The 115,343-nt window shown below is 56.1% G+C and carries 101 protein-coding genes and 1 riboswitch (2 of these 102 cut by a window edge); of the genes, 63 read left to right on the top strand and 38 right to left on the bottom strand.

Going from position 1 to position 115,343, the window contains the following annotated elements; all coding sequences use genetic code 11:
- The 3 genes from gltB to R84865_RS05955 form a co-directional block, all read left to right on the top strand.
- A protein-coding gene (gltB, locus tag R84865_RS05965) for a glutamate synthase large subunit (RefSeq protein ID WP_435639101.1) crosses the window boundary here: on the top strand, positions 1-891 show its 3' end. It extends 3,561 nt beyond the left edge of the window; 891 of the gene's 4,452 nt are visible here — the last part of the coding sequence; its start codon lies beyond the left edge, outside the window; its stop codon occupies positions 889-891.
- Between the two features lie 92 nt (positions 892-983).
- Entirely contained in the window at positions 984-2,426 is a 1,443-nt protein-coding gene (locus R84865_RS05960) for an FAD-dependent oxidoreductase (RefSeq protein WP_435639100.1), read from the top strand.
- A gap of 398 nt (positions 2,427-2,824) precedes the next feature.
- Positions 2,825-4,276 (top strand): serralysin family metalloprotease, encoded by a 1,452-nt coding sequence (locus R84865_RS05955; protein ID WP_435639099.1) that lies wholly within the window; start codon positions 2,825-2,827, stop codon positions 4,274-4,276.
- A gap of 79 nt (positions 4,277-4,355) precedes the next feature.
- Here R84865_RS05955 and R84865_RS05950 read toward each other — a convergent pair whose 3' ends face one another.
- On the bottom strand, positions 4,356-4,796 hold the full coding sequence (locus R84865_RS05950; protein ID WP_435639098.1) for a PACE efflux transporter: 441 nt from the start codon (positions 4,794-4,796) through the stop codon (positions 4,356-4,358).
- Between the two features lie 158 nt (positions 4,797-4,954).
- Between R84865_RS05950 and R84865_RS05945 the strand changes: the two genes are divergently transcribed.
- The 5 genes from R84865_RS05945 (at position 4,955) to R84865_RS05925 (ending at position 11,683) form a co-directional block, all read left to right on the top strand.
- Positions 4,955-5,872 carry a LysR family transcriptional regulator gene (locus R84865_RS05945; RefSeq protein ID WP_435639097.1) on the top strand — a complete coding sequence of 306 codons (918 nt, stop codon included), beginning with the start codon at positions 4,955-4,957 and terminating at the stop codon, positions 5,870-5,872.
- 138 nt (positions 5,873-6,010) lie between these two features.
- Positions 6,011-7,384 (top strand): alanine/glycine:cation symporter family protein, encoded by a 1,374-nt coding sequence (locus tag R84865_RS05940; RefSeq protein ID WP_435639096.1) that lies wholly within the window; start codon positions 6,011-6,013, stop codon positions 7,382-7,384.
- 448 nt (positions 7,385-7,832) lie between these two features.
- On the top strand, positions 7,833-8,696 hold the full coding sequence (locus R84865_RS05935) for an isocitrate lyase/PEP mutase family protein (protein WP_435631106.1): 864 nt from the start codon (positions 7,833-7,835) through the stop codon (positions 8,694-8,696).
- 331 nt (positions 8,697-9,027) lie between these two features.
- Positions 9,028-10,260, top strand: a complete 1,233-nt coding sequence (locus R84865_RS05930; RefSeq protein ID WP_435636492.1) for an acyl-CoA dehydrogenase family protein — start codon at positions 9,028-9,030, stop codon at positions 10,258-10,260.
- 148 nt (positions 10,261-10,408) lie between these two features.
- The gene (locus R84865_RS05925; RefSeq protein WP_435631104.1) at positions 10,409-11,683 is read left to right on the top strand and encodes a mechanosensitive ion channel family protein; all 1,275 of its coding nucleotides are present in this window, start codon (positions 10,409-10,411) and stop codon (positions 11,681-11,683) included.
- Positions 11,684-11,800: 117 nt separating this feature from the next.
- Here the strand turns inward: R84865_RS05925 and ahpF are convergent, their stop codons facing one another.
- Entirely contained in the window at positions 11,801-13,396 is a 1,596-nt protein-coding gene (gene ahpF, locus R84865_RS05920) for an alkyl hydroperoxide reductase subunit F (protein ID WP_435639095.1), read from the bottom strand.
- Between the two features lie 124 nt (positions 13,397-13,520).
- The gene (gene ahpC / locus R84865_RS05915) at positions 13,521-14,084 is read right to left on the bottom strand and encodes an alkyl hydroperoxide reductase subunit C (protein WP_435631102.1); all 564 of its coding nucleotides are present in this window, start codon (positions 14,082-14,084) and stop codon (positions 13,521-13,523) included.
- Between the two features lie 241 nt (positions 14,085-14,325).
- Between ahpC and R84865_RS05910 the strand changes: the two genes are divergently transcribed.
- A complete protein-coding gene (locus tag R84865_RS05910) occupies positions 14,326-15,000 on the top strand; it encodes a gamma-glutamylcyclotransferase (RefSeq protein WP_435631101.1) in 675 nt (224 codons plus the stop codon).
- Positions 15,001-15,174: 174 nt separating this feature from the next.
- Here R84865_RS05910 and R84865_RS05905 read toward each other — a convergent pair whose 3' ends face one another.
- Positions 15,175-16,524 carry an OmpP1/FadL family transporter gene (locus R84865_RS05905; RefSeq protein WP_435631100.1) on the bottom strand — a complete coding sequence of 450 codons (1,350 nt, stop codon included), beginning with the start codon at positions 16,522-16,524 and terminating at the stop codon, positions 15,175-15,177.
- Between the two features lie 213 nt (positions 16,525-16,737).
- On the opposite strand from R84865_RS05905, the gene R84865_RS05900 reads away from it, so the two are divergent.
- On the top strand, positions 16,738-16,941 hold the full coding sequence (locus tag R84865_RS05900; protein WP_435639094.1) for a hypothetical protein: 204 nt from the start codon (positions 16,738-16,740) through the stop codon (positions 16,939-16,941).
- On the opposite strand, the gene R84865_RS05895 is transcribed toward R84865_RS05900, so the two are convergent.
- The gene (locus tag R84865_RS05895; protein ID WP_435631098.1) at positions 16,938-17,960 is read right to left on the bottom strand and encodes a branched-chain amino acid aminotransferase; all 1,023 of its coding nucleotides are present in this window, start codon (positions 17,958-17,960) and stop codon (positions 16,938-16,940) included. The two genes, R84865_RS05900 and R84865_RS05895, sit on opposite strands and share 4 nt — an antisense overlap.
- 439 nt (positions 17,961-18,399) lie before the next feature.
- On the opposite strand from R84865_RS05895, the gene R84865_RS05890 reads away from it, so the two are divergent.
- Positions 18,400-19,008 (top strand): NAD(P)-dependent oxidoreductase, encoded by a 609-nt coding sequence (locus tag R84865_RS05890; RefSeq protein ID WP_435631097.1) that lies wholly within the window; start codon positions 18,400-18,402, stop codon positions 19,006-19,008.
- A 142-nt stretch (positions 19,009-19,150) separates the two neighbouring features.
- Here R84865_RS05890 and R84865_RS05885 read toward each other — a convergent pair whose 3' ends face one another.
- Entirely contained in the window at positions 19,151-19,867 is a 717-nt protein-coding gene (locus R84865_RS05885; RefSeq protein ID WP_435639093.1) for a DUF481 domain-containing protein, read from the bottom strand.
- A gap of 283 nt (positions 19,868-20,150) precedes the next feature.
- Here R84865_RS05885 and R84865_RS05880 point away from each other — a divergent pair, with 283 nt between their 5' ends.
- On the top strand, positions 20,151-21,872 hold the full coding sequence (locus R84865_RS05880; RefSeq protein WP_435639092.1) for an MFS transporter: 1,722 nt from the start codon (positions 20,151-20,153) through the stop codon (positions 21,870-21,872).
- Here the strand turns inward: R84865_RS05880 and R84865_RS05875 are convergent.
- The 3 genes from R84865_RS05875 to R84865_RS05865 all read right to left on the bottom strand — a co-directional run bounded on the left by R84865_RS05875 (position 21,869) and on the right by R84865_RS05865 (position 23,813).
- Positions 21,869-22,585 carry a DUF2076 domain-containing protein gene (locus tag R84865_RS05875; protein WP_435639091.1) on the bottom strand — a complete coding sequence of 239 codons (717 nt, stop codon included), beginning with the start codon at positions 22,583-22,585 and terminating at the stop codon, positions 21,869-21,871. The two genes, R84865_RS05880 and R84865_RS05875, sit on opposite strands and share 4 nt — an antisense overlap.
- 74 nt (positions 22,586-22,659) lie before the next feature.
- Entirely contained in the window at positions 22,660-23,334 is a 675-nt protein-coding gene (locus R84865_RS05870; RefSeq protein WP_435639090.1) for an HAD family hydrolase, read from the bottom strand.
- 26 nt (positions 23,335-23,360) lie between these two features.
- A complete protein-coding gene (locus tag R84865_RS05865) occupies positions 23,361-23,813 on the bottom strand; it encodes a hypothetical protein (protein WP_435631092.1) in 453 nt (150 codons plus the stop codon).
- 280 nt (positions 23,814-24,093) lie between these two features.
- Between R84865_RS05865 and R84865_RS05860 the strand changes: the two genes are divergently transcribed.
- Both R84865_RS05860 and R84865_RS05855 read left to right on the top strand, forming a co-directional pair.
- Entirely contained in the window at positions 24,094-25,554 is a 1,461-nt protein-coding gene (locus R84865_RS05860) for a SulP family inorganic anion transporter (protein ID WP_435639089.1), read from the top strand.
- A gap of 4 nt (positions 25,555-25,558) precedes the next feature.
- Entirely contained in the window at positions 25,559-26,113 is a 555-nt protein-coding gene (locus R84865_RS05855) for a DsbA family protein (RefSeq protein WP_435639088.1), read from the top strand.
- A 733-nt stretch (positions 26,114-26,846) separates the two neighbouring features.
- On the opposite strand, the gene R84865_RS05850 is transcribed toward R84865_RS05855, so the two are convergent.
- From R84865_RS05850 to hexR, 3 genes are all read right to left on the bottom strand, one after another.
- Positions 26,847-27,569 (bottom strand): glycosyltransferase family 2 protein, encoded by a 723-nt coding sequence (locus R84865_RS05850; protein WP_435639087.1) that lies wholly within the window; start codon positions 27,567-27,569, stop codon positions 26,847-26,849.
- Between the two features lie 270 nt (positions 27,570-27,839).
- The gene (locus tag R84865_RS05845) at positions 27,840-29,258 is read right to left on the bottom strand and encodes a sugar porter family MFS transporter (RefSeq protein ID WP_435639086.1); all 1,419 of its coding nucleotides are present in this window, start codon (positions 29,256-29,258) and stop codon (positions 27,840-27,842) included.
- A 176-nt stretch (positions 29,259-29,434) separates the two neighbouring features.
- Entirely contained in the window at positions 29,435-30,298 is an 864-nt protein-coding gene (gene hexR, locus R84865_RS05840; protein ID WP_435631087.1) for a transcriptional regulator HexR, read from the bottom strand.
- Positions 30,299-30,599: 301 nt separating this feature from the next.
- Here hexR and zwf point away from each other — a divergent pair, with 301 nt between their 5' ends.
- A complete protein-coding gene (gene zwf / locus R84865_RS05835; RefSeq protein ID WP_435631086.1) occupies positions 30,600-32,075 on the top strand; it encodes a glucose-6-phosphate dehydrogenase in 1,476 nt (491 codons plus the stop codon).
- A 774-nt stretch (positions 32,076-32,849) separates the two neighbouring features.
- Here zwf and R84865_RS05830 read toward each other — a convergent pair.
- The 3 genes from R84865_RS05830 to glk all read right to left on the bottom strand — a co-directional run bounded on the left by R84865_RS05830 (position 32,850) and on the right by glk (position 35,673).
- Complete coding sequence (locus R84865_RS05830) at positions 32,850-33,746, bottom strand: aldo/keto reductase (protein WP_435639085.1); 897 nt, start codon at positions 33,744-33,746, stop codon at positions 32,850-32,852.
- Between the two features lie 77 nt (positions 33,747-33,823).
- Complete coding sequence (locus R84865_RS05825; RefSeq protein WP_435631084.1) at positions 33,824-34,714, bottom strand: D-hexose-6-phosphate mutarotase; 891 nt, start codon at positions 34,712-34,714, stop codon at positions 33,824-33,826.
- Positions 34,711-35,673, bottom strand: coding sequence for a glucokinase (glk, locus tag R84865_RS05820; RefSeq protein ID WP_435639084.1), 963 nt, complete (start codon positions 35,671-35,673; stop codon positions 34,711-34,713). Before glk ends, R84865_RS05825 begins: the two co-directional genes overlap by 4 nt.
- A 448-nt stretch (positions 35,674-36,121) precedes the next feature.
- On the opposite strand from glk, the gene gap reads away from it, so the two are divergent.
- The 3 genes from gap to copM all read left to right on the top strand — a co-directional run bounded on the left by gap (position 36,122) and on the right by copM (position 38,942).
- On the top strand, positions 36,122-37,123 hold the full coding sequence (gap, locus tag R84865_RS05815) for a type I glyceraldehyde-3-phosphate dehydrogenase (protein ID WP_435631082.1): 1,002 nt from the start codon (positions 36,122-36,124) through the stop codon (positions 37,121-37,123).
- Between the two features lie 409 nt (positions 37,124-37,532).
- A complete protein-coding gene (locus tag R84865_RS05810; protein WP_435631081.1) occupies positions 37,533-38,480 on the top strand; it encodes a carbohydrate kinase family protein in 948 nt (315 codons plus the stop codon).
- A 42-nt stretch (positions 38,481-38,522) separates the two neighbouring features.
- Complete coding sequence (copM, locus tag R84865_RS05805) at positions 38,523-38,942, top strand: CopM family metallochaperone (protein WP_435639083.1); 420 nt, start codon at positions 38,523-38,525, stop codon at positions 38,940-38,942.
- 70 nt (positions 38,943-39,012) lie between these two features.
- On the opposite strand, the gene R84865_RS05800 is transcribed toward copM, so the two are convergent.
- Positions 39,013-39,405, bottom strand: a complete 393-nt coding sequence (locus R84865_RS05800; RefSeq protein ID WP_435631079.1) for a winged helix-turn-helix transcriptional regulator — start codon at positions 39,403-39,405, stop codon at positions 39,013-39,015.
- Between the two features lie 456 nt (positions 39,406-39,861).
- On the opposite strand from R84865_RS05800, the gene R84865_RS05795 reads away from it, so the two are divergent.
- The gene (locus R84865_RS05795) at positions 39,862-40,605 is read left to right on the top strand and encodes a glutamine amidotransferase-related protein (RefSeq protein ID WP_435636504.1); all 744 of its coding nucleotides are present in this window, start codon (positions 39,862-39,864) and stop codon (positions 40,603-40,605) included.
- 110 nt (positions 40,606-40,715) lie between these two features.
- Here the strand turns inward: R84865_RS05795 and R84865_RS05790 are convergent, their stop codons facing one another.
- The 6 genes from R84865_RS05790 to R84865_RS05765 all read right to left on the bottom strand — a co-directional run bounded on the left by R84865_RS05790 (position 40,716) and on the right by R84865_RS05765 (position 47,052).
- Positions 40,716-41,501: a transporter substrate-binding domain-containing protein gene (locus R84865_RS05790; protein ID WP_435636505.1), complete on the bottom strand. Its 786-nt coding sequence runs from the start codon at positions 41,499-41,501 to the stop codon at positions 40,716-40,718.
- Between the two features lie 108 nt (positions 41,502-41,609).
- The gene (locus tag R84865_RS05785; RefSeq protein WP_435639082.1) at positions 41,610-42,338 is read right to left on the bottom strand and encodes an ABC transporter permease; all 729 of its coding nucleotides are present in this window, start codon (positions 42,336-42,338) and stop codon (positions 41,610-41,612) included.
- Complete coding sequence (locus tag R84865_RS05780) at positions 42,338-43,063, bottom strand: ABC transporter permease (protein WP_435631075.1); 726 nt, start codon at positions 43,061-43,063, stop codon at positions 42,338-42,340. Before R84865_RS05780 ends, R84865_RS05785 begins: the two co-directional genes overlap by 1 nt.
- 20 nt (positions 43,064-43,083) lie before the next feature.
- On the bottom strand, positions 43,084-43,854 hold the full coding sequence (locus tag R84865_RS05775) for an ABC transporter ATP-binding protein (protein ID WP_435631074.1): 771 nt from the start codon (positions 43,852-43,854) through the stop codon (positions 43,084-43,086).
- Between the two features lie 466 nt (positions 43,855-44,320).
- The gene (locus tag R84865_RS05770) at positions 44,321-45,868 is read right to left on the bottom strand and encodes a GNAT family N-acetyltransferase (protein WP_435631073.1); all 1,548 of its coding nucleotides are present in this window, start codon (positions 45,866-45,868) and stop codon (positions 44,321-44,323) included.
- A gap of 179 nt (positions 45,869-46,047) precedes the next feature.
- The gene (locus R84865_RS05765) at positions 46,048-47,052 is read right to left on the bottom strand and encodes an acyltransferase family protein (RefSeq protein ID WP_435639081.1); all 1,005 of its coding nucleotides are present in this window, start codon (positions 47,050-47,052) and stop codon (positions 46,048-46,050) included.
- 164 nt (positions 47,053-47,216) lie between these two features.
- Here R84865_RS05765 and R84865_RS05760 point away from each other — a divergent pair, with 164 nt between their 5' ends.
- On the top strand, positions 47,217-47,900 hold the full coding sequence (locus R84865_RS05760) for a glutathione S-transferase C-terminal domain-containing protein (RefSeq protein WP_435639080.1): 684 nt from the start codon (positions 47,217-47,219) through the stop codon (positions 47,898-47,900).
- Positions 47,901-48,016: 116 nt separating this feature from the next.
- On the opposite strand, the gene R84865_RS05755 is transcribed toward R84865_RS05760, so the two are convergent.
- Entirely contained in the window at positions 48,017-49,009 is a 993-nt protein-coding gene (locus tag R84865_RS05755; protein WP_435639079.1) for an alpha/beta hydrolase, read from the bottom strand.
- A 310-nt stretch (positions 49,010-49,319) separates the two neighbouring features.
- Between R84865_RS05755 and R84865_RS05750 the strand changes: the two genes are divergently transcribed.
- A complete protein-coding gene (locus R84865_RS05750) occupies positions 49,320-50,453 on the top strand; it encodes a YncE family protein (RefSeq protein WP_435639078.1) in 1,134 nt (377 codons plus the stop codon).
- Between the two features lie 263 nt (positions 50,454-50,716).
- Complete coding sequence (locus R84865_RS05745; protein WP_435636510.1) at positions 50,717-51,541, top strand: aldo/keto reductase; 825 nt, start codon at positions 50,717-50,719, stop codon at positions 51,539-51,541.
- Positions 51,542-51,694: 153 nt separating this feature from the next.
- Here R84865_RS05745 and R84865_RS05740 read toward each other — a convergent pair whose 3' ends face one another.
- Complete coding sequence (locus tag R84865_RS05740) at positions 51,695-51,988, bottom strand: ElaB/YgaM/YqjD family protein (protein ID WP_435631067.1); 294 nt, start codon at positions 51,986-51,988, stop codon at positions 51,695-51,697.
- Positions 51,989-52,183: 195 nt separating this feature from the next.
- Between R84865_RS05740 and R84865_RS05735 the strand changes: the two genes are divergently transcribed.
- From R84865_RS05735 to fabV, 4 genes are all read left to right on the top strand, one after another.
- Positions 52,184-52,681, top strand: a complete 498-nt coding sequence (locus tag R84865_RS05735) for an NUDIX hydrolase (RefSeq protein WP_435631066.1) — start codon at positions 52,184-52,186, stop codon at positions 52,679-52,681.
- Positions 52,682-52,712: 31 nt separating this feature from the next.
- Entirely contained in the window at positions 52,713-53,207 is a 495-nt protein-coding gene (locus R84865_RS05730; protein ID WP_435631065.1) for a glutathione peroxidase, read from the top strand.
- 110 nt (positions 53,208-53,317) lie between these two features.
- The gene (locus tag R84865_RS05725; protein WP_435639077.1) at positions 53,318-55,864 is read left to right on the top strand and encodes a mechanosensitive ion channel domain-containing protein; all 2,547 of its coding nucleotides are present in this window, start codon (positions 53,318-53,320) and stop codon (positions 55,862-55,864) included.
- Between the two features lie 205 nt (positions 55,865-56,069).
- Complete coding sequence (gene fabV, locus R84865_RS05720; RefSeq protein WP_435639076.1) at positions 56,070-57,275, top strand: enoyl-ACP reductase FabV; 1,206 nt, start codon at positions 56,070-56,072, stop codon at positions 57,273-57,275.
- Positions 57,276-57,442: 167 nt separating this feature from the next.
- On the opposite strand, the gene R84865_RS05715 is transcribed toward fabV, so the two are convergent.
- A complete protein-coding gene (locus R84865_RS05715; RefSeq protein ID WP_435639075.1) occupies positions 57,443-58,858 on the bottom strand; it encodes a DEAD/DEAH box helicase in 1,416 nt (471 codons plus the stop codon).
- Between the two features lie 255 nt (positions 58,859-59,113).
- Here R84865_RS05715 and R84865_RS05710 point away from each other — a divergent pair, with 255 nt between their 5' ends.
- Both R84865_RS05710 and R84865_RS05705 read left to right on the top strand, forming a co-directional pair.
- Positions 59,114-60,544, top strand: coding sequence for a hypothetical protein (locus R84865_RS05710; RefSeq protein WP_435636514.1), 1,431 nt, complete (start codon positions 59,114-59,116; stop codon positions 60,542-60,544).
- Positions 60,545-60,655: 111 nt separating this feature from the next.
- Positions 60,656-60,937, top strand: coding sequence for a glutaredoxin family protein (locus R84865_RS05705; RefSeq protein WP_435631060.1), 282 nt, complete (start codon positions 60,656-60,658; stop codon positions 60,935-60,937).
- A 143-nt stretch (positions 60,938-61,080) separates the two neighbouring features.
- Here the strand turns inward: R84865_RS05705 and R84865_RS05700 are convergent, their stop codons facing one another.
- The 3 genes from R84865_RS05700 to R84865_RS05690 form a co-directional block, all read right to left on the bottom strand.
- Positions 61,081-62,055: a hypothetical protein gene (locus tag R84865_RS05700; RefSeq protein ID WP_435639074.1), complete on the bottom strand. Its 975-nt coding sequence runs from the start codon at positions 62,053-62,055 to the stop codon at positions 61,081-61,083.
- 439 nt (positions 62,056-62,494) lie between these two features.
- Positions 62,495-64,426: a phosphomethylpyrimidine synthase ThiC gene (thiC, locus tag R84865_RS05695; RefSeq protein ID WP_435639073.1), complete on the bottom strand. Its 1,932-nt coding sequence runs from the start codon at positions 64,424-64,426 to the stop codon at positions 62,495-62,497.
- Positions 64,427-64,509: 83 nt separating this feature from the next.
- Positions 64,510-64,644: riboswitch (TPP riboswitch) on the bottom strand.
- Positions 64,645-64,755: 111 nt separating this feature from the next.
- Entirely contained in the window at positions 64,756-65,133 is a 378-nt protein-coding gene (locus tag R84865_RS05690) for a DUF4870 family protein (protein WP_435631057.1), read from the bottom strand.
- A 318-nt stretch (positions 65,134-65,451) separates the two neighbouring features.
- Here R84865_RS05690 and R84865_RS05685 point away from each other — a divergent pair, with 318 nt between their 5' ends.
- Together R84865_RS05685 and R84865_RS05680 are read left to right on the top strand one after the other, a co-directional pair.
- Positions 65,452-65,937, top strand: a complete 486-nt coding sequence (locus R84865_RS05685; RefSeq protein ID WP_435631056.1) for a YajQ family cyclic di-GMP-binding protein — start codon at positions 65,452-65,454, stop codon at positions 65,935-65,937.
- A gap of 254 nt (positions 65,938-66,191) precedes the next feature.
- The gene (locus R84865_RS05680) at positions 66,192-67,640 is read left to right on the top strand and encodes an MFS transporter (RefSeq protein ID WP_435639072.1); all 1,449 of its coding nucleotides are present in this window, start codon (positions 66,192-66,194) and stop codon (positions 67,638-67,640) included.
- Positions 67,641-67,684: 44 nt separating this feature from the next.
- Here R84865_RS05680 and R84865_RS05675 read toward each other — a convergent pair whose 3' ends face one another.
- On the bottom strand, positions 67,685-68,365 hold the full coding sequence (locus tag R84865_RS05675) for a 2OG-Fe(II) oxygenase (protein ID WP_435639071.1): 681 nt from the start codon (positions 68,363-68,365) through the stop codon (positions 67,685-67,687).
- Positions 68,362-69,033, bottom strand: a complete 672-nt coding sequence (locus R84865_RS05670; RefSeq protein ID WP_435639070.1) for a CoA pyrophosphatase — start codon at positions 69,031-69,033, stop codon at positions 68,362-68,364. Before R84865_RS05670 ends, R84865_RS05675 begins: the two co-directional genes overlap by 4 nt.
- A 299-nt stretch (positions 69,034-69,332) precedes the next feature.
- Between R84865_RS05670 and ftsB the strand changes: the two genes are divergently transcribed.
- The 9 genes from ftsB to R84865_RS05625 all read left to right on the top strand — a co-directional run bounded on the left by ftsB (position 69,333) and on the right by R84865_RS05625 (position 79,109).
- Positions 69,333-69,698, top strand: a complete 366-nt coding sequence (gene ftsB / locus R84865_RS05665) for a cell division protein FtsB (RefSeq protein ID WP_435639069.1) — start codon at positions 69,333-69,335, stop codon at positions 69,696-69,698.
- Complete coding sequence (gene truD / locus R84865_RS05660) at positions 69,695-70,729, top strand: tRNA pseudouridine(13) synthase TruD (RefSeq protein WP_435639068.1); 1,035 nt, start codon at positions 69,695-69,697, stop codon at positions 70,727-70,729. The genes ftsB and truD overlap by 4 nt, the downstream gene beginning before the upstream one ends.
- 79 nt (positions 70,730-70,808) lie before the next feature.
- A complete protein-coding gene (locus R84865_RS05655; RefSeq protein ID WP_435631050.1) occupies positions 70,809-71,504 on the top strand; it encodes a protein-L-isoaspartate(D-aspartate) O-methyltransferase in 696 nt (231 codons plus the stop codon).
- A 168-nt stretch (positions 71,505-71,672) separates the two neighbouring features.
- Entirely contained in the window at positions 71,673-72,923 is a 1,251-nt protein-coding gene (locus tag R84865_RS05650; RefSeq protein ID WP_435639067.1) for a peptidoglycan DD-metalloendopeptidase family protein, read from the top strand.
- An 86-nt stretch (positions 72,924-73,009) separates the two neighbouring features.
- Positions 73,010-74,116, top strand: a complete 1,107-nt coding sequence (gene rpoS, locus R84865_RS05645; protein ID WP_435639066.1) for an RNA polymerase sigma factor RpoS — start codon at positions 73,010-73,012, stop codon at positions 74,114-74,116.
- A gap of 203 nt (positions 74,117-74,319) precedes the next feature.
- On the top strand, positions 74,320-75,777 hold the full coding sequence (locus tag R84865_RS05640) for a TolC family outer membrane protein (protein ID WP_435631047.1): 1,458 nt from the start codon (positions 74,320-74,322) through the stop codon (positions 75,775-75,777).
- 208 nt (positions 75,778-75,985) lie between these two features.
- Positions 75,986-77,092, top strand: coding sequence for an alanine racemase (gene alr / locus R84865_RS05635; protein ID WP_435639065.1), 1,107 nt, complete (start codon positions 75,986-75,988; stop codon positions 77,090-77,092).
- Positions 77,093-77,183: 91 nt separating this feature from the next.
- The gene (gene lpxL / locus R84865_RS05630; RefSeq protein WP_435639064.1) at positions 77,184-78,098 is read left to right on the top strand and encodes an LpxL/LpxP family Kdo(2)-lipid IV(A) lauroyl/palmitoleoyl acyltransferase; all 915 of its coding nucleotides are present in this window, start codon (positions 77,184-77,186) and stop codon (positions 78,096-78,098) included.
- Between the two features lie 75 nt (positions 78,099-78,173).
- Entirely contained in the window at positions 78,174-79,109 is a 936-nt protein-coding gene (locus tag R84865_RS05625) for an Rpn family recombination-promoting nuclease/putative transposase (protein ID WP_435639063.1), read from the top strand.
- A gap of 100 nt (positions 79,110-79,209) precedes the next feature.
- Here the strand turns inward: R84865_RS05625 and ettA are convergent, their stop codons facing one another.
- Complete coding sequence (ettA, locus tag R84865_RS05620) at positions 79,210-80,871, bottom strand: energy-dependent translational throttle protein EttA (RefSeq protein WP_435631043.1); 1,662 nt, start codon at positions 80,869-80,871, stop codon at positions 79,210-79,212.
- 225 nt (positions 80,872-81,096) lie between these two features.
- Positions 81,097-81,288 (bottom strand): PA3496 family putative envelope integrity protein, encoded by a 192-nt coding sequence (locus tag R84865_RS05615; RefSeq protein WP_435631042.1) that lies wholly within the window; start codon positions 81,286-81,288, stop codon positions 81,097-81,099.
- Between the two features lie 443 nt (positions 81,289-81,731).
- On the opposite strand from R84865_RS05615, the gene R84865_RS05610 reads away from it, so the two are divergent.
- On the top strand, positions 81,732-82,007 hold the full coding sequence (locus R84865_RS05610) for an Rdx family protein (protein WP_435631041.1): 276 nt from the start codon (positions 81,732-81,734) through the stop codon (positions 82,005-82,007).
- Positions 82,008-82,053: 46 nt separating this feature from the next.
- Here the strand turns inward: R84865_RS05610 and R84865_RS05605 are convergent, their stop codons facing one another.
- On the bottom strand, positions 82,054-83,058 hold the full coding sequence (locus R84865_RS05605; RefSeq protein WP_435639062.1) for a CorA family divalent cation transporter: 1,005 nt from the start codon (positions 83,056-83,058) through the stop codon (positions 82,054-82,056).
- A gap of 168 nt (positions 83,059-83,226) precedes the next feature.
- Here R84865_RS05605 and R84865_RS05600 point away from each other — a divergent pair, with 168 nt between their 5' ends.
- The 9 genes from R84865_RS05600 to R84865_RS05560 all read left to right on the top strand — a co-directional run bounded on the left by R84865_RS05600 (position 83,227) and on the right by R84865_RS05560 (position 94,185).
- On the top strand, positions 83,227-83,892 hold the full coding sequence (locus R84865_RS05600; RefSeq protein ID WP_435636527.1) for a hypothetical protein: 666 nt from the start codon (positions 83,227-83,229) through the stop codon (positions 83,890-83,892).
- Positions 83,893-84,711: 819 nt separating this feature from the next.
- Positions 84,712-85,974, top strand: a complete 1,263-nt coding sequence (gene glyA, locus R84865_RS05595) for a serine hydroxymethyltransferase (protein ID WP_435631038.1) — start codon at positions 84,712-84,714, stop codon at positions 85,972-85,974.
- A 269-nt stretch (positions 85,975-86,243) separates the two neighbouring features.
- On the top strand, positions 86,244-86,885 hold the full coding sequence (locus R84865_RS05590) for a glycosyltransferase (RefSeq protein WP_435636528.1): 642 nt from the start codon (positions 86,244-86,246) through the stop codon (positions 86,883-86,885).
- 12 nt (positions 86,886-86,897) lie between these two features.
- Entirely contained in the window at positions 86,898-88,196 is a 1,299-nt protein-coding gene (locus tag R84865_RS05585; protein ID WP_435639061.1) for a lipopolysaccharide biosynthesis protein, read from the top strand.
- Between the two features lie 12 nt (positions 88,197-88,208).
- The gene (locus tag R84865_RS05580; protein ID WP_435639060.1) at positions 88,209-89,579 is read left to right on the top strand and encodes an undecaprenyl-phosphate glucose phosphotransferase; all 1,371 of its coding nucleotides are present in this window, start codon (positions 88,209-88,211) and stop codon (positions 89,577-89,579) included.
- 8 nt (positions 89,580-89,587) lie between these two features.
- Positions 89,588-90,262, top strand: a complete 675-nt coding sequence (locus R84865_RS05575; protein ID WP_435631034.1) for a WecB/TagA/CpsF family glycosyltransferase — start codon at positions 89,588-89,590, stop codon at positions 90,260-90,262.
- 68 nt (positions 90,263-90,330) lie between these two features.
- On the top strand, positions 90,331-91,815 hold the full coding sequence (locus tag R84865_RS05570) for a hypothetical protein (protein WP_435639059.1): 1,485 nt from the start codon (positions 90,331-90,333) through the stop codon (positions 91,813-91,815).
- A gap of 70 nt (positions 91,816-91,885) precedes the next feature.
- Positions 91,886-93,256 carry an O-antigen ligase family protein gene (locus R84865_RS05565; protein ID WP_435639058.1) on the top strand — a complete coding sequence of 457 codons (1,371 nt, stop codon included), beginning with the start codon at positions 91,886-91,888 and terminating at the stop codon, positions 93,254-93,256.
- Positions 93,256-94,185 (top strand): glycosyltransferase family 2 protein, encoded by a 930-nt coding sequence (locus R84865_RS05560; protein WP_435631031.1) that lies wholly within the window; start codon positions 93,256-93,258, stop codon positions 94,183-94,185. The genes R84865_RS05565 and R84865_RS05560 overlap by 1 nt, the downstream gene beginning before the upstream one ends.
- A 46-nt stretch (positions 94,186-94,231) precedes the next feature.
- Here the strand turns inward: R84865_RS05560 and R84865_RS05555 are convergent, their stop codons facing one another.
- A complete protein-coding gene (locus tag R84865_RS05555; protein WP_435639057.1) occupies positions 94,232-95,290 on the bottom strand; it encodes a glycosyltransferase family 9 protein in 1,059 nt (352 codons plus the stop codon).
- 214 nt (positions 95,291-95,504) lie between these two features.
- On the opposite strand from R84865_RS05555, the gene R84865_RS05550 reads away from it, so the two are divergent.
- Complete coding sequence (locus R84865_RS05550) at positions 95,505-96,422, top strand: glycosyltransferase family 2 protein (RefSeq protein WP_435631029.1); 918 nt, start codon at positions 95,505-95,507, stop codon at positions 96,420-96,422.
- 57 nt (positions 96,423-96,479) lie between these two features.
- On the opposite strand, the gene R84865_RS05545 is transcribed toward R84865_RS05550, so the two are convergent.
- Complete coding sequence (locus R84865_RS05545; protein ID WP_435639056.1) at positions 96,480-97,541, bottom strand: glycosyltransferase family 9 protein; 1,062 nt, start codon at positions 97,539-97,541, stop codon at positions 96,480-96,482.
- 108 nt (positions 97,542-97,649) lie between these two features.
- Between R84865_RS05545 and R84865_RS05540 the strand changes: the two genes are divergently transcribed.
- From R84865_RS05540 to R84865_RS05525, 4 genes are all read left to right on the top strand, one after another.
- The gene (locus tag R84865_RS05540; protein WP_435631027.1) at positions 97,650-98,378 is read left to right on the top strand and encodes an AarF/UbiB family protein; all 729 of its coding nucleotides are present in this window, start codon (positions 97,650-97,652) and stop codon (positions 98,376-98,378) included.
- Positions 98,379-98,408: 30 nt separating this feature from the next.
- Entirely contained in the window at positions 98,409-99,476 is a 1,068-nt protein-coding gene (locus tag R84865_RS05535) for a glycosyltransferase (protein ID WP_435639055.1), read from the top strand.
- 155 nt (positions 99,477-99,631) lie between these two features.
- Positions 99,632-100,435, top strand: a complete 804-nt coding sequence (locus R84865_RS05530; RefSeq protein ID WP_435639054.1) for an HAD-IIB family hydrolase — start codon at positions 99,632-99,634, stop codon at positions 100,433-100,435.
- Between the two features lie 321 nt (positions 100,436-100,756).
- Positions 100,757-101,980 (top strand): glycosyltransferase family protein, encoded by a 1,224-nt coding sequence (locus R84865_RS05525; RefSeq protein ID WP_435631024.1) that lies wholly within the window; start codon positions 100,757-100,759, stop codon positions 101,978-101,980.
- A 117-nt stretch (positions 101,981-102,097) separates the two neighbouring features.
- On the opposite strand, the gene R84865_RS05520 is transcribed toward R84865_RS05525, so the two are convergent.
- On the bottom strand, positions 102,098-103,891 hold the full coding sequence (locus R84865_RS05520; RefSeq protein ID WP_435639053.1) for a sugar phosphorylase: 1,794 nt from the start codon (positions 103,889-103,891) through the stop codon (positions 102,098-102,100).
- A gap of 391 nt (positions 103,892-104,282) precedes the next feature.
- Here R84865_RS05520 and R84865_RS05515 point away from each other — a divergent pair, with 391 nt between their 5' ends.
- Complete coding sequence (locus R84865_RS05515) at positions 104,283-105,284, top strand: TerC/Alx family metal homeostasis membrane protein (RefSeq protein WP_435631022.1); 1,002 nt, start codon at positions 104,283-104,285, stop codon at positions 105,282-105,284.
- A 72-nt stretch (positions 105,285-105,356) separates the two neighbouring features.
- Here R84865_RS05515 and R84865_RS05510 read toward each other — a convergent pair whose 3' ends face one another.
- Entirely contained in the window at positions 105,357-105,617 is a 261-nt protein-coding gene (locus R84865_RS05510; protein WP_435631021.1) for a hypothetical protein, read from the bottom strand.
- Positions 105,618-105,963: 346 nt separating this feature from the next.
- On the opposite strand from R84865_RS05510, the gene nrdR reads away from it, so the two are divergent.
- The 7 genes from nrdR (at position 105,964) to lon (ending at position 113,639) form a co-directional block, all read left to right on the top strand.
- Positions 105,964-106,458, top strand: a complete 495-nt coding sequence (gene nrdR, locus R84865_RS05505) for a transcriptional regulator NrdR (protein WP_435631020.1) — start codon at positions 105,964-105,966, stop codon at positions 106,456-106,458.
- On the top strand, positions 106,451-107,578 hold the full coding sequence (gene ribD / locus R84865_RS05500; protein ID WP_435639052.1) for a bifunctional diaminohydroxyphosphoribosylaminopyrimidine deaminase/5-amino-6-(5-phosphoribosylamino)uracil reductase RibD: 1,128 nt from the start codon (positions 106,451-106,453) through the stop codon (positions 107,576-107,578). The genes nrdR and ribD overlap by 8 nt, the downstream gene beginning before the upstream one ends.
- A 117-nt stretch (positions 107,579-107,695) precedes the next feature.
- Complete coding sequence (ribBA, locus tag R84865_RS05495; protein ID WP_435639051.1) at positions 107,696-108,829, top strand: bifunctional 3,4-dihydroxy-2-butanone-4-phosphate synthase/GTP cyclohydrolase II; 1,134 nt, start codon at positions 107,696-107,698, stop codon at positions 108,827-108,829.
- A gap of 133 nt (positions 108,830-108,962) precedes the next feature.
- The gene (ribH, locus tag R84865_RS05490; protein ID WP_435636540.1) at positions 108,963-109,451 is read left to right on the top strand and encodes a 6,7-dimethyl-8-ribityllumazine synthase; all 489 of its coding nucleotides are present in this window, start codon (positions 108,963-108,965) and stop codon (positions 109,449-109,451) included.
- A complete protein-coding gene (gene nusB / locus R84865_RS05485) occupies positions 109,451-109,957 on the top strand; it encodes a transcription antitermination factor NusB (protein ID WP_435631016.1) in 507 nt (168 codons plus the stop codon). Before ribH ends, nusB begins: the two co-directional genes overlap by 1 nt.
- 8 nt (positions 109,958-109,965) lie before the next feature.
- On the top strand, positions 109,966-111,072 hold the full coding sequence (gene thiL, locus R84865_RS05480; RefSeq protein WP_435639050.1) for a thiamine-phosphate kinase: 1,107 nt from the start codon (positions 109,966-109,968) through the stop codon (positions 111,070-111,072).
- 164 nt (positions 111,073-111,236) lie between these two features.
- Entirely contained in the window at positions 111,237-113,639 is a 2,403-nt protein-coding gene (gene lon / locus R84865_RS05475; protein WP_435639145.1) for an endopeptidase La, read from the top strand.
- A gap of 81 nt (positions 113,640-113,720) precedes the next feature.
- Here lon and R84865_RS05470 read toward each other — a convergent pair whose 3' ends face one another.
- Positions 113,721-114,479 carry an SDR family NAD(P)-dependent oxidoreductase gene (locus R84865_RS05470; RefSeq protein ID WP_435639049.1) on the bottom strand — a complete coding sequence of 253 codons (759 nt, stop codon included), beginning with the start codon at positions 114,477-114,479 and terminating at the stop codon, positions 113,721-113,723.
- A 255-nt stretch (positions 114,480-114,734) separates the two neighbouring features.
- On the opposite strand from R84865_RS05470, the gene R84865_RS05465 reads away from it, so the two are divergent.
- A protein-coding gene (locus R84865_RS05465) for an aspartate aminotransferase family protein (protein WP_435639048.1) crosses the window boundary here: on the top strand, positions 114,735-115,343 show its beginning. Its footprint extends 738 nt past the window's final position; the window shows 609 of its 1,347 coding nt (coding positions 1-609); it begins with the start codon at positions 114,735-114,737; its stop codon lies beyond the right edge, outside the window.

The following is a 115,343-nucleotide window of genomic DNA, read 5'->3' as shown; positions in this document are numbered from 1 at the left end:
CGGCTGCTGCACAACGACCATATTCCCGCTGATGCGCCTCAGTACTGCACTCAGCACCGCAACCAGCCGCACGATCCCGGCGCTAAAAACGCTGAGATGCTCGACGCCATGCGCTCTGCTATCGAAAGCGGTGAAGGCGGTGAGTTCAGCTTCAGCATCAATAACTGTGACCGCTCAGTGGGCGCGCGCATTTCCGGTGAAATCGCCTCACGCTACGGCGAACAAGGCTTGCGTCAGCCGCTCAAGGTGCACCTTGACGGTATCGCTGGGCAAAGTTTTGGCGTGTGGAACGCGGTTGGCCTGGAAATGTACCTGCAGGGCGACGCCAACGACTATGTCGGGAAAGGCATGAACGGCGGCAAGTTGGTGATCAAGCCAGCCGCTGGCAGCCGCTGCATCACGCAGGAAAGTGCCATTATCGGCAACACCTGTTTGTACGGCGCCACTGGCGGCAAGTTGTTCGCAGTAGGTCAGGCGGGCGAACGTTTTGGTGTGCGTAACTCGGGGGCTCACGCGGTGGTCGAAGGCGTAGGTGATCACGGCTGTGAATACATGACCGGCGGCGTGGTGTGTGTGTTGGGCCGTACCGGCGTGAACTTCGGCGCAGGCATGACCGGCGGCTTCGCCTATGTGCTCGACGAGGATCGCGGGTTTGTCGATCGCTACAACCATGAGTTGGTCGAAATCTGCCGTATCAATACCGAGGAAATGGAAGCGCACCGCCGCCATCTGCGCGAAGTGATTCAGGAATATGTCGAGGAAACCGGCTCCGAGTGGGGGCAGCACATTCTCGCTGAGTTCAATGACTTCCTGCGCAACTTCTGGCTGGTCAAACCCAAGGCATCCAGTCTCAAGTCGCTGCTAAGACTTCCTAGCCGCAGCGCCGCGTAGCGCAGCAATACATCACGGGCGCGGTGTGGCGCGCCCAACCGAATTGGTGAGGTCTGTCCGCGAGGGGCAGATTGACAAGGGAGAGACATCCCATGGCGCAACAACGTTTAGCGAACAATTTTCAATTTCTCGACGTCGGACGGCGTGATCCCGAGAAGAAGGACGCCCGCACGCGCGCGCGCGAGTTCAGTGAAATTTACGCGCCTTTCCGCGCGAATGAAGCGGCCTCTCAGGCGCATCGCTGTTTGGCGTGTGGTAACCCTTACTGCGAGTGGAAGTGTCCGGTTCACAACTATATTCCCGACTGGCTGAAGCTGGTCTCGGAAGGGCAGATTCTGGAAGCGGCTGAGCTGTCGCATCAGACCAACTCGCTGCCTGAAGTGTGCGGCCGCGTGTGTCCGCAGGACCGGCTGTGCGAGGGCGACTGCACGCTTAACGACGGCTTTGGTGCGGTAACCATTGGTTCGGTAGAGAAATACATCACCGACACCGCCTTCGCGCTGGGCTGGCGCCCCGACATGTCGAAAGTGGTGCCGACCGGTAAGCGTGTCGCGGTCATCGGGGCTGGGCCCGCGGGTATTGGCTGCGCTGATGTGCTGGTGCGCAACGGCGTTGCGCCTGTGGTGTTTGATCGCTATCCGGAAATTGGCGGCCTGCTCACCTTCGGTATCCCTGAATTCAAGCTTGAAAAGCAGGTGATTCGTCGGCGTCGCAAGGTGCTCGAGGAGATGGGCGTCGAATTTCGCCTTAATACCGAGATAGGCCGCGACATCCACATGCATGAACTGATCGCTGAATACGACGCAGTGTTCATGGGCATGGGCACCTACAAATATATGGAAGGCGGTTTCCCCGGCGAGCAGTTGCATGGCGTGCATAAAGCGCTCGATTACCTGATCTCCAATATCAACCACAACCTTGGTTTCGACACCTCGGAAGAGGGCTATGTGTCGATGCAGGGTAAACGAGTAATTGTGCTGGGCGGCGGCGATACCGCGATGGATTGCAACCGCACGGCGATTCGGCAGGGCGCGCACAGCGTTATGTGTGCCTACCGGCGTGATGAAGCCAATATGCCCGGATCGCGTCGCGAAGTGAAAAACGCGCGCGAGGAAGGGGTTGAGTTTCTGTTCAATCGTCAGCCCATTGAGGTGATCGGCGACGAGCAGGGGCGGGTGCGTGGCGTCAAACTGGCGACCACCCAAATGGGCGAGCCGGATAGCAACGGGCGTCGTCGCGCAGAGGTAGTCCCGGGCTCGGAAGAAGTCGTCGATGCCGATGCTGTTGTGGTGGCCTTCGGTTTCGAGCCCAGCGAGGTCGACTGGTTTAACGACCACAGCGTCGAAATTGATGCGCGCGGGCGCGTGGTGGCCGCTGAGCACGATCTGAAACGCGACCTGCATTTCGCCTTCCAGACCAGCAACGAGAAAATCTTTGCCGGCGGCGATATGGTGCGCGGTTCCGACCTGGTGGTGACGGCCGTTTACGAAGGTCGCAAGGCCGCTGAGGGCATTCTGGATTATCTGGGCGTTTAAAAACGTCCAATCAGCCAACGAGGTCGAGCAGCACCGAACGCTGTTTGCGCCTTTCGTTAGCGGCACTTCATGGCTTTATGACTCAGGGCGCTTCGGCGCCCTTTTTCGTGGGCATTGGCTCAGACCGTAGTGATTCATGGCGCGGCTGCGGCGGTGTTTGGCACGCGTGAAGCACTGAAACTCTGGTTTCAATCTGAATTATGAAATTGGGTATTTGTTTTTTCGCTTCAAATTCAGGCGATTGAGAGCCAAAAGGAAGCTAAATGATAAGAAATTCTTAATAACGCGCCTTGAAAGGATGACATTTCGATGACGGCTGCTAGGGTTAAAGGTGCAGTTCCATATTGATGCAGAACCTACGATCACAACCATAACGAATAATTGTTAGGAGACGTCACATGGCAACACGAAAACCCCACGAGTACGATTCGGCACTATCGTCGGATGCAAATGACGTGCTCGATGTTTTGACGCGAGACTTCCGCGGCGGTAACAGCGACTCCGGTTTACCCTCTTTCGATAATGAGGAAGCAGGCGCTCATATTGGTCGTGAAGACCAAACGTTAAATGGTTCTGGCGTGCTTGGGCGGCCTGTCGAGGTAACCTATTCGTTCCCTGATTGGTCGGGCGTACCAGTCAACGCCGCCGGTGACCGCAATCTGAGCGGCTTCGATCAGAATCAGCAGCATCAGGCGCGCCTGTCCTTACAGTCGTGGGCAGATGTCGCTAATATTACCTTTGAAGAAGTCAGTCCGAACGACAAAAGCGCGGATATCAACTTCGGCAACTTTGTCCAGTATGGCTCGGCATCATCTGCTTACGCTTTCCTGCCGACCGGCCCGGGTGATTCCATCGGTACCGACCTGACCGGGCGTGAGATATCCAGCCAGGTGTGGGTCAATCAGGAGCTTTTCCAGGACTACAACGTCCATCCCACGCTTTGGAATTACGGGCGCGAAACCCTGACTCATGAAATTGGCCACGCGCTCGGCCTCAGCCATCCCGGTGACTACAACGCGGGAGAGGGCAGCCCTTCGTATGCTGACTCCGATTACGTTGAAGATTCGCGTCAGTATTCACTGATGAGCTACTGGAGCGAAGGCGAAACCGGGGCTGACCACAAGGGGTTCTCGCCGGCGGCTCCGATGCTTGACGATATCGCGGCGATTCAGCGTCTGTACGGTGCCAATGAAGATACCCGTACCGGTGATACGACCTATGGTTTCAACTCCAACGCCGATCGCGACTTCTATAGCGCTGAAGATGGCAACGATCCGCTTATCTTCGCGGTGTGGGACGCCGGTGGTATTAACACCTTCGACTTCTCCGGCTATTCCGACAATCAGGTGATCAATCTCAATCAGCTGAGTTTTTCTGATGTGGGCGGTTTGAAGGGCAATATCGCGATTGCTGATGACGTTGATATCCATAACGCTATCGGTGGCAGCGGTAACGACCTTATTATCGGCAACGATCTGGATAACGAGCTGAGCGGCGGTGCCGGTAACGATATTCTCTATTGCGGCGCAGGTGCCGACACCCTGACCGGCGGTAGCGGGGCAGACACTTTTGTCTATCTCGATGCTGGAGACTCTACCGCTAGCGCAACCGATCTGATTACCGACTTCACCTCTGGCGAGGACGTTATCGATCTGACGGGTGTTGCGGAGGCATTGGGTGGGCTGTCGTTCGCTGACGACTTCTCTGGTCAAGTAGGAGACACTGCAGTTGCCTACGACGAAGGCCAGAATCTGAGTGAGTTGGGAATCGACACCGATGGAAGCGGTACGCCATCGTTCTTGATCGACATTGTCGGCGCGGTCAATCTCGACACCGACGTGGTTGCTTGATCGTTAGGCAAGGTTAAGCAGCAGCGCCGGAGGCCATTGCCTCCGGCGTTTTGCATTGAAGCGATAGTCGCCACTGGTGTTAATGCGTGGCCTGCTGAGACATTGCCGTTTTCGGGAGAGGAAACAGCCAGTCGTAGCCCAGGTTGTAGACGAAGGCATAGCACATGTAAAAAAGCGCCAATGTTATCGTCATCCCCAGCGTATCCAGTGCACCGCTGCCCAGATACAGCATGATCAAGGGCTGTAGCACCAGCAGTAATCCCACCTCGAATAAAAACGCATGCAGCACGCGCTGCGGCACCGTTTTAGCGACCCGCCCATAGCGGTGCTTCAAGGCGATATCGAACCCAAGGTTGTAAATGTAATTCCACAGCGTGGCGACAATGACGCTGATTACCGCAACGCCACCCATGTGCGCGAGCGATATACCAAACAGCCAACTACCCAGCGGCAGCACGATCAAAAGCCCGATAATTTCGAAGGCGAGCGTGTGTCGAACGCGATCCCAAAAGGTACGCATGTGCTTTCTCCGTTAAATCCAAGCGTGGCCATAAATGAATTCTTGCCGGCATTGGATCACCCGTTAGCGCGGGCAAGAGATTTCGTGGGCGCACCTTCTCTTTTTTTGAGTGATAATAAAAGTTGGAATCCATCGCTAATCAAGATAGGTGAAGCGTTATGATGCCGACGCTTGAGCAACTCAATGCCTTCGTCACAGCGGCTGACTGCGGCTCGTTTTCAGCCGCCGCGCGTCAGCTCTCGCGGGCCCAGTCACATGTCAGTACCCAAGTGGCGCATTTGGAAATCACGCTGGGGTTTGCGCTGTTCGATCGTAGCGGGCGAATGCCTCAGCTTACTGACAACGGTCGGCGGGTGCTGATAGAAGCACGGCAGCTACTGGCGCAGAGTGCTCATTTGATGGGCGTCGCGCAGCGCTTGGATGAGGGCGTGGAGGCGCGTATTCGGTTGGCGCTTGATGAGTTTTATCCCGAGCGCTTGATTGGCGGCGTGCTGAGCGATTTTGCCGAACGCTTTCCGAGCGTTGAATTAGAGCTGCACTTTCCCTTGCTTGACGACGTTAGCCAGATGATCGAACAGAATGAGGCCGACCTTGGCGTTCTGTGTCGCACGGCGGTGCCCGATAGTGCGATAGAAGCACGGCCGGTCGGGCGTGTACCGCTGCGGCTGGTGTGTGCCAAGGAGCATCCGCTGGCGCAGCAGCCCATTACCTATCAGCGGCTGGTGCACTACCGACAGCTGATTGTCGCAACGCGTGGGCGGCGCATCTCGCGCCAGAGCATGCGTATCGCTGCCGACGCCTGGTGGGTCGAAAGCCATTACGCCATGCTCGAGCTGGTGAAGCACGGAGTGGGGTGGGCGTTGATGTCTGATCATGTCATTGCCTCATCGCCGACACGCCCTTGGTTGACCACTCCCGATGCCCCTGGCATCGAGCACAGCGTTGAGCTGGAAATTGGTTGGCATCGTCAGCGCGGCCTCGGCCCGGCAGCGCAATGGCTGGCCGAGCGTTTCACGCGCGAGCCGTTGCCGCAGCGCTGGGAGCCGCTGCTGCGAGATATTCCTGAAGCCCACTAACGGGTCCGGGGTGGTTGCTGTCGTCGACGCAGTGCAGGGCGTTTGGCAGGGGTGAGTTAATGCTTGCGGTAGCGGAGATATAACTGGTTATAATCGCTGCTTATAATTTAAATAACGTTATATACAGGACCATCGCCGATGACTTCGATAAACGACGTACTCACTGCCATTAGCGGCATTATTTGGGGCCCTTTCCTGCTGATACCGCTATTGATGGCGACAGGCGTTTATCTGACCGTCAGGCTAGGAGGCGTGCAGTTCAGGCTGCTAGGCCATGCGCTATGGCTGGCGTTTATTAAGCGCCGCGACGGTACGGGTAAGGAAGCGGGCGATGTTAGCCACTTCGGCGCCCTGATGACGGCCATGGCAGCAACGATCGGGATTGGCAACATTACTGGGGTGGCCACTGCCATTTCCATGGGCGGTCCCGGGGCAATCTTCTGGATGTGGCTGATGGGCCTGTTAGGCATGGCAACCAAGTATGCTGAAGCCTTTCTTGGTAACCATTTTCGTCATCAGGACCAAAACGGTGAGTATTCTGGCAGCGCTGCTTACTACTTGCGCGATGGCGTGGGCGGTAAACTGGGCGGGCTGCTTTCGATCGCGTTTTGCCTGTTCGCAGTGGTAGCAAGCTTTGGCATTGGCAACATGACGCAGGCGCATACTGTCAGCCACACGCTGGAAGAGCAGTTTCGTATTCCGCTGTGGTTTTCCGGGGCCGTCATGGCGCTGATCGTGATGGTGGTCATTATCGGCGGTATTAAAACGATCGCGTCCTTTGCCTCGCTGGTAGTGCCCATTATGGTGCTGCTGTATATGCTCTCGAATATTGTCGTGCTGGGGTATCACTGGCAGGGCCTGGGCGACGCCTTTCACACCATTGTTGCTGACGCATTCAGCGGTTCGGCAGTGGCGGGGGGCTTTACCGGCGCAACCGTGATGATGGCCATTCAGTACGGCGTGGCGCGCGGTATTTTCTCCAATGAATCCGGGCTTGGCTCCGGCGCGTTTGCTGCAGCGGCGGCGCAGTCCTCTCATCCGGTGCGTCAGGCAATGGTGTCGATGACCCAAACCTTCATCGATACCATCATCATGGTGTCATTAACGGCCCTGATGATTGTCGTGACAGGGGCGTACAAGGTAGAAGGGCTTGAAGGCGCCAGTATTACCGGGTTCGCGCTGGAATCTGTTTTTGGGCCCGCTGCGGGCGGTATTCTGGCGGTGGCGGCGCTATTTTTTGCGCTGACGACTATTCTGGGGTGGAGTTATTACGGAGAGCGCTCGTTACAGCAATTGTCCAACAGTACCCGTCTGTCGTTGGCCTATCGCGTGGTGTTTTCATTTATTGTATTTATCGGCTCTATTACCCAATTGGAAGCAGTATGGACATTCTCAGATATTGCCAACGGTCTAATGGCGTTGCCTAACCTGGTGGGGCTGTTGGTGCTAACCGGGCTAGTGGCGCGCGAGACGAACGCGTATTTATCACAGCCTGATTGGAAAAAAGGTTGATAATCAGCTGTATACGAAAACTTTGAGCGGGAGAAAACGGCGTTTAAACAGGCGTTTATTTATCTCCCCTCGAAGGACGTTAAGGCGTATTATTAGCGTGTAAAAAATTAGAAAAAATATAGAAAATAGTTGCGGTGAGAATAATAAAAAGGCGTGTAAGCGGGCAAATTGAGCCGTAGTTAGCAGCCTATTTATTTACCTTCTACGCCTTTAGTATTATACTCTCGACCAATATTTATGACGTTCTCGATAGCGTTCGCCGTATCTTGTTCACTTGTTTCAGCCGCTTTTTGATAAGTGCTATTGGGCTATTCGATGACAACCGCTATCTTTGTTGGCGCGTGTCAAAGTGAACTCCTTCTGCATGGCGGTGAAACTTAAGATGAGTTGGGGCTCTTAGCCGATAAGGCGCAGGGCGCCGGCTCGCACAACAATCAGGAGTTGCTCCATGAGCATTCAATCTCAGCATCAGCTGCGTGTTCAGTTTCGTGAATTGATGAAAGGCGACACTTGCTTCGATGCAGGTTCGGTATTCGATCCCATGTCGGCGCGTATCGCGGGTGACCTGGGTTTCGAAGTGGGCATTCTAGGTGGTTCTGTCGCTGCGCTGCAGGTGCTGGCCGCGCCCGATTTCGCACTGGTCACGATGAGCGAATTTGTCGAGCAGGCAACGCGCATTGGCCGTGTCGCACAGCTGCCAGTGATTGCCGATGCCGACCACGGCTATGGCAATGCGCTCAACGCCATGCGTACGGTGACCGAACTCGAGCGCTCCGGTATCTCAATGATGACGCTGGAAGATACCCTGCTGCCTGCGCAGTACGGTCATAAGTCCACCGATCTGATCGGTACTGACGAAATGGTCGGCAAACTGCGCGCCGCTATCGAAGCGCGCATCGATCCTGATTTCTCCATTTTTGCCCGTACCAATGCCAATGTGCTCGACGACGATCAGCTTATCGAGCGCATCAAACGCTATCAGGCGGCAGGTGCCGATGGTATTTGCATCGTTGGTATTCGCGACGTCGAGCACCTTGAGCGTGTTACCGCCGACGTAAAACTGCCGATCATGCTGATTGCCTACGGCAACCCCAAGCTGCGCGATCTCGATCGTCTGGCGTCGCTGGGCGTGCGCATCGTAGTGAACGGTCATGCGGCTTACTTCGCGTCGATCAAGGCCACCTACGACATGCTGCGTGAGCAGCGCGGTATCAAGGCTTCTGATCTGTCGGCGTCCGAGCTGTCGTCCAAGTACTCCACGCTTGAGGAATACCGTATTTGGGCGCGTGAATACATGGATGTGAAAGAGTAAGTGCTTCCGTTGTGAGGAGGCTGGGCGCTCGCTTTTTAGCGGGCGCTTTTTTTTGCGCGCTTGAGCGCAAACGAGGCGACTCCCTTGCGCCAAAAACTTCTTACGCCATTCCGTTGCGTCATTTCAATCAGCCCCGCGCTTTCATTATGGTAGCTGAACCATGCGGCGCTTTACGTAGCGTAGGGGCGGTGTCTACTGAGCTGTTTTAGCAGCAGGTTTAGGCGCTGCCGCAGGTAGCCTCTCTCGGGGCTAGCCGTTGGCATTCGATACTTTTCAGCCATTGCCCAGTGCCTGTCACCGGTGCAGTGGCTATCGCGGTCAAGGGATAACCATGAGTACCAGCAACAGTGAGTCTATTGCGTTCGCCACTGAACGCCCGCTTCAGCAGCAGCTTGAGGTGGAGGAGGAAGCCCTGGCCACAGCGCGCGCGCTAAGTGAAAAATTCGCGTCCATACTCGATAGCCAGCCGGAGCAGCGTCAGGTATTGCCGTGGGCGCAGTTGGCCGAGCTGAAGGAAAGCGGTTTGACGACCGCGGTGATTCCTCCATCGCGGGGCGGGTTGGGGCTGCGCTGGCCGGCTATTGGCAAAGTGGTAAGAGAAATTGCTGCCGGTGACGGCTCGGTGGGTGCGGTGCTTGGCTATCATCTGATGCAGCTGTTCCATTTACGCCGCGAACCCCTTGAGCGGTGGCACGCATTAGAGCAGCGAATCGCCGAGCAGCGGTTATGGCTGGCGGGCGTGGTCAATCCGCGTGACGACGATGTGGTGGCGCGTCGTGAGGGCGATCACTGGGTATTGAACGGACGCAAGAACTTCTGCACCGGCAACGGTTTTGCCGATTTGTTAACGCTTAGCGTCACCCGTGAGGAAGACGGCGCCAGCGGCGCGGTGCTGATTCCCGCCGATCGCGAGGGAGTAACGCGGCTGCACAACTGGGAAGCCATTGGGCTTGAGCGCAGCGAAAGCGGCAGCGTGGTGCTTGATAATGTCGAGATTTCCGCTGAGGAGCTGGTGTTGGACAGCGATTCACCTGGCGGCAATTTCGCGGCGGCAGTGAAGGGACCCGTTAACCAATCGCTGTTCGTCAATTTCTATACGGGCTATACCCAAGGCGCGATCTTCGCCACCAAACGCTTCGTCCATGAATACGCGCGCGCATGGCTGCGTTCCAGCGCTGATACTGCCAGTGACGACATCCTCAATCGAGCACGCTTTGGCGAGATGTGGGTAGAGTTTCAGGCATCGGTGGCGCTTGCTGACAGTGCGTTGGAAAAGGTACAGACACTGCTGGCTGCCGGTGAGTCGTTTTCGCGCGCGCAGCGAGGCGAGGCTGCCGCTGCGGTGGCGACGGCCAAGGCTCACGTGGCGCGCAAGGGACTTACGATCTGTTCGGAAGCCTTCGAACTGATGGGCGCTCGCGCAACGGCAAGTCGCTATGGCCTGGACCGCTACTGGCGTGATCTGCGTACGCATTCGCTGCACGACCCAGTGGTGTATAAGTTTGTCGAGGTGGGAGATTTCGCGCTTAACGATCAGTACGCGGAAGTAGGGGCTTACCAGTAGCGGTTGCGTGCCGCTAAATGCAGAAAAAACGCTGGTTAGCTTGCAAGAAACTCAGGTTCCGCTAGGCTGCTGCTGCCGCTCACTGATGAATGTGCGCAGCGCTGCATAACTCTTCTGATTTCTATCTACTTCGAGAACGTCGCTCTTGATGTCTTATCTTCATCAACTGGGGCTTTGGCTTCAGCAGCAGGAAATTGTCTATCCCGTGGTCATTGTGGTGGTGCTGTTGGCACTGCCGTTAGTGGTGTACTGGCTGGCATGTACCTTCCTGCGCACTAGCGTTAGACGCTTCATTTTGCGCCACAAGAATGTGCTGTCGAAAGATATCGCGGTAACCCGCCGAGTCGCGCTGGTGTTTGCGGCGCTGGCGTTTTCCAGCACGTTGGCGGTAGTCAACGATTTGCCTCCCACACTGGATAAGGCCCTGTCGATCATTAGCTCGATTCTGTGGATTGTGAGCGTGGCGCTGCTGCTGATGGAAATGCTCGATACGGTCAATATGTTTTGGCTGAAAAAGAGCAAGGCAACGTCGCAATCAATCAAAGGCTACCTGCAGATAAGCAAGCTGATTATCAGTGCGCTGGCCTTGATTCTGATTATTGCCTCGCTGACCGGGCGGCCGCCTGCGATCATCATTTCCAGTTTTGGTGCAGCGGCGGCGGTGCTGATCTTTGTCTTCCAACACACGCTGCTGTCATTTATTGCCAATATTCAGATTTCAGCCGCGCGCGCGATCAACATTCGTGATTGGATCAAAATGCCCGGCGGCATGGTTGACGGCGAGGTGATGGATATCGCGCTGCACACGGTTAGGGTGCGGAACTGGGATAACACCATGGCGCGCGTGCCAATCCGCAACTTTATTACCGAGCCGTGGATCAATTGGCAGCCGGTGTTCAACGATGGGCGCGGTAGACGCATCAAGCGCAGCTTCCATATCGATCAAAACAGTATCGAATTTGCCAATGAAGAACTGCTGGCTCATCTGCGCGATACCTTTATTCATCATGACGATATCGATACCGGTGACGATATCTCGCCGGCCGAGCTGTTCGCCATGAACAGTCAGCAACTGCGTGAGTCGGCAATTACCAATATGGGGCTGCTGCGTGCCCACATCCTGCACTACCTGCGTTCCAACAAGGATATCCGCAACGATATGTTTGTGGTGGTGCGCTACCTGGAGCCTACCTCAGAGGGCGTGCCGATGGAGCTTTATTGCTTTTCGGCGCACCCCAATTTCGATGATTACGAACGGGTGCAGGCGAAGGTCACCGAATACGTGTACGCAGTGGCGTCGCATTTCAATATTCGTATCTTCCAAACGCCTTCCGGTCAGGATCTGACGCGCGGCATTGGGTCGCTGGCGCAGCGTAACGAGCCCAGCGCTTCTGCCAGTCACAACTCGGATGAGCCGCGCTAAGAGCGCCGGTGTGGCGTGCTGAATCCTGCATTAGCAGCGCATAAAAAAACCGCCGTCCGAGCAATCGGGCGGCGGTTTTGTCATTCACGCTAACACGTCAGCGTTGGGCAGCGTTTACTACACCGTTTCGGCTTCTTCAGCCGATGTCTCTTTAGGTGCGGTAACGCGAATCAAGTGATCGAAGGCTGACAGCGATGCTTTAGCGCCTTCACCGACCGCAATCACGATCTGCTTGTAAGGCACGGTGGTCACGTCACCCGCAGCGAATACGCCGGGAATGGAGGTGGCACCACGTTCGTCAATCTTGATTTCGCCATGCTGACTCAGTTCTACCGTGCCTTTCAGCCAGCTGGCATTGGGCACCAGACCGATCTGTACGAAGACGCCGTCAAGATCGATGCTGTGCTCGCTGCCATCGGTGCGATCCTTATAGGCAAGCGCGGTGACTTTCTTGCCGTCGCCTTGTACTTCGGTGGTCTGAGCGCTCTTGATCACTTTCACGTTGGGCAGGCTTTCAAGCTTGCGCTGCAGCACCGCATCGGCGCGCAGGCTGTCCTGGAACTCGAGCACAGTAACGTCTTTGACAATACCGGCCAGATCGATAGCGGCTTCTACGCCCGAGTTGCCACCGCCGATAACGGCCACCGGTTTGCCTTTGAACAGCGGGCCATCGCAGTGAGGGCAGTAGGCAACGCCACGGGTGTTGTACTCGGCTTCACCCGGCACGCCCATTTTGCGCCAGTTGGCACCGGTCGCCACGATGACTGATTTCGCTTTCAATACTGCGCCGCTTTCGAACGCTACTTGATGATCGTCGCCTTCCTGTGCCGCAGGAATCAGCTTGGCCGCACGCTGCAGCTTCATTACATCAACGTCGTAATCCTTGACGTGTTCTTCAAGCTCAGTCACCAAGCGCGGGCCTTCATGGGCCTTTACCGAAATGAAGTTTTCAATCGCTGCGGTGTCCTGTACCTGTCCACCAAAGCGTTCAGCCACCAGGCCAGTGCGTACGCCTTTACGTGCGGCATAAATGGCCGCAGCAGCACCCGCAGGACCGCCACCAATCACCAGCACGTCGAAGGGCTCTTTGGCATTCAGCTTGTCGGCTTCACGCTGCGCTGAACCGGTATCGATCTTGCCAACGATCTCTTCGAGCGTCATGCGGCCCTGACCGAAGTGTTCACCGTTCAGGTAAAGGGTGGGCACTGAGAGAATCTCTTTGCGCTCTACCTCTTCACGGAAGGCACCGCCTTCGATCATGGTGTGGCTGATGTTCGGGTTGAGCACTGACATCAGGTTGAGCGCCTGCACGATGTCAGGGCAGTTCTGGCACGACAGCGATACGTAGGTTTCGAAGTTGAATTCACCGTCGAGCGACTTGATCTGGTCGATCAGCTCTTGGCTGGCCTTGGATGGGTGGCCGCCCGTTTGTAGCAGTGCCAGCACCAGCGAGGTAAATTCATGGCCCATGGGCAGCCCAGCAAAGGTAATACCGATCTCTTCTCCCGGCGTACCCAGCGCAAATGAAGGGCGCCGTTCGTTGGTGCCTTCAGTGCTCAGACTGACCTTGTCCGACAGGCTGTCGATATCTGCCAGAAGGCCGTGCATCTCGCGCGATTTATCGCTGTCATCGAGCGATGCCACGATCTCGATGGGGCGTGTCGCTTTGGCCAGATAGGCCTTCAGCTGTGTCTTAAGGTTGTCGTCCAACATGGTAAAACCTCGGTCAGATGAAAGGGGGAAGAGAAAAACGGCGCCGCTGTGACGACAACGCCCGCGCAATCTCTTACGCGGGCGCTGAGAAGACTAACAAGCGGTGCCGCGAGGGCTGGGCCTGTTAGATCTTGCCAACCAGGTCGAGCGACGGAGACAGTGTTTCTGCGCCTTCTTCCCATTTGGCCGGGCATACTTCACCGGGGTGAGCGGCAATGTACTGAGCGCCTTTGACTTTCTTGAGCAGTTCTCCTGCTTTACGGCCAACGCCTTCATCGCTGATTTCAACAGCTTTGATAACGCCTTCCGGGTTGATCAGGAAGGTGCCACGCTCAGCCACGCCAGCTTCTTCGATGTAAACGTCGAAGTTGCGAGAAATCTGCGCAGTCGGATCGCCGATCATCGGGTAATTGATTTTGCCGATGGCTTCGGAGGTGTCGTGCCATGCTTTGTGGGTGAAGTGCTTGTCGGTAGACACGCCGTAGATTTCAACATCCAGCGCCTGGAACTGGTCGTAGATGTCAGCCAGGTCTTCGAGCTCGGTGGGGCACACGAAGGTGAAATCAGCGGGGTAGAAGAATACGACTGCCCATTTGCCTTTCAGAGTTTCTTCGCTGACGTCAACGAACTCGCCCTGATGGTATGCGGTAGCGGTAAACGGTTTGATTTCGGTATTGAGAAGAGACATTAGCGTGGTACCTCGTGCTGAGAATGACTGTTAGTTAACGATATTAAACCTTGCGGTATCGGCATAATTGATTGGCTGAATACATTTGATGCGGTAAACCTATGGAGACATCCTTGTGCGCGCTCGGATGGTTTTTTTAATTACCATCAGCTATAAAAAAATCATTTTAAATTTCTTTTTAAGCTCTTCGAAGGCGCTTATGATGATCTCAACCCAGCCAGCTTTATAGATGGATGCGCTAATGAACAATCTCAACGCCCGTGCCCTTGATTCAAGCTTATCTTTTGATGAGTCGGCGGCGATGATGGCGTGCTATCCGCCCAGGCTGGGGCAGGTGTGCCTTAACAGTGACGAGCAGTTGGAGGCCTCCATTGCCGAAACGCTGGCACGCCGTAAAGAGAAGGATATTTGGCTGTTTGCCTATGGCTCGTTGATTTGGAAGCCAGAGGGTCCCTCTGCGGAGCGCGCCAACGCTCGTATTAATGGCTACCATCGCGGCCTGAACCTGTGGTCACGTATCCACCGCGGCACCCCTGAACGCCCGGGTCTGGTGCTGGGGCTCGATCAGGGCGGAAGCTGCCAAGGAGTGGTGCATCGCCTTCCCGAGCACAACCTCGATCAGCATTTGAAGGCACTGTGGCAGCGTGAAATGCCCGACGACTCCTACCGTCCTGAATGGCTCGAATGCCGTCTGGCCGATGGTCGCAACATCGAAGCGTTGGCCTTTGTGCTGGAATCCGAGCGTCCCAACTATGCGGGAACGCAGCCTGATTCGGTGGTTCGTCAGGTGATTCGTCAGGCGCGCGGTCGCTGCGGCAGCAGTCGCGACTATCTGCGCAACACCCTGTCGGCGCTGCGTGCTCAGGCGATGCCTGATCACGCTCTGGAAGCTACCTGGGCGCGCTGCTCAAGCTGAAGTAGGCCGCCCCTCGCTGTATGCTGACGCAATACGAGACAGAGGAGTGTCGGCCACGCCCGCACCGGCTGACATAGCCCCGACTGAATCAGTACACACATGCGAAAGGCCCCTCGCTTCACAGCGCTGGGGCCTTTTGCGTACTGCGTCGTTACATCCTAGTGATGCAGGGGTTCAGAACAAGTAGCTCAGCTGAGCGCCGAAGGCATGGGCCTTGTTATGGTAGCGCGCTGAGTAATCGGCAGAGACGCCTGAGCCAAAGTCGCGAGATTGATCGATATCGGTGTGCGGTTCGTACAAGAACGAATAGGCAACATCGAGTTTCCAGTGCTCATCAGGCTGCCAGCCCGCACCCACCGAGATAGCGTAGCGATCGTCGGAGGGAATGCGCACGCTGCGGTAAGCATCTCGCGACGGTGTGCGGTCGTAGGAGAAACCACCCCGCACCACCCAATCGCTGTTGAGCTGATAGGCCGTTCCCAGCGCGAACTGCCATGAGTTCTTATAGAACTGATCTTCTTTGATGTTGGGTGCACCGTCGGAATAGACGTTAATGTCCCTGAATTCGCTCCAGTGTACCCAAGTAACGCCTGCCATCACGCGCCAATCATCGGTAATCAGCTGCGTTACCGAGAAGTCGAACAGTTCAGGCGTGCCAACATTCAGTTTTCCGTCGCGTCTGATCGAGCCAACGCCCAGTGGATTGCCCGCAGCAGGCTGACCTTGCCCGGGAACGTTCGAATAATAAACGTCTCCTTTAAGGTGATAAGACACCTTGGAGCGCCATTTCAGGCCCAGCGTTGTGGTCGTGGTGGGGCGATACATTACGCCAAGGTTCACGCCCCAGGCATCGTCATCACCCTGCACGTTAACGCGTCCTTCGCCCATCGGCGACGCGCCCGGTAGGCCCGCCATACCAGCTAGCCCGCTGGCATCGGGGCTGAAGGCGCGCACTTCACCGTCAATGTGGTTGTAGGTAACGCCAACGCCCACCGACCACTGCTCATTGAATTTGTAAGCGATGGTTGGCTGAACAGTAATGACTTTGACCGAGGTAAAATCGCCGAAGTAGCGGCCCTTGAAGTCGTTGCCGTAGTCGGTTTGCAAGCCGAAGGGGCTATAGACACCTAGGCCAGCGGCCCAGTGATCATCAATGGGAGTGGTAAAAAAGCCAAACGGCACCATGGTGCCAGGCACCGGGTTACGCCCTGCGGACCCTTGGGTTGGCTGAATAGGACGGCCGTTCAAATTGAGCGATCCTTGCGAGTCCGATATCGACGTGTGGGCGTCGATGTAGGTTCCACCGACGGTAATGACGGGCCGATCCAAATGAGTGATACCGGCGGGGTTGCCATTCAGGATGGTTGCATCGGAGACATTGGAGCTGCGTCCTGCATAACCAGTGCCCTGGCCGCTAACGCTTTGTTCATTCAACTGGAACCCGCCTGCCCAGGCGGTAGGTGCTGCGCCTGCAGCAACCAGACCAGTGCCCACTACCAGGTATCTTCTGAGGCTTTGTTTCATCGCCATTCCCCCTCGCCGAGCACAACGGCTATCGCAGCCGCATCGTGGTAACGTTCTTTTTCTGCGTGTGGTTCTTATGTAATTAAAATAGTTGTTTTAAACGATCTTTTGGCGACGCTTTGGTATAAGCGACATAAGTAGTATGAGGGCGGTTAATATTTTTTAATCAATTGAATTTGCGAAAGAAATAATAATATTTATAACCAGGAGGGAATGCTGCTGCGACTAATGTCGAGCGTTATTATTTATGCGCAGGGAAGCAATAGCGCCGAGCAGCGCAATCACTACGGCATCTCGATGGCGAGTGCCAAGACAGTGGCAAACAATATTACTGACGCAAAAAAGCGCCACGGCAACAGTGTCGTGGCGCTTGGCGTTACGGGCGCGGCGCTAGGGTGCGCCGGCAGTATGGCTTAGCCGTCGATTTTAACGACCCAGCCAGCGGGACCTTCGCGGTCACCGTACTGAATGCCGACCAGCTCGTCGTAGAGCGCTTTGGTGACGGGGCCGACATCACCTTCGCTGTAGAAGGTATGGAAGTGCTCGCCGTTCTGAATGCCGCCAATCGGTGTGATGACGGCTGCGGTGCCGCAGGCACCGGCTTCGGCGAAATCGTCCAGTTTGTCGATAAAGATATCGCCTTCTTCAACCTCAAGGCCCTGACGCTTGGCCAGCTCCAGCAGCGAGTATTTGGTGATACTCGGCAGGATGGACGGCGATTTGGGCGTAATGAAGCGGTTATCGCGGGTAATCCCGAAGAAGTTGGAGCCGCCAGCTTCTTCGATTTTAGTGTGCGTTTCCGGATCAAGATAAATGCAGTCGGCGAAGTTCCGATCATTTGCCTCGTGGCCCGGCAGCAGGCTGGCCGCGTAGTTTCCGCCAACCTTGGCTGCGCCAGTGCCATGGGGAGCAGCGCGGTCGTAGCTGGACACCATGAAGTTGACCGGCTTCATGCCGCCTTTGAAGTAGGGGCCGACCGGGGTACAGAAGACCGAGAAGATGAATTCCGGTGCCGGATGAACGCCAATGTTGTCGCCAACGCCAATGACATAGGGGCGCAGGTAGAGCGAACCTCCGCTGCCGTAAGGCGGAATGAAGTGCTCATTGGCCTTCACGACCTGCTTGCACGCCTCGATGAATTTCTCAGTGGAAATGGCCGGCATCATCAGGCGAGCACAGCTGCGCTGCATGCGTGCGGCATTCTGGTCGGGGCGGAACAGGTTGATGCTACCGTCCTTGCAGCGGTACGCCTTGAGTCCTTCGAAACACTGCTGGCCATAGTGAAGGGCGGTGGAGCCTTCGCTGATATGCAGCACGTTGTCTTCTGTTAGCGTGCCGTTGTCCCACTCGCCATCCTTCCAGTAGGAGATGTAGCGCAAATCAGTCTTGATGTAGTTAAACCCCAGCGAGTTCCAATCGATCGTTGCACTGCTCATTCGTGATATCCAGTTGGCTAAAAGCTAAAAAATCCCCACCTGCTGGCGGCACTGTCGAGAGTGGCGGCTTGTGGTGGGCGCTGGTAAACGTTGCCAATCGCTAGATAGCGACGTCCCATCGCAAGGGGTGCACTTACGTCTGGCGGTAGCGATGGGTCGAGGATGCCTTGAGGAGTAGTACAGAAGGCGGGTCGACGCATGATGCCATCAACGACGGGCGGCACTTGCCCTTGAAACGCAGGGGCGGTGAGCCCAAAAGGGGCGACGGACCTTGTGGGTCGTAACGCGATAGAACCCTATCATACCGCTTGTCGAAGTGGTGGGCCAACGCTTGGCGATATCCTGATAGGAAAACGCACTATTCAACGGCTGGAAGTTGTGCCGTTATCGCGTTAATAATACCCCGAAGAGTTTATTCATCTAAGCAAGGATATTGGCGATGGCAGTGGCAATTATCGGAGTAACAGGCAACGCGGGGGCACTGATCGCGATCGAACTGGTGGCGCGGGGCTACGAAGTCACCGGTATCGCGCGCTCGCTTCCACAGCAACAGCAGCAGGGTGTTACCTACAAGCAGGGCGACGCAACCGATGCAGAAATCCTGACCAGCTTACTGGAAGGGCACGAAGCCGTTATCCATGCGGCTAAATTCGAAAGCTCCAATGCGCATTCCGTTATTGAAGCGACCAAGCAAGCACAGGTGCCGCGCCTGCTGGTGGTCGGTGGTGCCGCTAGCCTGCTTACGCCAGATGACAAACCGCTGATCGAGAGTCCTGAGTTTCCCGATGCGTACAAGCCCGAGGCGAGTGCGGGTATTGAGTTTCTGAAAGCGTTGGAGCAGTCATCAGGCGTGGAATGGACCTTCCTGCGTCCGCAGGCGGAATTCATCCAGGGTGAGCGCACCGATAACTTCCGACTGGGCAAAAACCACCTGATTGTCGATGATAGCGGTCGTAGCTGGATTTCCTATCAGGATTACGCCATCGCGCTGGTCGATGAATTCGAAACCCAGCAGCACGCCAACCAAGCCTTCACCGTTGGTTATTAGCAGCGTGCCGAAGCGGCTCGCGTTCTAGTGCGCGAGCCACGGTCAGAGTGCGCGGCGTAATGATGCGCGCTTATAACGGCAAAGCCCCGCCAATGATGGTCTCATGGCGGGGCTTTCTGTTGCTTGCGTACACCAGATTCGCTTAGAAACCGTATACCAGTGAAACGTTGGTGGTGGTATCGGTTTTATGGTCAACCTGATTAGGCGGCTGGCTGTTGTTTTCGATGGCGTAAGAGAGTGCCAGCGTGAAGTGGGAGTTGATCGCCACATTAAGCGACGTGACCGAGGTGCTGGTGGTGTTGTCTGAGGCGACCAAGGTAGCCAGCTTCTGCGAGAAGGAGGCGGTGTCCGATATCTTGTAGCCGTAAGTTGCGGATGCATAGCCGACCAGCTTACTGGAGCTGCCGCCATCATGGTACTTGTCGTAGCGGAAGCCGGGACCGGTTTCGAGCGTTAGCGATTGGTGCTCGGTGTCGAGAATTTGACGACCATAACCCAAGTTGAAATTAACGCGGCTGTCGTAACCGGAATAGCGGTTGTTTTCCCATCCCAACTGGCCAAATAAATAGTCTTTGTTGGTCAGGTTATAACGGTTCCTTCCACCAACACTGTATTTCTCGGCGGTTTGATCACCGTCCGACGATGCGTTGTTGGCGTTCGCCCATAGGCTGTAGGACCAGGGATCGTTAAACCAGGTGCCCGTTAACGCTGCATTCAGGCTTGAGTCATCGCTGTTTCCCGAATGACCGGTGTAGCCTGCTTCAGCCTGGCCTTTAAAGGGCGTCTTGGCACTGGAGGGGTTATCCAACACGGTGAAGTCGGTGATATCGGCCAGTGCAGGGCTGGCAACGGTAGCCATGGAAAAACCTACCGCGAAAAGTGATGGCGTACTGAAGCGAATGGGCTTCACTGTTGATCCTTTTTATAAATTCAAGACATATGTGAAGAGCGAAGAATAGTGAATTGAAGAAACCCCCTCAAGGCATGCGGAATAATTTATGTCGTCAATAGCGATGGTGGTATTCATTCTCAGCGGTTAAGTGCGTAAAAAGGAGTATCATCACGACGCTGTAAACGTGGCAGCCATATGCCGTGATTACACAATGACATATCAAGTTCAACGGCCAACGATTGAGGGTGCTATGCTGCAGCCGGTTTCTCCTCGTAATGATCTCCCTCTCGATCCTGAAGGTGACAAGGCCTCCAAGCAGAAGCAGCGTCACGGCACGCTTGCGCCGCTATCGGTGCCTGCTTTTCGGATTATCTGGATCGCTAATCTCTTTGCCAATCTTGGCGTATGGGCGCAATCGGTTGCCGCCGCCTGGGTAGTGACCTCGGCGCAGGCAAGCCCCTTGATGGTGGCGATGATTCAGGTGGCGGCGTCTGCGCCCTTGGTGGTGCTGTCGATCATTTCAGGCGTTGTAGCAGACAACTATGACCGTCGCCGCATCATGCTGGTGGGCATGGCGCTCGAAACCTCCGGCGGCTTTTTCGTGACGCTATGCGGCTTCGCTGGGTATCTGACGCCGATGGTATTGATTCTGTCCATTCTATGGATATCGATTGGTGCCGCCATCACGATTCCGGCATGGCAGGCCGCAGTTAACGAGCAAGTGCCGAAACGCATGGTCGGCAGCGCGGTGCTGCTCAATAGCGTTAACTTCAATGTTGCGCGTGCGCTTGGTCCTGCGTTGGGCGGCTTGCTGCTGGGGCTGGTAGGGCCTGCGTGGGTATTTCTCTTCAACTGCGCCTGCTATTGCCTGCTGATTTGGGCAATCTGGCGCTGGCGGCGTGACGTGCCGAAGCGTCAATTGCCCCCCGAGCGGTTATTTGAAGGCGTTATTGCGGCGCTGCACTTCACCCAGTATTCAAGCGTTACCCGGTTAGTGATGGCGCGCTCATTCGCGTTTGGTATTTCTGCCAGTGCAGTGTGGGCACTGCTGCCGCTGGTGGCACATCAGAATCCCCGCGGTAGCGCCTCGCTCTATGGCTTGTTACTTGGTGCTTTGGGGGTGGGAGCCATTGTCGGTAGCACGCAGGTGGGCCGCTTTAGGAAGCGCTTCGGCAGCAGCCGTTCGATCAGCTTAGCGGCCGCGCTATTGGCCGTGATGATGATGGCGGTTGGCGCGTTTTCAACGCTATGGGTACTGTTTGTGGCGCTGCTGCTGATAGGCGGCTGCTGGATCGCCACGCTGGCTACCTACAACACTTCAGTGCAGTTGCTGGTGCCCGACTGGGTCAAGGCGCGCGCGCTGGCGCTTTATCAAACGGCGCTGTATGCCGGCCTGGCGCTGGGCTCATTCTTGTGGGGCCACCTCGCTGAAACGCTGGGCGTTGGCGGTGCGCTGGTGGGGGCGGGGTTACTGCTGCTGGTCTCTGTCGGTATCTTCTGGTCGTCGCGGTTACCGGAGTTAAACAGTGAGGGCAGTGCGCAGATTCCTTCAACGCCCATGGATACGCCGCTGTTTGAATTCAATCCCAAACGCGGGTCGGTGCAGGTCAGCATCGATTATTACATTCCGTTGGAGCGCACCCGTGATTTCGTGCGCGCTGCTCGGCGGGTACGCAAGCTGCGCATGCGCAACGGTGCCGAGCGCTGGTCACTTTATCGCGATACTCAGCAGCCGGAACTGTGGCAAGAGGTGTTTGCGGTGGGCAACTGGCTGCAATACTTGCGCATGCAGGACCGCATGACCATCAGCGATAAAGCGATCCTTGATGCGATGATGACACAGCACAGTGGGGATAAACCGCCGCGGGTGCGGCATGGGGTGAGCTATCGGTCGTCGATCGAGCGAAATGAAAAAGCGCCGCCCCATGCTGGAGACGGCGCTAGTACATCAGGTGAGGACGCTAGCGGTTAGACGAAATCGTCGCCGCCGAAGTCGTCGTAGCCCGCGTCATCGCTGAAGCTGTCTTGCGAGTCAAAGCCTTGATCGCCATCGCTGGGCGACGGGTCCTGATAGGCAACGTCATCGTAGCCAGCGTCGTCTTGCATGGCCTGATCGTAGCCCTCGTCGTAACTTTGCTCTGAGAAGTTGCTGGCATCGTTGTTGACGATTTCTTCACCGCTGTGGCCTGAAAACATGTGGCTGAGCATGTTACCGAGCACGACACCGCCGGCCACACCAGTAGCTGTTTGCAAGGCGCCCGACAAAAAGCTGCGGCCACCGCCCGCCGCCTGTGGTTGCGCATTATTGGCGCCCCAGCCGGGCTGTTGGGCGGCCGGCCCAGAGCGTGCGGGCGCCGCTGCCGAACGAGCTGGTCGAGCGCCGCCGCTATTATTGCCAGCGTCGTTGCCGCCGAACAGGCCCGACAGGAAGCTGCCGCTTGAGCGCTGCTGTTGCGCTTCGGACAGCTGTTTTTCCAAACGCTCGACGCGCTCGTTCAGCCGCTTCAGCGCTGCTTCCTGAATCAGTATGGTTTGTGCCATGTAGTAGGGCGCCGCGGGCTGCTGCTGCACGCGTTCATCGATGCGCTGAGCGGCGCTTTGATCGCGTTCGCCGCTTTGCTGCTCAGCTTGCTGCAAGCGGTCGAAAAGGCCGTTGATCAACTGAGAGTCGTCGGTAGAAGACATGGGCGTAACCTCTTGGGTAAACGATGCATAATCCGCTGGATTAAGTGCCGCTGGCGGTGCGGCGGTGAAGCACTTTAGCTGTGGGCGGCGATAATTTTTTCAACCACTGCGGGCAATTCGGCCATGGTGTGAATTTCGTAAGCACCGTCTGGAGTGCGTTCGCGCTCGCTGAAGCGGTTGATATGGATGACGTGCATTCCTGCTGCCTGACCCGACGCCAAGCCAACCGAGGCATCGTCAATAACGATACAGTGCTCGGGCGCGCTATCCAGCGCTTTCGCTGCATGCAGAAATAGCCCCGGATCCGGCTTCCACACGCCAATTTCGTAAGCCGAATAAAGATGGTCGCCGAAGTAGGGGGCGAGACCGCTCAGGCGCATCGACAGACTGATCTTCCGCAATGGGCCATTGGACGCCACGCAGCGCGGATAGTCAGATAACGCATCCAACGCTTCTTTGATGCCGTCGATCGGGCCAAGTTCCCGCTCCATGCGCGTTTCGAGGTTGCTGCGCATTTCCTGTTCGAGCTGCTTGCGCGTTTCATCGTCGTCTACCTTACGACCATGCGCGGCCTCCAATGCGTCGAGTACGAAGGGAAATGCCACCCCACGGAAGCGGGTCATGTAATCCTCGGGCTCGAACGGTAGGCCCAGCTTGTTCATGGTGATGGCGATTTCCTTGGCCAGCAGCGGCTCGCTATCGACTAGCGTACCGTCGGCGTCAAAAATCAGGCTCCAGCGTGTACTCATTATGGCTCCAATGCGGAAGGTGGGTGCTAACCTCTGATGATGGCAAGCTTGCCTTTCAGCGTGACTTCTACGGTGAACATGCCGACGTGGCAATCGAGGCTGTCGTCGCTGCGCAGTTGCTTGCTGTAATAGCTCGAAATATGGGTAACGGCGTTGGCACCGATGTCGTTGGCACGTTTTTGTAAATCAGTGAGTGCCTCTAGCGCCGCCCCACGACACGCTTCTTCGCCAGACTTGAAGGCCTTGTTGGCACGTCGGGTAAAGTAGAAACCGCCTTCTTCACGGTCGGGCTTAGGATACAGCTGATTGCCGAAGTAAAGGCGTACGGCGGGGCTGAGTTTCTGCTTGGCAGAAGGCACTGCGAGCACATCGCGATAAGGCACGGCGATCATTTCTTCAGCCTGAGCGACGTGCGGCACTGAAGTGGCAGCGCAAAACACGGTTGCAACGCCCAGCAGGGTTCGGGTGAAGCGTGACATTATTGGTATCTCCTTTATGTAGCGTCGCGCCTGTTGTGCGAGTCGGGACAGCTACAGCCGTCACAACAGCGATCAAGACTAATCCTCTATACGCAGTCGGGCAACGTACGGATGCCGAGGCTGCTTCCAACACTGCGTGAGGCCAAGTGATTGTGATGGCGATAGCGTACGGCGCAAACGCGTTGATATTGCCCAATAACGGTATTTCTTTAGCGAGATTTAAGGTTCAGTTTGGCGTACTCTTGTGCTGTCTTCGATTGCTTTGACAAGGATAATGCCTGTGCGTTTTGCTCGATATCGGGCTCAGTGGTCTGAAAACCCCGCGCGTGAAGTATTGGCCGGCATGGTGGGTACCTTTGCGCTAATTCCCGAAGTGATTGCCTTCTCTTATGTGGCCGGTGTACCGCCTGCCGTTTCGCTGTTTGCTTCCTTTGTCATTTCTGTGTGCATAGCACTGTTTGGCGGCCGGCCTGGCATGATTTCAGGCGCAGCGGGATCAGTAGCGCTTATCGTGGCGCCGCTGGTGCATAGTCACGGCATCCAATACATGTTGGCGGCAACGCTATTGGCGGGGGCGCTGCAAATCGTGTTTGGGCTATGCAAGCTGCACGTGGCCATGCGTTTTGTCTCGCGGGAAGTTAAAACGGGGTTTGTGAACGCGCTGGCGATTCTGATCTTTTCTGCCCAGCTGCCGCAGATGCTGGGCGTCGATTGGCATACGTACCTGCTGATTGCGCTGGGGTTGATCATTATCTATTTGCTGCCGCGGGTGATGTCAGTGATCCCATCACCGCTGGTATGTATCGTGGTGTTGACTGCCATTGTGGCGTTCCATCCCATGCCGGTGGCGCAGGTGGCCGATTTGGGCGAACTTCCTACCGGTTTGCCGTCGCTGGTGTGGCCTTCGGTGCCGTGGAATTGGGACACCTTGCTGACGGTTGCTCCCTACGCGCTGGCAATGGCAGTAGTGGGGCTGCTGGAATCGTTGATGACGGCCGAAGTGGTGCAGGATGCCACCGATAGCCGTACTAGCCCTCGTATGGAATGTACCGGCCAGGGCATATCGAATATCGCGGTAGGCTTGTTTGGCGGTATCGCAGGCTGCGGCATGGTCGGACAAACGGTGGGTAACTTACGGTACGGCGGCGTAGGACGGTTATCGACGTTTACCGCCGGCGCGTTTCTGTTGATTCTGATGGTGCTGCTGCACGACTACGTTGCGATGGTGCCGATGGCGGCGCTGGTGGCGACCATGATCATGGTATCAATCAGCACCTTTGATTGGCGCTCGCTGAAAGGATTAGTGGTAGCGCCCAAGCTATCCAGTCTGGTGATGGTGGCGACGGTTGTTGTGACTATCCTGACCAAGGACCTGGCAGCGGGGGTCGCGATAGGCGTGCTGTTGAGCGGTATCATTTTCGCTTGGCAAGCAATGAAGCAGGTGCGCATTACCCATCAGCGCGACGGTGATAGCGATGTTTATGTGATTACGGGCCAGCTCTTCTTCGCGTCGTCCGACATGTTGCGTGAAGCGATTGATCTGCGTACCGATGCACGGCGTGTTGTAATCGATATCCGCCACGCGGTGGTGCACGATATCACTATGGTCAGCGCGCTGGACGATATCGTGGCGCGACTTCAGCGCCACGACGTGATGGTCGAGGTACGTGGCACCAGTACCTTGAACCATGCGATGCTCGATCGTTACGCAAATAGCGACGTGTTTGATATCAAGGAGTGAGCAAATGGCAGCCAATCAAGGTGGTGAAGCACTGGAATGGGGCAATGGCGATCGGTTGGTAGAAGTTTTTCTAGAGCCCACCTGTCCATTTTCAGTCAAGGCATTCAACAAACTCGCGGACTTCGTCGAGCAGGCTGGCGAGGACAAGGTGCGCGTGCGTATCTGGCTGCACTCGCAGCCCTGGCACATGTTCTCGGGCGTTATCACCCGTGCAGTGTTGGCCGCCTCCACGCTTGAAAACGGTAAGCAGCAAGCATTGCAGCTGCTAGCAGCGATTGGTCAGCACCGTGAAGCATTTGAGTTTGACGATCACGCCACCGGACCCAACCGTGATGCGACGCCTAACGATATTCTCAAGCGCCTGGTGAAGGTCAGCGGCGTGGATATGCTAAAAGCCTTCGATGCTCCAGAACTGCAGCAACTCGCCAGACGCCACACCAAGTACGCACGCCAAAACGGCATCCACGTCTCACCAACCTTTATGGTGGATGGCTTGGTTGATAGCAGTATGGGCAGTGGTGACAGCGTGGCTGAGTGGGTGGAGAAGGTAGGAGCGTAAGGTGGGATTTGCGGGTGGCTGATTCTTAATGCTACGCAAAGCTCCGGTGTTGGCGTCCTTGCCGGGTGGCTGATTCGAGAGCCTGCGCAGTTCTTCACTGTTAGCGTACTTTCCGAATAGCTGATTCGAGAGCCTGCGCAGGACTTCACTGTTAGCGTCTTTTCAAACGTTATTTTATTAATATCGAAGGGGACCTTGCAGGCCCCCTTCACCCCCGCCTGCGTCAGGCGCGTCAGACCATCCACTTGCAAAACCACGCTGCAAGCGGATGATTCCGCGCCTTCCTTACGAAGTTTGCATATGTCGGTAGCTAGTCACGCTAAGCGTTTTATTTGCCAAGGCATGACAGCCCATTGAATGTGTGCGCTGTGCGTGCACAGCGACATCACATTCGGGGCGCATCCACGAGCGGGAGAGCGCGAGAGGGACAAGGTTCCTCTCGCATTCAAAATAAAGGTTAGGTTTGAAAGTACGCTAACAGTGAAGTCCTGCGCAGGCTCTCGAATCAGCTATCCGATAAAGCCGCTAACAGTGAAGTCCTGCGCAGGCTCTCGAATCAGCTATTTGGTAAGGACGCTAACAGTGAAAGACTGCGCAGGCTCCCGAATCAGCCATCCGATAAAGCCGCTAACACCGAAGTCCTTCGCAGGCTCTCGAATCAGCTATTCGAAAGGACACCAACAATGCAGTTGCTCACCGGCCCTAAAATCCGCCCCAATAACCCTCCAATCTCTTATGCCCTCTCTCCCTCTTTCTCTCTATTCACCCAGTAACGCCTCACCAGAAACGGTAGTCTGAGCACCATCCCCAGCATCAAGCGGGCACTGATGGCGGCGGCTTTGCCGAGATCGAAGCGAAGCGGGGGGACTTCTCTCTCGATATGGAGGGGGTAGCCGACGGTTGGCAAATTTCGCCAGTACCAGCGCACGGTAAATTCGTTGCTGAAGCCGCGGCCGCTGCTACAGGTACAGCAACTGAGCAGTTGGTTTGCCAGGGCGGTGGGGTAAAGGCGCAGTCCGGTGCGCATTTGCAGGAAAGGGCGATGCAGCGCGGCAATGCGAGCCACAATAGAGACGAACAGCGGGATTTTTAGCCGCGTCCCGTCGGTAGAAAGATAGAAGAGCGTATCCGGGTGCAGCTCGCTCTCTTTAAGCAGCGCGGCTAGTTCGTCGGCGTTGAATTCAATGTCGACATCGCATTGTAGCGCGTGGGTGTAACCCAGCCGTTGAGCCTCATCGAGACCTACTTTGGTTGCCGTACCTTGGCCGCTACGGCGCACTAATCGTATTAATTCGATGTTGTGCTGCGACGCTGTATCGTTCAAGCGCGAGGCTTCCATGGGTTGGCTACCATCGTCAACCGCAAGAATAGGCAGGTTCAGCGGCCGCAGTCGCTTGAGCGCGCTGGGCAGCTGTGACTCCTGATTACGCAACACCAGTAATAAGCAAGTGCGCATGCCTAAGCCTCTGGGGGTTATGCTTGATACCATAAATGATAATGGTTTCGGGGTGTAGAAAGCTAATCGCGCCGTTAATTCGCTGTTAGCCCGCAATTACTGTGTGGACGGTAATGGTAGGTAACGCTTGGACGAGGCCAATACCAGCTCAGCGATCGATCGAATCATCGCTGTCATACTGTCGACAACACGCCCGGTATTATAGGACAAAAAAACGCTGGAGCGTGGTTCGCCCCAGCGTTGTGGCATTGGTTTTCACTATCAGTGAAATTATCTACCGATCTGACGCAGTGGTTTTCCGGACATCAGGTTGCGCTCGATATGTTCAAGCGAAACGCCTTTGGTTTCGGGAATAAACGCCCACGTGAAAACAATGTAAAGCAGGTTGCACACGCACATGATGCCGAAGGTGACCGGACCGCCGAGGTTGTTCAGCATCAGCAGGAAGAACGCACCTAGCGCCATGTTCGAGGCCCAGTTGGCGAAGGTTGAGCAGCTAATGCCGAAATCTCGCCCGGCCAGCGGCTGTATTTCGGAGCAAAGCGTCCATACCAGCGGGCCTGCTGACATGGCAAAACCGGCGACGAATACCAGCAGTGCGATAAGCGCAGTGAACTGCAGGAAGGAAGTGCTCGCCCCTACCGCCATGATGGCGGCAACAACCGCGAGTCCTGCCGCCATCACGGTGAAGCCAAGATAGAGAATCGGCTTACGTCCAATGCGGTCGACGAAGCCTATCGCGATCACCGTCGCCAGCACGTTGACCAGTCCTACCAGCACCGTGCTCCACAGCTGAGCCTCGCTGCCGAAGCCGGTCTGTTCGAATATGCGCGGAGCGAAATACATCATCGCGTTCATGCCGGTGAACTGCTGCACTAGCTGCAGCGCAATCCCCAGCGCCACCGAGCGTCGAAAATTGCTGTTGCGAGCAAGCAGTTTCCAGCCGCTGGTGTGATCGTCGCTGTTTACCGCAGCGGTAATCTCACTCATTTCCTTCTCGACTTCCGCCCGCGAAGCGCGCAGCTTGCCCAGCATCTCCTTGGCTTCATCGAAGCGATCACGGGATGCCAGCCAGCGTGGGCTATTGGGCACCAGTAATACACCAATGAAAAGCACCGCGGAAGGTACGCATAGAATGCCGAACATACCGCGCCAGCTGTGGATATAGCTGAAAGCGAGGCCCGATACGAAGGCGGCCAGAATGCCTACCGTGACCATCAGCTGATAGAACGAGATCATGGTGCCGCGAATACGCTCAGGAGCGATTTCGGAGAGATAAAGCGGTGCGGTGAAAGAGGCAACCCCGACGGCGAGCCCCAGCAGTACGCGACCAACGATGATGATATCGACGTTGGGAGCCATTGCGACCACCAGCGCCCCGACAAAAAACAGTACGCTGGCCGCCAGCAGGGCGTTCTTGCGCCCCCAGCTGTTGGATACCCAGCCCGCGCCCAATGCGCCCACCGCTGCACCACCCATCATCGAGCTGACAATCCAGCCCTCGGTCAGTGTGCTGACGTGAAATTCTTCCTTGATCAGTCCGAGGGCGCCGGAGATAACACCGATATCGAGACCGAACATCAGGCCAGCCAAGGCGGCTAGTGCTGCACTGAGCCATACCAGTGGAACGATGTCGACACTGGACGAGTCGGACGACGTTTGATTGCCGTCCAATGGGGTATTGACCATTGGTTTTCTCCAGATAGCTTGCCTTGCACCGTTGCCGCTTCTGCCAGTCAGAAGCGGGCGGTGCATCAAGTGCTGCTAGCTTGCACCTAACTCGGTCGCTAGGGAATTGCTAACGCGCTGTTTTGAGGACAATTTCGACCAAAGTAGAGCGTCGCTTTTGTGCTAGGGCTCCTGCACTATAGCGACTCGCCACGCGCGTATTTGGTGGGCTTCAGGCTATCTTTAATTTTCTTGAGATGAGGCAGGAAATCCTCGCCACGTCGCAGCGTTACACCGGTTGCCAGCACGTCAATCAGGGCGAGGTGCACAATGCGCGAGGTCATGGGCATATAGAGCTCGGTATCTTCAGGCGATTCGACGCCCAACACCGCGCTGCACTGCACCGCCAAAGGCGAACCTTCTTCGGTAATACCAATCACCACCGCGCCGTTTTCGCGGGCACTGGCAGCGATATCCACCAGTTCACGGGTGCGTCCGGTATGCGAAATCACCACCACCACGTCGCCCGTTGTCATTGCCGCCGCGGCCATGCGCTGCATTAACACATCTTCGTAAGCGATGACCGGCATGTTGAAGCGGAAGAATTTATGCTGAGCATCGATGATGACAGGGGCGGAAGCGCCCAGACCGAAGAAAAACAGCTGGCGCGCCTGGGAAATATGGTCAACCACCCGTTCGATCAATTCGGTTGGAAGCTGGCGGCTGAAGGTGTCCAGCGCCGCAATGGTGGCGCCAAATATCTTGCTGGTGTATGCCTTGGCGTCGTCGTTGCTCTCCACCGAGCGCGTAACGTAGGGGGTGCCGCCGGCGAGGCTCTGCGCCAGTTTGATCTTGAAGTCGGGATACCCCTTGGCATCGAAATTGCGGCAGAAACGGTTGACCGTCGGCTCACTGACGCCGGCGGATTGTGCCAGCGAGGCGATGCTCATGCCGGTTGCCGACGCGGGGTCCTTGATAATGACTTCGGCTACTTTGCGCTCCGACCGGTTGAGATCAGTCAAGCGTTCACGGATCTTGCTCAGTAAATCGTGTGCCACCATGTGGGTCGTTATTCCGCTTTATTGGTATATGAGATGGAAACATTGCTGCTTTACCATCGCCGTCATGCCGCAGTATAGAGCGCCGAGCCTAACAAGGGCAGCCCGTCGTATCAGGCAATACGTTACCTGACGGGTGCGTTACATGCGATGGCAGTGCGTGTCGATGCGGTGTGATATTCTTAGCCAAGGTCGATGGACAATTCGCAAATGTTGTAAATTTACATTTAGTAGAGTTGTTTGCAGTCGTGGCGATGATTAATGTTGTCGCTTACTACCCCGTATTTATTAAGGAGAGCTCGCAATGGCAGTAGAACAGACGCCGGCGGTGGATGTTGCGTTATTTGGTGCGCTTGGTGACCTGGCCGTGCGCAAGCTCTATGCCGCAATGTACTTTCTTGAGCATGGCGGCCTGCTTGCGGATAACACGCGTATTCTGGGTCTGGCGCGTCATGAGCACGATACCGCCAGCTTCACCAAGCTTGTCAGCGATGCTCTGCACAAACATGTCGACAAGAAATCACTCGACGATACTGTGCTTGAGCGCTTTCTAGCTCGCCTCGAGTATCTGAAACTCGACTTCTCGGATACCAAGGGTTATACCGCCATCACCAAGTGGAACAAGGAGCACGGCTCGCCCTTGATGGTGTATCTGTCGGTGCCTGCCAGCATCTTCGGGGTTATTTGCGAGAACCTTGAGAAGAGCAAGGTCCTTAACGATGACAGCCGCGTGATCGTTGAGAAGCCTATCGGCTACGATCTCGATACCTCCATCGAAACCAACGATGCCATCGGCAAGGTATTCGCTGAAAACCAGATTTATCGCATCGACCACTACCTCGGTAAGGAAACGGTGCAAAACCTGCTGGCGCTGCGTTTTGCCAATCCGCTGTTCGGCAATCAGTGGAGCCAGGCCAATATCTCGCACGTTGAAATTACCGTGGCAGAAACGGTCGGCGTAGAAGGGCGCTGGGGCTATTACGATCAGGCCGGTCAGGTGCGCGACATGCTGCAGAATCACCTGATGCAGCTACTGTGCATGATTGCCATGGAGCCTCCCACCAGTCTCGACGCCGACAGTATTCGCGACGAGAAGGTCAAGGTGCTGAAGGCGCTTCGTCCCATCGAAGGTGAGCGGCTGGCGACCGACGTCGTGCGTGGTCAGTACACCGAAGGTACTTCCGGTGGCAAACAGGTGCCCGGCTATCTTGATGAAGAGGGTGCTAACGTCAATTCGCACACTGAAACCTTCGTTGCCCTGAAGGCAGAAGTGGCCAACTGGCGCTGGGCGGGTGTGCCGTTCTACCTGCGCACCGGTAAGCGCATGCCGGAGCGACTGGCGCAAATCGTCATTCACTTCCGCCAGCAGCCGCACTACATTTTCGATCCCGATCAGCGTGGTTTGGCCACCAACAAGCTGGTGATTCGCCTGCAGCCCGATGAAGGTATCAACCTGCAAATCCTGACCAAGGATTCCGGTCTTGATAAAGGCATGCGTCTACGCCCTGGGCCGCTTGATCTCGACTTCCATAAGGCATTCCCGACCGAGCGCATCCCTGATGCATACGAGCGTCTGATTCTCGAAGTGATGAAAGGGCGTCAGTATCTGTTTGTACGCCGCGACGAAGTAGAATGGTCATGGCGCTGGGTCGACAAGCTGATCGACGGCTGGACCTCGCGTGGTGTGCCGCCGCAGCGTTATCCTGCCGGTAGCTGGGGCCCGGTATCGTCCATCGCGATGATTACGCGCGATGGCTATTCCTGGTACGAAGAGTATTAAGCGCTACGCCGCTTTGGGCTGGCTAAACAGCGTTTTTCAGCCCTGGTAGCAATAGCCCCGACCAGTGATGGTCGGGGCTTTTTTGTGTGCTCATTTTGGGTATTTCTTGTGATGGAAGGCAGCAGAGTGGAGCGGGACACGGGGCAGCAATAAAACGCTTCAAAGGCAATCGCGAGACACTACCTGTGGCATATGGTCGCAATTAGCAAAAAAGTTGCAAGGTAGGATTGTTACTACACAATTCTGTAGCTACAATTTTGGTCATCAACGTCTTGCACCGTATTGTGCTTAGCACTATGTGGTCAAAGTCTCTCTCGACAGCCTCGGCTGTTTTTCTATACCCGCCTCATTGAGGCGGGTTTTTTTGTTTTATTTACATACCTTTTTGCTGCCACGAACCGTGCTGCACGGGGGTGTCGCGCCCAATAAGGCGAACAATCGCAGGCGCGCGATAAACATAAAACGGATGAAGGCGGGAATTAATATCATGGCTGCCGCAGCGCCATTGGGCAGCGCAGGGCATCGATAAAACTGCGGAGATGCTCCGCGGCACCGGAGTAACGGTAGGGGCTCAAGCGGCGGGTTAGGCATTTGATCGGCCAGCATGTGGGCGATCGACACCCGAGCCGGCTGCACCACAGGGCGTGGTGCAGTATCCGGCGGCGTACGCTGGTCGCTGAGCGCAATACTACGGGAACGTTGCTCCGCCGCTATAGCGCTCTTCTCGGCCGCCTTGGTTGCCAGTAGACCGAGAGGGGCTAGAGCGAGAAGGGGTTAGAGCACGCGGTGGGCGCGGGCCGATTCCAGCAATGCAAACCACGCCGTGCGATCCAGTGTGAAGGATTTGCCCGAGTCTTCCAGCAGGGCCTGAACTCGCGAGGATTTCAGCGAGCCAATAATGGCTGTTGGGTTACCGGGAATTCGGGTAAGCCACGCGAGCGCGATCCCGGCCGGCGACAGTCCATGCTGCTCGGCAAGCTGGCACAGCATCTCTTTTACCAGCGCGCCTTCAAACAGGCGACCACCGAACAGCGGTGAATAGGCGACCGCCTGCAGTTTGTCCTGACAGGAGGCGTCCCAGCGTCCGTCGAACAGGGCAGCGCTGCGTGCAATGGATAGCTCGAATTGGTTCAGCGTCAGCGGAATGGAGAGCACAGCTTGCAAACGACGCCATTGGGTTGGCAGATGGTTGGATACGCCAACGGCGCCTACCTTGCCTGCGTTTACTGCATCTTCCAGCGCTCGGGCAGTGGTCTCGGGGTCAAGCAGCGGGTCAGGGCGGTGCAGCAGCAGATGGTCGAGCCGCTCGACGCCAAGACGCTTGAGCGAGTCATCGATGCTGCGGGCCAGATAATCAGGCGAACTGTTGTAATGTTTTACGGAGAAGGGGGAGTCGTCGAGCGTGGCGGGGATGATCGACGTTTTGGCAATAATGCCTACTTTGCTTTTCAGCGCCGGGCGTAGTGCAAGCGCTTCGCCGAATCGCGCCTCGGCATCCCCCATGCGTGATCCATCGCCGTAGATATCTGCATGATCGAACCAGTGCAGCCCTTCATCGACGCGCTGCTCGATCCAGTCTGCCAAGGTGGAAGGAGTGTCTAGCTCAGGCCGCAGGTGAAGGTTGCGCATTCCGAGAATAAATGGACTGTCGATTGCCCTGGGGTCAGCCACGCGGAAGATCCTTTATGGAGAAGTCGAATAACGTGCGGGGCGATTACGGTTGCCCCGCGCCACAGCATAACAGCGCGTTAGTCGAGAGTAATCTGTTGGGCGAGCAGATGCTGGCTGCCCGGTGCTAGCCAAATGGGGTCGAGTTGGGTACACGCGGCCTCGACGCACAAAAAACCATAAAGATGATCGGCAGGAATATCGGTGGGCGCTTCATCGCCGGGATGCCAGATAACGCTTGAATCGCTGCCTTCCTTGGCAATACGCAGGCGGTGGTCGCCCTCGGCTCGAGTATCAATCAGGCTCAGCGCGCGGTTGGAATGATAAATCCGGTCGAGCGCGCCGCGCACTGCCAGCTCCCCTTGCTGCTCAGACTCATGATTGCCTTTCAGCTTATCGATGAACGTAGCGCCCGCCAGCCCCTCAACGCGGCTGGCGTGGGTATTGGCAACGGCGAAGTAACTGTGCAGCGCCTGGGTAAAGCGCACCGGGGTATCGCCGGTATGTTCGGTAATCAGCTCCACCCGCAAACGCTGATGATTGGCCTTGATAACCACGCGCGGCGTTAGCTGCTCGTCCAACGGTTGTAGCGGCGACAAGTGGAGTTCGATGCCGTCGTTTTCTTCGTCGCTGGTGTCCAGCCGCCATTCGGCAGTACGTGCATAGCCGTGAGCTGGTCCCTGACCATCTTCACGGTCGGCAAACCATGGCCAGCTCAATGGAATTCCTCCGCGAATGGCCTGGGGCGCCTCTTTCGGTGTTGAGGTTAGCCACAGCCACGGAGACTGTCCGCGCGGTGCGAAGTGAAGTACCTGGGCGCCTTGCAGTGACACCGCGAGGGCTCCCCAGTGCTCGTGGACGACCACCACCTTGCGGCCGTGCCAATCGACCTCGCGCTGACCGTCGGTGGCGGCCACCGCCTCGGCGAGATCGGCAGGAATTGCCCTGCTTAACGTATTGGATGCACTCACGCGACTACCTCCTCGTTATATAGCGCCTCAGCAGCCCCGAGTAGCCCTGTCCATTTGGCGGTAACTACCCAGGTAGCGATTCCTGCAGTGTACTCACCCATGCGCCCCTTGTCGGCGAAAGCAATGCGGAAATCACTGTCATCGAGAATATCGAGGAAGCGTGGTAGTACACCGCCGACAAGATAGACACCGCCGCGCGCGCCGAGGGTAAGCGCGACGTCTCCTGCGGCATGGCCGAGAATGCGACAGAAGCGCAATACGGCATCGCGCGCCGGTGCATCGCCATGCTTGGCGGCATCAGTCACTTCGGCTGGTGTGGTGCAGGTAGGCGTGCGGCCATCGAACTCGGCTAAGGCGGTATACAGATCGAGTAGCCCTTGTCCACACAGTATGCGCTCGACCGAGACGCGATCGTAGCGCTCGCGGAACCACTGCAGGAGCTTTATCTCGATATCGTCGGTAGGCGCGAAGCTGGCGTGACCGCCCTCACCGGTAATCGGAATCCAGTAGCGCTGACTGGGGGCCAATCCCGCGACCCCCAGCCCCGTGCCTGGGCCCATTACCAGACGGGCATAGCCTTCGGCAGCATCACCTTCGCCGACCTGATGGAGGTCATCGCTGCCAATGTGGGGTAGGCCCAACGCTTGCGCAGTAAAGTCGTTGATGGCCTTGAATGTATCGAGCTCAAATTCCTCCTTGAACGCCTTTTTGCTTAGCGTCCACGGATTATTGGTCATTTTGATTTCGTCTTGATGAGTCGGGCAGGCGAAGGCAAGGCAAGCTTCCTTGGGAGCCTCGCAGCCGACCTTCTCAATGTAGGCCCTCAGTGCGTCAGACAGCGTTGGGTAATCTTCAGTGGGCAGCGCTTCGATATGCTGAAGCTCGAATTCGCCGGGAGCGACCAAAGCGAAACGCGCATTAGTGCCGCCGATATCGCCAACGAGGGCCATCCGAGTCATGACTGTTTCTCCGTAACTTGCTTGGTAGGGCGCCAGTGTAAATAGGGGGTAGCTGCCTTACCTGATATTGCAGTGGTTGCCCAATAATGTATCGAGCGCCTATATCGCTATGTTAACGGACTGTAGCAGGCCAGCACCAATGTATTCAGTCATGGCTTATATCTGCGTTAAGGCAGATCAAGCGTTCATAAAGGCGGTAGCGACGTGGCCGCATTAGACTAAAGGCGGGCATCAAAGGGGCTGCCCAATCGTCAGAATGTGCGTAAATTTAGCAATATTTGGCACATCATCAGATTCGTCAGTGGCGCATGGATGCTCTCAAGAAAGCGATGCAGTATGCTAGCGCTCAGCCGAACTCGATTAAGAGAATCAGCAACGCTTTCTATACCTTTTGCGTATAGGAAAGCATCAGGTTGTGTTCACAGACACTCTGCTCAAGGAGATATCAATGACTCTGCGTATTGCCATCAATGGCTTCGGGCGTATCGGACGTAACACGCTGCGCGCGCTCTATGAAAACGGCTATCGCGACAAGCTTGAGGTCGTGGCCATCAACGATCTGGGCGACTCAGCCCTGAATGCGCACCTGCTGGAGTTTGACACGACTCACGGCCATTTCGGTTTCGAGGTCAAGCACGACGGCGATACCATCAGCGTTGACGGCGACAAGATTGCGATTACCGCTGAGCGCGATCCTGCCAAGCTGCCATGGAAAGAGCAGAATATCGATATCGTGTTCGAATGCACCGGTATCTTTACCAAGCGTGCCGACGCTGCCAAGCACCTCGAAGCGGGTGCCAAGCGTGTACTTCTTTCAGGCCCCAGCGGCGATGCCGATCTGACCTGCGTGTTTGGCGTCAACGACGACAAGCTGACCGCCGAGCATCACATTGTCTCCAACGCGTCCTGCACCACCAACTGTCTGGCGCCGGTAGCGAAGGCCATCAACGACGGTATCGGTATCGAAACCGGTCTGATGACCACCATTCACTCGTACACCAACGATCAGAACCTGTGTGATGTTTATCACAAGGACACCTATCGTGCGCGCAGTGCTACCCATTCGATGATCCCGACCAAAACGGGTGCTGCTTCCGCCGTTGCGCTGGCACTGCCTGAGCTGAAAGGTCGTCTTGATGGCTTCGCCATGCGCGTGCCGACCATCAACGTATCGGTGGTCGACCTGACCTTCACTGCGTCCCGCGAGACCACCAAGGAAGAAATCCACGAGTTGATCGACAAGGCTGCGGAAGGTTCCAGCGTGTTGGCGGTTAACGAGCTGCCGCTGGTATCAGTGGACTTCAACCACAACTCGCATTCGTCGATCTTCGACAAGAACCACACCCGCGTATCCGGCAAGCTGGTGAAAATCCTCTCCTGGTACGATAACGAGTGGGGCTTCTCCAACCGTATGCTCGATAACGCGCTGGCAATCGGCAAGTTCCTTTAATCGCAAGTTGCCAATGGATCGGGGCTCGGCAGTGTCGAGCCCTGCGTGAAAGCACCCTGTAAGGGGTGTTTTCTTGCCGGAAGTATATCCAAAAGATAGCGCGCAGCTCCAAGGGACGCTGGGCAGTTGTTTCAGGCCGCGTCGTGCGGTTATTTTTTGGATAGACTTCGCTATCTGAAGCGCTCTATGTTGCCTGGCCGCCAAGCCATGGCCGAGCGCCGCGGGGCACGAGGCTGCCGTCAGGTATTAATGGCCTGAGGTGCCCGTCATCCTTTGAGCGGCGCTGGGCAACGTTGCGGTGCAGTTATGTGAGGCAGAGTACAGCGGTACTCGTGAGATTCCCTTCTTCTGTAAGTGAGAGGCAGCGCACGATGGCTTGATGCGCTTGCCAGTATGTTAAGGAAACCCCATGTTTTTGATTTGTGGCGAAGCGCTGTTTGATGTGTTTGCCCACGCTGGTGACGACGACTCCGCAGCAGCGATCGATTTTCGTGCAGTCGCTGGTGGCTCACCGTTCAACGTAGCATTCGGCCTGTCGCGACTTGGCGGAAAATCTGCCCTGCTGACCGGTGTCTCCAGCGATTTTCTGGGTGAGCGGTTAATCAAGGTGCTAGAGCGCGAAGGCGTGGATTGTCAGTATCTGGTGCGCGAGGGCGACTGCAAGACCACCATCGCGATGGTGGCGCTGGGCCCCAATGGCTCGCCACAGTATTCCTTCTATCACGAGAAGGGTGCCGATCGTGCGCTGGCCTTTAGCAGCCTGCCGGAGCTTGATGACTCAATCAAAGCCATTCACGTAGGCTCTTATTCGCTGGTGGTGTCGCCTACCTCTGAAACCCTCGGCGCGTTGGTTGAGCGGGAAGGCAAGAATCGTCTGGTGACGCTCGACCCCAATGTGCGTCTGAAAATCGAGAAGGACAAGGATCGCTGGCGTGATCGTATTGGCTTTTTCGCGTCGCACGCCGACATTATCAAGGTCAGCGACGAAGATTTGGAATCGTTGTACGATAACGGCGAAGGCAGCGATAAAGCGCAGGAGTGGCTGGCAGGGCGCACCCAGCTCGTAATCGTGACGCGCGGTGTTGAAGGTGTCAGCGTCTTTACTCGCTCAGGCCGCATTGACCTGCCTACTGAACCCGTTGAGGCCGTCGATACCGTGGGTGCCGGCGATACCTTCCAGGCGGCACTGCTGTGCTGGCTTGACGAGCATGACCGCAGCAGTCAGGAAGCAGTGGCGGCGTTGACCGACGATGAGATCAAGCGCATGGTCACCTTCGCCAACCGCGCCGCTGGGGTTACCTGCACGCGTCAAGGCCCTGATCTGCCTTATCGTCGCGAGCTGGCCGACAGCGAATAAGGCCAGCACTGCCTCGCTACCCGTTTGACCAAGGAGATGATCGTGTCACGTTCAATCGCGCGTTTAATCACACTATGTTTGGCAAGTGCTGCTGTCTCCTGGGCAGCTCCAGCGCTGGCGGCGGATGATAGCAGCCACCACGCGATGGAGTCAGCGCAGATGTCCTCGCAGGCGTCGGGGGATACGTCTGCGCCGTCGAGCCAGGCATATGAAGATGCCAACCAAAAGATGCATCGCTCCATGTCGATGGACTACAGCGGCAACGCTGACGTTGATTTTGTGCGCGGCATGATTGCTCACCATCAGGGCGCTATCGATATGGCGAAGGTAGAGCTTAAATACGGCAAGGACAACGAAATGCGTCGCTTGGCCGAGCGCATCATTAACGCGCAGCAAGGCGAAATCAAACTGATGAAGCGCTGGCTTGAGGCTAATCAGGCCGAGCAGGGCGCTGATCACTGATCGTTAAGAGAAGCCTTGCTTGCAGCGGGCGCTGAACGGGAATATTCCGTTCAGCGTCCGCTGCTTTCGTTCAGGCGGTCTGTTCGCTGTTGAGCGTTTCGTAGTGCCGCTCAATCCAGTCGGTTAGCTCGGCAACATGTGCCGCTGCTTCACGCCCCGGAGGCGTCAGGCTGTATTCGACGTGCGGAGGTATCACGTCGTAGGCGGTGCGTTTTACCAGGCCATCCTGTTCCAGAAGGCGCAAGGTCTGTGCCAGCATCCTCTCGCTAACGCCGCCGATAGTGCGCCTTAGCGCGCCAAAACGGTAGGTATCTTCGGTAAGCGCCACCAGCACCAATACCCCCCACAGGCTGGTGACATGACGCAATATCTCGCGCGAAGGGCAGCCGGTGGCCATTACATCGCCGCGGTCCTCCTGTTGCGCTGACGGGGCGCTGCGCTGGGGACTTTCGCGCATCGTCATAGTCAATCCTCACGTTATCAAACGGGTAGAGCGTTTTTGCCTTTGGCACGCGTCGTAGCGCGTCGTCCTTAATCCCGATGCCGGCACATCCCGGTGGCTCGGTAAGTCGCCGGTAAACGGGCTGGCAGCGGGTGTTTGCTTGGTGCGTTAAGGTAGGTCGAATCCCCGCGTTGCACAAGTTCGAAGCGCATACTGAATTCGAAAGACAGCGTTAACGTTCCGTTTACCTTAAGGGGCGCAGCTTCCATATGGATTCAGGCCACCTTCGAGAGTAAACGCTCTGTTGTCACTGCGGCGGTTAAGGTATGTTGGGTGTTCGGAACCCATCGTGTTAGCACGGTGCCGGTTCCGGTAACGACCACAACAATCATGATATGAGAGCACATTCAGCGTGGCTCGCCGCGCCGCTGGCGCAGTCTGCGCATGGCAACGCTCCTCACCCTATAGGAACCGCGTATGAGAGTAGGGCTATTACAGTGTGACGACCTCGCGGCCGAGCAGTTAGAGCGCTTTGGCAATTATCCCGAGCTTTATGGGCAGCTGTTGCGGGGCGTAGACGACACCATTGAGCTTGAAACCTGGCGTGTCCATGAAGGCGAGCTGCCGGACGATACGTTGGCAATGGATGCGTGGTTGATCTCCGGCAGCAAGGCGAGCGTCTACGACGACAGCGAGTGGGTGTCCGGTCTGCTGGGCTTTATTCGGCTGCTGTGGGAAGAACGCCGCCCGCTGTTAGGCATATGTTTCGGTCATCAAGCGATTGCGCAGGCGTTGGGTGGCAAGGTGGAACGTAGCGTTGAGGGCTGGGGGCTCGGTACGGCGCTCAACCATATCGAACGTACCACCGATTGGATGGAGCCGCCGCGCGAGGACGTGCGTCTGGTGGTGGTCCATCAGGATCAGGTCACAGAGCTGCCGCCCGTCTCACAAGTGTTGGCGAGTACGCCCCACTGTATCAATGCCATTATTCAGTACGATGAGTGCTTCTTGGGCATACAGGGGCACCCCGAATTTTCCTCCGAGCTGGCCCGCGAACTGGTCAACGAGCGCCAATCGCTGCTCAGCGCCGATCAGGCACCGGTATGGCTGGCGTCGCTTGATAACCCCACTGATGAGCGCCTGGTCGCCTGTTGGATCGTTGAATTTATCGAGCATGCATTGGTTGAAGCACAAAGCTTCGCGCTGATTCGCTCCGGCTAAGCCAAGGCCGAAAGGGCGTTGGGATCACGCATGTCTAATGCATAGCAACACAAAGGGCTGCCAATCGGCAGCCCTTTGTTATTAATAGCCCAACGCTGTTGGTGAGATGCTTACTGCTTGTCAGGGAAGTAGTGCTGCACCAACTGGTCGTATTCGCCATTTTTCTTCAGTTCCGCTAGCGCTTGGTTAAATTTGTCGGCCAGCGCCTTGTCACGCTGACGGAACGCAATCCCAAAACCGTCACCAAAGTATTTCTTCGGCTCGTTAATCAGCTCACCCACGCGCTTGAACTTGTTTTTGTTATTTTCGACGAAGGTTTCCTGGCCCGTTGCTACGTCGACAAAGGCGACATCGGCGCGGCCTGCCTGCAAGTCGATGGTTACGTCATCGAGACTCGCATAGCGCACCACCGTGTTGTCGGCGCCATACACGTCGGTGATGTAGCTGTCCTGGAGGGTGCCACGCTGCACCGCAATGCGCTTGCCTTTCAGAGCATCGCTCGACACATCGGTAATACTGGAGGATTGCGGCACAAACCAGCCTGACGGTAACACCAGGTAAGGATCAGAGAACAATACCTGCTGGCGGCGCTCGTCGTTGATGGTCATGGCCGACATGATCGCGTCTGCCTTGCGTGACAGCAGACTCGGAATCAGGCTATCCCATGCTTGGGTTTTCCAGCTGCACTGGAGCTCGGCCTGCTTGCATAATGCATTGCCCAGCTCGACATCGAAGCCTTTCAGGTCGCCGTTGGAGTCGGAAAATTCGAACGGTGCGTAAGGGGCATTCAGTACAAAACGTACTTTATTGCTGTTTTCTTCGCCTTGGCTGCACGCGGTTATCGCGCAGGCAGTGGCCAGGCCAATGGCGCTGAGGGCAAGTGGTTTGAGCATCATGATCAGTATCCTCGCAGGCATGAGCGAAAGTCAGGCACCCGCCATGGCTGGCTATCGATATAGCGGCGCATGGCGTGGCTTAACGTATTGTTGTTGATAACGGCGATCTCAGCCGCGCGGGCGTTGATGGACCAGCAGTTTGCGTTCAAGCACTTTGAACAGCCCCTGGATGCCGAAGCTCAACACCATATAAAGTAATGCGACAAAAATAAATGCCGGGAATGGCGTATAAAAGCGTGAATACACGTAATAAGCCGCGCCGGTTAGATCCATGATGGTAACGGCGCTAGCAATAGCGCTGGCGTGCAGCATGAAAATGATTTCGTTGCCGTACGCGGGCAGGGCGCGGCGGAAGGCGCTGGGAAGAATAATCCGGCGCATCATCAGGGCACGCGACATCCCATAGGCACGGGCGGCCTCCAGTTCTCCGCGCGGGGTGGCCTTGATGGCACCGCGGAAAATTTCGGTGGTGTAGGCGGCAGTATTCAGCGTGAAGGCCAGCAGCGCCGGATAGAGCGCATTACTGCTGAAGGTGTTCAGCCAACTGCCTGGTGCGGGATGCATAAAGGCGAAGCCGTAATAGGCAATGTACAGCTGGATCAGCAGCGGTGTCGCGCGAAACAGATAGGTAAACGCCCACATGGGCCACTTCAGCCACGGCTTTTTAGAGCTAAGCATGATGGCGAAGGGAACGGCCAATAGCAGGCCGATAAGCAGCGCGATAAATACCAATTGGACGGTATTGACCAGTCCATGCCAGTACATTGCCAGAGTGTTGACGGTAAACACCTGGTTACCGTTGAGGTAGTCGCCGAGCTGAGAAAGTAAGCTATCCATTACTCGTCGCCCTCTATTACGCCGGTGTTATAGCGACGCGTCAGCCACTGAAAGACAATTTCCGATAGCCCCGCGATAATCAGATAGCCCAATGCTACCGGTATCAGAAACAGGAAGGGAGCGTGGTTAGCGCGGGTAGCTTCATCGGCCACCTGTACCATGTCGCTCAGCCCGATAATTGACACCAGCGCGGTCATTTTCAGCAGCACCAGCCAATTGTTGCCGATGCCCGGCAGCGCGTGGCGCATCATCAGCGGAAAGCGAATACGCCAGAACGCTTGCAGCGGGCGCATGCCGTAGGCTTCCGCCGCTTCCATCTGGCCGGCTTCCACAGCCAAAAAGGCACCGCGGAAGGTTTCCGCCATATAAGCCCCGATAATGAAGCCGATGGTCACGCTGCCAGCGGTAAAGGCATCGATATTGATGTAAATGTCGATGGCGCCGCCGCTCAGGCTATAGAGCCAGTCGGTAAAGGCGTTCACACCAATCTGACCGCCATAAAACAGCAGCATCATCAGCACTAAATCAGGAACGCCGCGAATCAGCGTTGTGTAAGCAGTACCGATGGCGCGTAGCGCGCCTGAGCGCGCCAGTTTGGCGCTGGCGGCCAGCAGCCCCAACACCAGTCCAATCACTAGAGATAGCAGCGCTACTTCAAGCGTTAGCAGGCCACCGCTAAGCAACCGCGGGCCGTAGCCCATGAAATCAAGCCAGGCAGGCAACATAGGGTTCTCCACCGGCTGAATCAGTGTTTGGGCGCCAGGAATTGGCGTAAACGGGGGGAGGTAGGCTGCTCCAGTAGCTGGGCTGGCTTGCCAGCCTCTTCGATCAGCCCCTGATGCAAGAACACCACCTGATCAGACACATCGCGCGCGAAGCTCATTTCGTGCGTAACGACGATCATGGTGCGGCCCTCGTCGGCGAGCTCGCGCATCACCTTGAGCACATCGCCCACCAGCTCTGGATCAAGCGCTGAGGTAGGCTCATCGAACAGCATGACTTCTGGCTCCATCGCCAGCGCACGGGCAATGGCGCCACGCTGCTGCTGACCACCGGAAAGCTGTGCAGGATAATACTGCGCCCGCTCGGCCAGTCCAACGCGCTCAAGCAGCGCCATGCCACGCTCGCGTGCTTCGGCCCTGGGCACTTTCAGCACATGCACAGGCGCTTCGATGACGTTTTGCAGCAGCGTCATGTGTGACCACAGATTGAAATTCTGGAACACCATCGACAGCCGCGCACGCACGCGCTCGACCTGACGCATGTCAGCAAGCTCTCGTCCTCGACGGCTCTCCTTGAAGCGAATTTCTTCGCCGTGTACCTGAATGCTGCCTTCATCGGGGCGTTCCAGCAGATTCATGCAGCGCAGGAAGGTGCTTTTGCCCGAACCCGACGACCCGATCAGGGTAATGACATCTCCCTTGCTGGCAGTCAGGGATAAGCCGCGCAGTACCTCATTATTGCCGAAGCGCTTATGGATATTACTGACCACCAGAGGAGGAGTTGTGTCTGACATCTTCGTTCTCTCGGGGCAGCCTGAGCGTTGCACAGCCGGCCCGGTTAAAGGATTGAGTATGGAGCACGTTGTAATTGTTAGGCACTGCTCGGGGTGCAGAATCGGTTGCACAGCAGATAAATCGCGACGCAAGGGCGCGTAGTTTAGCGTGTGCGAACACGCATTTTAAGGTGCAAGGCGATGTCTTGAATACAGATGAATGTACACGCTAAAGCGCTAATGAACATCGATCAGGCAACAATGGGGTGATTCTATCAAAGCACAGCGCGCAGCGCGCCCGTCGTTACATCTAGCGCTGCCATTCAGCGGTAGAGCACGAAGTCGGCGAAGGGTATCAAAAGGAAGCCGTCGGAGCAGCGAAGGAGCAGGGGGGCTCGGGGCAAATGGCGCTTGAGTGGATAGCCGCCATAACAAGGAAAGGGGCTAAGCGCCCCTTCCATGGTGATGCGTTGCTGACGGCGAGAGGTTAGTCGGCCGTTTTAAGCGACCAGTCGCGCCAGCGCAAATCAAATAGATCGACGCGGCGATCCTTGAGGTTCGTTACCGAGCCTTCATTGCGCACTACCTTCAGTTTGCGCAGATCAAGGTCGGAGAACATCAACATTTCGGTATTGGGCGTCGATTCTGACATCACCGCATCGTGAGGGAAGGCGAAGTCCGACGGCGAGAACACCGATGATTGTGCGTACTGCACGTCGAGGTTTTCAATCGACGGCACGTTACCTACGCTGCCGCACACCACCACGTAGCACTCGTTCTCGATGGCGCGCGCCTGTGCGCAGTGACGTACGCGCAGATAGCCGTTTTTGGTATCGGTCCAGAACGGTACGAACAGCACGTCCATGTCCTGATCGGCAAGGACGCGGGACAACTCGGGAAACTCAACGTCATAGCAAATCAGGATGCCCACACGCCCCGCGTCGGTTTCGAAGACGTTGAGGCTTTCGCCGCCCTGAATGATCCAATCGTCGCGCTCCTGAGGCGTAATGTGCAGCTTGGGCTGGCGATCAATGCTGCCGTCTCGGTGGCATAGGTAAGCAACGTTATACAGCTCGCCGTCGCTGCCTTCCTCGACCATCGAACCCGCTACAATGTTGATGTTGTAAGAGACCGCCATGCGCGAAATCTCTTCCTTGAAGCGCTCGGTAAATCCGGCCAGGAAGCGAATCGCTTCGATTTGATCGCTCTGGTTGGTCAGCCCCATCAGCGGCGTATTGAAAAGCTCGGGCAGCACGGCGAAGTCGGACTGATAGTTCGAGATGGCGTCGACATAGAATTCGACCTGCTCGAGCACCTTCTCGACCGACGCGAATTCACGCATCTGCCACTGAATGGCGCCCACACGAATTTCCTGCTTGCGCCAATTGATAACCGCATCGGCAGGCTCGTACAGGATGTTGTTCCATTCAAGCAAGGTGGCATAGCCGCGCGAGTCATCATCTTCCGGCAGGTAGTTACGCAGTAAGCGCTTGACCTGAAAGTCATTGGAGAGCTGGAACGACAGAATCGGGTCGTGAATTTCCTTGCGTGCCACCTCATTGATGTACTCGGTGGGGGAGAGCTCATCGGCGTACTTGTGGTAATGAGGAATTCGCCCGCCTGCCAGAATGGCCTGCAAGTTGAGCGAGCGGCACACGTCCTTGCGCGCTTCATAGAGACGACGGCCCAAACGATAGCCGCGGTAGTCGGGCGCAATCAGCACATCGAGACCATAGATCGCATTGCCATTGGCATCATTCAGAATGATTTCACGCTGGCCAATCAGGTCATCGTATTTGTGCTGATTCGAAAAACGCTCGTAGTTGACGCGCACGCTGAGGGCAATGCCGACCAGCTTGCCGTCGTCTTCAATCGCGAGCTGACCGTCGGGAAATTCAGCGATCAGGCGATCAATGGTCAGTTTCGGCCACGCCCCACCAATGTCGTCGTAAACGGTATCCATCAGTGTTTTGAGCTGAGGATAATCGGCGGAAATCAGGTTACGGATATTCAGGTGCAGGGCTTCTCGGGACATAGCAAAAAACACCGCTGGTTAAGAGTCGGAAGTTATCGTTCGATGAAGAAAGCCGCATATGATAGCACGTTCAGTGCGGATGCCGTCGTAACCAAATGTAGCGCACGCGGCTAACAAGGCCGGTGAAGGTGCCGCTGAAGCGCGCCGGGCGGCACATTCCTGGGCATTGGTCACTCTGGTCAGGCGTGGGCGCGCCGTCCATGCAGCAGAAACACGCCTGCGGCAAATTGGTTGGTCAGCCAGTGCCAAATCAGCGGCAGCGCTACGCTGGAGGCGAGTACCAGCATATCGACCGCAACGATGTGCCAGTGGCCGAACTGCCACTGGATGAGCAGATGCAAGTACATGATGGTCATTGACCCTTGGCCAATGTAGGCCAACTGCTTGCTGAAGGTGGTCAGCCATGTGCAGCGCACCAGCCACTCGGCGGCATTGACGATCACCACAATCGACGCCAGCGCTGCTATCAGGCTGATAACAGGCACGCCGTAATGGCTGTATTTCATGTTCATGCTGAGCGGCGCGCCTTGATAGATGGCGGTAGCGCTACCCGCCATCAGTGCCAGTGCTGCCCAGATCAGCGTCGGCGAGCGCAGCAGGGTGGGATGGCGCGAGGCAAGGTAGCCGGCGTACATGATCGGTACGCCCAACAGCGCCACGTTAGCGCTTCCCATCAGCCAGGCATCGGCCAGCAAATAGTCGTTGGCAAACGCCAGCGCCGCCATCAGCGCCATTGATACCGCCAGCGGAATCGGGGGCAGGTGCCAACGTAGAAAATAGAGCAACTGCTGGCTAATCCAGAAGCAGGTGATAAACCAAAACGCCGAGAATATGCCGGTGAGCGCCTGTCCTCCCAGAATGCCGGCTTCGACGCTACTCTTCAGCACATCGAGGGTATCTTTCTCGCTCAGCAAATAGCCGACGGCAGGAATACCCAGTAGCACCAGATAGGCAACATAGGGGCGCAGGTGCGCGGCGGTCTTGCGCATGAAGTAATGGCTAGGGTGATCCTTCAGGCGCATCAGATAGCCGCTCAGGAAGAAAAACAGCGGCACATGAAAAAGAAACAGCACATTGGCAGCGGCGCCCGGCTGGTAGTGGCCGAAGGCAATCATCAGGATTCCGGCACCGCGCATCAGGTTAATGGCGGATACGTGGGTGCTGGATGAAGGTGCCGCTGGCATATTGGTCCTGTTAGGTGCTGAATGAGTGTGTTGTTGCGACCATCGTAGTAGCGGACAACGCTGAATCAATGAGGTTCCTCAGCATCGATAATTGTTGACCATTGCAGTCAGCAATGTTTGCGTAGAAGTAGAGTCAGCAGGTTCACCTATATGGGAGAGTCGCGATGATCGATCTGTATTACTGGACAACGCCCAATGGCCATAAACTTACCATTGCGCTTGAGGAGTTAGGGCTTGAGTACCGGCTGCTGCCCATTAACATCGGACGAGGCGAGCAGTTCACGCCCGAATTTTTGGCGGTAGCGCCTAACAACCGCATTCCCGCCCTGGTTGACCACAACGCTGAGGGAGAGCCGCTGGCGCTGTTTGAGTCCGGTGCAATGCTTGAATATCTGGCCGACAAGACCGGTAAGCTGCTGCCCACTAAAGGCAGTGCGCGCTATGTCACCTTGCAGTGGCTTTACTGGCAGATGGCAGGGCTGGGGCCAATGGCCGGCCAAAATCATCATTTTCGTAACTATTCCGAAGAGAAAATCCCGTACGCCATTGAGCGCTACGTCGATGAAACCGCACGGCTCTATCGAGTGCTGGATACCCGTTTGCGTGACGTTGCTTACGTAGGCGGAGACGATTACAGCATCGCCGATATCGCGATATGGCCATGGATCAAGCCGTACGAAGCACAAGGCCAGCGGCTGGAGGACTTTCCCAATCTGGCCGAATGGTTTGAGCGAATCGGCGAGCGCGATGCGGTGAAACGTGCCTATGCGCTGGTGGAGTCGGTTAATCCCGACGACGGCAAACCGATGGACGAAGAAGCGCGTCGGCACCTGTTCAAAGGCCGTTGATTCATCTGCGCCTTAGCGCAGGCGGAATAGCCGTACTGAAGCCGTCACAGCGCATAGCGCGCGCTACAAAGAGAAAGGGGCGAGCACTCCAGTGAGAGGCTCGCCCCTTTTGCGATTCAGTGGGAAGAATGAGCAGGCGCTTTAGCCTTGGCGGGGTCGCTCATGGGCAGGCCCGCCACATTGAGCAGGGTGTCCTCTAGCGAGACCCCAAACATCGGCCCGTGGCTTAACGCGGGGTAGCTGCGGTAATGGGTAGTGAGCCCGTGGATACGCCCCAGTTGCTTGGCAAGATCACGCGCCGCGTTGGGTGATTGCTGTGCGCGCAGTTCTGATCCCTTGTTGCTGTTCGGCTGTGCACGATCCTCGCGGCGGTGGCGTGCTACTTCATCGCCGCCGTGGAAGAGCGTTAGCGAAGCAGGCGCGGCGAGGGCATCACCCAACCGCTGCGCGCGCTCTATGCCCTTGCCTTGGCTCCATCCCAGTGATGGGCTGGCAGCGTAGTAATGCGCATAGCTATCGGGGGCGCTGAATAACGTATCGAGCACGAATAGTCCGCCGTACGAGTGGCCCCATAGTGAGCGCTGCTGCGAATTGATGGACAAGCCCTGCTCAGCGCGCGCTTGGATAGTGTTGAGCAACAGCGCACGGAAGGTATCGCTGCCACCGCTGCGGCGTTGCGGATTCCATGGATCAGAGCCATGGTCCGACGCCACCGGCGGCGTGTAATCGTAGGCGCGGGCGGTAACATCAAAGGGTAAGTCGGTTTGGTAGCCTACCGCCACAATGACGGGCGCGCGGCCCGTGCTCAAGCGCTTGAGCAGCGGCTCATTGAGCTTGTGTATGGCGGAGTTGCCGTCCATCGCGTACACAATCGGGTAGCCGCCTTGTGGCGCTGGCTGTTTAGGGATAGCCACCCACACCCGGTAGTGGCGCTGATGATCCTGTGAGTCGAGCTCAACGCGGCGGAAGCGGTAATAGGCTGAGCCTTTGTCGGCAATGCTAGGGCCAAGCGGTTTCATCTGCGGCTGGGCATCGGCACCCAGGGAGACGGTAGCGGAAACAAGCAACAACACCAGCGATAGCCAGTAACGCACGTGGGGAATTGTCATGGTAGGACTCGTGTGAACATGGGGCAGGGCAGTGTCTATCCAGCATAGCTACCCGCTAGCGTTAGGGTAGCACCGAGCATGAAGCCAACGAATCAGGAGGCTGATGCTTCCATGATATTGATTAACTTCACGTCGGCTGGTGATCGGTTTTATGCTAATAATAAGAATAAGAACCCTTTCGATTGAGAAAAGGATAGCGCTTCAGTAGGCTGATTTCACTTGGATTCGTCGTCGACGAGCTGCACAAACCGTGAAAACGTCTCTAGCGCTAGGCGACGTTTTGGCTGAACTTGATCAATAGGAAGAACACATGTCTGGGATTGCTCAACGCGCGCGTGCTGCGCTTGTGCTGGCAGGATTAACCGCAGCGAGTGGTTCGCTGCTGGGAATGAGTCAAATGGCAATGGCGCAGCCGGCTCAACAGCCCTCTTCTCAACAGCAGCCTTCCGCAAAGGCTTCTTCGGCCATCGCTCATCAAGTGGCATTGAGCGGTAGCATCTACGAAATTGCTTACGACGCGCCCGGTAACGCCGTTTACGTAGCGGTAGGCGGAGCGAAAGGGGAGAGCGGTCAGGGGCGAGTCATCGAACTGGACGCCTCCACCCTTGCCATCAAGCGCTCGATCGTTACCCCGACCAAAAACCACGGTCTTTATTACAGCGACAAGCTGAACACGCTGTTCTCAACCAATTCGCGTAGCGGTCAATTGAGCGCGATCCGATTGGGGAATGAACTAAGCGCTTCTACCGTGCAGTTGGTCGATCATAAGCAAACGCCACAGGGTGAGCGTCCCGCGCAGCCGCGTGAAGTCGTGGCGGTGCCTGATTCGGACTCGATCTACGTAACGGGCGTGGGCTTTGGCGACGATGGCAACAGCTCTATCTGGAAGGTGAATGGCCGCACGCTTCAGATCGAGGCAACCTTCGAGCATCTTGGTAAGGGCCTAACCGGGCTGGCCGTGTCGCCGGACGGTAAACGGTTGTTCGCAACCGCGATGGGTAGCGACGAGGTGCTTACCCTCGACGCGCACGGCAAGGTGCTGAAGCGCTTCAGCAGCGGCGGCAAAGGCCCGCTGAATGTCGCTTACGATGCCAAGGGTGGCCGGCTGTTCGTGGTGAATTCACGCGACAACAGTCTGGCAGTGCTCGATTCCCAAAGCGGCAAACCTATCTATACCTATCCCACTAGCGGCATGCCCATCAGCGTAGCCTACGACGCTGACCACCAGCGCCTGTACGTGGCCAATCGCAAGGGCGGTGATGTCGATGTAATCGATAGCACTACCTATCAGCGTATTGCGCAGGTGTCGGCACCGCCAATGCCCAACAGCGTGGCGCTGGATAGCGAGCACAATCGTGCGTTTGTTACCAGCCGGCCGTCCAACGCTAAAAATGCCAGCGACAGCGAGAAGCACGACCACGTTTACGAAATCGCTGTGCCATAAACCTGCTGCCGCGAAGGCGGTGTCAGACGCTTACATTCGAGCCCGATAGCATGCGCTGTCGGGCTCATGTCGTTAGTGAATATCCTCGCGCGATTTTGATCTTTGGGGTTGAGATTCGGTTATGCTGAACTCATCTGTTCTAGTGATGCCCAACAATCAGTTGAATGGCGAGTGGCCACACCATGGTGTCTTGGCACGCTCGCGCGCCTTTCAACTCTGCTTTACGGGCCTGGATAGTTTCGCCCATCCACAAGGAGCGCACGATGTCTGCAATTCCTACTATTCGTTTGAGTGATGGTCAGCATATTCCCCAGTTTGGCCTAGGTGTTTGGCAAACGCCGGCCGATGAAACCGAGAAAGTGGTCGGCACCGCGCTCGAGCTGGGCTACCGCCACATCGATACGGCGGCGATTTACGGCAACGAAGAGGGGGTTGGTCGTGCTATCGCCAACTCTGGCATTCCGCGCGACGAGCTGTTCATTACCACCAAACTGTGGAATGCCGAACAGGGCTACGACTCCACGCTCAAGGCGTTTGATACAAGCCTCGAGAAGCTCGGCCTTGACTACGTGAATCTGTACCTGATTCACTGGCCGCTGCCTGCCAAGGATCAGTTTCTCGATACCTGGAAAGCGTTTGAGAAGCTGAAAAGCGATGGACGCATCCGCTCAATCGGGGTGTCCAACTTCCGCGAACAGGACCTTGAACGCCTGTTTAACGAAGCCGACGAGCGTCCGGTCATCAACCAGATCGAGCTGCATCCGCTGCTGCAGCAGAAAGCGCTGCGTGAATTTCACCAGCAGCACGATATCGTGACCGAAGCTTGGAGCCCGCTGGCGCAAGGCGGCGAACTGCTGGGTAACGATAAGCTGAAGGCGATCGCCGAAGCACACGGCAAAAGTCCTGCCCAGGTGGTGCTGCGTTGGCATATCGAGCTGGGTAACGTGATCTTCCCCAAATCGGTTACGCCTTCACGCATCAAGGAAAACGCCGACATTTTCGATTTCTCGCTCACGCAGGATGAAATCGCCACCATCGCGACACTTGATGAAGGCAAACGCCTTGGTCCCGATCCCTCCGACGGCTAAGCACGATGGATCGGCTGCTTGAGCCGCTGTTCTCAAGCAACAAAAAAGCACGCCTTCGGGCGTGCTTTTTTATGCGCTAACGATTAACCGTTTGCTGAAACGGCGACGGCCCGCATCAGCGAGCCGTCGACACCACTGGCGTGGTGAGTGAGACTACTTGCGTCCCAACAGATAGCCGATGGCGATGCCGGCAAGCGTGCCCGCAGCAACGTAAGCCCAAGGGTTTTCACGCGCGCTGTCATCAATACGCTTGGCGCTGTCGCTGGTTAGCTCACGCGCGCGACGCGAACCGTCCCCGAGGTACTCAGAGGCGCGCTGAGTGTGATGGCGTGCCTGCTGCTTGAACTGATTCAGATGCTGGAGCCCCTGACGACGGCCTTCTTCCAATGTCGCTCTGACGCGTTTTTCCTGCTCGCGCTGATCGCGTGAAGAAAATAATCCAAACATGGCGTTCTCCTTGGCTCTCGGCCACAGTATGTCATGGTAGCGATTACGTTACGCTAGGCGTTGTCGGCGGGTGTCTGACCGTACCGCGATACACGCTGCGTTGAGTCACCGAACTATCGCTCTCACACTAACGCGAAGTGAGGGACGACGACACGCCCAAATGCGGTATTTAACGTAATAGCGGAGAGTGAGAATATGTCATCGGCGCGCGAATGGGTACAACTGATTGATGCACGCGGTGTGCCTTGCGGGGCGACGTCGCGGGCGCGGATGCGTAAACTGCGATTGTGGCACCTGACCAGTCAGGTCTTTGTGCGCAATACCGCGGGGCTTTTATGCGTGCAAACGCGCACTCTCAGCAAGGATGTATTCCCCGGTGCTTATGATCTCGCCGCGGGCGGGGTCGTTGCCGCAGGCGAGACGGTGGCTTGCGGCGCTCGTCGTGAAGTGGCCGAAGAGCTGGGCATAAAGGGCGTGCCGCTTACCTTCTGTTTCGAGCAGGTATACAAAGACGCGGCCATTTGCGCGCGTGCAGGCGTTTTTCTGACGACCTACGATGGTCCGCTGACACTGCAGCAAAGCGAAGTGGCCGCCGTCGAGTGGCTTGAGCCACGCGAGGCGTTGGCCCTTAAGCCAGTAACACCAGATAGCCTTGCTGCTTTGCAGCGGCTTATAGAACAAGGATGGCTATGATGAATCAGGTGACAGGAAAGGAGCGTATCAGGTGACCTTATTCGACCATTCGTGCGAAACGCTCGACGGCACGCCGTTCAACCTTCATGCGCTTAAAGGCCAGGTGCTATTGGTGGTTAACGTCGCCAGTCGCTGCGGATTTACGCCCCAGCTAAAGGAGTTGGAAGCCCTCTACCAGCACTACCGTGATCAAGGGTTGGTGGTGTTGGCGTTCCCGTGCAATCAGTTCGGTCATCAAGCGCCGGAGGAGGGCGAGGCCTTCGCCGAAGCCTGCTCGATGTATCGCTTGAGTTTTCCGCTGCTGCAAAAAGTGAAGGTGAACGGCAGCGATGCCCATCCACTGTTCAAACAGTTGAAAAAGGATGCGCCAGGATTGCTACGTTCTTCCGCCATCAAATGGAATTTCACCAAATTTTTGGTAAATCGCGACGGTCAGGTTATCGAGCGATTCGGCCCGCGTACGCGGCCAATGGCGATCAGGCGTGCGATCGAGCAAGCCTTGGATGGCGAGGTTCCCGCATCGTAGAACGTACGCTAGAGCGATACGTGCAAAAGAGACGCATGCTTAACCGTTTGTCCTGATCGGGCGGCAAACGGCTGGATTGATAGCCCGACAAGAAACAAGCGAGGTTTTACATGGTGGCTGTTCCTTCCTTTCCTCAGCGTAAGCGCCGAGGCTTTATCCCGTTGGTGGTCGCATGGTGCGCGCTGCTGCTATCGCTAGTGATGATAGTTAGCAGTGCTCATGCGGCGGATAGCGCTTCGGATGCCGCTACGCAGGATAAGCAGAGCTACCAGGCGCTGGCAGATGCGCTCGATAACCCTGAAACGCGCGCGCGATTGGTAGAGCACCTGCGCGAGATGGGGAAGGACTCAAGCGTAGAAGCGGGCAAGGGCGAGCAGGCGTCTTCAGACACTGATGATGGAAGTGCTGAAGATATGATGTGGACGGGGCAGCTGGTCGACGCCACACAGCACTTGGGCGACAGCTTGATGGCCGATCTCCACAAGGCAGGCAACCGGCTCAAGGCGTTATCGCATGGCGAGGGGCTGCGCAACGTCAGCGCACAGCAGTGGTTTGATGTGCTGTTTCATTTGGTGGTGATTGGCGCAGTATCGCTGATAGCCATCAAACTGCTGCGCAGGCTGGGTGCGGTGCTCTACCGACGTGTTAACCAGTGGGCCTTCGAGCAGGTAAAACCGCATCAGGACGCGATCAAGCTTGACCGGCAGCAGCGCCGCAACTTCGCCGCGCTCAGCGCGCTTTATGGACGTGTGGGGGCGATTGTCGGAACGCTGGTCATCGATATCTTCATTGTGCTGTTGGCCGCTTCGATTGGCTATGGGGTGGGCATACTCATGGCCGGTGACGACAAGGGAATGATTCGTTTGGCTTCGGCGTTCGGGTCAGCCTTCTTTGGCGTCGAGATGTGCAAGGCGTTGGTACGTACGCTGTTCTCCAGCCACTATTCCAGCCTGCGGTTGATTTCGATTGAGGATGAAGGCGCAGCGTACTGGACGAAGGTATTGTGCCGACTGGTGTCAACGGTGGGCTATGGACTAATGGTGGTCGTGCCGCTGGTAAGGCTGATGTTCTCTCCGGCCGCTGGGCAAACCGTCAATCTCGTCGTGATGTTGACGGTGTATATCTACGCCCTGAAGCTGATTATCCAAAACCGTCGCAATGTCACCGCACGGTTTCGTCGCCGTGCGCAGCAATCGAGGGTGGCACCCACCGCCCGGTTCGCGTGGTTCCTGGCGCAAAGCTGGTACATTTTTGCGGTTATCTACTTCACCGTGCTGCTGGTCATGTCGCAGCTTGCACCTGCGACGGCGCTGTCGTTCATCATGCGCGCTACCTTGCAAACAGGCATTGCAGTTATTGTAGCGCTGTTTCTGTCGGCGCTGGCGACGGCGCTGCTGGGCAGACATTATTCGCTATCGGACAAGTTTCGGCAGCGCTTGCCGAAGCTCGAGAAACGACTCAACTCATACGCCCCCATTGCGCTTACCGTGATTCGCGTGATCGTCGTGATTGTTGCGTTGGCGGTCGTCCTCGATGGCTGGCACCTGATTTCCATCACGCACATCCTGCACTCTGACGCCGGAGAGGCCATTATCATCAATGGCTTGCACGTGTTAGTGGTGCTATTCATTGCAGCATCGGTGTGGGTCATTTTTGCCAGCGTTATCGAGCACCGGCTCAGTAGCAATGGCAACGATTTCGCGCGTGCGCGTGAGCAAACGCTGCTGACACTGCTGCGCAACGCAATGTTGATTGCAATTGTGGTTATCACCCTGCTGATTGTGCTCTCGCAAATTGGTATCAACATCGGGCCCTTGATTGCCAGTGCCGGGGTGATTGGTCTGGCGGTCAGTTTTGGTGCGCAGAAGCTGGTGCAGGACATTATCAACGGCATCTTCATTCAGCTCGAAAACGGCATGAACCAAAACGACGTGGTAGAGGCCGCTGGCGTGTTCGGGACAGTTGAGCGTTTGACGATTCGCTCGGTGGGTATCCGCACCATGGACGGCGGCTATCACCTGATTCCCTTCTCGTCGGTCAGCACACTGACCAACCACATGCGTGATTTCTCCTATCACCTCGGCGAGTACACCATTGGGCACCGTGAAAACGTTGACGAAGCCATCGAACGGTTGCGCGACGCATTCGAGGAACTGATGACGGATCCAACCCTGGCGCCCGAAGTGATTCGCGAAGAGTTCTCGATCCCTGGCGTAGTAGGTATCACTCAGGAAGGCATTACTATCAGGGTGCTGATCAAAACCACGCCCGGCATGCAGTGGGCGGTGCAGCGTGGTTACGACCGACTGGTGAAAAGCCACTTCGATGCGTCCAACATCGAGCTGCCTTACCCACAAACAGTGGTGCACTTCGCGCAGGATAAAAACGGCGATGCAGCGCCGATGCGCGTGGTACGTGGCGAACAGCCCAAGGTCGAGCACGGGCAGGCGCCTGCGCCTGGCCAAACGCCGCGTCACTTCAAACGTTCCGAGTTCAGCGACGAGGTACTGGGCAACGAACACGAAACCGGCGATCAAGGCCAGTCGGATAAAGGCGAAAGCGAACAACCCGATAGCGCAGAAAGCGAGCCGTCTGATAGCGACAAGGCATCAACGGGTGAGAGCGGCAGCCGAGGCGGTACTAAGCCGAGCTCATAGCGGCGGCTGCGTACGCTTCGCCGTCTCCGGTTAGTCGTGCGGCGGCGGGGCGTTCGAGCCTCTGGCAGGTGTCACCGCTAGCGCCATTGGCAGCCTGTCCAGTGCCTGCTTTCCGGCCGATTGTGTGGCGGCGGCTGCGCACGATTTTTCTTCTTTAGCGTCAGCGTCTAAAATACCCGCGACGTTCATCATTGAGGTACTAACATTGATCATTCACCCCAAGGTTCGCGGTTTTATCTGCACCACCACTCACCCCACCGGCTGTGAGCACAATGTTGCCGAGCAGATCGACATTACCAAGCATCAGGGCGTGCGCAACGACGGCCCAAAAAAGGTATTGGTGATCGGCGCTTCCAGCGGCTACGGACTGGCGGCACGCATCACCGCTGCCTTCGGCTATGGTGCCGATACCCTGGGCGTGTTCTTCGAGAAAGCGGGGACTGAAAAACGCCCCGGAACAGCGGGCTGGTACAACTCTGCTGCATTCGACAAGTTCGCCAAACAGCAGGGCCTGTATAGTAAATCGATCAATGGTGATGCCTTCTCTAACGAAGCGCGTGATCAGGTGATTGATCTGATCAAGAATGAGATGGGCGGCAAGGTAGATCTGGTTATCTATTCGCTGGCGTCACCGGTGCGCAAGCTGCCCGATACCGGAGAAGTGAAACGCTCCGCGCTGAAGCCGATCGGTGAGACCTATACCTCTACCGCCATCGACACCAACAAGGACACCATCATCGAAGCCTCGGTGGAGCCGGCTACCGAGCAGGAAGTAGCGGACACCGTTACGGTGATGGGCGGTCAGGACTGGGAGCTGTGGATCAATGCACTCAGCGACGCCGACGTACTGACCAGCGATGCTAAAACGGTCGCGTTCAGCTATATCGGTACTGATATCACTTGGCCGATCTACTGGCATGGCGCCTTAGGCAAGGCCAAGGCCGACCTCGACGACACCGCGGCACGCTTGAACGAGCGCTTGAGCGCTCAGGGCGGCGGCGCCAATGTGGCGGTGCTGAAGTCAGTAGTTACCCAGGCGAGTGCGGCTATTCCGGTGATGCCGCTGTACATCTCGATGGTGCAGAAGATCATGGAAGAGAAAGGCCTCGACGAAGGCCCGATCGAGCAGCTTAACCGCCTGTTCCGCGACCGCCTATACCGCGAAGACGGCAGTGCTGGCGCGACCGACGAACAAGGCCGCTATCGCGTTGACGATTGGGAACTGCGTGACGACGTTCAGAATGAGTGTAAGGCGCTGTGGCCGAAAGTGACCACTGAAAACCTCTTCGATCTGACTGACTATGCCGGCTACAAGCATCAGTTCCTGAAGTTGTTCGGCTTCGAGATCGATACGGTCGATTACGATCAGGACGTTAATCCGGCAGTAGAGTTCGACGTTATCTCGCTCTAACTCCCTTGGCTGCGGGTGTCATAGCCTTCTTGGCTGTCGGCACCCGGTGGTGGCGCTGCTGATCAGCCCACTCGAACCAGCGCTAACCGCAAGCCAAAAAAGACGCCCGCCGTTTGTTATAACGGCGGGCGTTGTTTTGCCTGTGCGCTAAAAACCTGACTGGCTGATCAGTTCAACTGCGACGGCTTGCGAGCGGGGCGACGGCGCTTGCGCGGCGCTTGGCTATCACGGCGATTATCGCGCTGAGTCGCATCTGCTGACTTGGTCTGAGCGCCTTCTCCCGATTTTCTGCCATTGGAGCGGTTAGGGCGGCCGCCAGCACCGTTACCGTTGCCATTACCGCGACCGCTGTTGCGTCCGCCATTACCGCGTCTGCCATTGCCATTGGAGCGTGGCGCTTGCGCCTGGCGCGGCGGTTCGCTCTGCTGCAGCTGCGCCTCAATGGCGCTGGCATCGAAATCGCGGGGCGTCAGCACGGTGATGCGACGCTTGATCAGCCGCTCGATCTGCTTCAGCTGTTTATCTTCTTCGTTGCATACCAGCGATACAGCTTGCCCCTCAGCGCCTGCGCGTCCGGTGCGGCCAATGCGATGCACATAGTCGGGCGCCGCCTTGGGCAGTTCGAAGTTGATGACATTGGGAAGCTGCGCAATATCAATGCCGCGTGCGGCCACATCGGTGGCAACCAACACATTGATGGTGCCGGATTTAAAGCCTGCCAGCGCTTGCGTGCGGGCGTTTTGGCTTTTGTTACCGTGAATCGCCGCCGCGCTAATGCCTGCGCGCTCAAGGCGCTGGGTAACGCGGTTGGCCATGTGTTTGGTGGCGGTAAATACCAGTACCTGAGTTAGCGCTTGCTGCTTGATCAGATGGATAAGCAGTGCTGATTTCAGCGGCTTATCGATTTTATATACCGCTTGCTCTACGGTTTCGGCGGCCGAGTTGCGCGGTGCCACATCGATGCTGACCGGGTTGTGCAGAATCGACTCAGTGAGGGTGCGAATATCGGCAGAAAAGGTCGCTGAAAACAGCAGGTTCTGGCGCTGCGCGGGCAGCAGTTTCAGAATACGCTTGATGTCGTGAACGAAGCCCATATCCAGCATGCGATCGGCTTCGTCGAGCACCAGCGTTTCGATGTGATTGAGCGATACCGCCTTCTGACTCACCAGATCCAGCAACCGCCCGGGGCAGGCAACCAGCACATCGACGCCGCGCTGAAGGCGTTCGATTTGTGGATTGATCTTAACGCCTCCGAACACTACATCGCTGCGCAGCCGCGGTGAAAGGTGCACGCTGTAATCAGTGAAGGATTCATGGATCTGCGCGGCAAGCTCGCGGGTAGGCGTTAGTATCAGCGCTCGCGGGGACTTGCCCTGGCGCTCCGGCGAAAGTGCCAAACGTTGTAGTATGGGCAGCGCGAAACCTGCGGTCTTGCCGGTGCCGGTTTGAGCAGCGGCAAGTACATCGCGCCCTTCAAGCGCAACGGGAATCGCCTTGGCCTGAATGGGAGAAGGGGTCGTATAGCCGGCGTCATCGACTGCGCGCTTTAGTGCGGGCAGTAAGCCGAGAGAAGCAAAGGACATGTAGAGTCGGTAACCTTGAGGCCCGTGTTAACGGGAAAATCGTGAAAGCTGCTAATAGCGGCAGCACTAAATACGGGCGGAGTGTCGCGCCGCCACCGTTGATCGATGAGGTCGAGTGCGTAGTCGGCAGCGGAGCGCCTTCAGCCTGATGCAAAACGGCAGGCCCAGCGCTCCGCCACAATCAATCATGCCAGTGTTAATGCGAGCGATTGTATCATAGTCGCGTCATTCATCCGTTCTCCTGGGAGTAACGCAGTGATTAAGGTAAAGCGTAAGGAAGGATTTATCCTGCGTGTTACTCGAGTGTTGCGCGAGCCAACCCGAGACTCTCTCGATCTTTATCTTTATGTCCCCGACGAGTTGGGCCTGAATACCAACGTGATCGCCGAGGACGTGTTTTATCATTCAGCCATCCATAGCCGACGCACTTATTTCAGTACCGAACATCAGCTGCCGCTGGTGCGTAGCCGTCTTGAAGGGCGTGGTCATCTGGATCCTGAGCGCTACCGACTGAGCATGAGCCTTTACGCCTTTCAGTTTGTGACCGCTCAGGAGCAAACGACGCGTGACATCATTGAACGTTTTCGCGATGAAGGCAGCGAGAACGACGCTTCGCCGCAAGAACTGCTCGACCATATCGGGCTGATTGAGAGCATTTTGCGGCGTGTCAGGCGTAATCAGCCCACTGAAGATCGTCTGATCAAGTACTTCGCCAATATCGATAACTACATCTCCTGGTTCACTCAGCAAGAGATGCTTGCGATCAGCGCCGAACTGCCCGACCTGCCCAGCTATCGTGAAGTGCGCCAGCAAATTTTTGCGCTATGTGAGCGTGAAGAAAACTATCGCGCCGCCCAGCAGTACAACTCCGAGCGTGCCACCGCCAGCCCGACGCGCATGTCCAACAAGATGCGGCTGCTGCGGCGCTTGATCGAATTTCCCGTTACCTTGAAGGATAAGCCCAAGGAACTGGGCGGTGGCGAACAGCGTGCGGTCAAGGCGCTGGTAACGGGCCTGGTGATGATGGTGATATCAGCGCTAGTGCTCAAACTGCACGTGGTGTTCAGCGATGTCACCATTTGGTTTTTGCTGGCGCTGGCAGTGCTTTACGCCATGCGTGAGGTGTTCAAGGATGACTTGCGTAAAACGCTGTGGCAGTGGTTACGCAAGGGGCGGCCGAAGTGGCGCAGGCGCTATCGTGACCCTGAGCGGGGCACGGTGGTGGGCAGTCAGCGCGAATGGTTTGATTTGAAGAAATCCAGCCGTATGCCCGATGAAATTCGTCGCGCACGACGCTCCAATGTGAGCCAGCGCAGTGAGACAGTGCTGCACTACCGCAGCCGTGCGCAAATGCTGCCAACGCGTTTTTTGAGTGGTTATCATCAAACGCGCGAGACGCTAACGTTGGATCTGGAACTGCTGACCAGCCTGATGCAACAGGGCAGTCACCGGATATTCCTTTTAGAAGATGGCGAAGTGTCTAGTCGTAAGGTTGAAAAGCGTTACCAATTCAACTTGATAGCGCGAAGTCAGCAGGGCGATCACGCGCCTGATATTCAGCGCTGGAAGATCGTCTTGAATCGCTCGCGTATTCTGGATATCGAGGAGATTCCAACGCTAAACGATGAAGCGCCGCGTGCCGGAAAGGAAGCGCCAAAGGCGAATGAGTTGGCCGAATATCCTTGAAGTTTGCGCGATCACCCCGATAACGGAGGAAAGCGCCATCGTCACAGCGTTCACCGGTGTAAGCCGCGCTGCTGGCGATCAGAGGCACGTTACTATTTATAAGGTTAGGTTATGTCCAACGCACAAAGCGCCACTGCGCCTTCGCGCACGCTCGTTCTTTACCATTTCGATAGCTGTCCGTTTTGCGTCATGGTGCGACGTAAAATTGAGCAACTCGGGCTTGATATCGAACAACGCAATATTCTTGAGCAGCCAGCCTACCGGCAGGCGCTGATCGAGGGGGGAGGCAAGCAGCAGGTGCCATGCTTGCATATCACTGAGGGTGACGGTCAGCAGCATTGGCTATACGAATCCAGCGATATTAACCGTTATCTCGAGCAGCACTACGGGTAATACCGACGGCAGTAATAGCAGCGCAAAAATGCCCCGCATCGAGCAAAGGCTATCAGGCCAGCGATCAATGCGGGGCATTGCGTTACGGCAGTGTCACGCTAGCGAGCAATAGGATAGTGACCCGCTAGCGGAGTAAGCCGTGGTTACGCGACGTCTGTGACGATGCCATCGTTGGCAGCAGCCACACCGACAACGTCGGCAGGCGCTTCAACGGCGGTCGGGGCTTCAACGTCGGCAGGGGCTTCTTCGTCTTGGTCGAACAGGCCGCCAATGCCGTCGAGAAGGTCGCTAGCGAAATCGCGCGCAGTGGCAATGCCGTTGTCGATGTCATGAGTGATTTCGATCTGACCGTTCGGGCCTTTGTCGTTGGGGCCAACGTCAACGCCACCCTGGACCTGAACGTAAGCTTTGAAGTCGACGTCAACTGCGTCCCAATCTGCATCCTTCAGAATGGTTTTGGCAGTGAACAGGTCTCTGATACCGAAGCGATCGTCATTGAAGAGCTTTTCGATATTGTCGTTGTGTTCCCACTGAAGGTCGAGGAACAGGCCGGCTTCGGCGCTGGCGGAAGCACCCGCGAGGCCATCAATACCGGCTTCCTTGCCGATAATGTCGTATACCTTGAACTGAGCGCCTTCCGGGCCAACCACGCCAGTGATACCAACGCCATCATCAGGTGTGGGCAGCGGGCCGGGCAGGGGCAGCGGATCGAAGTTGTGAATCAGCTGTGCCACGGTCGAAGCCACGTGCGTAGGCAGCGCCGCGTTGAAGGCAAACACGCCGTCTTCAGAAGTGTGCGCGAGCTCTAGCGAATTAACGATATTGGCGTCGGGAATCAGGCCCTGTTCTTGAGTGCCACCAAATGAGCCGAAGGAGTTCCAGGCAATAAACTTGTCGGGATTACCGATGGTGAGATGTTGAGTGCTATCGATATAGTCGGTAACGCTTTCAATGCCCGATACAATACCGTCTTTAATGTCGCCGACAACATTTAGAGTTGTATCTTTGACATGTTCCAGGCTGTCACCAATGATCGAGGTGATGTCGCCGAAGTGATCAAAAATATTGCCCAGATTTTGCTGGGGATGGAGGTCGTACTTCTGATTGAAAGTGCTCATGGTAACCTCTTTACAGTGTTTGTGTCGTTCGAATAAGCAGGAGGATACAATCGTCCGTGTCGTGCGTGTTACGCGTGGTAGAGCCGTTTCCGGCTGCGCATTAAAGACTATAGTAGGGGGTGGAAGAAACGCACCTTCGACCTTAGGTGAATGAGGCTGGTTAACATCTACCGATATTCTTCGGTAAGAGTTTGTTTTTAAAAAGAAAAGATTAACATGTTAAAGAAGTGTAATAAAAAGTGTCCATAAAAAACCGTTTTCGATCAGGTTATTAGTTTTTAGGACTGTTTTGTTATAAGTGTTCGGCAAGCGGGCTATATCATTATGTCTCGGTTTCGGAAAAGGCCACCACTAGTAAGCGTAGAGTAATAAAAAGGGCGCGAATAATTCGCACCCTTATAAATAATACAATGCACGCTGGAGCATGCTTTACGTCTGGCTATACTTCCTTATAAAGCTCGCTGCCTTCTTGTTTGAAGCGTTGCGCCTGCTCGCGCATGCCCTCGTCGCGCTGTTCGGCTTGTCGCTTGAGCGCCTTCTGGCTGTACCGATCGCGAACTTCCTGGGTAATTTTCATTGAACAAAATTTCGGCCCGCACATTGAGCAGAAATGCGCGACCTTGGCCGACTCCTTGGGCAGTGTTTCGTCGTGGAAGGCGCGTGCAGTGTCGGGGTCGAGACCAAGGTTGAACTGATCTTCCCAGCGGAATTCAAAACGCGCTTTCGATAGCGCATTGTCACGACGCTGAGCAGCGGGATGCCCCTTGGCAAGGTCGGCGGCATGGGCGGCAATCTTGTAGGTAATAATGCCGGTCTTGACGTCGTCCTTGTTAGGCAGGCCCAGGTGCTCCTTGGGCGTTACGTAGCACAGCATCGCGCAGCCGTACCAGCCAATCTGAGCCGCACCGATAGCCGAGGTAATGTGGTCGTAGCCGGGAGCAATATCGGTGACCAGTGGGCCGAGCGTGTAAAAGGGCGCTTCATCGCAGCACTCAAGCTGCTTGGTCATGTTCTCCCTGATTAGCTGCATCGGCACATGGCCCGGTCCTTCGATCATCACCTGAACATCGTGGCGCCAAGCGATTTGAGTCAGTTCGCCCAGTGTTTCCAGCTCAGCAAATTGGGCCTCATCGTTGGCGTCACGAATAGAACCAGGGCGCAGTCCGTCACCGAGTGAGAATGACACATCGTATGCTTTCATGATCTCGCAGATCTCTTCGAAGTGCGTATACAGAAAGCTTTCCTGATGATGAGCCAGACACCACTTGGCGATAATCGAGCCGCCGCGCGACACAATGCCGGTAGTGCGTTCAGCGGTGAGCGGCACGTGATGAAGGCGCACGCCCGCGTGAATGGTGAAGTAATCGACGCCTTGTTCTGCCTGCTCAATCAAGGTGTCGCGGAACAGCTCCCAGGTCAGGTCCTCGGCCACGCCCTTGACCTTTTCCAGCGCTTGATAGAGCGGTACCGTGCCGATTGGCACCGGTGAATTGCGCACGATCCACTCGCGGGTTTCGTGAATGTTCTTGCCGGTCGACAGATCCATGATGGTATCGGCGCCCCAGCGGATTCCCCAGGTCATCTTGTCGACTTCTTCTTCGATCGAGGAAGAGAGCGCCGAGTTGCCAAGGTTGCCGTTGATTTTCACCAGGAAGTTGCGCCCGATAATCATTGGCTCGAGTTCGGGATGATTGATATTGGCGGGAATGATGGCGCGACCGCGGGCCACCTCCTGACGCACGAACTCGGGCGTAATGTCGTCGGGGATAGCGGCACCGAATGACTGTCCCGGGTGCTGATGTGCCATCTCGTGCTCTGCATGCTGGCTGCGCAACTGCTGGCGCTGCTGGTTTTCACGCAGCGCGATATATTCCATTTCGGGCGTAATGATGCCTTGCCGCGCATAGTGCAGTTGGGTGACGTTGCGGCCTGCCTTGGCACGGCGCGGCAGACGCTTTAGCTCGAATTGCAGCGCTGCCAGCAGGGGATCGGCGGCGCGGCGCTGGCCGTATTCCGAACTGAGTCGCTCAAGCTGTTCGGTGTCTTGGCGTTCGTCGATCCAGGCACGTCGTAGCGCTGGCAGTCCCTTGCGAATATCGATCTCGGCACTGGGATCGGTGTAGGGGCCTGAGGTGTCGTACACCAGCAGCGGCGGGTTTTCTTCCGGAGTATCGCTGGTGGTAGTCGGTGTTTGGGTAATTTCGCGCATGGGCACGCGAATATCAGCTCGCGATCCTTCAACGTAAACCTTGCGCGATGCCGGTAGCGGGGCGATAACGGCGCGGTCGACGGTGGCTTTTTCAGCCAGAAAGTGGCCCGTTTTGGAGTCTTTGCTGCTGGAGGATGTTGCTGGTGAGGCTGGCGTAGTCATGGTAGCTCCGCAATGTGGAGAAACCGGTGACCGAACGTAAGGAGGGCGGGTGCCCGCAGTGCGGGAAGTGCGCCGCTAGCCATGGCAGCGCACCGCTTGATTCCTACGCCGGTACTAACCGGATCAGGTTCAGCGGGACTGCATTTGGGCGCTGCCTGAAAAGGCGCTGGCCCGGATGCGATCTCAGCCGGCATTCACCGGCGCCCCGTCAAGCGTTGTTGCAGTAGTGAGTGTGTGGCCTGAGTGGTGAGCGGTCAAGCGCTTGGCAAGCAGAGCGTCATGGTTGGTCAACCATGACGCAGCTACACGGCTGATCACTCACGCAAATATCAATAAAGCCAGGTGGTGAGATTATTCGGCGGGCGCTTTTCGGTCAGGTTCTTGAGGCCGCGAATACAGCGAATAATCAGCCAAATGGGCACTAGCGCAAGAATAATGAAGCCGATCAGAAGCAGTGAGAGGACATAGCCAATCACCATGTAGAACACACTGATCCAAAAGGTTCGTATCAGGAAGCGGTAGTGCTGCTGTTGCCACTGCGGGGCGTCGCCTTTGTATACATAGGCGATGATCACGCCAATAATTGCAGTAAAGCCAGTGCACAAACTCACCAAATAAAGCACGTATACGACCAGAGGCATGTTCATGCTGCTGTCTGAATGAACCGCTGGTGAAGACGATGGTGGCAGTTGATCGCTGGTTGCCATGAATAACTTCCTTAACAATAGGGCGGCGACGCTGAATGCCTCAGCCGCTGAATATCGGTATTGGACACGCTAATGGCAGAGAAAGTGCCCATAGGTGCTGATCTGTCGAACGGTGTCCGCTGCTGTTGGTAGCGTATTCTATCAAAGTCGCCAGTGCTGTAGTGGATCTGCTGCAATCAGCGCTGAGCGTTGAATATCCCGCAAATGGCAATGGGGATCGCCGTCGCCTTGGTTCACGTACTAGAATAATGCTTTATCCGGCGTTACTAGCGGCAGCAGCCTAGGCGCTGAAGATTGACTAACAGACGAGAATAGCCCATGCCATCGTTCGATATCGTGTCCGAATTCGACAAGCACGAAGCCACCAATGCGGTCGATCAGGCCAACCGCGAAGTAGAAACGCGCTTCGATTTCCGCGGCGTCAACGCAAGCTTTGAGATGGAAGGCGAGTCGATTCGATTGGAAGCCGATCAGGATTTCCAGCTCAAGCAGATGCTCGACATTCTGCGCGCCAAACTGATCAAGCGCGGCATCGATGCGCGTTGCATGGATGAGCAGGAAGCGCAGCTGTCAGGCGTGCGCGCGCGACAGGAAGTAAAGCTTAAACAGGGGCTTGAGCAGGCCGATGCCAAGTCGCTAATCAAGCGTATCAAGGATGCCAAGCTGAAGGTGCAGGCGCAGATTCAGGGTGAGCAAGTGCGTGTAACGGGCAAGAAGCGCGATGACCTGCAGACCGCCATTGCGCTGTTGAAGGGCGACGAAACGCTGGAAATTCCGCTGCAGTACACCAACTTCCGCGACTAACGGCCGCGCCACGCGCCGAATACCGCCGCTGATGAAAGCCCATAACGGCGCTGGTGGCGGGCGGTTGCGTGCGCTGTTGGCCAAACGCATTGGCAGCGCAATAATTTTGTTGGCAATTTCAGGGCGCGGGCGTATAGTCCGCGCACTTTTTTACCCCTTCGGTGGGCTAAGCGTCACATGCCATGTGAAATCGCCGCCAGCCGCTATATTGCGTATGTAGTTCGTCGTTTCTAGATGACCGTGTGAGGCTGTCAATGGCGCGTCAGATGCTTGCGTTGATCTTCCCGCCCCTGTTGGGACTCTTCATCATTGCATTGGGCAATGGTTTCCTTTCCACGCTAGTGCCGCTGCGGCTCGCTTCGAGCGGTGTTTCAGTGGGCGCTATCGGACTTATCTCCGCTGCCTATTACGCTGGGCTTTGCATTGGCGCGCTGTTGAACGAACGGCTGCTGCTGCGCATTGGCTATATTCGCGCCTACGCCTGCTTTGCCGCGATTGTGGCGGTGTCGTCGCTCGCGCAAGCGCTGTGGGTAAACGTCTATTGGTGGTTCGCGCTGCGCTTGTTGTGCGGTCTGGCGACGGTGGGCGTTTATCTGGTTATTGAGAGCTGGTTGCTGACCGGTGCTGCCAAGCATCAGCGCGGCCGAATTCTCGCCTTCTACATGATCTCCTACTACGGCGCGCTGGCGGCAGGGCAGTTATTTATCGGGCTGTTCGACGATACCCCCGGTTCGGCGGCAGCAGTCATGCCGTTTGTGGTGATTGGTATGTTGGCGGCGCTGTCGCTGCTGCCCATTGCGATCATTCCGCGCCTTTCGCCGCTGATCGATTTTGCCGAGCCGTTATCACCGCTTAAGCTGGCGCGCTTAACGCCGACGGGAGTGGTTGGGGCCTTCGGTTCAGGCATCCTGATGGGAGCGATATACAGCTTGCTGCCGTTGTATCTGCAAAGCGGCGGAGGCTATAGCCTCGATCAGATCGGCGTGTTGATGGCGATGGTGATCGTCGGTGGTATGGCATTGCAGTATCCGATCGGGCGCTGGTCCGATCATCACGATCGACAATGGGTGCTGATTATCATTGCGGCGGTCATGCTGGCGCTGGTGCTGCTGGCGCCGATAGCCGCCGCTGGCTACGCAACGCTGATGGTGGCGCTGTTTTTGGTGGGTGGCTGTCTGTTTGCGCTTTATCCGGTGTCGATGAGTCACTCGGCAGATCGCGCGCCGCCTGAAGCGCTGGTTGGCATGACCCAGGGCATGCTACTGATCAACTCGCTGGGTGCAGCGGTGTCTGCGCCGCTGATTACCCCGCTAATGAGCGGCATGGGCAACAATGGCCTTTTTGTCGGCATCGGCGCTGTGTTGGTGGTGCTGCTGTTGTTCTTTGGCTGGCGTCGCTCGCAGCGTCCTGCGCCGCAGCCGATGGCACCGTTTTCTCCCGCACCAGCGCATTCGGCGGTGGGCGCTGAGCTAGGCGTTACCCAAGAGCTGATCGAGGCGTCGCAGCAGGCGCAGGCCGAGTTGGATGCGCACGAAGAAGACGCCGAGCGTGAAAGTGCGGAAGAGCAGGCGCTGGCCATCGAGCAACAGCTGGCCCGTGACGGCACTCCGCTGGCAGAACTCAGGCTGTTGCCTGAAGCAGACGAACCTTTCGACGCTCGCGCAGAACATCCGGATTCAGCGCAGCGCAAGCCTGACGCATGAAGACAAAGAAGCGCCCGCTAGGGCGCTTCTTTTTTGTTGGTTGCTTAGAACTCGGGATCGATCGTGCCGCCAATCGACGCATTGCGTCTAAACCAACCGGCGATGCTGAGCCGCGGTAGGCGTGTCGGGAGCACTTCATGGGGAACGCGCTCGGAAAGAAAACACGCCAGCGTGCCGAGTTCCGGTGCAACGATCTCGAGCGGTGTAACGCTGGCATCGGGAAGCTGATCGCTTTGAGGGTAAAGCGCCATCTCACCCCCGCTGCCTTGTGGCCACGCTTCATTCAAATAGAGCACGCTCGATACCACGCGGTTGCTGCGTCCGGCGAAACTATCGAAATGGCATTTATAGAAGCTGCCCGGTGGGTAGAAGGCGAAGTGTGCTTCTAGCTCAAACAGACCTAAAAACAGCTGTCGATTGATCTCGGTCCGCAGCGATTCGATCATCGCGAAATAGTGTCGCTGCGCTTCAGTAGAGCGGTCCAGCCAGTGGATGCGGTCGCCGCGGATATCACTGCGCTGCACGTGCTGGCGGCCACGCCCGATGCCTGCACTGCTCAATTCCTGCTGATGACGCAGTATGTTGAGTTCCAGGGCCAGCGCTCTGCATTGTGCAACCGGCAGGGCATTGCGAATGACTGCATAGCCCGACTCCGCCAAGCCGTCGATCAACTGCTCCATCACTGCTGAATTGAGGGCAGCGGGCAGTTCAAAATCCTGTGTCACATCCAATAGTCCGAAGGGTAACGAGAGGCTCTTACTGAGGGGAGTTCTCTGGTGGGTGCAAAAGAGGGGGCGTTGAGCAGGGAAATATCCATTCCCAGCCCAACGCGCATGAATTCGGCGGTTATCATCGCCGAAAGGCCCCACAAGGTATAGTCCTGATAGCGATAGCGCGGAATGAACAGCGAGTGCTGATTACTGAAGCGCATCACATCGGTGGTTTCACGCGGATCTTGTGCCAGAAACTGCAGCGGAATATCGAAAATGTTCGCCACCTCGCCGGGATTAGGCGTTAGCCGGTAAGTTCCTGTTGCCACCCCAACAAAGGGCGTAACAGCGATCCCGTGCAGCGATACCACGTCGCTCAAGCGGCCAATAACCGTCACGTTTTCAGCACCGAGCCCCGTTTCTTCCCACGCTTCGCGGAGCGCGCATTGCTTTAGTTCTTCCCGCTGGTCCTGCTTGCCGCCTGGGAAGGCTACTTGGCCGGCATGGCTGCTTAGCCCTGAGTGGCGCTGCGTAAATAGTAGCGAGGGAGCGTCTTTATCCAGCAGGCATACCAGTACTGCGGCACGTCGCCAGTTTCCCGCTAATGTGCGCGGCGAGTAGTGCTTGATACGCGAGACAATGTCGTCGAGTGGGGGGAGGGAAGCGGTGCTGGTATGCGTCATGAAAGTAACCTGAGCAGCCTGAGTAACAGCGTTCATGCTACACCGATTGGGTCGCTTTGGTATCAGGGGCTGCATCAATGCAGTGCGCGGCAGCAGATAGCAGGATACGGCTTGGTCGTGATAGACGGCGACTAATAGAGAATCGCGAGATTGCGTGGAGTCTTATCCGCTTGTTGGGTAACATTGGAGCCGGCTTTTCGATCTCATCGTGTCCCTGTGCATACGCAGCCTGATGTTACTCGCCGGCAATTAGCGTGTTTTATGGTGCAAACGGGCAACAACCTAATGGATGTAAATCAATGCTGAAGTGGGTCTCTTTGGCGCTGCTGGTGCTGCTTGCGCTATTGCAGTATCACCTCTGGATGGGGGAAGGCGGCATCTTTGAGCTGCGCAACATCACTGCGCGGGTAGACGTCATGCAGCAAAACGATGATCAGCTTCGCGACCGTAACGATCAGTTGGCTGCCGAAGTCGTCGATTTGAAAAACGGCCTCGATGCGATCGAAGAGCGAAGCCGCAATGACCTCGGCATGGTGCGTAATGACGAACAGTTCATGTGGGTGCCCGACATTGCCAATACTGCACAGGACGCGCAGCCAGATGATAACGAAGGCGATGCGAGTAGCGGACAGGGCGCTGGCAGTAGCAGCGCGAGACGTCAGTGACATCTAGCTGCCTGCCTGAGTGGGCGCATGCGTCAAATAATCCGCCGGCAGGCCATTTCAAGCAAGCGCCTGAGCAGTTTGTGGTAGTCGAGCAGCTCGGCTTTGAGCCTGAACAGCGCGGCGATCACCTATGGTGCTGGATCGAGAAACGGGGCGTTGAAACGCACCGTGCCATTACGCTGTGCGCGAAAGAATTTGGTGTTCGCGAGCGCGACGTCGGATATAGCGGTCTCAAGGACCGTATGGCGTTAACCCGTCAGTGGCTGTCGTTCCCGCTGTCCGAGCCACCCATGCAGCAGAGCCTCGACCGCCTTGCCGAGCAAGGTATCAAAGTGCTTTCGGCGGTGCCGCATCCGCGCAAGCTTAAGCGCGGCAGTCATCGTAGCAACCGTTTCGAAATCGCGATCGAGTTCGATGCCAGCGATGCCGAACAGGTGTTCGAGCGTTGGCAGCGTTTACAGCAAACCGGTGCGCCCAACTATTTTGGCGCGCAGCGCTTCGGGCATGCGGGGCTCAATATCGAGCGCGCGCGGCACCTGCTGGCAAAAGGTTGGCACAAACGTGCTGACAAGCACGGAATGCTGCTGTCCTCAGCGCGTAGCTATTTATTCAATCTTACCCTTGCCGCTCGCGTAAGCGCTGATAGCTGGCACACGCCGTTAGCAGGTGAGGTGGTTAACCTCGACGGCAGCGGCAGCTTCTTTTCCAGTGCCGACGCAGCGCTGGATGAATTGACCGAACGTGCCGCCGTGCAGGATATCCATCCCACTGCGCCTTTGTGGGGCAAAGGACAGCTGGATAGCTTCGCGCAGGCGCGTGAAGTCGAACTGCACAGCGTGTTACAAGAGCAACAGCTAATCGCTGGGCTAGAACGCGCGGGGGTGGCAATGGCGCGTCGCGCACTGCGTCTTCGTGTGTTGGACCCTACGTGGCAGCGCACTGAACGGGGCGCCTTGCTTGGGTTCGGGCTGGTGCGGGGCGGCTACGCGACGGCGGTGCTGCGTGAACTGATCGCCGCACCCGGGCTATAGCGGCGGCACATGCGCTGCGTTACATAATAACTGCTTTAATTAGTGCTCCTTTTGGGCGTTTTTCAGGGACCCACCTTCAATGTCAGGCCGCTATAGTAGTGCCGAAATTTCAGGGATAGGCGTTACCTCTCAGCGTATAAGAGATCGCATGGTCGATGCGCTCAGACAAGAGGGGATCAGCGATGAGTCGGTGCTGGCGCTAATGGCGCAAGCGCCGCGGCATTTGTTTGTCGAGCAGGCGTTCAGCGACCACGCGTACCGGTCAGAGTCGGTGCCCATTGGTTACGGCCAAACGCTATCGCAGCCCTGGATCGTGGCACGCATGACTGAACTGGTGTGTGATGAAGCACCCAAACGGGTGCTGGAAATAGGCACCGGCTCAGGGTTTCAGACGTGGCTGCTGGCGAAGCGCTTCGACACTGTCTTTAGCGTCGAACGCATTGAGGCAATGAGTATTCGTGCACGCAAACGGCTGCATCGTCTGGGTGTCACCAACGTTCGGCTGCGTCATGCGGATGGTCGCGCAGGGTGGCCCTCGCAAGCGCCTTTCGATGTCATTTTGGCCACTGCCTGCGCGCGCGGCATCCACTCAGAGTGGGTCGAGCAGCTAGCCCCAGGTGGAGTGGTGATCGCGCCATTGCTCAATTCGCCCGATGGTGATCCCGCCCACGGCCAGCAGTGGCTGGTGCGCGTACGCAAAACTGACGACGGCATTGAGGCAGAGCAACTCGAACCAGTGAGGTTCGTTCCTCTATTAGACGGTGTGGTTGAATAGTCAGCCATGCTACGACATAAATAAATAGCATGTTAACGTTAGGCCGATAGCGAGTGTTTTGCTGATGGATTGCTTTTTCCTATACTGTTACGCCATCATCGTGACACGATAGATGTGGTTAAGTGATCGAACTGGCGGTCTGACGTGGCGACAAGGAGTGTGTTTTTGATGGCGAAGATGAACGATATGGTTAAGCCAACGTTTGTACAGCAGTGGCGATTGCACAAGGTAGGCGCGGTAAGCGCAATCGCATTGGCGGCAGTGTTGGCGGGTTGTCAGAGCAACATGAACAACCCCTCCATCGAAAACGCTTCTTTCAGCAATGGGGCCGCCGTCGATGAGAGCGGTAGCGATAGTGCAGCGTCTGCATCGGGAGCTGCCACCGATGGCGCTGCCCAGACCGCCGGGACTGCTCAGACGGCTGGCACTGGTGCCTCCAGTCAGCCGAGCACCTCTAACCAGCCAAGCACCTACCAGGTCCGCAGCGGCGACACGCTTTATAGCATCGCGTGGCGTGAGAACATGAAGTACGACGACTTGGCGCGTATTAACAACATCGAGCCGCCTTATGCGATTCACGTTGGGCAGGAACTCAAGCTAAGTGAAGGCGCTCAGCCGGCTAACGGTGGCTCAGCGCCAGCAAACGGCACGCAAACGCAGGGTCTGGGGCAGGAATCAGGTCCCGTTCAGGGCAGCAATAACACTGCCCAAGCCTCTTCAGGCCAGGCGCAGCAAGGCGGAGATAATCAGAACGATAGCTGGTTACTGCCTTCCTCCAACGGCAGCGCCAATAACGGTGGCCAGCAGGCCGCCGCTAATCAGTCGGGCAGCGGTGCCGCGAATGGCGCTGCGGTAGGAGCGGGCGCGGCGGGTGCAGCAACTGCCGTGGGTGCCAGCAACTCTGCGAATAACGCCTCCAACAACAGCGCCCCTGCCAAAAGCACGCCTTCCAATGGTGACTCAGCGAACGCCAGCGCGGGTCAGGTAGCCAAGGCATCACAGGCGCCCCAGGCTGATCCGAAGCGCAAGTATACGCCGGCTAAAACCATCGACTGGCGCTGGCCCGCACAAGGCAAGCTCGTCAAGCGCTTCTCCGATCCGTCCAATATTACTGCGGGTATCGATATTGCAGGGCAACAGGGCGAGCCTGTGCATGCCGCAGGGCCCGGGTTGGTGGTGTACGCTGGTGACGGTGTGCGCGGCTACGGTAATCTGGTCATCATCAAGCATAACGATTCATTCTTGAGCGCTTATGCCCACAACAGCTCACTCAACGTCAAAGAAGGCGATGTGGTGGTCACTGGACAGCAGATCGCTGCGATGGGAAGCTCTGAAGCAGACCAGGTTAATCTGCACTTTGAGGTGCGCCAGAACGGCAAACCCAAGGATCCGCTCAATTTCTTGCCCAAACAGCAGTAACCAATTGAAAAGTGCCTGACAGGCATGTGACGAACACGTAGTCCAGAAGTTTAGTTGTGTAGTTAACGAACACATATGGCCGGAGCATGTCGTTTGTGCTCCTGCTGCTTTCAAGGATGAAGGGGGGCGTTATGTGCGCAATGGCCAAGGGTAGCGACACCAGCAAGCGCGAGTCCGAGTACGCTCATGTAGAGTCGGACGCCTACGACGATGTGGCGGTAGTGAATGATATCGAGGAAGAAGAGTTTCTCGAAGAAGACGCAGAAGTAGAAGCAGAGGCGGATGTAGCGGTAGAGGAAGAGTCGAGTGAGCAAAATGATCGACGCCCCTACCAGGGAAAGCGCAGCGGTAGCAGCGGAAGCCCCGACGCTACGCAGCTCTATTTGAGCGAAATTGGCGGTTCTCCCCTGCTAACGCCGGAAGAAGAAGTTTACTACGGTCGCTTGGCACGTAAGGGCGATCCCAACGGGCGGGCGCGGATGATCGAGTCCAACCTCCGCTTGGTCGTCAAGATTTCACGACGCTACCTCAACCGCGGCCTGACGCTGCTCGATCTCGTCGAAGAGGGCAATCTCGGCCTGATCAGAGCCGTCGAAAAATTCGATCCCGAACGTGGATTCCGCTTCTCGACCTACGCCACCTGGTGGATCAGGCAGACCATCGAGCGTGCGCTGATGAACCAGACGCGCACCATCCGTTTGCCCATACACGTCGTCAAAGAACTCAACGTTTACCTGCGCGCGTCTCGCGAACTGGCACAGCGGCTCGATCATGAGCCTACCGCGGACGACATCGCTGCGCACCTTGATCGCCCAGTCAGCGCGGTAGAGAAAATGCTCAAGTTAAACGAGCGCATTTCTTCCGTCGATTTGCCCGTGGGCAGTGAAAACGATAAGCCGCTGCTCGATACCCTTGCCGACGATAGTGAGCCCAATCCTGAATCCAACCTGGTTGAGAACGACGTTAAGTCGCAGGTAAATGGCTGGCTCGAGGAGTTGCCCGAGAAGCAGCGCGAAGTGGTGGTGCGACGCTTTGGCCTACGTGGCCATGAAGCAGCTACACTTGAGCAGGTGGGCGAAGAAATCGGACTTACGCGTGAACGGGTACGTCAGATTCAGGTCGACGCCTTGAAGAAGCTGCGCCGAGTGCTCGAAAATCGCGGGCTCTCTTTGGATAGTATTTTTGCGCAGTAATACGGCCGGTTAAGCGTGTAGCGATAGTGAGGGGCGCTCACGCATGTTACATGCGCTGATGTATGTAACTGGCGGATCTATGATATATTGACGATAATCAGGCTGCGGATTCGTCCATAGCGATGTTTCGTTTTTGCAGCGGGAACAGCCTTTGCCTATAGTGCTGACAATAATCAAGGCTCATATTCTACAGGAAAGTCTCAATGCTGAAGTTTAGAGTGCTGCCTCTGGTGCTGGGGGTCTCGCTAGTACCGCAGGTGGCGAGTGCTGCGGATCTTATCTCCATCGCTCAGGATGCGCTGACCAACAATGCCAGCTTGCTGGGTGATCAGGCAGGTGTAAACGCGACTAAAGAAGGTGAGGGCGTCGCACGTGGCGCGTTGTTGCCTCAGGTCAATGCGAACGCTTCCGTTTCTCGCAATCACACCTCAAATACCGAGCGGACAGGGGGTGGTGGCGCTTCCCAACTTCTGGAGCAGCTGGGAATGTCGGGTGCTGCCAGCAGCGGCTCGGAAGACAAGACGCATAACGAATCGTCCGTTACCATCCAGGCCACTCAATCGCTTTTCAATGCGACCAATTGGTACTCCCTCCAGGCAGCAAAGCGTCAGACGGCACAGCAAATTCTGAACTTCTCCAATAACCGTCAAACGCTCTTGTTCGACGTTGCCAATGCCTACTTCACCGTATTGCGCGCCAAGGAACTGCTCGACACTGACCGCGCCGCCGAAGCGGCCTACAAGCGTCAGCTTGAGCAGGTACAGGAGCAGTTCGATGTAGGCGTAGTGGCTGCCACCGATCTTCGCGAGGCAGAAGCCTCCTACGACTCAGCGCGTGCCGCTCGAATCTCGCAAGAGAGCACCCTGACCGTCGATTTCGACGCACTTACCGCGTTGACCGGCAAGCAGTACCCAAGCATCGACAAGCTGTCTGAAGACATGCCCATCGCGCCGCCCAAGCCTGCTAATCGCGAAGCCTGGGTCGAAATGGGCAACTCCCAGAACCTGGCGCTGAAAACTGCACGCGCTGGTATCGACTCCGCACGTGCCAATGTTGCCATCGCTCGCGCGGGCCACCTGCCGACTCTCGATGCAGTAGCGTCCTGGAGCTATGGTGGTACCAGTCGCTACCGTGGTTTCAACAAGCAGAATCAGATCGGCCTGCAAGCGTCGATCCCCATTTATTCTGGCGGCGCCACCTCTGCTCAGGTCAATCAGAACACCTATCAGCTCGAGCAGGCTCAGTTCCAGGCCGAAGAGCAGCTGCGCCGCACCGTGCAGAACATCAGCTCTTTCTTTGCCCAGTCGAACAACAACGTGCTGTCGGTTGAGGCGCAAAAGCGTGCGGTCGTTTCCAACCGTGCGTCGCTCAAGGCAACTCAGGATGGTTATGAAGCCGGTACTCGTACCATTCTCGACGTGCTGAATTCGCAAAACAGCTATTACGCATCGCTGCAGGCCTACTCTTCTGCTCGTTACGACTATGTGCTGAACATGCTTCAGCTGCGTCAGAATGCGGGTATTCTCGACGTTGGCACTCTGCAAACGCTGAATGGCTGGCTGGTGAAAGATAATTCGCCGGTCCGCCTTGATGGCAAGGGCGATTCCCTGGTACCTGCTATCGGTGATGCATCCATCGACGTTAACAAGCTAGGCTCCTAACGTCTCTGCCGCTGGGCGGCGTTGCATTTCCCACAAAACACCTTCTGTCGAGAGGTTATTTCGGTAGAAGGTGTTTTTGCGTTTGCCCAGCAGTTTTTCGCTACTGCCGCTGCCCCTCTCTGGTACATTGGTGCTTACTCGCTCGATTGTGCGGATAGCACTAGCGTTGCCGTTTCCTCTTCGTTTACAGAGATAGCCGATTTTAGCCATGTCCCGCCCTTTACGTGCCCTGATTGATCTTTCGGCACTGCGCGAAAATTATCAGCGCGCCTGTGCGCTGTTCCCACAAAGCCGTGCGATCGCGGTATTAAAAGCCAATGCGTATGGTCACGGTGCGCTGCGCTGCGCCAAAGCGCTGGAAGATATCGCACCGGCGTTTGCAGTGGCGTCGATCGAAGAAGCATTGGCGCTAAGGGCGGGAGGGATTACCCAGCCCATCGTACTGCTGGAAGGTTTTTTTGAAGCAAGCGAGCTTTCTGAAATAGCGCGGCAAGGGTTGTGGACCGCGCTACACAGCCAGTGGCAGGTTGATGCGTTGCTTGAGGCTGATCTTCCCGCGCCTGTGCATGCGTGGCTGAAGTTTGATTCAGGCATGCATCGGTTGGGATTCAGTGCAGCAGAGTTCGCCGCCAACTGGAGAGCGCTGGCAGCCAGCGGTAAGGTGCAGGACATGCACCTTATCACCCATTTCGCCACCGCCGATCTCGACGATCATCGCTACCGTGACGTTCAGCTTGAGCAAATCGCAGCGCTGCGTGGGGCACTTCAACACGAGGGCCATGAAGTCCCGTGCTGTCTCGCGAATTCCCCGGCAACACTCACTCTGCAGGGCGCTGGGAACTGGCATCGGCCTGGCTTGATGCTTTACGGCGCAGATCCACTGGAACACGGCAATACATCCAGCCACGCACTGAAACCGGTAATGACGCTTGAGAGCGAGTTGATTGCAGTGCGTGACGTCGCGGCAGGTGAGCCGGTAGGGTATGGCGGAAGGTTTGTAGCGCCGCGGGCAACGCGTATAGGCGTGGTTGCCTGTGGCTATGGCGATGGCTACGATCGTCACGCGGGAGAGGGCACGCCGCTATTGGTGGACGGCGTACGTGCACCGCTTGCTGGGCGCGTTTCGATGGACATGATGACCGTTGATGTTTCGCATATCGAGACCGCGCGTATTGGGTCACGCGTTACGCTGTGGGGGAGCGCCGATGGCGGTGCTTCGCTAAGCGTTTCTGAGGTGGCTAGCTGGTGCGATACCATCAATTACACGCTGCTGACCGGGGTGATGCCGCGCGTGCCGCGAATTTTCATCTCGTAACACATTTAACTGTGCATAATACGCACGTTTTAGCGCTGCGCTCTCCATCAACGATTGAGCGGCGTTCCGCACTCGAAATGGTTAGGGTTTAATGGCAAAGAAGACGTTTCCGAAGCACTTGTGGCATCCCACCTATTGGCCTACCTGGGCGATGATTGCTGGTTTGCGTATAAGCGCCTTTTTGCCATGGACAGTAAAACTGTGGCTTGGACGTGCGCTGGGTGAATTTGGCTATCGCTTCATCAAACGGCGTCGCCATATCACCGAAACCAACGTGCGACTCTGCTTCCCCGAGCTTAGCGAAAGCGAGCAGCAGGCGCTGGTCAGGCGTATTTTTCATGCTAATGGTATCGGTGTATTTGAAACCGCGACGGGGTGGTGCCGTGATCCCGAACACATGCGTCACCGCGTAACCTTCAAAGGCACCGAGCACATGGAACGCGCCAAGGCTCAGGGCAAAGGGGTATTGATTATCGGTATCCACTTTTCAACGCTCGATTTGGGCGGCGCACTGCACTCGCTGTTCTTCGATGCCGACGTGGTGTATCGCCCGCACAATAACCCGCTGTTCGAATCCTTCATGACCAATGCCCGTAATCATATTTTCGGTCAGGCCATCGATCGTCACGACTTGCGCGGCGTGGTGCGACGTATCAAGTCGGGCCATGCGGTGTGGTACTCGCCCGATCAGGATTTTGGCCGCTCGGTGAGCGTATTCGCGCCGTTTTTTGGCATCAATGCCGCTACCATCAAGCTGACCGCGAAAATTGCCCGTATGACGGGAGCGCCTGTCATGCCGCTGATGTTTCACCGTAACGACGATAACCGCACTTACACCCTCGAGTATCTACCCGCGCTGGATAACTTCCCCAGCGGTGACGACGTTGCTGATGCCACTCAAGTGAATGAATTCATTGAGCAGGCCATCCGCCGCCATCCGGAACAATACTTGTGGCTGCATCGTCGCTTCAAAACGCGACCGCGTGGCGAGGCGTCGCTTTATTGATTAGAGCGTCACGCCATTAATCAGCATCAACCTCGGCCGATAAGAGGAGCGTTTCCCCGCGCAGAGCCGAGCGACATGCGTATTTCCTATGATAGCGTGTACAAACTGCTGTTCAGTGAGCCTACGGTGGTAGCGCATTTGATCAGCGGTTTCCTTTCCCCTGCGGTGGATGCCGCCCTGAATTTCTCCGCCGAGGAGTGCGTTAGCGCCAGTTTCGTCAGCGATGCACTGCAGCAGCGTCACTCGGACGTGATATGGCGTCTTTGCCACTCGGACGGGGCGCTAAGCCTGTACCTGGTCATCGAGTTTCAAAGCACCATCGATGCTCACATGGCACTGCGCATGACGACCTACACGGCACTGCTAAGTCAGCAACTGGTGAAACAACGCAAGGCGGCGGGGAGCTCCTGGCTGGCACCCATTATTGCGTTGGTCATTTACACCGGTAAAGCACCGTGGACAGGCGCTATCGATACGCGACAGCTGTTCGATGTGACTACTCCACAGCTCGCTGAATTCTGCCCATCGCAACGCTACGTTTTGCTTGATCAGCAAGCGGTAGTGGCGCATCTTGATGGGTGCAGTAATTCACTGTCAGGTAATCTGGTAGCGTTGATCTTTCGGCTTGCGCAGTACAGCGACCGAGAGGTGCTGCTGCACTGGTTGGGCAAGCTTATCGAGCATCCTTCGCTGCAAGCGGAAGACAGCCTAAGACGCAGCTTTGCTCAATGGTTAAAGCGGGCGCTTCTACCTAATTGGCTGAAACATTATGACGATGATATATGGCGGCCTCTTGTTGAACTGAGCGAGGTATATAACATGTTGGCAGCAGAGAAAAAGTTGTGGCAGGTGTGGCAAGAGCAGGACCATCAGGCGGGCAGAGCCGAAGGACGTACGGAAAGCCAGCTTCGAATCGCTCGCAACCTGTTGCTGCAAACCAACTTCTCGGATGAACGTATTGCGTTTATTACTGAACTTAGCGTCAAACAGATAAGCGCGTTGCGTTTCTAATAGGGCAAAGTCTTCGTCACCGTACCTCCTCGTGAATAAAAAAAGCGCGGGGCTGAATCTTCAGCCCCGCGCTTTTTATGTGGCTATCCGCCTCTGTGCATCAAGCATCGATGCGTTTGTACTTCACTTTCTTGGGCGTGTCGCTGCCTACGCGCTTGTGATAATCCGCTTCATATTCGCTGTACGATCCTTCGAAGAAGACCACTTTCGAGTCACCTTCATAAGCGAGAATGTGCGTTGCTACACGATCCAGGAACCAACGATCGTGGCTGATCACCATGGCACAGCCCGGGAAGGCAAGCAGTGCTTCTTCGAGCGCGCGCAGTGTCTCGACGTCCAAATCGTTGGACGGTTCGTCGAGCAGCAGCACGTTGGCGCCTTGCTTAAGCGTTTGAGCCAGCTGCAAGCGGCCGCGCTCACCGCCTGACAAGTCCTTGAGAAATTTCTGCTGGTCGTTGCCCTTGAAGTTGAAGCGGCCTACGTAAGCGCGTGACGACGTTTCGTAGCCGTTGATGTTCAGAATATCCTGACCATCGGATACCGCTTCCCATACCGTCTGGTTATTGTCGAGCGCATCGCGAAGCTGCTCGACATAGGCAATCTTGACCGTATCACCGAGCACGACGTCGCCAGCGTCAGGTTGTTCTGTACCGTTGACCAGCTTCAGAAGCGTTGATTTTCCCGCGCCGTTACCGCCGACGATACCGACAATCGCGCCTTTGGGAACGGTGAAAGAAAGATCTTCAAACAGCAGTTTGCCATCGAATCGCTTGCCAACGTTGTGGAATTCGATGACCTTGTCGCCCAGACGAGGACCAGGCGGAATATAGATTTCGTTGGTCTCATTACGGGTCTGGAATTCGTTCGATTGCATCTCTTCGAAGCGCGCCAGACGTGCCTTGTTCTTGGCCTGACGTCCTTTGGCGCCCTGACGTACCCATTCAAGCTCCTGCTTGATGGCTTTCTGGTGAGAGGCCTCTTGCTTGGCTTCTTGAGTAAGGCGCTGCTCTTTCGCTTCCAGCCAGTCGGAGTAGTTGCCTTCGAAGGGGATACCGCGTCCGCGGTCGAGCTCGAGAATCCAGCCCGCTGCGTTATCCAGGAAGTAGCGATCGTGGGTGACGGCGACAACGGTGCCGGGGTACTCCACCAGGAAGCGTTCCAGCCAGCCGACTGACTCAGCGTCAAGGTGGTTGGTTGGCTCGTCCAGCAGCAGCATATCGGGATTAGAGAGCAACAGCCGACACAATGCCACACGGCGGCGCTCGCCTCCCGATAGGTTGCCTACGCGTGCCTCCCAGGGCGGCAGACGCAGCGCTTCGGCAGCGACGTCGAGCTTGCGCTCAAGATTGTGTGCGTCGGCGGCTTCGATGATGTTTTCCAGCTTCGCCTGTTTTGCCGCTAGCGCGTCGAAATCGGCGTCGGGTTCTGCGTAGGCGGCGTAGACCTTGTCGAGCTCAGCCTGAGCATTCTTGACCTCTCCCAGCGCTTCCTCGACCGTTTCGCGCACGTTTTTGCTGTCATCAAGCTCGGGTTCCTGGGGCAGATAGCCGACGTTGATGCCTGCCATCGGGACGGCTTCACCGTTATATTCGGTATCGACGCCCGCCATAATACGCAGTAGCGACGACTTGCCTGAGCCGTTGAGGCCAAGAACGCCAATTTTCGCGCCCGGGAAGAAGGAGAGCGAGATGTCTTTGAGGATTTCGCGCTTGGGAGGAACGGTTTTACCGACCCTGTTCATCGAGTAAACGTATTGCGCCATAGCGGGGGATATGCCTCTTCTATTGGATGGTCGATAGCGGTCGCTACCAACGCCATTGCGTGAAAGGAGCTAGCCTGACGGCGGCTCGATATAGGCGAGATGATAAAGAGGGAAGCAGCAATTAACCAGAGTAGAAGTGATCGATATAGCACTGAAAACAGAAAGAGGAGACGCGAGCGCCTCCTGCAATCGTTGTTGTTGGTGCGAACGTGTTGATGCGAGCGTTTATTGCTCGTCCCAATCGTCCCAGTCGTCGATTAGCTGTTTGAGACGACGCTCTTCCAATAACGCTTCTACTCTACGACGCGTATCAGAATCGCTTTTAGTGCGTGTTTTGGGGGAAAATTCTTCATCATTGACGGCATCGAATTCTTCTTCTTCGATTTCGATGTCAGTCGAGTAATGTTCTGAGCTCACGATACACCTCTCATCAGGCCAATTTGGAGAGCGCTTAAAGCGTTGTCGCGGTGCTTAGTGCTCTTCCAAACAACAAGTTTTCAGCTACCGATGTATTGGCACAATCGGTAACGCCTTTACAGATTCTGGCCTCTGTACAAGGAGCACTTGTCTATCGTTGTACGCCAGCCAGTGATCAATAAGCACCCCATGGATGAAATGTTGTGCTCATTTAAAGCGCTATATAGCGCCGTTGAATTTGGCTGACAAGCATTTTGTCTGGTTGAATTATGGAGATTCGATTCAAGTCCGAGAAAGTGGGCCAAGAGCACTGCGGATAACCGAGGCGAAGGGCGGATAGCTGGGTTGATCGATGATCCTTGGGGGAGGAAGCTGCAGGTACCAGTGTCGAAGGGCGCTGGGGTGAGTGTTAAATCAAAAGTGGTTAATAGGCGAGGGTGCTGATGAAGGTCACCATTTATTATTGTACCGGATGTCGGTGGTTACTGCGGGCGGGCTGGTATGCGCAGGAGCTTCTGCAAACTTTCGGTGAATCGCTGGAAGAAGTTGCCCTGGCGCCCAGCCATGGCGGTCGTTTCGAAATTCGGCTGGACCAGGAGATCCTATGGGAGCGCGTGCGCGATGGCGGCTTCCCGGAGATCAAGGCATTGAAGCGTTTGGTAAGAGATCACCTGGATCCCGAGCGCGATTTAGGCCACGTCGACCGCGATCACTCGTGATCGAAGCAGATGGCGCGGCCGCGCCGCAGGTAAGCAGCTAGCGACACTAGCTGCCGCCACGATAGCGTCGCCGGCGCAGTTGCCGAAAGCCCACAATGCCAAGCGTTAGTAATAGACTAATGCTCAGGCAAATCACCAATACCCATAAAAAGCCATGTGCATTGTTTGCGCCTGGAATGCCGCCAACGTTTACGCCGAGTAGCCCAGTCAGGAAGGTTAGCGGCATAAACAGCACTGTAATCACCGAAATCAGGTACATCCGGCTGTTGAGTCGATCGCTGTGCATGCTCCAGATCTGCTCCTGAAGCATCAGCGCGCGATCTTGCATCGCTTTTAGATCTTCCAGATAGCGCGAGAGGTGGTTGGCAGATTCGCGGAAGGTAATGCGATTCGCTTCATCGAGCTGCAAAGAGGCATCGCCCAATCGATTCAGGCAGTCATATTGCGGCTGAATAAAGCGATTAAGCATGATCATCGGGCGCCTTAGCTGCGCCAGCATGCGTGTCGTTACGCTGCTGTCGTTAAGCATCGCCTCCTCGTGCTGCGCCAGCGACTGATTCATTTGCGCAAGCAGAGTACCGGTTTGGTCGACAAGGTTGTCAGCAATACGTGCCAGAATTCCGGTGAGGTTAGTCGCGCCTTGATGCTGCGTGAATTCGTCGCGTACTTGCTGCACGACATCAAGCGGCTTCCGGCGCAGGGTAACCAAACGATTTGGGGTCAGCCAGGCGCGCAGCGATATCAGCTTGTCGGGCTCGCTACCGGGGTTAACGTTAACGCCCCGCAGGGTAGTGACCAAACCGCCCGGGAATCGAGCAACGCGAGGGCGCACTTCCTCTTCCAGAAGCGCATCGATAACCGCTGAGTCCAACTCGGCAAGGGTAGAAAGTAGCTGCTGAATGTTGGCTTGGCGAAAGTCCAGGTGCATCCACAGGAGACCTTCGTCGTTTTGCCACACACGTTCGAGCTCGTCCATTGATAGCGATGTGGCGCCTCCTGACTGATCGAGGCGCATGGCGGTAATCAGGGCGGTAGTAGCTTCTTGCGTCATAGGGAAGTGCCTGAGTGTACGGTGATGCCAGCAATGAGGGATTGCGGCTTTCTTAAGCGTGGAGTGGCATCAGATTGCCCCGAAACCTTCAGGTTATGGCAAAATACGCCCCGTCATTGAAGTGCGTGACCTGAAGTCAGCCACCCAACCTTGTTGAAGTCAATCGCCATGTCTGCCAAACCTCTTAAAAGCCATATCGCTCCGCTGTCCAGTGCGGAGTGCGGAAGCGTTTTACTGCGCGTTGTCATTTATATAGCCATTGTATTCGGATATTGCGAAGGCATGCTGTGGGACGCCACGCGTGATGTTTCTGCTGACTGGAAATTCTCGGAGTTTTCCTTCACCGAATTCTCGCAGAGCTTGGTGCTGGGCGTGTCGGCAGTGATTATGCTCGCGGCTCGCAAGCGCTTTCAGGTATTTCCGGTTGGGGCGATGATCGTCGCCATGTTTTTGCTGGCATCGCTGATACGTGAAAACGACTACTTCCTCGATTCCATTTCCCATGGCTTTTGGAAATGGCCAGTGCTGGTGCTTGGCGCAGGCACGCTTTACTACACCTTTGTCCAGCGCTCGACGCTGTTCGCTGAGATGCGTATCTATTTCAACACTCGCGCGTTTGGCATGTTTCTTTCAGGCGTGTTGGCGACTTACGTGTTTTCGCGGCTGTTGGGAAGAAGCGTTATGTGGGAAGCCGCGCTAGGCGATCATTACCTGCGTGTCGTCAAGGATGCGGTTGAAGAGTGCTCGGAGTCACTTGGCTATCTTCTGATGTTCTTCTCCACTATTGAATTCACGCTGCTATCGCGTAAGTTACGCCGTCAAACCGAGTCATAAAAGAGAAGCCGGGTGTCTGCCAGGCTAACGCAGTAAGCTGGTACGCCGCTGTTTCGAGTCGGTAGTTGCTGCCGTGGTATCAAAGCCGTCGTGATGTTTCGCCATCACGACGGCTTTGTATTTAGTAGAAGGCGCTGCGCGTGCACGTGAATTTCTTAGTGTCAAGGTTCAGTGTTTAGACGGGTGTCTTGCGGGGCGGGGCCGATGGTGCAGCAGGGGTAGAGTGGTGGCTTGCTACGTCGGCGATTATCTGTCGCGATGTGCCTCCACCGTCATCGCTGGTAGTTACCGGGGCGATGCTCGCAACGATGTGATTGATGTGGTGGGAAAGGTGTTGGCCTGCCTGAGTATAAGGGCCAACGATAATTGCCATGGTGATTGCCAGTATCGAAAAGGCCAAAGCCACTTTTGTTAGCTGGCGGTGGGCTCGCTGCAACCATCGGTATCGCTTTTCGGTCGTGACATTGGGCGAACGCATATCGGTCCCTCTAATTGGATGGGGGCCTGATGCCGGCCGCGCGTTGGCCAGCACCCTCCATGTTCAAGTCTGATTTTTCGACCTTTTCATTTCAATATGGTTCCGCCGCCAACGGCACGAGTACAGCACAAGGCTGCTGTAAACGCTGGCGCTCTGCGGTATCATGGCAATAATTCGATTTCTGCTGGAAATTGGCTGTACACCCTCTCTTTTCGAACTCGCTCATCGGTATCTCAGGGCCCTCGTGTTGGCTTCTGGTAGCGACAGACGATGTTGGTTGGAGTGCGTGCTGGCAGCGTTCCGATCACCTCGTTTTTCATTTGCTATCTTGAGGAATCTGCATGTTCACACGCGACATGACTATTGCGGGCTACGATGACGATCTTCTTAACGCCATCCACAACGAAGTTCAGCGACAGGAAGATCATATCGAGCTGATTGCGTCGGAAAACTACACCAGCCCGCGGGTAATGGAAGCGCAAGGTAGTCAGCTAACCAACAAGTACGCAGAAGGGTATCCCGGTAAGCGCTACTACGGCGGTTGTGAATTCGTCGATGTCGCCGAAGAGCTGGCGATTCGTCGCGCGTGCGAATTGTTCGGTGCCGACTATGCCAACGTTCAGCCGCACTCCGGCTCTCAGGCCAATGCCGCGGTATTCCAGGCGCTAGTAACGCCAGGGGATACCATAATCGGCATGAGCCTGGACGCAGGCGGTCACCTGACCCACGGTGCCAAGCCCAGCTTTTCTGGCAAACACTACAAGTCGATCCAGTATGGCCTGAACGATGAAGGGCTGATTGATTACGACGAAATCGAAGCGCTAGCCAAGGAACACCAGCCGAAGCTGATCATTGCCGGCTTCTCGGCCTACTCCCAGATTGTGGATTGGGCGCGTATGCGCGAAATCGCCGACGCAGTGGGCGCATGGTTCTTCGTTGATATGGCCCACGTGGCAGGCCTGATTGCCGCCGGCGAATATCCCAGCCCTCTACCGCATGCCCATGTGGTTACCACCACAACGCATAAAACGCTGCGCGGTCCTCGCGGCGGGCTGATTCTCTCAGCAGCGGGCGATGCCGATTTGTACAAGAAGCTGAACTCAGCGGTGTTCCCGGGGCAGCAGGGCGGCCCGCTCATGCATGTCGTGGCAGCCAAGGCGGTGTGCTTCAAGGAAGCTCTCGAGCCAGAGTTCAAGGTATATCAGCGTCAGGTAGTCAAAAACGCCAAAGCAATGGCCGCTGTGTTTCTCGAGCGTGGCTACGACGTGGTATCAGGCGGCACCGAGGACCACTTGTTCCTGCTATCGCTGGTGAAGCAGGGCATCACTGGTAAGGATGCCGATGCCGCGCTGGGCCGCGCCCACATCACCGTGAACAAGAACGCAGTGCCCAACGATCCGCAAAGCCCGTTTGTTACCTCAGGGTTGCGTATTGGTACACCCGCAGTAACAACGCGTGGCTTTGGCGAAGAAGAGTGCAAATTGTTGGCCGGCTGGATCTGCGACGTGCTCGACGCCCTCGCGGGTGGAGACAGTGCTGCTGCAGAGGAGCAGGTTAAAGCGAAGGTTGCTGAAGTGTGCAAACGCCTGCCGGTTTATAGCTAAGCCGCACGCTATCTACTAAAAGTAACCTGCGGAAAGCCGCACTTAGGGTGCGGCTTTTTATATTTGGCTAAGGATGAACGCAGCGGCTAAGCGGAGGATGCTGTAAAATATTGTCTACCTTTTGCAAAGACCGTGTATTTCCAGTGAGCCTGAATGGGCATTACGTGACTTGGCTCTTCGGATGTGGTCCTGATAAGTGCAAGGAATCTCTTAACTCCAAAGCGCCGGGAACGTCTTAAGACACTGGTTGTAACTATAAGTTGAATACAATGATTCCTAAAAAAATTCATTACATCTGGTTTGGCAACAACCCGAAAAGCGCACTGATTGAAAGATGTATTCAGAGCTGGCAGCGCCATTTGCCAGAGTATGAAATTATTCTCTGGAATGAAGACAACCTGCCTCGTGAGGCCGCTTTGTCATGGAAGTTGCTGGAGAAAAAGCAATATGCCTTTGCCAGCGACTACGCTCGTTATTTTGTGCTGTCGCAACATGGGGGCATTTATCTGGATGTCGATATCGAGGTAGTCAGATCCTTCGATCCTCTGCTCGATAATCGCTGTTTCCTTGGTTACGAAGCTAAAAATCGCCTTAATAGCGCCGTAGTGGGTGCCGAGCCTGGTGATCCTTTCGTGCGTTGCTGCATGACGCTCATGGAAGAGCGCTTCCGCCAGAACAAGCCTTTTTTAATTGCTCCAGAGCTTGCCAACGAGGGGCTCAAGCGCTCTCAGGAAGTGACCTGCTATCCCGAAACATACTTTTATCCCTATAACCCCTACGATGAGACGAAGGCGGTAAAGCAACTAATGGTGGCGGATATCACTGAGTCGACCTATGCCGTTCATCACTGGGAGAAAAACTGGAAAATGAGTTTCTTGTCCAAGCTGAAACGCGTCCTGGTATCGAAGTAAAGGAAACCTGGGATGAACGTCGCGTTCCTTCGTAAATCGTTGCTGACATTTGCAACACGTGGATTATCGGCCGCAGGCACTTTTGGGCTGACCTTCACCCTGGGAGTATTGCTGGGGGTCTATCAGACAGGGCTTTTCATGACAGGAATTTCGTGCCTCATGGGCATGAAGGTTTTCGGCTGTTTCGGCATGGAAAATGCGGTGCTCAGATTCGGCGGTATCCATGTAGGTGAGCGTGATCAAGACAACGTCAATACACATTTTTTTTGCTCGATTCTGGTATCCCTACTTATTTCGGTACCCTTGGCCATCGTCGTTTTCTGGGGTACCTGTTGGATATCCGACGTTCTTTTCCATAACCAGGATCTGATTACAGTATTTCATTGGGTGGCGATCGAGTTCCCTCTGCTAGTGGTGTCCTTGCTAATCTGTGCCTGGATGCGTGCGTTCAATCTGTCGGAAGTGTCTTCATTCTTCGAGATCGGGATGTTATCGCTTTTTACATCTCTGACGATCTGGTGTAGCCATTTCCTAGGGGTTCCCTTAAGCGCGGGCTTTTGCATGCATGCTTTGGTGATAATGACGTCCATCATGATCCTGGTCGGGTTAGGGATCATTGGTTGGCGGGGTGTGCGTATCCCAACCAGTTTCACTACGATCAGCCCTTTCATGAAGTCCCTCTGGACCTATTTTCAGATTGATTTTGTATTTTATCTAACACAGTGGGGTGGGTTGGTCGCACTGGGGTACTTCGTGAATAGCTCCGCGGTTGGGATATTTTCAATCGCTCACCGGCTGGCGTTTACGGTCAACTTCATTCTGACCGTATTCGACAGCATAGTGGCGCCGCGTTTCGCTCATATGAGTAGCATCAGCGATCATGCCGGTATCAAAAGGCTAGCGCTGGATACCACCAAGTACATGACGTTTTTTTCAACGCCGATCGTGGCTCTATTGGTATTCGCTCCCTCTTGGGTGCTTGCGTTCTTCGGCGACGGGTTCGAAGCTGGCAAATATAGTCTAATTCTGCTGGCGCTGGCCCAGTTCGTGAATGTGTTGACAGGTCCAGCCGTGTTCATGCTGACCATGTCGGGCTATCACGCTCTGATGAAGAACATTTTGCTGATAGCCTCTGTCATTGGCGTATTATGTTATGTCGTGCTTGTACCAGCGTTGGGATCCTTGGGTGCTGCACTGGCCATCTTCATTATCATGGCGTTTCAAAATATCGTCGCGGCTTGGGCAGTGAATAACAAAATGAACATCAATTTGCTTGGCTGGTGGAAGAAGTCACCGGCGCAGCACGGCTGATGGGTTTTTAAAATGCTGAGAGTAGAATCCTACAAATCCTTGCGCATTTTAGGCCCGGTGCTGGATATCATGTCTGTGTGGGGCGCAGGTACCATCGCCTACTATGCTCGGTTTGGCTCGGTTGAAATGCACGACCGTTTTAAAATAGCGATGCTTATCATTTCGCTTTTGGTCGTCGTTTTCTCCTGGCATGTCGATCTCTACCAGAATTGGCTACGAATGCGTTTTCACTCGGTCATCTTCAAGATGATGACCATCTGGATGATTACAACGCTGGTGGGCGCAGCTCTCATTTATATTCTGCACTTTTCCATCGAATACTCGCGTTTGTGGTATGCAGCAACTCTTGCGGGCAGTTTTGTTTTATCTCTCCTCTTCAAGTGTCTGATGGGCTTCGCCAATCGTCTTTATCTGATGCGCCACCGTACCAAGAGTCGCGTGCTAATGGTGGGCAGAAGCGATGCGCTGTTGAATATTGTGCGAGGGATGCGTAACGACAAGACTCGGCGTTACTCGATTGGTGGAACCTACCGCATCGATCATCACATATCCGACGACGACCTTGATGCGATTGTGGCGCAGGTTGAGCAGTATGAGTTTAGAGAGCTATGGCTGGCACTTCCTCTTTCAATGGGCAGTGACGTCAATCGACTGATGCATTCATTGCGTTTTTTGACGGTTGAAATCCGTTTTTTCCCCGAGCTGACCGACCTGCCACTTTTAAATCATCATGTTAGCGAGATGTTTGGCTTCTATTCTTTCGACTTGAACATGTCGCCAATTCGGGGTGAATACAAGGCATTGAAACGGCTTGAAGACATTGTTGGTTCGCTATTGATTCTGTTAATGATTTCGCCGCTGTGCCTGGTTGTTGCCATCATGATTAAATGGTCATCGCCAGGCCCGGTGCTTTTCAAACAGTACCGAACCGGGATCGATGGTAGGCGCTTCAAGATTTATAAGTTTCGTACCATGCGTTTGCACGATGAGAAGGACGGCAAGGTAGAGCAAGCCACCAAAGATGACCCTCGTGTCACTCGTGTGGGCGCATTTCTGCGTAAAACGTCGATTGATGAGTTACCGCAGTTCTTTAATGTATTGCAGGGACGTATGTCCATCGTGGGCCCTAGACCGCATGCACTCGCGCATAACGAGTATTACATGAAGTTGGTGGAATCTTACATGCAGCGGCATAAGGTCAAGCCAGGCATTACCGGTTGGGCTCAAGTCAGCGGTTTTAGAGGGGAAACGGACACGCTCGATAAGATGGAAAAGCGTGTGCGCTTCGACCTTTGGTATATCGAAAACTGGTCGCTTACTTTTGACTTGAAGATTATCGCGATGACCTTTTTCAAGGGATTCGTGGGCAAAAATGCCTATTAAGAGACGATATGATATTCATTCGGCGCGCATATACGTGGGAAACGGGCAGTGATACTTCTTTCATCAATCTCTTTTCACTGGGAGAGGTGAAGGAGCAACTGTCGGATCGGCAAATTGAGCATTTTCGTTTTTACGCTGATGGCATCCTGATGGTGAAGGCCCTCAAAATCCTCAAGCGGAAGAGCGTTGAGCGTGTCAGTTTCGACGATACCTCCATAGCGCCTTTGGTATTTCAAAAGGCAGTGGATGAAGCGCTTTCCGTAGCTCTGATCGGTGGAGACAAGGCTACGGCCGCAAAAATAAGCAATGTTCTCAAGACAAAATATCCTGGGTTGAACATCAGTCTGGTGTCGCCGGGCTACTTCGAGACAACCGAGCAGCGAGAAAAAGTGATCGCCGCCGCTCAGGGGATTGACGTTATCGTAGTTGCCATGGGAGGCGGGCGTCAGGAGCGCATGTTGCTTGAGTTGCGCGATAAGGGGTGGCGGGGCACTGGCTTCACTTGTGGGGGCTATTTTGATCAGTTGGTGGATGCCGGCGGCAAAGATTACTATCCCGAATTTTACGATCGACATAACCTGCGTTGGTTATATCGCCTCAGAAAAGAGCCTGGACGGCTCCTCACCCGATATTTTGTGCAGTATCCCGTGCGGGCCTTCAAATATATAAAACACGTTAATTAATAGTGCTTCTAGGTGGCCCAAACGTAGGGGTTCCTGGAAAATGGCATATCGGGGATGAGGAAGAGTAAATGATATTTAATAATCTGTACCGCCGTGATCAAGATATTCCCATGCCGGTGAAATTGTCGATCGGGCTTCTTTTCTTAGTATTGATAGCCACAGGTTTGACGGGGTTGTTTACTTATACGACTCTGCCATTTTATCATGGCCCATATAATTACAATATATTACCCGTTTCTCCTCTTTTCGAGCTAACGTTTCTTTCGATAGCGATGCTAGGTTTTTTAGCGAAGCCACTGAACGACCGTGGTGCCCGCATGTTCTTCCTGATCAGTCTCGTTTACCTGATCACCACTTTTTTTATAGCTTACTTTTCATCACCCGCTAGCATCAAAGACTATTTGCTGGCCTATAAAGCATTTGTTTATACATTGTTACTATGCTTTCTGGTCAATCGCAGGGCAATCACATTTCCCGCCATCAAGTACTTGTTGTACTTTATGCTCGCAATATTTTTGATCAAATATGGCTATTCACGTTGGTTGAACGTGGATGAGCGTATGGGTAGTCGCCCAGGCGTTTACATGGAAAACAACTTTGAACTAGTGTTTCTGGTTCTACTCTATTTCCTTGCTATCGATCAACTGAAGCATAAGCTCTGGACCTTTATTATCATGATTTTGGTGGTCTACCTCTCGGGCTCCAGAAGTGCAATGTTGTGTCTGTTTGCCGTGTATTTTTGTAGCGCTATTCGGACCTGGGCATCGGTTCGTTTTCGATGGTTATTGATCTGTCCTTTCCTGCTGTTACTTATTGCGAGTGTTGTACTGGGGCGCATGGATATATCCATGTCGCAAATTGGGACTCAGGTGTACCATCGAGGAGAACAACTTTTTGCAGATCAAGGCCCGCAAGAGATATCTGAGCGTCATTCCGTCTCGATTGACAATGGCTCTCCTGAGCAACAGCAAGATACCGGAATTGATGATGCACCGGCTGACGTGACCACCTCTGATATCAAAGCCCATGATGATGGTACTCTGGATCATTCTCAAGGCTCTGAAAGCCACGACGAAACAGTTAGTGGCGCGGAAGTACAGCAAAAAATCGGTTCAGTTGATCGGGTAAAATTTTTGCACATGTTCCTGGAATCTACTCAGAACTGGCATTGGTGGAACTATCTGGTCGGCACTAAACCTTTGACGCCTTTATCAGCCGAGAGCTGCCAAGCCCTATCTTATTGGGGCACGCTTTTTAGTTATGAAAATGATGGCCGTTGCTATTCGGTAATCCTGCATTCGTACTTGCTTCGAGGGATCTATGATCATGGTTTGATTGGTTTGCTATTCCTCAATCTCTTTTTGGCTTACGGGTTATGGAAATCAGGTTATCGGAAAATCGATATAGTCTGTGTGACAGGAGTCCTGATGCTGTCATCGCTGTCAGTGTCAGCATACAATAGTGTGTTCTACGCCCTCACCATGGCGCTTTACTTCATGACACCGGGAAATCGAGACCCCAGAGGGAGGGCGACGGAAGCCATGAAGCAGTGATCTGAAAGCGTCTGATTAACGTGGGGGCATCAAGTTGGTTTTTTCACGCAACGATAGAAGTTGGTATGCAATGAATGGTTCGAAAGTCCTGCCCGCCCCCGCTGAGAACAAATTGCTCAGTACACTCGTAGTTCTTGGGCTGGCCTTGGCAATGTTCGGGATGCCTTATGACCGGAGCTTTTCGGTACATTGCTTGTATGTCACCGTTGCCATCGCGGCAATGGATATCCTTGCTAGATTGATTCGTGATCGCTGCCTGCCTGCCGTACCAAGAAGGGCTGTGAGAGACCTTGGTCTTGTCGGCGGCGGATTATTGTTGCTCCTGGTGTCCCAGCTTTACTGGCTGAGCACGGTTAGTATAGCGCCGCCGTTCGATTGGATGAGCATATACCTAACGAAGAATTGCGTGTTTTGGGCTTGTAGCACATTACTTTCTGGCTATGTGGTGCTCTTCAACGTACGTGTGCTGCCATGCACGCGCAAGGTCTTGTTGCTGTTATTGACATTGGCGCTAGCCGTTTGTGCGGTGAAAGGGCTGCAGCAACACTGGCAGGGGGTAGGGCGGATTTCCTTAAAAATTGGTCATCCAGTACCCGCCGGCCTGGTTTTCGCTACAATGACCTTAATCATAAGTGGCATGGCATTGAACGGGCTAAAATCGTTATTTAGTTATTTAGTGATTACCATTGCATTTATATGTGGCAGTTTTCTGGTGTCGCTGACGCAAACGCGCAGTGCACTAATTATGGTGCTTATGGCAGCGGTTGTCATTATTTGGAAGTTAGCAGGTCTGTATAGAATGAGGATAAGCACAAGACCCGTTGTTTCAGCATTATGTTTAATCGTTATTGTTGTTGTGATTGCTTTTCTTTTAAATGAGCGTTTTCATAACGTATATTCAGATCTTTATGGTTACGCCCATGGTGATCAGGGCGGCTCGCTTGGTGCTCGTCTCGTGATGTGGAAGGCTGGCATTCATTCATTTATTGTCAACCCTTGGGGATATTCGCCGACTGACCGATTCGCTGTAATTCAACCTATTATCCAGGACATGACAAAAAATGATCCTGCCGTTGGTAGTATGATATCGGGTTATGCGAGGCACCATGTGCATAATGAAATTATCGAAGTAATGTCTCTTCAAGGCATTATAGGACTATTGGGGGTTATGTCTTTTCATGTTGCAATGATCCTCTTGGCATGGCGCAAACGCATAGTCAACGACATGTTTCGCTTATTTGTTGGCTTTCTCATATTGTTTGGGGTGAGCGATCCTTTATTCGATTCTGACAAGGTAGGCCTTCTCGTGTCCCTTGCCATCCCTTTGCTGATAATAATGGCTACCTCCGATCAAAGGACCAATTCATTGGAACGGAGGCAACCGTCTATGGCGGCTGATAGCTCATCAGATTCTGTTGATTCGACAGTGATCCGTTCTTGATGGCTATCCCTGCTAAGGCGCCGATGCTCATCAGCATTGTCATTCCAACGTTCAAAAGAACCGACTCATTAGCACGCGCAGTTGATAGCGCTCTCGCTCAGACGTATCCATGCCTGGAAGTTATCGTCGTTGACGATAATACAGAGTCCGCTTATTCCGAGTTTGCGGCGCAGATGGTGCGCGAGCGGGACGATAATCGGCTGAGGCTGTTCAAGCGCCCCTCCAACGGTGGAGGGGGGAAAGCGCGCAATTCCGGCATCCTGCGCGCGAAGGGTGAGTACATTGCCTTTCTTGATGACGACGATTTTTTTGTCGAAGACAAGATACGCCAGCAAGTAGCTGCGCTGGCGAGCACCGGTGCAGACGTATGTAGCTGCAATATGGTGGAGCGAACCACGCGAGATTCAGCAGTGTCCGAGGTGGTGAAAGAAGCGCTTATCAAGGGAGATTTCGGCGACACAGAGCACTTTGTGATGCGCAGCTCTATTTATTCATCGATGTTGCTGGTGCGACGCGCAGCGCTGATCGCCGTGCGTGGATTCAGTCCCGTTCCCCGCTACCAGGAAAAAATACTGCTGTTAAAGCTGTTCTTGAAAGATTGCACCTTCACCACCGTACCGAAAGCGTTAGTCGTATTAACGGTACACGGTGAGCAGCGCGTTAGTAACAGCGATTACCGATTTATTGGCAAGCTGACCCGCTGTTACTTCGACGAAAAAATTGCCGACAAGGTGCGAGGCAGCGCTGGCAGTAATATTCGACTCAGGAGCCGCTGCATTCGTAGCAGAATTGCGTGTGCTCAAGGGCATTACGTGGACAGCGTGCTTCAGTCGGGCAGGGCGCTTGCCAGCGCTCGCAACGCGTGGCAGTTAAAAATTGCCTTCAAGGCGTTCAAGCGCAATGTGCTCGCAAGGCGAAGTGGCGTGTAGCTCGCGTGGACCATCCCGCCGAAGAATTCGTCGGGCATTCGCCTGATCAGACAAACCGATTGTCTAGCTCCCTTCTCAGCTGTTCTATTTCCATTGCCTCAATAGGGCCTTTCATGTCGATGATGCTGTATTTATCCGACAGCGGTCGCCAATGTGGGCGATAAATCTCGTAGATGGCAATGACCGGAATATTGAACGCGCTCGCCATGTGCAGTACCGAGGTATCGGGCGTGACCACCAGCGACGCGTGTTTCACCAAGCCCGCTGTGCGCTGCAGTGACGGTGGCTGGTGTAACGTATGCACATAGTCCAGACGGCTGGCGATCTGATTCGCCTTTGTTTCTCCGCCTGGGCCGAACACTATGAAAATGGGCAGCCCAGTGCTGTCGTGAAGGGCTTCAGCGATCTGAAGCCCTTTTTTTGTTGAAAAGCGCCTGCGTTCGTCACTTCCATCCAAATTCAAAACGGCGTAGCGGTCGACTCCCGATAATGCGGTGCCCATCTCTTGTTCTGTTTCTTGGGTAACGAGAAACTCGAAATTGCGAGAGGCGGGCGTCGGGAAGCCAAAGTCTTCCATTAGCCTGATCCAGACCAATGGCAGCGCAGTATTTTCGTCGCTCAATGCCTGAGCCCGCTGGTTTAAGCGAGAATAGCAGCGCATGGTGGAACCGTTCACGCCCAGATTGCAGCGAGCGCGAAGGTGCCCAACGAAAATCGCGGTAGCGGTTTTGTTGCGTCGGGTGCCCTCTATACATAAATCGGGCCTTCCGTAGCGCTGCCTCAACTGGCGAGCAATCTGCTTGATTTTCTTGTTGGTTAATTCGAAACGATGGGGAGCGACGTGGATGTCGACAGCCATGTTTGCCGGTTGGAAGTGCTTGAACACGTCGACGCTGCGCGGGGACAGCACCAGCACGATGCGCTTGATGGACGAGCGTTCCAGTGACCTGAGTACAGGAAATAAGCTCATTGCATCGCCTACGGCATCGGGCTGGTAGATGACAACCGTGTCTATTTGAGCGGGGGAGAGCTGTTCAGGTTGGTAGTCCAGCGAACTGAAGTAATAGCGCCGGATAGTCTTTTTGATGATTCTTGCAATGCTCATTTCTGCTTCCGATGAGGCCGATGATGTTGCGCCCCAGAGCGCTCATAATGTTTGCCATATTATCATAATGTTAGCCACTTCTGGCCGGAATGCAGTGCGGTTCGACGATGCTCAGCACAAGTTAAAGTTTGCGTTCGCGCTTAGCGCTATAATGAGTGAGTTTTATTTCTTGCTTTGAACGTCACTCAGGTTCGAAGCCTTGGCAAGGCTCTTCATGAACACCAATCCTCTGGTAAGCGTCGTTATTCCGACGTTTAGGCGAAAAGAGGGCGTGAAGCGTGCCATAGAAAGTGCGCTTAATCAGTCCTATCCCAGTATCGAAGTTGTCGTGGTTGATGACAACGAAGACGATGATTACTCCCTCTTCATCAAGCAGATATGCGCGTCATGCGCCTCTCATCGGCTTCGTCTTTACAAGCGGCGGCAAAACGGCGGAGGGGCGAGAGCAAGAAACTCCGGCATTCTCCGCGCGCGTGGAGAGTTTGTTGCCTTCCTCGACGATGACGACGTGATGCTACCCGATAAAATCGAGAAGCAAATCAATCTGCTGCAACAGCAAGGCGCTGATGTGTGCAGTTGCGACATGTTGGAGCGGTTTGTCACGGATGGCGTGCTGTCGCCGGTCAAGCGCGAGAAGCTGATCAAAGGCACTATCGGGCAGGATGAATACTTCATCGCAAAAAATGCCGCTTATACGTCGATGTTTCTGATTCGTCGCACAGCGCTTATTGCGGTGCATGGTTTTTCCAACACTCGCAAGTATCAAGACAAGATTCTGATGCTGAAGCTGTATATCAAAGGCTTCTCAATCGTGGCGGTCGACGAAACGCTGGTAGTAATGACTTCGCATATGGGCGAGCGAATTACTAGCAAGCGCACGGACCTGCAAAGTGAATTGGCCAAATGTCGTTACTACGATCTGGCGGCTCGGCGCGTCAGTGCTGACGCCGTTTACAATATAGGAATTCTTACCGCGAGCATCCGAAGTAGGGTGCTTTCGCAGCAGGGTAAGTACCTAGCGTCGCTAGCGCTGAACATGAAAACGCTGTTTAGAGTGCGCAGCTCGTGCCACTGGAGGATTGTGGCAAAGGCCTTCAAGCGCAATCTGCTGCTTTACCATTCGGCCATATAAAAGGCGCCGCCCACTGCGTATACACACGCGTAGCGGACGGCGCCTTTGTTTTTTCGGCTACTCGGGGGCGGTAGCGCGCACTTTGTGGATGGCGCCTTGAATATCGTCTGCGGTGAGTCGGTCAACCTGGCCATTCGTGATGATCATGGCGTTGCTGTCGGACAGCGGTACCCAGTGCCCGTTGTAACGACGATAGATGCCGATCACCGGTACATTATGGGCAGAGGCAACGTGTAGAAGCGATGTATCCGGAGTAACGGTAAGAGCGGAGCCCGCTACCAGGGCCGCACTATGATGCAGCGAGCGCGGCAGCTCGGGCACGGTAACGTGTTCACAGCGCTGCGATAGCGCACGCGCCTTCTCCTCTCCCTGTGGGCTGCACAGCATGATCATCGGTAATTGATAGTAGCGCCACAGGTGTTCGGCAAGCAGCACTCCCTTTTCAACACTGAGCTGCTTGTCATCGGTGCTGCCATCGAGATTCACGGCAATATAGCGTCCCAGCGGTTTTACGTACGCGTTTACCTGTTGCGCTATCGCCTGAGGAATCGGTAGTTCGAAGCGCGGCGCGACATCCGCAATGCCTGCGTCGTGCATTAGCGCTGCCCAGCAGATCGGCACCGATTCGCCCTTTTCGTACATCTCAACAGCACGCTGCGATACTGGTGCGTAGCAGCGCATGGGAGAGCCGCTCATCTGAATATTGCTGCGCGCCTTCAAGGTACCAATGAACGAGATGGTCGCGGTACTGTCTTTCAGCGAAGCATCAACGCACAGATCAATGCCGCCATGCTGCTGGCGAAGCCGGCGCGCCAGCGCTTTCAAGCTGGCGGTATCGCGTAGTGAAGGCACCGTATGCAGCGTAATGGCACCGCTTGCGGCAAGCGGCTCGAAGAGCGTCTTGTTACTGTGCGAGGCGATCACGATAATTTGCGCAACGTTGCACGCTTGCAGCGCGCGTAGTGCTGGGAAGGTGGCCATGCCATCGCCGATCAAGCGTGGAATGAACAGCACCGCCGTTGATACCTGCGCCATGTGCAGCGGGCTAGGGCGAAAATCATACCAGTGGTGAAGTAACCATTTGCCGATTCGCCGATCGAGGGTATTTTTTGACTTCATTTAATACGTTGCCTGATAGAATGTCGGCGAGTGTAGCATCGGCGTTTTGTTGATGCTCGCCATCGCCAATATTGCACGCGTTCATCAAGGTGTTGCCAGCCCGCGCTCATGACATTGCATACTCTCTCTCTGCCGTCAGGAAATTTTCGCTACCGCATGCGTCACGTCAAGGACCTGCCAGCGCGTATCGCCATGATGGATAGCGACTCAACGCGTCACTTTGCGGCGATTGGCAGCAGCTATTTTCAACTCAGCAGCGATGGTTCGATGCTGCTTAAATTTTCGCGCGACAAGTACCGCCCGCAGGCCCATTTTTTCAAGTGGCTGATGCGTGATGTTATTTCGACCCGCTGGTTGGGCAGTTTTGATAGCAAGCATGAATACCAAAGCGCCGAGGTTTTGCGTTCGGTGGGGCAGCACACCGTACTCTGTCATGGTGTCGGTGTGGCGGCGGGGCTTTCTAATCCGCTGAACTCTGTTTTTGTGATGGAATACATGGCGAGCGCGGTGTCTGGCAGAGAGCGCATGGCGCAATTAGCGCCTGATGAGCAGCGCATATTCTTCGATCGCTTCATGGGGCTAGTGATAGCGCTCGCCAAGGCTGGCTACGCGCATCGTGATCTGCATATGGGCAATATTCTGGTGACGCAGGATGACCGCCTGGTGTGGATCGATACTCACGTTAAGCGGCTACCACGAGCGTTGAAAAAGCGCGCCAGGGTGCTGTCCAGAATGATCGATCCCAATAAGTTGGGCGGGCCCCATTATGAGACGCTGGCGCGTGCGCAGCTGTTCGATGCATTGCCTGAACTGGCCGATTATCGTCCCAACGTCTGATTTACCCCTTAGTCTGGAGTTATTCTCATCATGTGTGCCAAGCGTTTCGCCTTTGTGATGAAAGATTTGTTCGGCGGCGGTGCTGAAAAATCATTGCTGTATACCGCCGACGAACTGCGCAAGCGCGGCAATATCGTACGCTTTTACATCATGAGGGACGTGATTGAGCAGACCATTCCCGATGGGTTAGAGGTGGTGAATCTGGGGATCCATAATCAATGGACGCGGGCGTTCAACATGCCCTGGATCGAGAAATGGCAGGCTCGGCAGCTTGAAAAAGCATTCGCGGAGTTCAAGCCTGATACGGTGTTCTCATGCTCCGCCGATAAAATTACCCGCCACGTCAGGCACCCTAATCTTTACTTCATGATCAAGGGCAACGTGACCTCGTCGCCGATGAGCGAAGAGGCTAGGCGCAAGCGTTACGCGAAAGACCATGAGTTCTACGATGGGCGCAAGATCATTACCGTTTCCCACGGGTTGCTTGACGATCTGCTGCATATCGTGGGATTGGAGCCGTCGTTCGCGCGCACTATCTACGAGCCCTACGACCCTGAGATGTTCAAAGCGTTTGCCGACGAGCCAACGGAATTTCCGGTGCCCGAATTCATCTTGAGCCTAGGCACGCTGGAACCTCGCAAGCGCCACGATCGGCTGCTGCGCGCCTACGCCGCCAGTGGCGTTACCACGCCGCTGATCATCATGGGCAAAGGCAAACCGGAAGATCATCAGCGCATAGAAAAAGCGATCGACGACAACGGTGTGCGGGATCGCGTGTTGATGATGGACTTCACCACCAATCCTTACCCGTATATTCAGCGCGCCAAGTTTCTGGTGTTGGCCTCCGACGCCGAAGGCCTGCCGCGCGTGCTGGTTGAGTCGCTGATGCTGAAAACGCCGCTGGTCAGCGTCGACTGCCCGTCAGGGCCGCGAGAAACGTTGCTTTATGAGCTTCAGGATTATCTGGTGCCAATGACCGACGAAGCGGCCTTCGCCGACGCTATTGCGCGCATGGATCGTGCGCCGGTCGTTATCGATGAGCGGTACCTTGCGCCATTCCGCCCCGAGACGGTAATGCCGGAGTACGAAGCACTGTAGCGCGACTTTCTGGATGCTTTTCATGCCTTGCTGGATGAGTGTCACGACAGTGTTATCGCACTTATTGGCGATCGGCGGCATACTGCGTGACATAGGGTGGCGCGATGGTCCGGCAATCGCATCGCGCCCCGTCCCCGTTTAGGCAGGAGATGCTCATGCCCCGCGCGGCGCTGCTGATATTCACCGATCTCGATGGATCACTGCTGGATCACCACAGCTACTCTTGGGCACCCGCATCGGCATGGCTAGCGCAACTGCGCCGCGCCAACATTCCTCTGATCATCAATTCCAGCAAAACACGCGCCGAAGTGTCGGCGTTATCCGCTGAGCTGGGCACCAGCGATGCCCCCTGTGTGGTGGAAAACGGCGCGGCGATCTTGCTTCCGCCGCGCTGGCGGCAGCAACAAGAGGGCGCTGTCGTCACCCTAGGGGCTGATATCGGGCATATTCGTCGGGTGCTGGCTGGGCTTCGCGCTCAGGGCTTTGCATTTGAAGGCTTCGGTGACGTAACGCCGCAGCGGGTGGCCGAATGGACCGGGCTGCCGCTTCCCAAGGCTAAGCTCGCCTGGCAGCGTGAAGCCACCGAGCCGCTGTTGTGGCATGAGAATGAGCAGCGGCTCGAGGCGTTTACTCAGGCGCTGGCGCAGCATCAGCTCACCACCGTGCGCGGCGGGCGTTTCGTCCATGTGATGGCGAAAGATGTCGATAAGGGAAGGGCGCTTATATGGCTGAAAGCGCGCTTCTCGGCGCTGTTTGACCACGCATGTCGCTGCCTCGCCTTAGGCGATGGTGCCAACGATATTGCCATGCTGAGCGCAGCCGACATGCCGGTGCTGATTCGTAACGATGCTTCGCGGGTGCAGCTTCCCCGCGAGCTAAAGGCGCGCTGCTACCTTACCCGCGAGGCGGGGCCAACAGGCTGGTGTGAAGGACTGGATCATTGGCTGAGGAAGGTATAAGAAGCGCCATTCGGTGTCTGGGCGGCATCTTGTAACGGCGATGTTGCCAACCGTCCTCCAATGTTAGTGCTCGACCGGCGCGCTTTTTCGACTATTCTCGTCTAGTTTGTTCATACCCCCGCTTTCCGGGAAACCGCCAAACAGAAGCACGCATAATAACAATCGTCGTGTTGGGCGGGCGCTTTCGCCTATAGCACTTGCCAATCGCTGCTTAGCGCTGTGCTATAAAGAACGAGCACGTCATCGCCAGCACCGTTACCCCCGTACGCGGTATTGCATCAACATCGCCGCTGCTAGCCGTTGATCGAGAGGAGGAGCGTTATGAGTGATTTCCATCAGGATGGTGTGATTACCACGCTGCATAGCCTGGCAGATCGTCCGGTAGAGTCGCTGGAAGAAGAGTTAAAGCGCTTTTCCCGTCGTCGCCCGATGGGGCTGATTATTCCGTCACTTTTCTCTGAGCTGGAAGGCCCTGCGCTCTCGCGTATTGTCGATGAATTGTCGAAGGTGCCTTACCTGACTGAAATTACCATCGGCCTTGATCGCGCCGACCGCGACCAATTCAATTATGCGCGCGAATTCTTTTCGCGCCTGCCGCAGCGTCACCGCATTCTGTGGAACGACGGGCCGCGCCTGCGTGAGCTTGATGAAGAATTGCAGTCGAAAGGCCTATCGCCCACCGAACCTGGCAAGGGGCGTAACGTATGGTTTTGCTCCGGCTATACGCTGGCGTCTCGGCGCACCGCGGCAGTAGCGCTGCACGACGCGGATATCCTGACTTACCGGCGCGATATGCTGGCACGCTTGCTATATCCCATCGTGCATCCACGCATCAATTACGAGTTTTGCAAAGGCTACTATGCTCGCGTGTCCGGCGGTCGCCTGAACGGGCGGGTGGGGCGTTTGCTGGTAACGCCGTTGCTGCGTGCCATGCAAACCATTTACGGCCCGTCCGAATATCTCAATTATCTTTCGAGCTATCGCTATCCGCTTTCGGGCGAGTTCGCGATGCTCACCGATGTATTGAGCAATATTCGTATCCCCAGCGACTGGGGGCTGGAAATTGGGGTGCTGTCAGAGGTGCATCGTAACTATGGCTCGCGGCGCTTGTGCCAGGTCGATATTGCCGACAACTACGATCACAAGCATCAGCCGCTATCGGAGCAGGATCGCAGTGCAGGGCTATCGCGCATGGCGCTGGATATCACTAAAGCGCTGTTTCGCAAACTGTCGACGCTGGGCGTGCAAATTCCCAGCGAGTCGCTGCGCACGCTGAAAGCAACGTACTATCGTACCGCTCTCGATATGATCGAAAATTATTACCACGACGCGCTGATGAACGGCCTCACCCTCGACCGCCATACCGAAGAGGCGACCGTAGAGTTGTTCACTCAGGTGGTGTCGGACGCTGGCATCGATTTCCTCGAGACACCCCGCGATGACAAGCCGTTTATTCCCAGCTGGAATCGCATTCAGTCAGCCTTCCCCGAACATCTCAAGCGGATGTACGAAGCAGTCGAGCTCGACAATAAAGGGGAGGTCTAGTGCTAGCCCCCAAGCGATAACCGCTTTTTTCTCACAACGCTGGTGCTATTCCGTCAGCCCGGCGGCCTGCCCGAGATGCGCGGCAGACCGCGGGGCATTTGCGTTGAGCAGGCGCCATCATGCGCCGTCGTTGCCTTCACTTACCAACCAAGCGCTGTAGTAGGGCTTCAGCTCGAAACAGCCGTCTTTGAGGTGCAGGTGTCCCATCAGTTCGCGCCATTCGCGCCGAGTGAACTGCTCTGGCAGCCTAACGTTGATCGGATGACGGGTGACGTTATGAATGGCAAGCAGCAGTCGGCCATCGTCAAGCGGGCCACGCTGGAAGGCGAAGATACCTTCGCCGAAGTCGAGCACTTGCTGCGGGCTTGAGGGATGAAAGCAGGGCTCCTGCCGGCGCTTGCCAAGCAGTTGTGTCATCGCCTTGAAGACAAAGCGCGTGGGGGTAACTGCCGCCAACTGGTCGTTAAGTTCCTGGGTTCGCCACTTCTTGCGGTTGATGGCGCGCAAGCCGCCATTACGCGAGACGTTAGCGTAGTCGTTGGTAGTGCCGGTGAGGCTGTGGAAGTAAACCCCGGGAATACCCTGTAGGCCCAGCATGATCGATTGGCTGCACAGAAAGCGAATGATTTGCCAGGCATCTTCGCCACCGCGGGTACCTTTCATGGCGTCGAAGTAGGTGATGTTGATTTCGTAGGGCGAGTCAGTGCCGTCGGGGTTTGCCTTCATGCTGATGTAGCCGCCAAAGCGTTTCATCAGCTCCAGCATCTGATCGATGTCATGCTGGGGCAGCAGTCCCTCGAGCGCTCGCACGCCAATGCCGTCATGGCTGGCGGTAAAGTTGAAGAAGGTACAGTCGGCGGGAAGGTCAGGTAACGAAGCAGCCCATTGCGAGAGCGGCGTGGCATCGCCTGAGGTCAGGGTGTGCACCAGCAGCGGGGGCAAGGTGAACTGATACACCATGTTCGCTTCAGGTGCCTGACGTTTTTCCAGATCACCGAAATAGCTCAGATTTTCCTGATGCGGCACATTGGTTTCGGTGATGATCAGCGCGCCCGGCGTCAGGTAATCGACAATTGCCCGCATTAGACGCACCAGTGCATGCGTTTGCGGCAGGTGCACGCAGGCGGTGCCGAGTTCCTTCCACAAATAAGCCACCGCATCGAGGCGTATCAGTCTTACCCCTTGCTGTAGGTAGTTGATCAGGATACCCATCATCTCAAGCAGTACGTCGGGGTTGGCGTAGTTAAGATCGATTTGATCCTTGGAGAAGGTCGCCCACACGTAGCGCTTGCCGCGGCGGGTGTACACAGGCGTCAGCAGCGGACTGGCGCGCGGCCGCGTTACCATCGACACGTCGGTATCCTTGGGTAGCTCGATAAAGTAGTCGCGGCCCGGCTGACTGCCCGCCAGATAGTCGGTAAACCACAGTGATTCGCGCGAGATATGGTTGACGACCAAATCCGCCATCAGTTGGTAGCGGCGTGCGATGCGATGAATATCGTCCCAATCGCCGAGATCGGGATTGATATCACGGTAGTGCACCACCGAAAAGCCGTCGTCTGAACTCCACGGAAAAAATGGCAGGATGTGAACACTGCTGAAGGTATTGGCGAGATGATTATCGAGGAAGCTGGCCAGCGCTTGCAGCGGTACCTCGTGGTTAGCGGCATCGGCGAGCAGGTTGTCGCCATAGCAGATCAACACCTGCGAGCGTTGGTCCCACAGCGTGTCGGGCGGTGCAGCGGTTGAGGCAATGGGATGCTCATCGATAAGTGCCAGCAGGCGCCGCAGTAGAGCCTCACCTTGCTGCTCGCCGTACACGTTGTTCAGCTCGTTAAGCGCGCGCCGGCGAAAATCGTCGCGGGATAGCAGCGTCACGGTGGGTAGGTTCTGACGGTATCCAGATGACATACATGGCCTCACTGCGTTGAAAAGCATGCGGCGGAAGGGAAATCTGTACCCGGGAGGCAGCTAGCACTCCTGCTAACTCGTGATGTCGCGCTGCGCAGTGTTGCTCATGCGACCATCGTGAGCGCTCTTCAAGCATACGCCATTGGTGAGCGATCACCAGTGCGGCTGGTCAAGATATCGGTTGCTTTGTTCGCGATGCTCGCGCACACTGCGCGCAATGGAGGGGAGTACTCCCCATGGCGCCTGAAGGCGCCCTGATGCTGTCTTCGTCATCACGAGCCCTCATGGCTCCGGAGGCAGCGGCGCCCTTGAAAGCGCGGAAGAGACCTCCGGTAAACCCGCCCGTTCGCATTGTTGACCGGGCCCACGTCTTGTTTGCCGGAGCCTTCGTATGCACGTTCCCGATTGGATTTGGGGGATTACCCTCGCAGTTGTCGCTTTTCTTTTCCTGTTTGATTTCTTTGCCCATGTGCGTCGCCCCCATGTGCCCACGTTTCGTGAGTCGCTTGGCTGGTCGATTGCCTATGTGCTGCTGGCGTGCGCTTTTGGCGTAGGTGTCTGGCAGGTGTGGGGGAGTCAGCATGGCGCTGAGTTTTTTGCCGGTTTCGTGACGGAGAAAAGCCTGTCCGTCGATAACCTGTTCGTGTTCTCGATTATTCTGGCGAAGTTCAGCGTGCCAGCTCCTGCCCAGCAGAAGGCGCTGATGATCGGTATTGTGCTGGCATTGGTGCTGCGCGGCATTTTTATCGCGGCGGGTGCGGCCATCATCCATCAGTTTAGCTGGGTGTTTTATATCTTCGGCGCTTTCCTGCTCTACACCGCGGTCAAGCTAGCCATCGAAAGCATTACCCATACCGACAACGATAGCGATAACGACTTTAAGCCCAATGCGGTAGTGCGCTTTTTCCAGCGCCACTTGTCGATTTCCGACAGCTTTGACGGTAATCGTGTGGTAACGCGCATTAACGGTAAAAAAATGCTTACCCCGATGGTGCTGGTGATTCTTGCCCTGGGGCTCACCGATATTGTATTCGCGCTGGACTCGATACCCGCCATCTACGGCCTGACGCAGGCGCCGTACATTGTGTTTACCGCCAATGTCTTTGCGCTGCTGGGGCTGCTGCAGATGTTCTTCCTGCTGGAGGGGCTGCTGGAGCGCTTGGTTTATTTGGGGGCGGGGCTATCGCTGGTGCTGGCATTTATCGGCGTGAAGCTGGTGCTTGAAGCATTGCATGAGAACAGCCTGCCATTTCTTAATCACGGCCAGCCGCTCACGAACATCCCAGAAATTTCCACCGGAGTGTCGCTGACAGTGATTGTGTCGATACTGGTGATAACAACGCTCGCGAGCCTGTGGAAATCGAAACGCAGCCAAGGCAAGCAGGATAGCTAAGGCGCGGGAACACCGAAGCAGGAAGACAGGGTGTGCTGGACGAAGCGCCAGCACACTGAAAGAAGCCGCTTGCTATACGTGAGCGGCTTTGCGATATGCCAGCACCACCAACTGGGCAATAACGCTACCGATGACGGCGGTACCGACGCCAATCGTGCTGAATTGGAGTTCCGGCAAAATACCAAAGATCGAGCAGATAAAGCTGACAATCACGCCGCCCAGAGCGCCCACACCCATGGCACCCAAAAATCCGATGCTGATGTGCTGAGGCACGAGAATGTTGAAGACGCCACCCACTAGCGCGCCAGTGACGATCCAGGAAATAAGGTCCACGGTACGGCTCCTTGTTGTTAACCAGTCGATGTACCTGCGATAGCGTATGTCTTGCTGAGCAGCCTTTGGTAACGGGCTGGTGTAGCGCTGCGGTATCATCATTCCAAGACGTTAAGTGTAGCCTAAGTGATCTTAGGCGTCCGTTGCTGCGGCGATTTTACGCACTCTTTGTCTTTTCCTCATGAGTGTTCGATAAACTACTGGTAAAGTAGGGCTTTTCGCGACAAATGCACGCGCTGCGGTTGATGCAGTGCTCGTTGCTCAACGCTGCCGCACTGTGCTCCGCCTGATCTCTCGGCGAGCGGGCATCGTCGCCAGCTAGCTATCCGATTGAAGTGGCCTTTTTATGCACTGTCCATTTTGTGGGGCACAAGAAACAAAAGTCAGTGATTCCCGGCTGGTCGCAGAGGGCGATCAGGTGCGCCGTCGCCGCCAGTGCTTGAGCTGTGGCGAGCGTTTTACGACCTATGAAACCGCCGAACTGGTGATGCCGCGCGTAGTGAAAAGCGATGGCACGCGGGAAACCTTCGATCCCGCCAAGGTGCGCGCGGGGGTGATGCGTTCGCTGGAAAAACGCCCGGTAGCCTCTGAGCACATCGAGGCGGCGCTGGAGCAAATTCGTCAGCGCCTGCGCGCTCGCGGCGAGCGAGAAGTGGGTGCTCGGGTCATCGGCGAAGAGGTCATGCGGCAGCTCAAGCGGCTTGATCAGGTGGCCTACATTCGTTTCGCCTCCGTCTACCGCCGCTTTGAGGATGTTGACGAGTTTCGCGCTGAAATAGAGCGCCTGACGCATCCCTCCAGCGATAGCGATGAAGAAGATGCGGGAGCCACCAGTGAATAGCCACTCGCCAGCGCTATCGGACGAACACTTTATGGCGCGCGCCATAACGTTGGCTGCACGCGGTCTCTACACCACCATGCCTAACCCGCGCGTAGGCTGTGTGCTGGTAAAAGAAGGGCAGGTAATTGGTGAAGGCTTTCATCGGCGCGCCGGTGAAGGGCATGCGGAAGTCAACGCGCTGGCCGCGGCCGACCCCGCACAAGTACGTGGAGCGACCGCCTACGTGAGCCTCGAGCCCTGCTCCCACCACGGACGCACCGGCCCCTGCTGCGAAGCGCTGGTAGCGGCGGGCATCGCGCGGCTGGTGGTCGCCATGCAGGACCCTAACCCTGCAGTGGCAGGGCGCGGTATCGCATTCTGCGAAGCAGCGGGTATTGACGTGAAAGTGGGCGTCTGCGAAGCAGCGGCGCAGCAGTTGAACGCTGGCTTTATCAAGCGCATGCAGCGTCAGCAGCCCTTCGTGCGCGTTAAGTTGGCGGCCAGCCTGGACGGGCGTACCGCGATGGCGAGCGGTGAATCAAAATGGATTACCGGGCCTGCGGCTCGTCGTCAGGTACAGCGCCTGCGCGCGCGCTCCAGCGCCATTATCAGTGGTGTTGACGCAGTGATTGCCGACGACAGCCGCTTGACGGTGCGCGAGAGCGAGTCTGGGCTCTCTCCCGAGCAAGCGGGGCCAGCGCCACTTCGCGTCGTCATTGACTCGCAGTTGCGCCTGCCGCCCGCCGCTAGCATGCTGAGTGCCGAAGGTCGCACCCTGATCTTCACTACCGAACGGCGCGAACCACAGACGCACGCACTCACTCGCGCAGGTGCTGAAGTTATCGAGCTTGCCGCAGCAGATGATGGGCATGTGTCGTTGGCGGCGGTGCTCTCTTATTTGGCCAGCACCGAGAGCTGTAACGAGGTACTTGTTGAGAGCGGGGCAGGGCTGGCAGGCGCCTTCATGGCGCAGCAGCTTGTCGATGAGCTAGTGATCTTCATGGCGCCGACGCTGCTGGGAAGCACTGCGCTGCCTCTGTTCGATATGAAGCTTGCGCAGATGAGCGAACAGCAGCGGTTAATCATCAGCGATGTACGTGCGGTAGGCGACGACTGGCAAATTATCGCGCGGCCCGCTTAGCGGGGGCGGCGTATTTCCCGCGTAGCGTGCTCGCGCGGGGCGGTACTATGTGGCTCACCTGTATCTGGGCGGCGGCATAGAGGCCTTATTTAGCAATGCTTGAAAGGAATGGGTGACATGGCGTTATCTTCGGTAGCAGATCTGGTCAGTGACATTGCTCAAGGCAAGATGGTTATCCTGCTCGACGATGAAGGACGTGAAAACGAAGGTGACGTTATTATCGCCGCCGAATGCGTCGAGGCCGAGCACATCAATTTCATGGCTCGCCACGCGCGAGGCCTGATTTGCATGCCGCTTAGCCGCCAGCGTGCCAAGCAGTTGGGGCTTGATTTAATGGTGCGCGACAACGGCTCCGGCTTCGGCACCAAATTTACGGTATCGATCGAAGCGGCCAACGGTATTACCACCGGTATTTCGGCGGCTGATCGTGCTCGGACCATTCGCGTAGCCGCCGCTCGTGGCGCTACTGCCAGCGATATTGTACAGCCGGGGCACGTGTTCCCGCTGATTAGTGAAGACGGTGGCGTGCTGCGCCGTGCCGGGCATACCGAGGCTGCCTGTGATCTTGCCGCGATGGCAGGATTCGAGCCAGCGGGCGTTATCTGTGAAGTGATGAACGATGACGGCACCATGGCGCGCCGCGAGGATCTCGAAGCCTTCGCCGCCGAGCATGATATTCGCATCGGGACTATCGCCGATCTGATCGAATACCGCATTCATCACCAGCAAACCATCACCGAGGTGAGCGCTGAACCGGTTAACACCGCCTTCGGTGAGTTCATGCTGCACACCTTCAAGGACTCGATTACCGGTCGGCACCATCTCGCGCTGGTGAATGGACAGCCGCATCCCGAACAAACCGTCACGGTGCGCGTGCACGTGCCCGACAGCCTGCGTGATATTCTGATGCTGAATAGCAGCAGCGGCGGGCGTAGCTGGTCCGGCAGTGAAGCACTGGAAGTGCTGAGCAAGCAGCCGTGCGGCGTGCTGGTGCTGCTCGATAAAGGCGGCACTCCGCTCGATTACAAGACGCAGCTCGATATCTTCTTTGGGCGTCGCCAGCTCCCGCGCGATAGTAGCCAGGATGCCAGCGGCCAGTACCTGGCCGTCGGCACCGGTGCGCAAATCCTGCGCGCGCTGGGCGTAGGGCGCATGCGGCTATTGACTTCACCGCTGCGTTTCTCGGCGCTGGCGGGCTTCGGTCTGGAAGTGGTTGAGCAGGTCGGTTGCGATACCGTTTCGAGTCGGTAAGCTGTACCATGCGCTGTTGACCAAACATTGTCGCCCGCTTTGGCTCATCGCCTGAGCGGGCGTAGTTGAATCAGAGGCCCGATGGCCCTGTCCAAGTGATGAAACAAAGCTCGCGGTGCGAGCAGAGAGTACTATGGAACCTATTGCGCAGTTGGAAGGCCGCTTCGTTGATGTAAACGGCCGCTATGTCATTGTGGTGGGACGCTTTAATCACCACGTTGTCGATTCTCTGGTAGAAGGGGCGGTCGATACGCTGGTGCGCCATGGCGTTGACGAAGAAAACATTCGCATCGTGCACGTGCCCGGTGCGTGGGAACTGCCGCTGGCCGTCAAGCGTGTGCTTGAACGCCACACGCCTGATGCGGTCATCGCATTGGGTGCCGTTATCCGCGGCGGCACGCCTCACTTTGAGCATATTGCCGGACAGTGCAACTCGGCGCTTAACCGCCTGCAAATCGACTTCGATACACCGATCGCCAATGGCGTGCTGACCGTTAACACCATTGATCAAGCGATCGAGCGCTCTGGCACTAAAGCGGGCAACAAGGGCACCGAAGCCACCATGGCCGCGTTGGAAATGGTCTCGCTGCTGCGTCAGATCGATACGGAAGGGGAAGCGTAATGGCCAATGCGCAAAAGCAGCCCTCCAAGTCGCAGGTCGCGCGCCACGCTGCCCGTGAGCTCACCGTTCAGGCGCTTTATCAGTGGGAGCTTCAGCACCGTGAAAAAGCGCTCTCGACGGTAGAGGTGGAGTTCCGCAGCCAACTGGCCGACGAAGACGCGCCGGACGCAGAAAATTGGGTGAAGGTCATGGCGATGGCCGACCTTGGTCTGTTCCATGACCTGCTGAAGGGCATTGCCGATCAGCACGAAGCCCTCGACGGCCTGATCGATCCACTGCTTGATCGCGCTATTACCGACCTTGATTACGTAGAGCTTGCCATCCTGCGGCTAGGTGCTTTCGAGTTGAAAGAGCGGCTGGAAGTGCCTTATCGAGTGGTCATCAACGAATGCGTTGAGCTCGCCAAGGAGTTCGGTGCGACCGACGGCCATAAATATGTCAACAGCGTGCTCGATAAGCTGGCGGCGTCACTGCGCAGCGTTGAAGTCGAGGCGCGGCGGCGCTGAGCTCACTGATGATCGGCGAATTTGACCTGATCAAGCGCTATCTCCTCAAAGCTCCCCACGGCACGCGAGCAGATGGTTATCCGCTGTCAGGCGTGCAGGAAGCCGCCGACAATGCTATCGCGCCGCCTGCGTCGGAAACCGCAGCGATCCTTTCGCAAGATGCGCCAACAGGATATTCGTCGTCAGCCCCCGGTGGTGCCACGCCGGGGGTGGCGCTGGGCGCCGGCGATGACGCTGCGCTGCTGGTGCCGACGGCAGGGCATCAGATCGTCGTGAGCGTGGATACCTCCGTTGCCGATGTACACTTTCCCGCTGATGCCCCTGCTCATGCCATCGGCTATCGCAGTCTGGCGGTAAGTCTCTCCGATCTGGCGGCGATGGGCGCTACCCCGCGCTGGTGCCTGCTGGCACTCACGCTGCCTGAGGTTGACGAAGCTTGGGTGGCCGCTTTCAGTCGCGGCTTCCATGAGTTGGCGAATCAGCATCGGTTGGCACTGGTGGGTGGCGATGTAACGCGCGGCGAACGTGCGGTATCGGTCACCGTGATGGGCGAATTGCCGTTACGCCGCGCGCTACGTCGTGATGGCGCTAAAGCGGGTGAGCTGATCGCGGTAACAGGGCCGCTGGGCAGTGCCTGTGCTGGCCTTAAGCGTTGGCAGCAGGGCAATCGCAATATCGAGCACGATCCACTGCTTCACGCCTATCTATATCCAAACCCGAAAACAGCGGCCGGACGCGTGCTGCTCGAGCATGCCTCTGCGGGCATGGATATCTCCGACGGTTTGGTGGCTGATCTTCATCACCTGTGCGCAGCGTCACACGTTGGCGCTGAGCTTGAGCTCGATCACCTTCCCATCACCTCTGACGTCGTTGATGAATTGGGAAACAAGGGTGCAATTAACGCTGCCCTTTATGGCGGCGACGATTACCAGCTGCTTGTCACGCTGGCACCTTCTGCCTTGAGCGATGCGCGCGCAGCGCTGGCAAAATGCGGTGAAACGCTCACCGTTATCGGCCGCACCACTCAAGGGCCAAGCCATGTTGGTACCACCAACGGCGATATCCTGCAGCCCAACGGTTGGCAGCACTTCCATCGTGATAGCGCCACGCGCTAACGTTCCCCTCTTGATAAACGGCGCAAGCGCCCACATTCCTAACGCATTGATTTTCGTTATTGGCTCGCTTATTGCGGCTTAGCGGTTGCCTACGCTTTCAGGAAAATTCCATGACTCAGCGCAATTCAGATGTACCTACGCATGATCCGCGCGACAACCTTGTGATGTTCGGTGAATCCGACAATGTCTCTCAGCCCGGGCAGGGCAGTGCCTACGCTAAATCGGGAGCGGGCCATCAGGTGATCAAGGCCGGTGACGCCCTCCCGCATAGGCTGTATCTGCTGCCTATCAATAACCGGCCGTTCTTCCCCGCTCAGGTGCAGCCGCTGATGATTCATCGGCAGCGCTGGGAAGAAACCATGCGCTTGGTGGCCGACACCGCGCACCACAATGTGGGGCTAGCGTTTGTTGGTGATCTCGATAAGGAAGTCCCGAATCAAATGGACTTCCCCAAGGTGGGCACTGCGGTGAAGGTCCACCGTGCCGAGGCCGGCGACGACAACCTGCAGTTTGTCGCGCAGGGGATCAGGCGCTTCCGCATCGTGCAGTGGCTGAGCTACGAGCCGCCTTACATTGTCGATGTCGAGTATCCCGATGAGCCGGTCGACCGTGAAGACGACGAGACCCGCGCCTACGCGATGTCGGTCATCAACGGTATCAAGCAGCTGCTGCCGATCAACCCGCTGTACGGTGAAGAGCTGAAAAACCACCTCAATCGCTTCAGTCCCAACGACCCGGGCCCGCTGTGCGATTTCGCCGCGGGGATTACCTCGGCGAAGGGCGAAGAGCTGCAAACGGTACTCGAAACACTGCCGGTCATTGATCGCATGAAAGCGGTGCTGCCGCTGCTGCACAAAGAGATTGATGTCGCTCAGCTGCAAAGTGAAATTTCGCAGCAGGTGAACGCGCAAATGGAGAAGCGTCAGCGCGAGTTTTTCCTGCGTGAGCAGCTCAAGGTGATCCAGAAAGAACTTGGCATCTCCAAAGACGATCGTGAGAACGATGTCGACACTTTCCGCGGCCGCTTGGAAGACAAGCACGTGCCCGAGCATATTCAGGCGCGCATCGACGATGAGCTAAACAAGCTATCGGTGCTCGAAACCGGTTCTCCGGAATACAGCACCACGCGTAACTACCTTGATTGGCTGACCAATATGCCGTGGGGCGTTACCTCCACCGATCAACTCGATCTGGAAAACGCGCGACGGGTGCTGAACCGTGACCACGACGGCCTTGACGAAGTGAAGGAGCGGATTGTCGAGTTTCTTGCAGAAGGCAGTTTCAAGGGCTCGGTGGGCGGCTCGATTTTGCTGCTGGTGGGGCCGCCGGGGGTGGGTAAAACCTCGATTGGCCGCTCGATTGCCGAAGCGCTGGGGCGCAAGTTCTATCGCTTCTCTCTTGGCGGTATGCGTGACGAAGCCGAAATCAAAGGCCATCGCCGCACCTACGTAGGCGCCATGCCAGGCAAGTTCGTTCAGGCGCTGAAAGAGGTCGAGGTTGAAAACCCGGTCATCATGCTCGATGAGATCGACAAGCTGAGTCAGTCGTATCAGGGCGACCCTGCTTCTGCGCTGCTCGAAGTGCTCGACCCCGAACAAAACGTCGACTTCCTCGATCACTATCTCGACGCGCGTGTCGATCTGTCGAAAGTGCTGTTCGTATGTACTGCCAATCAGCTCGATACCATTCCCGGTCCGCTTTACGACCGTATGGAGAACATCCGGCTGTCGGGCTATATCACCGAAGAGAAGGTGAGCATCGCCAAGCACCACCTGTGGCCGAAGCTTCTTAAGCGTGACTCGATCGCCAAGAGCCGCATCACGCTGACCGATACGGCGCTGCGTCAGGTGATCGAAGGCTATGCGCGCGAAGCTGGCGTGCGTCAGTTGGAAAAACAGCTGCATCGCATCGTGCGTAAAGCAGCCGTCAAGCTGATCGAAGGGGCCGACAAGGTGAAAGTCTCGGTTAATAACCTTGAGCAGTTCCTCGGCGCGCCAGTGTTCCAGCAGGAGCAGGTGCTGAAAGGCGTGGGCGTTGTGACCGGGCTGGCGTGGACGTCGATGGGCGGCACCACGCTGCCGATTGAGGCGACCAAGGTGCACGCGCTGGATCGCGGCCTGAAGCTTACCGGCAAGCTGGGCGATGTGATGCAAGAGTCGGCCAACATCGCTTACAGCTTCGTGCAATCGAACCTGAAAAGCTTCGGTCTTGCTTCCGACGCATGGGACAAAACCTTCATTCACCTGCACGTGCCGGAAGGTGCGACGCCCAAGGATGGCCCTTCGGCGGGCGTTACCATGGCGACCGCGCTGCTATCGCTGGCGCGCAATCGCGCCATCAAGCCGGGCGTTGCCATGACCGGTGAACTGACGCTCACCGGCAAGGTGCTGCCGGTTGGCGGTATTCGCGAGAAGGTAATTGCCGCACGTCGCAGCAATATCTTCGAACTGGTGCTGCCGAAGGCCAACCAGCGCGATTACGACGAACTGCCTGACTACGTTAAGAAGGGCGTCACGGTGCACTTTGCCGCGCGCTACAACGACGTTGCCAAGGTGGTGTTCGTCTAACCGAGCTAGCGTTAGCAGCCCCCTACGAAAGCGGGCCTTTCAGAAAGGAAAGGCCCGCTTTTTCATGTCGTGATGCTGTTCTCAATCGCGATCGACGGCGAAGTTCTGCCATGCCTGGCGTACCGGCATGATCTCAAGGCGGTTGATATTGATGTGGTCGGGAAGGGTGGCAACGTACACGATCTGGTCAGCGATATCCTCGGCGCTGAGTGGTGTCGTGCCGGCATAGAGGCTGTCAGAAGCCGCCTGATCGCCCTTGGTGCGTACCAAGGTAAATTCGGTTTCGGCCATGCCGGGGGCGATATCGGTCACGCGCACGCCGGTGCCCAGCAGGTCACAGCGCAGGTTATAGCTGAATTGCTTCACAAATGCCTTGGTGCCACCGTACACATGGCTGCCGGGGTAGGGCCACGCGCCGGCCACCGAGCCAAGATTGATGATGCTGGCACCGGCCCCAGTGCTGATTAGCGTAGGCAGCAGTGCGTGCGTTACGTTCAACAGCCCCTTGATGTTGGTATCCACCATGGTGTGCCAATCTTCAAGCGCGGTCTCTTGAGCCGACTTCGGCGATAGCGCCAGTCCGGCGTTATTCACCAGCGAAGTCACCTGTTTGAATTGCTCGGGCAGGGCGCTCACCACTTGCTTAACGGCCTCGGCATCTTGCACATCAAGCGGGGCGATATGCACCGCTACCTTGTCGCTCAGCTCGCGCTCGATCTCGCGCAGGCGCTCTTCGCGGCGGCCGGTCAGCACCAATTGCCATCCTTCTGCGGCAAAGCGGCGTGCCGCAGCGCGACCGAAGCCAGAAGTAGCGCCGGTAATAAAGGCAGTCTTGCTCATCTTGCTCTCCTATTGTTTTCAGAAGCGACAGCGGCGTTCATCACCGAACGCTCACACCGTTGCTGTGTTCCATTGACGGTAATGGATTGAGCGCCAATAAAAAAGTGGTACTGGCAACCAGGCGCCTTATACTCGGAGAGAATGGCGTTATGCGCCAGGGCGTACGTGCCTTCGGGCCGTGTCGCCGATGAGTGACGACAACAACAGCAATAACGAAAGCGCTGCTTTCATCACCTTTATGTATCAGGAGCCGCTATGCCCAGCTCATTGGATCCTCTTTTTTCTAACGTACACGCTAATGCTGATGTGAAGCGCCTTGACCGCGAGGGCGTGTTCCACTCGTGGTCAACCCAAGGAACGCTCGATCCGCTGGTGATCAAGGGAGGCAGTGGCTGTCAGCTGTGGGATTACGACGGCAATCACTATCTCGATTTCTCAAGCCAGCTGGTTAATACCAACATTGGACACCAGCATCCTGCGGTGATCGCTGCGATCAAGGAGCAGGCCGAGCTGCTCACCACGGTGGCACCCGCACATGCCAATCTGGCACGCGGCGAAGCAGCGAAGCGTATTCTTGCACGCGCCCCCGAAGGGTTCGCGCGGGTGTTTTTCACCAACGCGGGCGCTGATGCCAACGAGAATGCCATTCGCATGGCGCGTGCCTATACCGGACGTGACAAGGTGTTGTCGGCCTACCGGTCGTACCACGGCAGTACCGGTGCTGCGATTGTCGCGACCGGTGACTACCGTCGGGTACCCAATGAGTATTCGCGCGGGCACGTGCACTTCTTCAATCCGTACCTTTACCGCACTGAATTCTGGGCCGCTGACGAAGCGCAGGAGTGCGAGCGCGCACTGCACCAT

This window comes from Carnimonas bestiolae (genome assembly GCF_051251145.1).
Lineage (GTDB): Bacteria > Pseudomonadota > Gammaproteobacteria > Pseudomonadales > Halomonadaceae > Carnimonas > Carnimonas bestiolae.
The sequence above is the reverse complement of the archived record's forward strand: the minus strand, read 5'-3'. Positions and strand labels throughout refer to the sequence as shown.

Coding starts and splice junctions, on each gene's coding strand:
- ettA (WP_435631043.1), bottom strand. CDS start 80,871: ATGGCGCAATACGTTTACTCGATGAACAGGGTCGGTAAAACCGTTCCT.
- R84865_RS05855 (WP_435639088.1), top strand. CDS start 25,559: ATGGCAGCCAATCAAGGTGGTGAAGCACTGGAATGGGGCAATGGCGAT.
- R84865_RS05940 (WP_435639096.1), top strand. CDS start 6,011: ATGACTTCGATAAACGACGTACTCACTGCCATTAGCGGCATTATTTGG.
- R84865_RS05565 (WP_435639058.1), top strand. CDS start 91,886: ATGAATGGTTCGAAAGTCCTGCCCGCCCCCGCTGAGAACAAATTGCTC.
- R84865_RS05705 (WP_435631060.1), top strand. CDS start 60,656: ATGTCCAACGCACAAAGCGCCACTGCGCCTTCGCGCACGCTCGTTCTT.
- R84865_RS05520 (WP_435639053.1), bottom strand. CDS start 103,891: ATGTCATCTGGATACCGTCAGAACCTACCCACCGTGACGCTGCTATCC.
- R84865_RS05680 (WP_435639072.1), top strand. CDS start 66,192: ATGGCGCGTCAGATGCTTGCGTTGATCTTCCCGCCCCTGTTGGGACTC.
- R84865_RS05535 (WP_435639055.1), top strand. CDS start 98,409: ATGTGTGCCAAGCGTTTCGCCTTTGTGATGAAAGATTTGTTCGGCGGC.
- R84865_RS05810 (WP_435631081.1), top strand. CDS start 37,533: ATGTTTTTGATTTGTGGCGAAGCGCTGTTTGATGTGTTTGCCCACGCT.
- R84865_RS05745 (WP_435636510.1), top strand. CDS start 50,717: ATGTCTGCAATTCCTACTATTCGTTTGAGTGATGGTCAGCATATTCCC.
- ribH (WP_435636540.1), top strand. CDS start 108,963: ATGGAACCTATTGCGCAGTTGGAAGGCCGCTTCGTTGATGTAAACGGC.
- R84865_RS05895 (WP_435631098.1), bottom strand. CDS start 17,960: ATGAGCAGTGCAACGATCGATTGGAACTCGCTGGGGTTTAACTACATC.
- R84865_RS05470 (WP_435639049.1), bottom strand. CDS start 114,479: ATGAGCAAGACTGCCTTTATTACCGGCGCTACTTCTGGCTTCGGTCGC.
- R84865_RS05785 (WP_435639082.1), bottom strand. CDS start 42,338: ATGGATAGCTTACTTTCTCAGCTCGGCGACTACCTCAACGGTAACCAG.
- R84865_RS05650 (WP_435639067.1), top strand. CDS start 71,673: ATGGCGAAGATGAACGATATGGTTAAGCCAACGTTTGTACAGCAGTGG.
- R84865_RS05655 (WP_435631050.1), top strand. CDS start 70,809: ATGTCAGGCCGCTATAGTAGTGCCGAAATTTCAGGGATAGGCGTTACC.
- R84865_RS05670 (WP_435639070.1), bottom strand. CDS start 69,033: ATGACGCATACCAGCACCGCTTCCCTCCCCCCACTCGACGACATTGTC.
- ahpF (WP_435639095.1), bottom strand. CDS start 13,396: ATGTTGGACGACAACCTTAAGACACAGCTGAAGGCCTATCTGGCCAAA.
- R84865_RS05735 (WP_435631066.1), top strand. CDS start 52,184: ATGTCATCGGCGCGCGAATGGGTACAACTGATTGATGCACGCGGTGTG.
- R84865_RS05570 (WP_435639059.1), top strand. CDS start 90,331: ATGATATTTAATAATCTGTACCGCCGTGATCAAGATATTCCCATGCCG.
- R84865_RS05580 (WP_435639060.1), top strand. CDS start 88,209: ATGCTGAGAGTAGAATCCTACAAATCCTTGCGCATTTTAGGCCCGGTG.
- lon (WP_435639145.1), top strand. CDS start 111,237: ATGTTCGGTGAATCCGACAATGTCTCTCAGCCCGGGCAGGGCAGTGCC.
- R84865_RS05575 (WP_435631034.1), top strand. CDS start 89,588: ATGATATTCATTCGGCGCGCATATACGTGGGAAACGGGCAGTGATACT.
- R84865_RS05765 (WP_435639081.1), bottom strand. CDS start 47,052: ATGCCAGCGGCACCTTCATCCAGCACCCACGTATCCGCCATTAACCTG.
- R84865_RS05550 (WP_435631029.1), top strand. CDS start 95,505: ATGAACACCAATCCTCTGGTAAGCGTCGTTATTCCGACGTTTAGGCGA.
- nrdR (WP_435631020.1), top strand. CDS start 105,964: ATGCACTGTCCATTTTGTGGGGCACAAGAAACAAAAGTCAGTGATTCC.
- R84865_RS05610 (WP_435631041.1), top strand. CDS start 81,732: ATGAAGGTCACCATTTATTATTGTACCGGATGTCGGTGGTTACTGCGG.
- zwf (WP_435631086.1), top strand. CDS start 30,600: ATGGCAGTAGAACAGACGCCGGCGGTGGATGTTGCGTTATTTGGTGCG.
- R84865_RS05715 (WP_435639075.1), bottom strand. CDS start 58,858: ATGTCCTTTGCTTCTCTCGGCTTACTGCCCGCACTAAAGCGCGCAGTC.
- ftsB (WP_435639069.1), top strand. CDS start 69,333: ATGCTGAAGTGGGTCTCTTTGGCGCTGCTGGTGCTGCTTGCGCTATTG.
- R84865_RS05945 (WP_435639097.1), top strand. CDS start 4,955: ATGATGCCGACGCTTGAGCAACTCAATGCCTTCGTCACAGCGGCTGAC.
- hexR (WP_435631087.1), bottom strand. CDS start 30,298: ATGGTGGCACACGATTTACTGAGCAAGATCCGTGAACGCTTGACTGAT.
- thiL (WP_435639050.1), top strand. CDS start 109,966: ATGATCGGCGAATTTGACCTGATCAAGCGCTATCTCCTCAAAGCTCCC.
- R84865_RS05865 (WP_435631092.1), bottom strand. CDS start 23,813: ATGTCACGCTTCACCCGAACCCTGCTGGGCGTTGCAACCGTGTTTTGC.
- R84865_RS05845 (WP_435639086.1), bottom strand. CDS start 29,258: ATGGTCAATACCCCATTGGACGGCAATCAAACGTCGTCCGACTCGTCC.
- nusB (WP_435631016.1), top strand. CDS start 109,451: ATGGCCAATGCGCAAAAGCAGCCCTCCAAGTCGCAGGTCGCGCGCCAC.
- glyA (WP_435631038.1), top strand. CDS start 84,712: ATGTTCACACGCGACATGACTATTGCGGGCTACGATGACGATCTTCTT.
- R84865_RS05625 (WP_435639063.1), top strand. CDS start 78,174: ATGCGTATTTCCTATGATAGCGTGTACAAACTGCTGTTCAGTGAGCCT.
- rpoS (WP_435639066.1), top strand. CDS start 73,010: ATGTCGTTTGTGCTCCTGCTGCTTTCAAGGATGAAGGGGGGCGTTATG.
- R84865_RS05740 (WP_435631067.1), bottom strand. CDS start 51,988: ATGTTTGGATTATTTTCTTCACGCGATCAGCGCGAGCAGGAAAAACGC.
- R84865_RS05910 (WP_435631101.1), top strand. CDS start 14,326: ATGAACAATCTCAACGCCCGTGCCCTTGATTCAAGCTTATCTTTTGAT.
- R84865_RS05950 (WP_435639098.1), bottom strand. CDS start 4,796: ATGCGTACCTTTTGGGATCGCGTTCGACACACGCTCGCCTTCGAAATT.
- R84865_RS05525 (WP_435631024.1), top strand. CDS start 100,757: ATGAGTGATTTCCATCAGGATGGTGTGATTACCACGCTGCATAGCCTG.
- R84865_RS05890 (WP_435631097.1), top strand. CDS start 18,400: ATGGCAGTGGCAATTATCGGAGTAACAGGCAACGCGGGGGCACTGATC.
- R84865_RS05930 (WP_435636492.1), top strand. CDS start 9,028: ATGAGTACCAGCAACAGTGAGTCTATTGCGTTCGCCACTGAACGCCCG.
- R84865_RS05690 (WP_435631057.1), bottom strand. CDS start 65,133: ATGGCAACCAGCGATCAACTGCCACCATCGTCTTCACCAGCGGTTCAT.
- ribBA (WP_435639051.1), top strand. CDS start 107,696: ATGGCGTTATCTTCGGTAGCAGATCTGGTCAGTGACATTGCTCAAGGC.
- R84865_RS05725 (WP_435639077.1), top strand. CDS start 53,318: ATGGTGGCTGTTCCTTCCTTTCCTCAGCGTAAGCGCCGAGGCTTTATC.
- R84865_RS05880 (WP_435639092.1), top strand. CDS start 20,151: ATGCTGCAGCCGGTTTCTCCTCGTAATGATCTCCCTCTCGATCCTGAA.
- R84865_RS05875 (WP_435639091.1), bottom strand. CDS start 22,585: ATGTCTTCTACCGACGACTCTCAGTTGATCAACGGCCTTTTCGACCGC.
- R84865_RS05790 (WP_435636505.1), bottom strand. CDS start 41,501: ATGATGCTCAAACCACTTGCCCTCAGCGCCATTGGCCTGGCCACTGCC.
- R84865_RS05585 (WP_435639061.1), top strand. CDS start 86,898: ATGAACGTCGCGTTCCTTCGTAAATCGTTGCTGACATTTGCAACACGT.
- gap (WP_435631082.1), top strand. CDS start 36,122: ATGACTCTGCGTATTGCCATCAATGGCTTCGGGCGTATCGGACGTAAC.
- R84865_RS05800 (WP_435631079.1), bottom strand. CDS start 39,405: ATGACGATGCGCGAAAGTCCCCAGCGCAGCGCCCCGTCAGCGCAACAG.
- R84865_RS05760 (WP_435639080.1), top strand. CDS start 47,217: ATGATCGATCTGTATTACTGGACAACGCCCAATGGCCATAAACTTACC.
- R84865_RS05755 (WP_435639079.1), bottom strand. CDS start 49,009: ATGACAATTCCCCACGTGCGTTACTGGCTATCGCTGGTGTTGTTGCTT.
- R84865_RS05850 (WP_435639087.1), bottom strand. CDS start 27,569: ATGCGCACTTGCTTATTACTGGTGTTGCGTAATCAGGAGTCACAGCTG.
- R84865_RS05955 (WP_435639099.1), top strand. CDS start 2,825: ATGGCAACACGAAAACCCCACGAGTACGATTCGGCACTATCGTCGGAT.
- R84865_RS05750 (WP_435639078.1), top strand. CDS start 49,320: ATGTCTGGGATTGCTCAACGCGCGCGTGCTGCGCTTGTGCTGGCAGGA.
- R84865_RS05685 (WP_435631056.1), top strand. CDS start 65,452: ATGCCATCGTTCGATATCGTGTCCGAATTCGACAAGCACGAAGCCACC.
- glk (WP_435639084.1), bottom strand. CDS start 35,673: ATGACTCGGATGGCCCTCGTTGGCGATATCGGCGGCACTAATGCGCGT.
- R84865_RS05780 (WP_435631075.1), bottom strand. CDS start 43,063: ATGTTGCCTGCCTGGCTTGATTTCATGGGCTACGGCCCGCGGTTGCTT.
- R84865_RS05600 (WP_435636527.1), top strand. CDS start 83,227: ATGTCTGCCAAACCTCTTAAAAGCCATATCGCTCCGCTGTCCAGTGCG.
- R84865_RS05700 (WP_435639074.1), bottom strand. CDS start 62,055: ATGAGCACTTTCAATCAGAAGTACGACCTCCATCCCCAGCAAAATCTG.
- R84865_RS05560 (WP_435631031.1), top strand. CDS start 93,256: ATGGCTATCCCTGCTAAGGCGCCGATGCTCATCAGCATTGTCATTCCA.
- R84865_RS05935 (WP_435631106.1), top strand. CDS start 7,833: ATGAGCATTCAATCTCAGCATCAGCTGCGTGTTCAGTTTCGTGAATTG.
- R84865_RS05605 (WP_435639062.1), bottom strand. CDS start 83,058: ATGACGCAAGAAGCTACTACCGCCCTGATTACCGCCATGCGCCTCGAT.
- alr (WP_435639065.1), top strand. CDS start 75,986: ATGTCCCGCCCTTTACGTGCCCTGATTGATCTTTCGGCACTGCGCGAA.
- R84865_RS05870 (WP_435639090.1), bottom strand. CDS start 23,334: ATGAGTACACGCTGGAGCCTGATTTTTGACGCCGACGGTACGCTAGTC.
- R84865_RS05775 (WP_435631074.1), bottom strand. CDS start 43,854: ATGTCAGACACAACTCCTCCTCTGGTGGTCAGTAATATCCATAAGCGC.
- R84865_RS05515 (WP_435631022.1), top strand. CDS start 104,283: ATGCACGTTCCCGATTGGATTTGGGGGATTACCCTCGCAGTTGTCGCT.
- R84865_RS05925 (WP_435631104.1), top strand. CDS start 10,409: ATGTCTTATCTTCATCAACTGGGGCTTTGGCTTCAGCAGCAGGAAATT.
- thiC (WP_435639073.1), bottom strand. CDS start 64,426: ATGACTACGCCAGCCTCACCAGCAACATCCTCCAGCAGCAAAGACTCC.
- ahpC (WP_435631102.1), bottom strand. CDS start 14,084: ATGTCTCTTCTCAATACCGAAATCAAACCGTTTACCGCTACCGCATAC.
- R84865_RS05590 (WP_435636528.1), top strand. CDS start 86,244: ATGATTCCTAAAAAAATTCATTACATCTGGTTTGGCAACAACCCGAAA.
- R84865_RS05770 (WP_435631073.1), bottom strand. CDS start 45,868: ATGTCCCGAGAAGCCCTGCACCTGAATATCCGTAACCTGATTTCCGCC.
- R84865_RS05795 (WP_435636504.1), top strand. CDS start 39,862: ATGAGAGTAGGGCTATTACAGTGTGACGACCTCGCGGCCGAGCAGTTA.
- R84865_RS05640 (WP_435631047.1), top strand. CDS start 74,320: ATGCTGAAGTTTAGAGTGCTGCCTCTGGTGCTGGGGGTCTCGCTAGTA.
- R84865_RS05530 (WP_435639054.1), top strand. CDS start 99,632: ATGCCCCGCGCGGCGCTGCTGATATTCACCGATCTCGATGGATCACTG.
- R84865_RS05885 (WP_435639093.1), bottom strand. CDS start 19,867: ATGGCTACCGTTGCCAGCCCTGCACTGGCCGATATCACCGACTTCACC.
- R84865_RS05900 (WP_435639094.1), top strand. CDS start 16,738: ATGCTGCTGCGACTAATGTCGAGCGTTATTATTTATGCGCAGGGAAGC.
- R84865_RS05545 (WP_435639056.1), bottom strand. CDS start 97,541: ATGAAGTCAAAAAATACCCTCGATCGGCGAATCGGCAAATGGTTACTT.
- R84865_RS05555 (WP_435639057.1), bottom strand. CDS start 95,290: ATGAGCATTGCAAGAATCATCAAAAAGACTATCCGGCGCTATTACTTC.
- R84865_RS05960 (WP_435639100.1), top strand. CDS start 984: ATGGCGCAACAACGTTTAGCGAACAATTTTCAATTTCTCGACGTCGGA.
- R84865_RS05905 (WP_435631100.1), bottom strand. CDS start 16,524: ATGAAACAAAGCCTCAGAAGATACCTGGTAGTGGGCACTGGTCTGGTT.
- R84865_RS05540 (WP_435631027.1), top strand. CDS start 97,650: ATGACATTGCATACTCTCTCTCTGCCGTCAGGAAATTTTCGCTACCGC.
- lpxL (WP_435639064.1), top strand. CDS start 77,184: ATGGCAAAGAAGACGTTTCCGAAGCACTTGTGGCATCCCACCTATTGG.